Source organism: Nocardioides sp. NPDC092400 (assembly GCF_040684155.1).
Lineage (GTDB): Bacteria > Actinomycetota > Actinomycetes > Propionibacteriales > Nocardioidaceae > Nocardioides.
In genome coordinates, this window is record NZ_JBFBFJ010000002.1 from 415,290 (window position 1) to 528,863 (window position 113,574).

Here is a 113,574-nt window from a genome sequence, read left to right on the forward strand (position 1 = left end):
CCCACTCACTAGGTTCGACGCATGAGACTTCTCCTCGCGCTGGGCGGCAACGCGATGACCTCCCCGGACGGCAGCGCCCGTCCGGAGGACCAGATCGCCGCCGCCGAGAAGGCGATGGAGGCCGTCGCCGACCTGGTCGCCGAAGGTGTCGACGTCATCGTCACCCACGGCAACGGACCCCAGGTGGGCAACCTCCTCGTCAAGAACGAAGTGGCCGCGCACGTGGTGCCCCCGGTCCCGCTGGACTGGTGCGGCGCGCAGACGCAGGGCACCATCGGCGACATCCTGGTCAACGCCCTCGACCGCGCCCTCGGCCGCCGGGGGATCGACCGGCCCTCGGCCGCGCTGGTGACCCGCACCCGCGTCGACGCCGACGACCCGGCGTTCCAGAAGCCGAGCAAGCCCGTCGGGCGCTACCTGCCCGAGGACGAGGCGCGCCGGATGATGGAGCACGGCGAGACCTGGGAGGACCGCGGCGAGCGCGGCTGGCGCCGGGTCGTGGCCTCGCCCGAGCCGCTCGAGGTCATCGACGCCCCCGCGGTCGTCGCCCTCTCCGACGCCGGCTTCGTCGTCGTCGCCAACGGCGGCGGCGGCATCCCGACGGTACGCCGCGACGACGGCTCGCTCGCCGGCGTCGAGGCCGTCATCGACAAGGACCTCGGCGCCGCGCTCCTGGCGCGCGCGATCGAGGTCGACATGCTCGTGATCGCCACCGACGTGGCGCACGCCGTCCTCGCCTTCGGCACCCCCGAGGCCGAGGACATCGGCGAGGTCACGCTGTCCCAGATGCGTGAGCACGCCGCCGCCGGCCACTTCGCCGGCGGCTCCATGGGCCCGAAGGTCGACGCCGTCTGCCGGTTCGTCGAGCACTCCGGCCGGCCCGGTGTCATCACCGACCTCGGCACCATCGTCGCAGCCGCCAACCGCACCGCTGGGACGATCGTCGTCCCCGACCGAAAGGAAGCCTGACCCATGCCTTCTGCCATCGAGGTCCGCAAGGTCCCGATCCACTCCGTCGCCGACGCCTCGGAGCTGGCCAAGCTCATCGACGGGGGCGTCTTCGCCGCCGACCGCGTCATCGCGATCATCGGCAAGACCGAGGGCAACGGCGGTGTGAACGACTACACCCGGATCATCGCCGACCGTGCGTTCCGCGAGGTGCTCGTCGAGAAGGGCGCCCCGGCCGACCAGGTCAAGCAGGTCCCGATCGTGTGGTCCGGCGGCACCGACGGCGTGATCAGCCCCCACGCCACCATCTTCGCGACCGTGGACGTCCCCGAGGACGACCCGACCCGCCAGGAGCAGCGCCTCACGGTGGGCTTCGCGATGAGCGAGGCGATCCTCCCGGAGGAGATCGGCTACACCGCGATGATCAAGAAGGTCGCCGACGGCGTGAAGGTCGCCATGGAGCGCGCCGGCATCAGCGACCCCAAGGACGTCCACTACGTCCAGACCAAGACCCCGCTGCTGACCATCCACACCATCCGCGACGCCCACAGCCGCGGCAAGGAGGTGTGGACCGAGCACACCCACGAGTCCATGGACCTCTCCAACGGCGTCACCGGCCTCGGCATCGCGGTCGCCCTCGGCGAGATCGACATGCCCTCCGACGAGGACGTCATGAAGAACCGCGACCTCTACTCCTCGGTCGCCTCCTGCTCCTCCGGCGTCGAGCTCGACCAGGCCCAGATCGTCGTCGTCGGCAACGCCACCGGCGTGGGCGGCCGCTACCGCATCGGCCACTCGGTGATGAACGACGCCCTCGACCAGGACGGCATCTGGGCCGCGATCAAGGACGCCGGCCTCGACCTCCCCGAGCGCCCGCACCACACCGACCTCGACGGCAAGCTCGTCAACGTCTTCCTCAAGTGCGAGGTCTCCGGTGACGGCCAGGTCCGCGGCCGCCGCAACGCCATGCTCGACGACTCCGACGTGCACTGGCACCGCCAGATCAAGTCCTGCGTCGGCGGCGTGACCGCTGCGGTCACCGGCGACCCGGCCGTGTTCGTCTCGGTCTCCGCCGCCCACCAGGGCCCCGACGGCGGCGGCCCGGTCGCCGCGATCGTCGACCTCGGCTGACGGCTGCTGCCGGCTCCTGACCGGCTGACCCGCGCACGCGGCGTACGCGAAGGGCCCGACCGATCCGGTCGGGCCCTTCGTCGTGCTCGTGGGTCTGGGTCGGGTGGGCAGGGCTCAGCGGCGGGGATCGGGATAGTCACGGACGTTTCTGCCCTCCGGTGGGTCCGTGAGGGGCAGGAACGTCTGTGACTATCCCGCCACGGAGGATCGACGCCAGAGGCAGCGCCAGCGGCGAGCCGGCCCGGGGCCTCAGGCCTCGTCGAGCCAGGCGCGCACGGCGTCGTTGTGCTGGCCGAGGGTGGGCGGGGCCTGGTGGGTCTCGCGGCCACCGGAGTGGGCGTTGTCGTCGAAGCGGAGCGGCGAGCCGGGCAGCTGCACCGGGCCGAGGGTGGGGTGGTCGACGTCGAGGAGCAGGCCCTGGGAGAGGGTCTGGTCCCACGAGTAGACGTCGTCGAGCGAGCGCACCTTGCCCGCGGGGACGCCGGCGGCGTCGAGGCGGGCGAGGACGTTCTCGGCGTCGAGGTCGGCGAGGAGCCCCTCGATCACCTCGATGAGCGCGTCGCGGTTGGCGACCCGCTCGGGGTTGGTCGCGAACCCCTCGCCCGCCGGGTCGATGTCGAACTCGCGGGCGAAGGCCTGCCACAGCTTCTCGGAGCCGCACGCGATCTGCACGGGCGCGGTCCGCGAGCGGAACATGCCGTACGGCGCGATCGAGGGGTGGTGCCCGCCGGCGAGGCCCGGGACCTCCTTGGCGACGGTCCACTTGGTGCCCTGGAAGGCGTGCACGCCGACCATCCCGGCGAGCAGCGAGGTGTGCACGACGCGGCCCTTGCCGGTGCGCTCGCGCTCGTAGAGGGCGGCGACGACGCCGTACGCGCCGTTCATGCCGGCCAGCAGGTCGGCGATCGGGACGCCGACCTTGGTGGGCTCGGTGAGGCCGGTCAGCGACATCAGGCCGCCCTCGCCCTGGGCGATCTGGTCGAACCCGGAGCGGGTCGCCTCGGGGCCGTCGTGGCCGAAGCCGGTGATCTGCAGGACGACCAGCCGCGGGTTGAGCTCGTGGAGCCGGGAGACGGGGAAGCCGAGCCGGTCGAGCACGCCGACGCGGAAGTTCTCCATCAGCACGTCCGCGCGCTCGACGAGCCGGGCGAGGACGTCCTGGTCCGCGGGGTCCTTGAGGTCGAGGGTGATCGACTCCTTGTTGCGGTTCGCCGAGAGGAAGTACGTCGACTCCCGCGACGCGTCGGGGTCCTCGGGGTCCATGAACGGCGGCCCCCAGCTCCGGGTGTCGTCACCGGTGGGGCTCTCCACCTTGATCACCCGGGCGCCGAGGTCGCCGAGCATCATCGCGGCGTGCGGCCCGGCGAGGGCGCGGGTGAGGTCGAGGACCAGGACATCGTCGAGCAGTGCGGACATGCCTGTGACGCTACTGGTACTGCCGGGGCCGCTGAATGGCAACTCTTGCCACGGCGGTGATCACGCCGTTGCACATAGCGTCGGGGTCGTGACCGTACGCCGCCCGTCCGCCCGTCAGCTGATCGAGCTCGTCCTGGACGAGGGGTCCTGGACCTCCTGGGACAGCCGTCCCGTGCGCGAGGGCATCTCACCGGAGTACGCCGCGGAGCTCGCGGCCGCGGAGGAGAAGAGCGGGGTCGACGAGTCCGTGCTGACCGGCGAGGGCCTGATGCGCGGCCGCCGGGTGGCGGTCATCGTCTCGGAGTTCCGCTTCCTCGCCGGGTCGATCGGCCGCGACGCCGCCGACCGGGTGGTGGCGGCGGTCCGGCGGGCGACCGCCGAGGGCATCCCGCTGCTGGCCGCCCCGGCCTCCGGCGGCACCCGGATGCAGGAGGGCACGCCGGCGTTCGTCCGGATGGCCGGCATCTCCGCCGCCGTCGCGGCGCACCGCGCGGCGGGGCTGCCGTACCTCGTCTACCTCCGCCACCCCACGACCGGCGGCGTGATGGCCTCGTGGGGGTCGCTCGGCCAGGTGACGGTGGCCGAGCCGGGCGCGCTCGTCGGCTTCCTGGGCCCCCGGGTCTACGAGGCGCTCTACGGCGAGAAGTTCCCCGAGGGTGTCCAGACCTCGGAGAACCTCCACGCCCACGGCCTCGTCGACGCCGTCGTCGAGCCCGAGGAGATCGCCGACATCCTCGACCGCGCGCTGACCGTGCTGCAGGCCCGCCCCGCGGCGGACGTGCCCGCGACCGAGCAGCCCGACCTGCCCGAGCAGGACGCGTGGGACGCGATCGTGCGCTCGCGCCGCCCCGAGCGTCCCGGCGTCCGCCGGCTCCTGAAGTACGCCGCCACCGACGTCGTCCCCCTCAACGGCACCGGCCAGGGGGAGACCGACCCCGGGCTGCTGCTCGCGCTCGCGCGGTTCGGCGACGCGCCGTGCGTGCTGCTCGGCCAGGACCGCCGCGGCCAGACGCCCGACCGCCCGCTCGGACCGGGTGCGCTGCGCGCCGGTCGGCGCGGGATGCGGCTGGCCGTCGAGCTCGGCCTGCCGCTCGTCACCGTCATCGACACCCCGGGGGCCGCTCTCAGCAAGGCCGCCGAGGAGGGCGGGCTGGCCGGCGAGATCGCCCGGTCGCTCGCCGACCTGGTGACCCTCGAGGCGCCGACGCTGTGCCTGATGCTCGGCGAGGGCAACGGCGGCGCGGCGCTCGCGCTGCTGCCGGCCGACCGCGTCGTGGCCGCCCAGCACGCGTGGCTCTCGCCGCTGCCGCCGGAGGGCGCGAGCGCGATCGTCCACCGCGACACCGACCACGCCGCCGACATGGCGCGGGCCCAGCACGTGCGTGCCCAGGACCTGCGCGACCTCGGCGTGGTCGACCGGATCGTCCCCGAGCTGCCCGACGCCTCGGAGGAACCCGTTGAGTTCTGCCGCCGGATGGGCACGGTGCTGGAGGAGGAGCTCAGCCGGCTCTTCCACGCCGACGTGGCCACGCTGGTCCCGCGCCGCGCGGAGCGCTACACCGGCTGACAGCAGCGCCGACCAGGAGGAGAGCCCCGTGCCCGACACCCCGACCGCCGACCAGGACCTCGACGTGCGGGTCGCCCGGGGCAACGGGCTCGGCGACGTGCTCCGGCGCAGCGCCGCCCGCCGCCCCGACAAGCCGGCGATCGTCGACGGCGCCACCACGCTGACCTACCGCCGGTTCGACGCCGTGGTCGACGCCGTGGCCTGGTCGCTGGAGCGCGACGGCATCGGCGCCGGGGACCGGGTGGCGCTGCTGAGCCGCAACAGCTGGGAGTTCGCGGCGCTGGCCTGGGGCGTCGCGCGGCGCGGCGCCGTGCTGGTCCCGGTCAACTTCATGCTGACCGCCCCGGAGGTCGCCTACCTGCTCGGCGACGCCGAGGTCTCGCTGGCCTTCGCCCAGGACGCGTTCGCCGGCGTGATGACCGAGGCGCTCGAGACCGCCGATCTCGCCACGGCGCCCCTGGTGACGATCGGGACGGGCGGCACAGGCGGCGGGACGGGCGGCTCGCGCACGTTCGACCAGTGGCTCGAGGACGCACCGGCCGGCTGGGAAGCGCCGTACGTCGACGACGACGCGCCGGTGCGGATCATGTACACCTCCGGCACCGAGTCCCGGCCGAAGGGCGCGATGCTCTCCAGCCGCTCGCTGGTCGCGGAGTACACCAGCTGCATCGTCGACGGCGGCATGTCGGCCGACGACGTCGACCTGCACACGCTGCCGCTCTACCACTGCGCGCAGCTGGACTGCTTCCTCGGCCCGGACCTGATGCTCGGCGCGACCAGCATCATCCTGCCCGCCCCCGACCCGGCCGCGGTGCTGGCCGCGATCGCCGAGCACGGGGTCACCAAGTACTTCGCGCCGCCCACGGTGTGGATCTCGCTGCTGCGCAGCCCGGCCTTCGAGGACACCGACACCTCGACCCTGCGCAAGGGCTACTACGGCGCCTCGCCGATGCCGGTCGAGGTGCTCCGCGAGCTGCTCGAGCGGCTCCCGGACGTCGACCTGTGGAACTTCTACGGCCAGACCGAGATCGCCCCGGTCGCCACGATCCTGCCCCCGCACGAGCAGCTGGAGGCCGCCGGCTCGGCGGGGCGCCCGGTGCTCAACGTCGAGACCCGCGTGGTCGACGACGAGGGCCGGCCGGTGCCGACCGGCGAGGTCGGCGAGATCGTGCACCGCACCCCGCAGGCGACGCTGGGCTACTGGCGCAACCCGGAGGGCACGGCCGCGGCGTTCCGCGGCGGCTGGTTCCACTCCGGCGACCTCGGCGTCCTCGACGAGCACGGGCGGCTCACGGTGGTCGACCGCAAGAAGGACATGATCAAGAGCGGCGGGGAGAACGTCGCGAGCCGCGAGGTCGAGGAGGCGCTCTACCTCCACCCCGACGTCTCCGAGGTCGCCGTCTTCGGCGTCGCGGACCCGAAGTGGATCGAGGCGGTCGTCGCCGCGGTCGTGCTCAAGGAGGGCGCGACCGCGACCGCCGCGGACCTGGTCGAGCACTGCCGCGGCCGGCTCGCGGCGTACAAGTGCCCCAAGCGGATCGAGCTGCGCCCGGCGCTGCCGAAGAACCCCAGCGGCAAGATCCTCAAGCGGGTCCTGCGCGACGAGCTGGCCGGGTGAGCGCCGACGCGAGCGGGCTGGACGGCTGCGTCCGGGTCCGGGGGGCGAGCGAGCACAACCTGAAGAACGTCGACGTCGACCTCCCGCGGGACGCGATCGTGGCGTTCACGGGCGTGTCGGGGTCGGGGAAGTCCTCGCTGGCCTTCGGCACGCTGTACGCCGAGGCGCAGCGCCGGTACTTCGAGTCGGTGGCGCCGTACGCCCGCCGGCTGCTGCAGCAGGTCGGCGTGCCGCACGTCGAGGAGATCACCGGACTGCCGCCGGCCGTCGCGCTCCAGCAGCGGCGCGGGGCCGCCAGCTCGCGCTCGACCGTCGGGACCATCACGACGCTCTCGAACCTGCTGCGGATCCTCTACTCGCGCGCCGGCAACTACCCCGACGGCGCGGAGCACCTCGCGGCGGAGGCCTTCTCCCCGAACACCGCCGCCGGCGCCTGCCCGGAGTGCCACGGCGTCGGCGTCACCCACGACGTGGCCGAGGACCTGCTCGTGCCGGACCCGTCGCTGAGCATCCGCGACGGCGCGATCGCCGCGTGGCCGGGCGCCTGGCAGGCGCACAACCTGCGCCGGATCGTGAAGAACCTCGGCATCGACGTCGACCGCCCCTGGCGCGACCTGTCGGCCGAGGACCGGCACTGGCTGCTGTTCACCGACGAGCAGCCCTCGGTGCTCATCCGCCCCCAGGACAAGGACGGCGGCGGCGGGCGCGACTACATGGGGACCTTCCGCAGCGCCCGGCGGCACGTGCGCCAGACCCTCGCGGGGTCGGCCAGCGAGAAGATGCGCGAGAAGATGCTGCAGTTCGTCCGCAGCACCACCTGCCCCACCTGCGGCGGCAGCGGCCTGCGGCCGGAGGCCCTCGCGGTCACCTTCGCCGGCGTCTCGATCGCGGAGGCGAACGCGCTGCCGTTCACCGAGCTCGCGGCGCTGCTGCGCCCGCAGGCCACCGGCGACCCCGACGACGCCGCCGTGCGGATCAGCGCGGACCTGGTCGCGCGGATCGAGGTGCTGCTGGACCTCGGGCTCGGCTACCTCTCCCTGGGTCGCGGCTCGACCACCCTCTCGCCCGGCGAGGCCCAGCGGCTGCGGATCGCCACCCAGCTGCGGTCGGGCCTGTTCGGCGTCGTCTACGTCCTCGACGAGCCCTCCGCCGGGCTGCACCCCGCCGACGCCGAGCCGCTCCTGACCGTGCTCGACCGGCTCAAGGCGGCCGGCAACACGCTCTTCGTCGTCGAGCACGACATGGACGTCGTACGGCGCGCCGACTGGGTCGTCGACATCGGTCCGGCCGCGGGCGAGGGCGGCGGGCAGGTGCTCTACTCCGGCCCCGTCGCCGGGCTCGAGGACGTCGGCGAGTCCCTGACCAGCGCCCACCTCTTCGGCCGCGTGCCGCGGCTCGAGCACGAGCCGCGCGAGCCGTTGGGCCGGATCCACCTCGGCGGCGTCACGCGGCACAACCTCGACGACGTCGCCCTCGACCTGCCGCTCGGTGCGTTCACCGCGGTCACGGGCCCCTCGGGGTCGGGCAAGTCCACGCTGGTGGTCCAGGTCCTCGCCGAGGTCGTCCGCCGGCACCTCGGCGTCGCCGCGCCCGCGCCGGAGGACGGCGACGAGGGCGATGGGCCCGGGCCCGTCACCGGCCACCTCGACGTCCGCGAGGCCACCGGCCTGGACGCGATCGACCGGCTGGTGCTGGTCGACCAGCGGCCCATCGGCCGGACCCCGCGGTCCAACCTGGCGACGTACACCGGGCTCTTCGACGCCGTGCGCCGCCTCTACGCCGCGACGCCGGAGGCCAAGGCGCGGGGGTACGGCGCGGGCCGGTTCTCCTTCAACGTCGCCGAGGGCCGCTGCGAGACGTGCCAGGGCGAGGGGTTCGTGTCGGTGGAGCTGGTGTTCCTGCCCAGCACCTACGCGCCGTGCCCGACCTGCCACGGCGCGCGGTACAACGCCGAGACGCTCGAGGTGACCCACCGCGGCCGCAGCATCGCCGACGTGCTGGCGATGCCGGTCGACGAGGCCGCGGAGTTCCTCGCCGACGTGCCCGTGGCGGCGCGCGGGCTGGAGGCGCTGCGCGAGGTCGGGCTGGGCTACCTGCGGCTGGGGCAGCCGGCGACCGAGCTCAGCGGTGGCGAGGCGCAGCGGATCAAGCTGGCCACCGAGCTGCAGCGGGCCAACCGCGGCCACACGCTCTACGTCCTCGACGAGCCGACCGCCGGGCTGCACCCCTCCGACACCGCCCGGCTGCTGGGCCAGCTGCACCGGCTGGTCGACGCGGGCAACACCGTCGTCCTCGTCGAGCACGACCTCGACACGATCGCCACCGCCGACTGGGTCGTCGACCTCGGTCCCGGCGGCGGCGACGAGGGCGGCCGGGTCGTCGCGACGGGCACCCCGCGGGAGGTCGCGGACGCCGGGGTGGGCGCGACCGCGCCGTACCTCGCCCGGCGGCTGGCGGACGCCTCCACCCCGGACCGGTGACGAGCGGGGGTGGTCGGGTCTAGCGTCGGGCCCATGGCCATCGCCCGCTTCCCGAGCGTCGTGCTCGACTGTCCCGACCCGGCCGCGCTGGCGGCGTTCTACGGCAAGCTGCTCGACTGGAAGGTGGAGACCTCCGAGGGGTGGGCCGACGTCCGCGCCGACTACGGCCAGTGCCTGTCCTTCCAGCAGGTCGAGGGGTACGTCGCCCCCGAGTGGCCCGGCCAGCAGGTGCCGCAGCAGATGCACCTCGACGTCGTGGTCGACGACCTCGACCAGGCCGAGGGCCAGGTGCTCGAGCTGGGGGCGACCAAGGCCGAGCAGCAGCCGGGCACGACGTTCCGGGTCTTCCTCGACCCCGCCGGGCACCCGTTCTGCCTCTGCGTGGGCTGAGCCCCGCCCCAGCCACCCACGACGACGACCGCCGCCCGGCTACCGCGCCGCCGAGCCGGGTAACGAGTCGGCGGGGCCGTGCGGGGCTGCGACGGGAGGGGTGGGCGATGGGCGCCACCGGTCTGCCCCCGAGCGTCGAGCACGAGGGGCGTCCCCTCGGCCGCTGGGACGCCTGGCAGCGCCGGCACCCGGTGGTGGCGCTCCCGCTCGCGGTGGTCTACAAGTTCTTCGACGACCAGGGCGCCTACCTCGCGGTCCTGATCACCTACTACGCGTTCGTGTCCGTGGTGCCGCTGCTGCTGCTCGCCACGTCCATCCTCGGCTTCCTGCTGCAGGGCGACGCCGAGCTGCGGGCGCAGGTCCTCGACTCGGCGGTCGCGAGCTTCCCGGTCGTGGGCGACCAGCTCGGCCGGCCGGAGGGGCTGCAGGGCTCGGTGGCCGCGATCGTCGTCGGTGGGCTGACCGCGCTCTACGGCTCCCTGGGGCTCGGCACCGCGCTCCAGAACGCCGTCAACACCACCTGGTCGGTCCCGCGCAACAGCCGGCCCAACCCGTTCCTCGTGCGGGTGCGCAGCCTGGTCCTGCTCGCGACCGGCGGCCTCGCGCTCGTCGCGCTGTCGGTCCTCGCGGCGCTGAACCGGGTCCTCGCCGCCCGGCTCGGCGGGTCCGCGGCGCTGCAGTGGGGGCTGACGGTGGCGCTGGTCGGCGTGGTCGCCGCCATCCTGGCCGTGATGCTCTGGGTCGGCGGCGGCCGGCGCCAGCGGCTGCGCACCGCGGTGCCCGGCGCGGTGCTGACCGCGGTGCTCTGGCAGGTCCTGCAGGTGGTGAGCGCCTCGGTCGCCTCGGAGGCGGGCAGCCAGGCGTCGTCGATGAACCAGACCTTCGGCCTGGTGCTGGGCCTCCTCGCGGTCACCTACGTCGCCGCCACGTCGGCCGTGCTCGGCATGGAGCTCAACGTCGTGCTGCGCCGCCGGCTGTGGCCGCGCGCGCTGCTGACCCCGTTCACCGACGCGGTCGACCTCACCGACGCCGACCGGCGGGCGTACGCGGCGTACGCGCGGGCCCAGCGGCACAAGGGGTTCGAGACCGTCGAGGTGACCTTCCAGGAGGACCGGGAGGACTGAGACCCGCGCGGACCGGTATGGTCCGCGGCAGCCAGTCGTACTCCCACGTGGGGTCAGGGAATCCGGTGTGAATCCGGAGCTGACGCGCAGCGGTGAGGGGACGGGACGGACACGCCGGCAACGGCAGCCACTGGGGCCCTCGGGTCCTGGGAAGGCGTCCACTCCCGGTTGATCCGAGTCCGAAGACCTGCTGGCCCTGACGACGCCCGTCGTCGGGTCATCGAGGGTCCCGCGCACTGGACCCGGACTCGAGCAAGGTGAGCCCCCGGTGGACCGGTACCGACCAGACCGCTGCCCTGGCGTCCTGCGCCCCTGGCCCGCGGCCGACGGCCTCCTCGTCCGGCTGCGCCCGGCCGGCGGCCGGCTGCCGGCCTCCTCGCTGCGCGCGCTCGCCGCGGTCGCCGAGCGGTACGGCGACGGCCGGGTGCACGTGACCGGGCGCGCCAACCTGCAGGTCCGCGCGCTGCCCGCCGAGCCCGGCACCGAACGGCTCCCGGCCGACGTGCTGGCCGGCCTCGAGGCGACCGGCCTGCTGCCCAGCCGCGCCCACGACGTCGCCCGGAACCTGATGGCCTCCCCGCAGACCGGTCTCGCAGGCGGGCGCGCCGACCTGCGCCCGGTGGTCGACGCCCTCGACGCCGAGCTGCGGGCCGACCCCCGGCTGGCGTCCCTGCCCGGCCGCTTCCTGCTCGTCCTCGACGACCGGGGCGACCTCGCCGACCGCTCCTGCGACCTGGGCGTGGTCGCGCTCGACACCGAGCGCGGGCAGCTGCGCGTGGGGGAGACCTGGGGCCCGGTCGTCGCTCTCGCCGACGTCCCGCGGCTGCTCGCCGACCTGGCCCGGCGGTTCCTCGAGGTCCGCGGCGACGGCCCGGACGCCCCCTGGCACGTCGCGGAGCTCGCGCCCGGCGTACGGCTGGTCGACCCGCAGCCACCCCACCCCGACGTCCCGCCCCCCGCACCCGCCCTGCCGTACGGCGCGGTGCCCGGCGGCGTCCACGAGCCGGTGCCCGACGAGGGCCTGGACCGCGCCGCCGTCGAGCGGCTCTGCGCCGCCGCACCCGTCCTCGTCGTCACGCCGTGGCGCGGCGTCCTGATCCCCGAGCCGATCCCCGAGCCGATCCCCGAGCCGATCCCCGAGCCGATCCCCGAGGAGACCCGATGATCACGCCTCGCCGGCCCCGGCGCCGCTACGACTACGTCGACCGCGGCCCGGCCATCTACGACGACTCGTTCGCGACGATCCGCCGCGAGGCGGACCTGTCGGCGGTGCCGCCCAGCGCGGAGCGGCTCGCTGTGCGGATGATCCACGGCAGCGGCCAGGTCGACCTGGCCGAGGACCTCCTCGTCGACCCGCGGCTGGTCCCGGCGGCGCGCGCCGCGCTCGAGGGCGGCGCGCCGATCCTCTGCGACGCCACGATGGTCGTCCGCGGGGTCACCCGCAGCCGGCTGCCCGCCGACAACCAGGTGCTCTGCATGCTTGAGGACCCGCGCGTGCCGGGCCTGGCCGCGGAGTGGGGCACCACCCGCACCGCCGCCGCCGTCTCGCTCTGGGAGCCGTGGCTGGAGGGCGCCGTCGTCGCGATCGGCAACGCCCCGACCGCGCTCTTCCACCTGATGGAGCTGCTCGTCGACGGCGCGCCGCGGCCGGCCGCGATCGTCGGCTGCCCGGTCGGCTTCATCGGCGCGGCGGAGTCCAAGCAGGCGCTCGTCGACCTGGCCGCCGACCACGGCATCGACGTCCCGTACGTCACCGTCCGTGGCCGCCGCGGCGGGTCCGCGATGACCTCCTCCGCGCTCAACGCGATCGCCCAGGAGGAGGAGTGAGGACCGGCCGCTTCGCCGGCGTCGGCGTCGGCCCCGGCGACCCGGAGCTGATCACCCGCAAGGCCGCCCGGCTCATCGAGCAGGCCGACGTCGTGGCGTACCACGCCGCCGCCGGCAAGCGGTCCAACGCCCGCCGCATCGCCGCCGAGCTGATCCCCGACGGCGTCGTCGAGGAGGAGCTGACCTACCCGGTGACGACCGGGACCACCGACCACCCCGGCGGCTACGCCGGCGCGCTCGCGGAGTTCTACGAGGCCTCGGCCGCGCGGCTGGCGGCGCACCTCGACGCCGGTCGCGACGTGGTGCTGCTGGCCGAGGGCGACCCGCTGTTCTACGGGTCCTACATGTACATGCACGACCGGCTGGCCGCCCGCTACGAGGCGGAGGTCGTGCCCGGCGTGCCCGCGTTCCTGGCCGCGACCGCGACGGTGGCCAGCCCCCTGGTGCGCCAGACCGACGTGCTGACCGTGCTGCCCGGCACGCTGCCCCAGCCCGAGCTCGCCCGGCGCCTCGCCGACACCGACGGCGCGGTGATCATGAAGCTCGGCCGCACCTTCCCCGCGGTCCGCCGCGCGCTGGCCGAGGCGGGCCGGCTCGACCACGCGCTGTACGTCGAGCGGGCCTCGATGCCCGAGGAGCAGTGGCGGCCGGTGGCCGAGGTCGACGAGGCGACCGTGCCGTACTTCTCGCTGGTCGTCGTCACCGGCGACAGCCTCAACGGCCGGCGCTCCCGCGACCTCGCCGCTCCCGCGCCCGCTGCGGTCGGCCGGGCCGAGCGCGGCGCCGCGGAGCTGCTCGTCGTCGGCCTCGGGCCCGGGCCGGAGGGGTGGCTGACCCCGGAGGCGTCGACCGCGCTCGCGGAGGTCGACCACGTCGTCGGCTACGGGCCGTACGTCGCACGCGTGCCGCAGCGGGCGGGCCTGACCCGGCACGCGTCGGGCAACACCGTCGAGGTCGACCGCGCCCGGCTGGCCCTCGACCTGGCCTGCCGCGGCGAGCGCGTCGCGGTCGTCTCCGGCGGGGACGCCGGGGTGTTCGGGATGGCCGCGGCCGTGTTCGAGGCGGCCGAGGACCCGGCGTACGCCGCGGTGCCGGTGCGCGTGCTGCCCGGGGTGAGCGCGGTGCAGGCCGTCGCGGCCCGGGCGGGTGCCCCGGTGGGCGCCGACTTCGCGGTCATGAGCCTCTCGGACCGGCTCAAGCCGTGGGAGGTCGTCGAGAAGCGGCTGCGCGCGATCGCCGAGGCCGACCTCGTGCTGGCCGTCTACAACCCCGCCTCGCGCAGCCGCACCGACCAGGTCGCCACCGCCCGCGCGGTGCTGCTCGAGCACCGCGCGCCGGAGACCGTGGTCGTCGTCGGGCGCGATGTCGGCCGGGCCGAGGAGTCGCTGACCGTGACCACCCTCGGCGAGCTCGACCCCGCCTCGATCGACATGAAGTGCCTGCTGATCGTCGGCGCCTCCTCGACGCGGGTGTCGCCGGCGGGCGTGTGGACGCCGAGGTACGTGCGATGACCGGCCACCCCGCGGTCCACTTCGTCGGCGCCGGGCCCGGCGCGGCCGACCTGCTCACCCTGCGGGCCGCGAGGCTGCTGGCCGAGGCCGACCTGGTGCTCTACCCGGGCACCTACCTCGACCCCGACGTGCTCGCCCACTGCGGCCCGCGCGCCCGGCTCGTCGACACCCAGGACCTCGACCTCGACGCGATCACCGCCCACCTCGTCGCCGGTGCGCAGGCGGGGGAGGCGGTCGTCCGGCTGACCTCCGGCGACCCGTCGCTCTACTCCGCGCTGCACGAGCAGACCCGACGGCTCGACGCGGCCGGGGTCGCCTGGGACGTCACGCCGGGCGTGCCGGCGTACGCCGCCGCGACGGCGCTGGTCGGCCACGAGCTCACCGTCCCGCACGTCGCCCAGTCCGTCGTGCTCACCCGCACCCGCGCACGGTCCACGCCGATGGGGGAGGGCGAGTCGCTGACCGCCTTCGCCGCGACCGGCGCCACGCTGGTGCTGCACCTGGCGATCACCCGCACCCGCGAGCTGGCGGCCGAGCTGGCCCCCGTCGTGGGCGAGGACTGCCCGGTGGTCGTCGTGCACCGCGCCAGCCAGCCCGAGGAGCTCGTGCTGCGCGGCACGGTCGGGTCGATCGCGGACCAGGTCGAGGAGGCGGGCCTGCGCCAGGCGGCCGTCGTCCTGGTCGGCCGCGCCCTCGGCGACGCCCGCGACGGCGGGGAGTCGTTCCTCTACAGCCCCGACCGCGAGCGGAGGCGCTGAGCGTGGAGCTGTACGACGCGATCGCGCGCCGCCGCGACACCCGCGCGGAGTTCACCGGCCCGCCGTCCGACGAGGCGCTCACCCGCGTCCTCGAGGCCGCGAACCGGGCCCCGAGCGTCGGCATGTCCCAGCCGTGGGTGTTCGTCACCGTCCGGGACCCGGCGCGGCTCCGGACGTTCCACGACCACGTCGCCGCCGAGCGTGAGGTCTTCGCCGCCTCGCTCGCCGACGACCCCGAGCGCGCGGCGACGTTCTCGCGGATCAAGGTCGAGGGGATCGTCGAGGCCGGCCTCGGCCTGGTCGTCGGCCACGACCCGACCACCGCGGGCGAGCGGGTCCTGGGACGTCACGCGATCGCCGACACGGGGCTGTACTCGGTGTGCCTGGCGATCCAGAACCTCTGGCTCGCCGCGACCGCCGAGGGCCTCGGCGTCGGCTGGGTCAGCTTCTACCGCGAGGAGGTGCTCGCCGACCTCGTCGGCTTCCCCGGCCACGTCCGGCCGGTCGCGTGGCTCTGCGTCGGCGAGGTCGCCGCGCTGCCCGACGCGCCCGACCTCGAGCGGTTCGGCTGGCGCTCGCGCTCGCCGCTCGTCGTCCACGAGGAGTCGTACGCCGCGCCGGCCGCCCCGTCCGGTCAGGGGGCCTTCGCGGCCGCCGCCCGCAACGCCGTCCCGCCGGCCGGATGAGGCGGCTGCCCGGCGCGGACCCGGGTCGGTCGCGGAGCGCGGGCGGCTCCGGCCTGGGGGCCGGTCCCCGACGCCGTCCAGCTCGCCCGCCGGGCGAGGGCGACGGCGGCGAGCTGGGAGCTGACCTCGAGCTTGGCGAGCACCGCCTTGACCTGGGTGCGGACCGTGGCCTCGGAGACCACCCGCATCTGGGCGACCTCGCGCGTGGTCCGGCCCGCGATGAGGTGCCGCAGCACCTCGGACTCCTGGGGGGAGAGCCGGTCGAGCCGCTCGCGCAGGCCGTGCTCGTGGGACTCCCGCCGGTGGTAGGCGGCGACGAGCCGATCGCGCTCGGCGTGGTCGAGGACCGGCTCGCCGGCGAGGACCCGCCGGATCACGGACACCACGACGGCTAGCGACTCGCTCTTCGGCAGCACCGCCCGGGCCCCCTGCAGCAGGCATTCGCCGGCGCGGGCCTCGTCGACGGTGTCGGTGAGCACGACCACCGCGACGCCCGCCCGGGTCATCGGCGCGACCAGCGCCGCCCCATTGCACGTCGGGCCCAGGTCGGCGTTGATCACCAGCACGTCGGGTCGCAGCTTGAGCACCTGGCTGAGCATGTGCCCCACGCTCGCCGGCTCGCGCGGTATGGGGACGACGCGGTACTGGTACTGGCGCATCTCGAAGACGACCCCGAGGCACTCGGTGAGCATCGCCTGTTGGTCCGCGACCACGACTCTGGGCTGGGTGCACTTGGACATCGGTCCCCCATGGACACTCGCACCACCCGAGAGAAGCGGAACTTCTGGTGTCTGGCCAGAAGTAGAACCCCTGGGGCCCAGGACGCGCCGGGGACTAGTACCAATGGACTACTTGAACTGCCCGATTGGGCATGCCTGGGTGGCGGCCGTGCGTGCACGTTGCGGAGATCTTGAGGATTTCTCGAGGTGATCTTGCGGTCTCGGTGGTTGGCTTCTTCTCGAACCGCCGGGGACCCGAGACCCCGGCGGTTCTTCTCATTTGTCGCGCGACCGCGGTGCGACGATGACCTCGTGACGGTCGAGGAGGCAGCCGGGCCAGGGCGCACCTCGCCCCCTCTCCCGACCTCCATCTGGGTGGTTGCCTGGGCGTCGCTGGCGGGGCAGGCGGTTCCCCTGCTCGAACGGGGCGGGCGCCTCGGCGACCCGGAGTCGGTCCTCGGTTCCGTCGTCCTCGGCGCGCTCGTCGTGGGGTACGTCGCCGCCGGCGTCGTCCGCGCCCGCACCCTCCGGACGGTGCTCGCCCGGCTCGTGCTGGCGCTGAGCCTGCTGACCGAGCTCGTCGGCCTGGCCACGGTGGACGACCTGGGCGAGGGCGCCCTGCTCGTGCTGGCCCTGACGGCCACCGCGGTCTCCCTCGCCGGCTTGGAGAGGTTCCGCCGCTCCGACTGGTACGCCTGGCAGTGCACGGACCCGCCGTCACACGTCGGCGCCCGGATCGGCCGGCTGGTCGCGATCGGCGTGCTCGTCGGTGTGCTCGGCGGCCTCGCGGGCCCGGCGGACGACGGCATCGACGTGCACGTCCGGGTCGCCGAGCGCTGAGTCGGCAGGGCCCGCGCCGCTGGTCGGCGCCGCGAGCCCGCCGCCGACTCCACCTCAGGCCGGGACGGAGACGTGCTGCAGCCAGGCCTGCCAGGCCGGCTGCTCGCGCCGCACGTAGTCCGCCGCATCGGCGGAGAACAGGTACGCCCGGACGCCCGCCGTCGCCTTGCCCTCGCCGTCGTCCCAGGTGTAGACGCTGAGCATCCCCGGCACCGGTGCGGTGAGCCGGACCAGCGTCTGCCGGTCGCCGACGCGCTCGACCGTGCCCGTGGCGCCGCGCACGTCGGCCGCGGTGCCCTCCTCGCCCAGCCCCAGCGCGTCGCGCACGGTCGTCCAGAGCGCCTCGGCGTCGCCGGCGTGGGTGGCGGTGGCCTCCAGGTGGGTGGCCTCCTGTCCGGGGAAGTGCGCGAGGTAGAGGCGCAGGTTGTCGAAGAATGGCGTCCAGCCGGGCGCCATGGTGTCCCAGAACTCCGACTCCCAGGCGGCGCCGGTCCCGAAGCCGCTGCTGGTGACCCGCACGACGCAGGTCCCGCCGGACTGCGCCTCGACGATGAACTCCGAGGTGAGCGGGCTGAGCGCGTCGGGCTCCTTGCCCATGAGCGCGGCCCAGTCCTCCTCGTAGACCAGACGGCGCGGCGGCTCCCACGCGGTGACCTGGCCGTCCGAGCCCATGTCCGGGCCCATGTCGAAGTGGAGCGAGCCGCCCTCGCGCTCCTCCATCGTCGTCGGCGTGAACCAGGCGCTCATGCCCTGGGCGGTGGCGATGGCCTGCCAGACCTGCTCGGGGGTGCCGGGGACCTCGACGCTGAACTCGAGGCGGTACGGGACGTTCGGGGTGGTGCTCATGGGTTCTCCTCGGGAAGGGGGTGGGCGGCGACGATGAGTCGGTGCGGGCGCCCGTCGTCGTGGTGGTAGCGAGCGGCCAGGTCGAGCACGGCAGCGGTCAGGTCGTCGGCGAAGGCGGCCCGGTCGGCGGCCGACCGGAAGCCGATCCGGGTGTCGATGGTCAGGGTCGGCAGGCGCTTGCCGGACGCGCCGGCCCGGCGCGCCAGGGCGCCGACCTCACGCACCAGCCGACCCGCCAGTGCGACGAGGTAGCCCGCCGACAGGTGGTCGGCGTTGGCGTCGGGGTCGGCGGCGGACGCGCTCACGGCCGCCGGCGACACGACGTACGACGCCGCCGACGCCTGCAGCACCCGCTCGGTGATGCCGCCGTGCCGGCGCTCGCCGGCCAGCTCGACCAGCCCGTGCGCCTCGAGCGCCTTGAGGTGGTAGTTGACCTTCTGCCGCGCGATGCCGACCCGGGCGGCGAGCCCTGCGGCGGACGCCGGGACCGCGAGCTCGGCCAGCAGTCGGGCCCGGACCGGGTCCAGCGCGGCGGCGGCCGCCTCCGTGCTCTCGATGACCTCGACGTCCTGCATGCCCGCCACTCTGCGCCTTGACGAGAAAAGTTGTCAAGGGTACGTGCCGGTCTCGCCTACGGTCGTCCGATGACCCACACCGATGTCGGGGAGGCCGTCGTCGAGGCGACGCCGGCCGAGGTCTTCGCCGCGCTGGTCGACGAAGCAGCCAGGACCGCGGACGCCAGGCCGGGCGGCGGCTACCGGATGACGCTGACCTACGACGACGAGTCGACCCCGGGGAAGTCGGGCGGGGGCACCGACGTCGTCGAGGTCAGGTTCCTCGACCTCGACGCGCCCCACCGGCTCGTCGAGCAGGCGGAGTTCGTCTCCGACGACCCGGACCTGGCCGGGACGATGACGCTGACGTGGTCGCTCGAGCCGGTCGCGGAGGGGACCCGCGTCGTCATCACGGCCACCGACGTCCCCGACGGCATCTCCAGCGAGGACCACGCCGCGGCGTTCGCGTCCACCCTGGGCGACCTCCGCGACCACCTCGATCGCGAGAGGTCCTGACCCGGCTTGAGAGGATCCCGAGCACAGGCCCGCGGGGCCCGGCACCGGTGAGGAGCACGATGGAGATGCGTTCGGCGGTCCTGGTCGGCGCCGTGCTCGCCCTGGGGCTGAGCGGCTGCGGCGACGGCACTCGGGCGGCCCAGACGGACGCCGGCATCGGAGGGCGGGAGCCGACGACGGCGCGGGCGCTCGCCCACGTCGCGGCCGAGCACGCCGGTACCCCGGACTCGGCGGCGCGGGAGAGCGATGCCGCGGAGGAGTTCGCCCGGGGTGGGGTCGGGGCCGAGCTCCGGTACGGCTCGACCGGCGAGTACGACGGGGACGTGCTGGTGCTGGCGGTGGGCGAGGGGCTCGACACCTCCCTCGTCGACTGCGACGCCCGGGCGACGGCCTCGCTCGCCGGGTGCGTGGAGACCGACCAGGGCGTGCTGATGTGGGAGGACGAAGCGCCGGAGGAGGACCCGGGCGTGGTCTACGTGGTGGTGGAGAAGGGCGACAGCGCCGCGTTGCTGTTCTACGCCGGGCCGTCCATCACCGGTGACCCGCGCGACCTGGAGATGCCGATCTCCACCGACGTGCTGTTCGCCATCGCCGGCGACCCCCGCGTCGACGTCACCACCTCCGCCGAGGCGGTGGCCGCGGGAGCCGACCTGCCGTTCTGGCGGGACCCGGGCCGCTGAACGACCCTCCGGCCGGTCGCGCTGCCGCGCTGATCGAGTGCGTTCCGGCGGAGCACGGCCTAGCGTGACGGCGTGCGACGCTTCGACGACGAGGACCTCACCGGCGCGGAGTTCCGCGAGTGCGACCTGAGCGGGGCGCGGATGGTCGGCGTCGTCATGCAGGACGCGGTGATCGACGGCCTGGTCACCCGGCTCGTGGTCAACGGGGTCGAGGTGATGGGGTACGTCGAGGCGGAGCTCGACCGCCGTCACCCGGTGCGGCTGCTGATCCGCTCCGACGACCCGGACGACCTGCGCCGGGGATGGCGGCAGCTGCGCGACGACTGGGAGGCGACCGCCGAGCGGGTCCGGTCGATGCCCGAGGGCAGCGAGCACCGCTCCGTCGGCGGTGAGTGGTCGATGGTCGAGACCCTGCGCCACCTGGTCTTCGTGCACGACTCCTGGTTCCGACGCTGCGTGCTCGGGCTCAGCGAGCCGTTCACGGCCATGGGTCTCGGGCCGCCGTCGGTCATGGACCAGGAGGGCATCGGGCTCGACACGTCCGCGCGCCCGAGCCTCGACGAGGTGCTCGCCGTCCGCGACCGGCAGGCCTCGGAGGTCGAGACGTGGCTGGCCGGGGTCACGCCCGACCAGCTCGCGCGGACCGCGCCGGTGCCGGACGACGGCAGGTGGCCGCCGTACGCCGCGGGCCGCACCGTCCGGCAGTGCCTGGGCACGGTGCTCGACGAGGAGTGGGCCCACCACGGGTTCTGCACCCGCGACCTGGACGCGTTGGCGAGCTCGGACCCGTGAGCCACCGAGCGTGGCAGGCCATCCGTTCGCCGCGTCGGCGTCGAATCCCCGGCATGAGCCAGCTCGACACCATGTTCGCCAGCCGCAGCGTCGGTAGGCACCTCGTCCGAGGGGCGCTGGGCCTGCCGATGATGGTGGCGGCGTTCGTGCTGGTGCCGTGGCTGGGACCGCTCGCGCTGCTGCTCGTCGTCCCGGCGGCGGTGCTGCTGCGCGGGTGCCCGACGTGCTGGGCCCTCGGTCTCGCCCAGACCTGTGCGCTCAGCCCGCGGGCGTCTGCGGCTGGATCGCCACCTCGCCGCTGAGCCCACCCGCAGCGTCCGCTGCACGCGGCGGAGTGGTGCCTGCGCTGACCCCACCGGGTCCCGAACGGTCATCGGTCGACACCAACGTGCATGCGAATGCGGCCAGCCCGACGAGCACCGGCCACAGGGCGAGGCGTTCGAGTGCCCCTGACGTGGGGCCATCACTGGAGAGCACGAACGCCACGGCCGCCATGCCGGCCACGACTCCCGTCGCGAGGATCGCCCGGGACAACCGGGGCCGGACATGCCGCAACCGGGCACCGAGCACGACCAGCGCGACCGGCTGAGCGACGAACAGGGGTGCCGCGGCGAGCGCGTGCAGCGCGGGGTCCTGGTCGAGAGGCGCAAGACCCGTGGCGGCGGAGCTGAGCCCGGAGATCGCAAGCAGTCCCGTCACCCATGGCCCCAGAGCCCGCCGGAGCAGCACTGCGCCGCCGGCCAGCAACGCGCCGAACCCGATGGACGACCAGCTCATGACCTCGTGACGCGGCGAGCAGTACGCCGCCGAGCAACCGACCTCTCCGAGGCGGCTGACCGAGTCGGCGAGGAAGCTGTAACCGCCGTTCGTCGCGGCCGCGACGACGAACTCAGTCGCGATGTACGCCGGTCGCACGAGCAGTGCCAGCGCCCCCCAGTACGCGGCCGGTAGACTGGCGGCTCTCAGGAGCCGTCGTCTGCGGGCCGTCGGCATGAGGTCACCGTAGAGCGTGCTCCAGACACCCAGCGCGGGTCGAGCCCGGCCGGTACCGGCACATAGGCGGCGGCATGACGTTCGCCGTCTCCGAGACCGAGCCGACGAACACCCGGATGAGGCGAATCGCGCTGGGACATGCCTTGCTGTCCTATGCGTTCGGCACGGGAGTCATGGCGGTGGCCATCAACCTGGTCGCCAACCTGGGGCAGTGACCGCACGCATCCGGTATGCGGGCGTCGTCACCGTCAGGCCCGTTCCTGTGCGAGCCGGTGGCGGCGCTCCTCCTCGCGCTTGGAGTAGGTGGCCGCGCGGATCGCCTCGTCCGACTCCAGCCCGCTGCCCAGCCCGCCACCGACGGTGGCCGCAGAAGCGACGAACCAGGCCAGCACGAAGAGGTCGCCGTAGTCGAGTGTTGCTTGAGGTAGCTCCCCATCAGGTCCGGGTCAGGACGAACAGCGCCCACCGGGGCGACGTAGCAGATCACCACCCCGGTGGTCAGCGTCAGCAGCGTCGAGGTGTTCTAGAGACGCGACCTCTCCCGCGCTTGTGGGGCTGTCGTCGTCGGGTGGGTCCCAGAGCTGGCCGTCGATCACCAGCCAGCCGACGACCAGCGCGATGGAGGCGACCGTCGCGATGACCAGGCGCCACCACGACAACGAGCCGACGAGCAGCCACATGGTCGAGTTGATGGTGGCGATGGCGCCCGTGGTCAGCGCCGCGACGAGCGCCGACTTGAGTCCGGGCACGAGCAGCCAGGGTCGGTTCGCCAGCACCATGCCCAGGAGCAGGAGCAGGAGCAGGAGCAGGAGCAGGAGCAGGAGCAGGAGCAGGAGCAGGAGCAGGAGCAGGCGCCAGCGGCCGCGCCGGCGAGGCAGTGGTACGCGGTAGTCGCCCTCCGAGGAGGCGTCGGCCATGCCGCTGATGAGCTTGTGCAGGGCGTGCCGGCTGCGTCGGTGCATGCCGAGCCCGCCCAGCGCGGGCAGTGACAGCACCGCTGCCCGTTGCTGCGGATCGGTCTCGACCAGCAGGTAGCGGCCGTCGCCGTCCCGTAGCGGAAGCTCGGTGAGGCCACGACCAGGTCCCAACCGCGTTCTTGGGCGTGGTCGTGCAGCCGCGACAGCGCGGTCTCAGTGTCCTCGGTCTCGACGGTGAACGGCTCGCTGACCACCTCGATGTCCCAGGCCCGCCAGGCCTCGCCGTCCGACGGGCCGACGTGCTGCATCGGTTCCGCGATCTTGGTGGGCTTGGCCGGGTCGGCGCCCAGGCCGACGTGAACCACCTCCATCAGGCGGGGGCACTCGCGGCATGGACACGGAAACGCGCGAGCGGGCGAGTCGCGGGCGGCCGGCGCAAGCCCCGCGAGGAGTCAGTCCACGGTGCGGCGGGCGTCGTCGCCGCCCTGGAGCTCGGCCTGGACGGCCGCGACGTGCTCGTGGGCGCGCCGCGCGGCGAGCTCGGAGTCGCGGGCGAGGATGGCGTCGACCATGCCGCAGTGATCGGCGTGGGCGCGCTGGAGTCGTCCCGGCAGGCCGATCACCTTGAGGGAGTACTCCTCGAACTGGGGCGAGATCGACTCCCACATGTGCAGGAGCAGGGGATTGCCACTGGCCTCGGCGACCTGACGGTGCAGGCGGCCGTCCAGCTCTACGAAGTCGGCCTCGGAGATCTCGGGGTCGCTCGCCGAGGCCACGATCGAGCGGAGGAGCTCTGCGTGGTGGTCGGTCAGGCGTCGTGCGGCGAGCTCGGCGGCCTTGCTCTCGATCGCCATCCGGGTCTCGAAGAGGTCGCTCATCGTGATGCCGCCCAGCAAGGACTGGTCGATCTGGCCCGGGCGCGGCCGATCGGTGACCACGAAGACACCGACGCCGTGCGCGCTGCGCAGGAAACCGGCCGCTTCCAGGGTCCGGACCGCCTCGCGCATGGAGCTGCGACCCACGCCGAACTCCTCGGCGAGGACCTTCTCGTTGGGCAGCTTGGCCCCGACGGCGTACTCGCCCGCGACGATGAGCGACTCGAGCTTCTGGGCGACCGTGTCGGACAGCTTGTTGCGGACGACGACTCGTTCACTGGGCATCTCTCAGGACCCTCTCATGGTGTCGAAGTCGATCAGCGAACCGGACCTCCGGCAGTTCGTGCGCCCGAGGGTCGCCCCGTGCTCGGCGGCAGCCTTGCGCACGACGGCCGCTGTGGCAACCAGAGAGCCGGCGTCACGACCGGCCCGGATTTGCCCGACGGACGCCGCTCCTCGCAGCAGCTCAGCAACACGCCAACTCATCAGAGGACTCGCATATTAGGTCTGGAACAAACTCCCGTCAACTGACTCTGACCTGGGGCGATAGTGGCATATGCGCAGTCCTCAGATGACCTGAAAACTTTGCTCGACATGCTTGACACGTTCCTCGGGGCCCTGGTTCAGTGATGACCCGAGCCGGTCCCCGCTGCAGGTCAGCGGCGGCCGGTCCTCGGGCGGTCGAGCGCCCTTCCGAGGCGACGCCGCCCGGCGGCGTCTCCGCCCCCACGCCCGTGCTTCACCCGCTTCCGCCTGCCGTGGCAGGCGACCGACGACGGAGGTCAGTTCCGTGCGCGCAGTGCTTCTTCCCGGCGACCGCGAGACGCGTGTGGTCGATCGTCCACGCCCCCAGCCCGGATCGGGACAGGTGCTGGTCGAGATCCGCGCAGCGGGTCTGTGCGGCAGCGACATCCACATGCTGTACCGCAAGCCGGCCTCCGAGCGCCGCGCCGAGATCATGCGCGGCCTCACGATCGACCCCGACATCATCTGCAGCCACGAGCCGGCCGGTGTCGTCGCGGACGTCGGCCCGGGGGTGACCCACCTGTCCGTGGGCGACCGGGTCGCCGTCGCCCACCTCTCCGGCTGCGGCGTCTGCCTGTCGTGCCGCCGCGGGTGGGACATCGACTGCGAGGACAAGCAGACCTACGGCTTCGACCGCGACGGCGCCATGGCCGACTTCATGCTGGCCGAGGCCCGGGACTGCGCCGTGCTGCCGGACGCCGTCTCCTTCACCGAGGGCGCGTTCTACGCCTGCGGCGCCGGGACGGGGTACGCCGCGCTCAAGCGCGGTGGGTTCACGGCGGGGGAGACGGTCGCCGTCGTCGGGCTCGGCCAGGTCGGGCTGTGCGCGGCGTACTTCGCGGCGGCGGGCGGAGCCCGCGTCATAGCGATCGACCCCGTCGAGGAGCGCCGCGAGTTCGCCCTCCAGCACGGAGCGACGGTCGCGCTGGACCCGACCCAGGGTGACGTGGCCGAGATGGTGTCCGCGGTCAACGGTGGCCGCGGCGCCCACCTGGCCATCGACGCCACCGGGGTCTCGGCCGGTCGACGGGCGGCGCTCGACGCCGCGCGGACCTGGGGTCGCGTCGTCATGGTCGGGTTCGGCGACGACGAGACCTCGATCGACGTCGGGGCGCAGATCATCCAGAAGCAGCTCACGGTCGTCGGTGCGTGGGTCTACTCGACGCCTGACCTGCAGGAGATGGTCGATGACGTCGCTGCCCGCGGGCTGTCCGTCGCGCCGCTGATCCTGCACGAGTACACGCCCGACCAGGCCGAGCAGGCCTGGAAGGACGTCGACTCCGGCTCCCTCGGGAAGAGCATGGTCGTGTGGCCCGAGCCCGCGACCGACACCCCCTCCCACTCCGTCGCCTGAAAGGCCGCCCACCACCATGTCGCAGCTCTACCGCCCCAACCGCCGCAGCTTCCTCGGGGGCGGCCTCGCCCTCGGTGCCACCCTCGCCCTGTCCGCCTGCGGCGCCAGCAGCTCCCGGTCCGGGAGCACCACGACCAAGGCGCTCACCGGCGACTTCGACTCCGCCGACATCGACTGGAAGCAGTTCTCCGGCACCGAGATCACCTTCTCGGCGATGAGCCACCCGTGGGTCAACGCGATCCAGCCGCACCTGAAGGAGTTCACCGAGCTGACCGGCATCACGGTCAAGCCGCAGATCCTCGGGGAGGCGCAGTACGTCTCGAAGATCGCCGTCACCCTCGCGGGCGAGTCCACGACTCCCGACGTGTACCTCGTGTACCAGCTCGGCCAGGCGGTGAGCTCGGGCTGGCTCGAGCCGCTCGACACCTACCTGGACGACCCCAAGCTCACCGACGCGGCCTGGTACGACTGGAAGAACGACGTCTTCCCCGGCGCCCAGTCGTTTGCCAGCACCGACGGCACGCCGTACGTCGCGCCGATCACCACCGAGGTGCAGGTCGTCTACACGAACACAGACCACGTGCCGACCGGGCCGAAGACGTTCGACGACCTCGTCAAGGCGGCCGCCGCTGCGAACAGCGGCGACGTCGCCGGCATCGGGATGCGTGCGGTGGCGAACCCCAGCGAGGCGCCCTGGCCCTACGCCGGCTTTGCCTTCACCCACGGCGGATACCTCATCGACCCCGACGGCAGGCCGGCCCTCGACTCTGCCGAGAACGTCGCCGCCCTCACGCTCTACTCCGACCTGCTCAAGGACTACGGCCCGAAGGGCGTCACGGGCTGGGGCTGGCTGGAGAACAACGAGTCAATGGGCCAGGGCCGGCAGGCCATGTGGACCGACACCTCGACGTTCCTGGGCGGCCTCCGCGACCCCGCGACCTCGCAGATCGCCGACAAGGTTGCCGCCCACCCCTTCGTCAGCCTGGACGGCGCGAGCATCCCGAACTTCTGGTTCTGGACCGCCGGCATCAACGCCAAGAGCAAGAACAAGGGCGCGGCCTGGCTGTTCCTCCAGTGGGCCACCAGCAAGCCCCTCGCGGCCGCGGCCGGTGCCGCCGGGACGTCGCCCGCCCGGGCCAGCGCCTGGGAGGGGAGCACCATCAGCAAGACCCTCGGCCAGGACAACGTCGACCGCGTCCTCGGCTCGCTCCGCACCGCCGACGCCACGCCGATGGCGCTGGCCTGGAAGCACGAGAGGTGGGCCGAAATCTCCGACAGCCTCGCCCGCACGGTCAACGCAGCCGTTGCCGGCACCGGCTCGCCCGCCGACCTGCTCCGCTCCACTCAGCAGGACGCGCTCAAGGCGATCGGCTCGTGAGCACCGCCCTCAGCTCTGCCCCCGCGCCCCCGCAGCCGGGGGCGCGGGGCCGGGGCCGACGGGCGACGGAGGCGGCGGACCGGCACGCCGAGATGGTCCGCACGCGACGGCTGTTCCTGGCGCCGTTGACGATCGTCCTCGGGCTCCTGACCGTGGTGCCGTTCGTCTACAGCGTGGTTGTCAGCCTCACCGACAAGTCCGGGAGCGGCGACACCAGCTTCGTCGGGCTGGCGAACTACGTCGACCTGCTCACCGACCCCCAGTGGTGGGACGCGGCCAGGGTGACCGCCGTCTTCACCGTCGCCGTGGTCGCGATCGAGTTCCTCGTCGCGATGGCGGTAGCCGTCGCGCTCCACCGGATCACGCGCGGCGCACCCCTGCTGCGGGCACTCTTCCTGCTTCCGATGGCGATGGCCCCGGTCGCTGCTCTCTTCAACTGGCGGCTGATGCTGAACGCGTCCTCCGGCGTGATCAACTACCTGCTCGGTGCCGTAGGCCTCCCGCAGCCGGACTGGACCGGTGAGTCCAGCACCGCGCTCGCGAGCCTGGTGATGGTCGACGTCTGGCAGTGGACGCCCTTCATCCTCGTCATCCTGGTCGGTGGCCTGAGCGCGGTGCCGGACGACGTCTACGAGGCCGCGGCGGTCGACGGGGCGAGTGGGTGGCAGACCTTCCGGCACGTCACGCTGCCCATGCTCAAGCCCTTCATCTTGGTGGCACTGCTCTTCCGCACGATCGACGCGCTGAAGACCTTCGACAGCATCCAGATCCTCACCGGCGGTGGTCCCGGCTCCTCGACGACCACCCTCAACTTCTACGCCTTCCGTGAGGGCATCTCGTTTCTGAACTTCGGTCGATCCGCAGCGGCCGCGACGTTGCTGCTGCTCCTGGCCATCGGGCTGTCCCGGTTGCTCCTGCACTGGCTAAAGGAAGAGGAGGCGGTCTCGTGATCCGCAAGCGGAGTATCACAGCGTGGGTCGTCCTGGCCCTCTTCCTGGTCTGGTCGCTCTTCCCGATCTACTGGTTGCTGTCGACGTCCTTCAAGGCACCGAACCAGGTCTCGCAGGTGCCCCCGGTGTGGGTCCCGTCCCTCGACGTCAGCGCCTACACCACCGCGCTGGCCGACCCCACCATCCAGACCAGCCTCTGGCACAGCGCCGTCGTGGCGTTCGGCGCCACCGCGATAGCCCTCGCGTGCGGCGTCCTCGCCGGGTACGCGCTCGGGCAGCTCGCCACGCGCAGCACTGACCGGTACGAGTTCTGGGTGCTGACGAGCCGCATGGCACCGCCGGTCGCGGTGGCGCTCCCGCTGTACCTCATGTTCCGGTCGACCGGGCTGCAGGACACCCTGCTCGGACTGACGCTGGCCCACGTGCTGCTGGTCATCGGCATCACGACCTGGATCCTGGTCGAGACCATGCGCGGCTTGCCGCGGGAGCTGCTGGAGTCGGCCCTGATGGACGGTTGCTCCTACACCAGCGCCTTCCGCCGGATCCTGCTCCCCCTCACGATCCCGGGCATCGCCGGGGCCGGCAGCATCGCCTTCCTGCTGTCGTGGAACGAGTTCTTCCTGTCGCTGATCCTCAGCGACATCGACGCCACGACCGCGCCGCTGGCGCTGTACCAGTTCGTCGGGTTCCAGACCCTCGACCTCGGCCAGCTCGCGGCCGCTTCCTGCGCGGTGCTCGTCCCGACGGCTCTGGTCGTGCTCTTCTTCCAGAAGCACCTCGTCACCGGCCTGACCATGGGAGCGGTCAAGGGATGAGCGACGCTCTTGCCCGGGCCCTCGCGCCCGGGATCGTCCCGGTGGTCGTCGCCGAGGCGGCGGAGGTCGCAGCCCCGCTTGCCGAGGCGCTCGAGGCGGCCGGCGTGGCCACGGCCGAGGTCACCCTGCGCACGAGCGCGGCCCCCGAGGTCATCAGGCGGATGGTCGCGAGCTCGTCGCTCGTCGTCGGCGCCGGCACCGTGCGGACGGCGGCGGACGTCGACGCCGTGGTCGAGGCCGGCGCGGCCTATGTCGTGTCCCCGGGTCTCAGCAGGCGGGTCGTCGAGCGGTGTCGTGAGCACGGGGTCCCCGTGCTGCCCGGCGTCGCCACGCCGACCGAGGCGATGGCGGCTGCCGAGCTCGGCGCCCACCTCGTCAAGTTCTTCCCCGCCGAGGCCAACGGCGGTGTCGGCGCGCTGCGGGCCCTCTCCGCGGCGCTGCCGGGCTCCCGGTTCGTCCCCACCGGAGGTATCACCGCGGCGTCGCTGAGGCACTACCTGGAGATCCCGGAGGTGGTGGCCTGCGGCGGTTCGTGGATGGTTACGCCCCAACTGCTCGACACCGGCGCCTTCGACGTGGTCCGCCGCCTGAGCCTCGAGGCGGTTGCCGTCGCGCGCGTTGCGAGGGGCACGCGATGAGCAGCAGGTGGACGCAGGTGGTCGGTGCAGGTCCCAGCGACGCCGCCGACGTCGACGTCGCCACCCTCGGTGAGGCGCTCGCGGTGCTGTCGCCGGCCTCGACAGGTGCGCTTCGAGACGTCGACGTGTTCGAGAAGGACATGGCCGGGTCCGAGCTGAACGTCGCCCTCGCCGTCCAGCGGCTCGGCCACCGGGCGCGCTGGTCGGGCTGGTTGGGCGACGACGAGCTCGGCCACCAGGTGATCGCGACCCTTCGCCGCGACGGGGTCGACACCACGGCTGCCGAGGTGCGGCCCGGGCAGCGCACCGGGCTCTACCTGAAGGAGCTGCGGGCGGCCGACCAGCTGCGGGTGCACTACTACCGTGACCACTCGGCCGCGACGAGGCTCACGGCTGCCGACCTCGACCTGGGCGTCGTCGCCGGCGGCAGCATCGTGCACCTGTCGGGCATCACCGCGATGATCGGCCCGCACGGCGCCGGCGTCGTCGAGGCGGTGGCCTCCGCGGCGCGCGCCCGCGGCAGCCTGGTCACCTTCGACGCCAACATCCGGGCGGCCCTGCTGGGCGGTCGCGACCCCCGCCAGCTCCTCGCCCCGCTGCTGGCGATCGCCCACGTCGTCGTGCTCTCCGAGCACGAGGCCGACCTGCTGCTCGGCGGCAGCACCGAGGAGCACCTGGCCAAGGGTCTCGCCGACCTCGGCTGCGAGCTCCTCGTGGTGCACACCAGGGGTGGCGCCGTCGCGGCGACGCCAGACGGACCGACGCGCGCAGCCGGCATGACGGTCCCGGCGGTCGACGCGGTCGGCGCGGGCGACGCCTTCATGGCCGGCCTGCTGTCGGGACTCCTCCGTGGCTGGTCCCTCGCCGACGTACTGGCGCTCGCGAACGCGAGCGGCGCCTGTGCCGTCAGCGTTCGCGGCGACGCGCGCAGCATGCCGTACGAGCGCGACGTCCTCGCGCTGCTCGGCCGTACCAATCACACCGACCGATGAGTTCGCACGAGAAGGGAACGCCGATGGCGACCCATGTCACTGGCATCACGGATCTGGTGGACGGGAGCCGTCCGATCGAGCAGGTGGTCGCGGGCCGCGTCTTCACCGAGGGCCCGATCTGGATGGACGACGGGTCGCTGTGGTTCAGCGACATCCCCGCCGACCAGCTCTGGCGCTGGCACCCCGAGACGGGAGCCGAGCTGCTCCGGACGCCGAACAACAAGGGCAACGGGATGACGCGCGACAACCAGGGGCGTCTGGTCGTCTGCGAGCACGCCACCAGCGCCGTCACCCGCCGGACCGGGGACGGGATGGACCGCGAGCCCCTCGCCACCCACCACGCCGGTGTCGAGCTCAACAGCCCGAACGACGTCGTGGTCGCGCGCGACGGGTCCATCCTCTTCACCGACCCCAGCTTCGGTCGCACGCTGGCCGACATGGGCGTGCTCCGCGACGTGCCGCAGCCGCACCGGGGCGTGTACCACGTCCCGCCCGACGGCGGGGAGCCGGAGCTGCTCGTCGCCGACATGGCCCAGCCGAACGGCCTCTGCCTCGCGCCCGACGAGTCGGTGCTGTACGTCGGGGACACCGTGCGCGCGCATATCCGGGCGTTCCGCTACGACGGGGGAGCCGCGCCGTTCCCCCTGGCCGACGCCGGGGTCTTCGCCTCCGGCATCAGCGAGGTCGACACCCGCGACGACAACTACGTCGACGGTCTCAAGGTCGACGAGCTCGGCAACGTCTACGTCACCGGGCCCGGAGGCGTCTGGGTCTATGCGTCCGACGGCGCGTGGATCGGCGTCATCGAGGTCCCCGAACCGGCCGCGAACCTGAACTGGGGCGGCCCGGACTGGCGCTCGCTGTTCATCACGGCCACCACCAGCGTCTACCGCGTCCGCATGCGCGTCGCCGGCCATCGGCTCGGCTACATGCGTTGAGCCTGCCCATCCGCCTCTTCAGCAAGGAAGCCATCGTGAAAATCGCCCGGATCACCACCCACGTCCTCCGCGTGCCGTTGGGAGATCTGCACTTCTACTCCTCCCAGGCTGCGTTCCCTGAACGCACCAGCCTGCTCGTCCGGATCGAGAGCGACAACGGTCTGGTGGGCTGGGGCGAGGGCGGCCAGTACGGCCCTCCGGAGCCCGTCGCGTCGGCGATCGACGACGTGCTCGCGCCGCTGCTGATCGGCAAAGCGGCGGACGACCCGGTCGCAGTCTGGGAGCGGCTCTACGCCTTCAGCCGGGACTTCGGCCAGAAGGGCACGTACGTCGAGGCGCTGAGCGCCATCGACATCGCCCTGTGGGACCTGACCGGCAAGGCGCAGGGGCGTCCGGTGCACGCGCTGCTGGGCGGCGCGTTCCGCGACCGGATCACGGCGTACGCCACCGGTTGCTACTACCGCGAGGACTTCCGGGACTCCGCGTCCATGCTGCGCAACCTCCAGGCGGAGGCCGAGACGTACGCGAACGCCGGTTTCGGGATTCTCAAGATGAAGGTCGGGCTCCTCTCGGTCCAGGAGGACGCCGAGCGGGTGGCGTGCGTCCGCAAGGCGATCGGTGACGACATCTCGCTGCTCGTCGACGCCAACCACGCCTACTCGGCCACGACGGCGATCCGCATGGGTCGAGCGCTCGAGGAGCACGGCGTGCTGTGGTTCGAGGAGCCGGTCGTGCCGGAGGACCGGGACGGCTACCGCCGGGTGCGCGAGGCGCTGGACGTGCCGATCGCCGGGGGCGAGGCCGAGTTCACCCGCTACGGGTTCCGCGACCTGGTCGCCGGCGGCTGTGTCGACATCGTCCAGCCGGACCTGTGCGTCAGCGGCGGCATCTCGGAGTTCGTCAAGATCCACGCGCTGGCGTCGACGTTCGGAGTACTGACCGTCCCGCACGTGTGGGGCTCCGGGATCGCCCTGGCGGCGGGCATCCAGGCCCTGGCCACCGTGCCGCCCACCCCGCACACCTACGCGCCGGTGCCGCTGCAGAACGAGCCGGTCATCGAGTACGACCGGACGAGCAACCCGCTGCGCGACGAGCTGCTCGTCGAGAACTTCGGCCTCGAGGACGGGCACCTCGTCGTGCCGCAGGGTCCCGGCCTCGGCGTCACGGTCGACGAGGACGTGCTCTGCCGCTACGAGACCAGCTGACCGGCGTCGACGCCACACCAACACAGAAGGAGATACAGATGCAGATGCAAGGACGAGTGGCGCTGGTGACCGGCGGCGCGCAGGGGATCGGCGCCGCGATCGCGGAGCGCTTCGCCGCCGAGGGAGCCGCGGTGGCGATCGCGGACATCCAGGCCGCGGACGACGTCGTCGGGAGGATCGAGGCTGCGGGCGGTCGGGCGGTCCACGTGCCCATGGACGTGACCGACGCCGGTCAGGTGCAGGCGGCCTTCGACCAGGCCGAGCGGGTGCTCGGTCCGGTGGACACCCTCGTCAACAACGCCGCCATCGGCACCCCGGTCGCGCTGATCGAGGACGCGGACCCCGTCGCGTGGCAGCGCACGATGACCATCAACGTGCTGGGCACCATGCTGTGCACCCAGGCGGCTGCACGCCGGATGCGGCCGCGCGGTTCCGGCTGGATCGTCAACATCGCCTCGAACGTCGCACGTCGCGGGCTGCCCAACCGCAGCGCGTACGTCGCCTCCAAGTGGGCGACGCTCGGTCTCACCCAGACCGCGGCGCTGGAGCTCGTCGACGCCGGCATCCGGGTCAACGCGGTCTGCCCGGGTCCGGTCGCGACGCCCCACCTCGACGAGGTCATGCAGGGCCATGCGCGTGCCGAGGGCAAGTCGGTCGAGGACGTCGCCGAGGAGTGGCGGACCGGGGCGCCGATGAAGCGCTTCATCGAGCTCGAGGAGATCGCGAACGTCGCGTTCTTCCTCGCCACCGACGCGAGCTCAGCGATGACCGGTCAGGCGCTCAACGTGACCGGCGGGCTCATCATGACCTGATCCTCTCCGCCCCTCTGAGACCCCTAGAGCAGGAAGACGACATGACCTCGACCCTCACCCCGCGCGACGGCATCGAGCGCGGGTACGCCGCGCCCGGTGACGACCTCGTCGCCGTGCGCCAGGAGGCGATCACCGATGGTGCGGCGCGCGGCAGCCGGACCATCACCGTCCAGCCCGCCGGTGGCTTGACGACCCGCATCCTCCTGGACCGCGGGATGGACCTCGGCGGCGCCTGGTACGCCGGGCAGCCGGTGGCGTGGCGGTCCGCCGTGGGGGAGTCCGGCCCGGGACGGGTCGACTCCGCCGGCGGCTGGTTGGACCAGTGGGAGGGCGGGCTGCTCACGACCTGCGGCCTGCGCAACGTCGGCTTCCCGTCCGAGGGGCACGGGCAGCACGGCTCCTTCACCGATCTCCGGGCTCGCGAGGTGTCCGTCACCCGCCGCTGGCTCGAGGACGGTCATGCCGCCGTCGAGATCACCGGAACGCTCGACGACGCCTCCAGCCTCGGGTCGTACCTGCGGCTGCGTCGCCGCATCACCCTCCGGAGCGGGGCGGGCGCGGTCACCGTCGAGGACGTCACGACGAACCTCGGTCCTGAGCCCGAGCAGGCGCCGATCCTCTACCACGTGAACTTCGGCTTCCCGTTCCTCGGCCCGGGCAGCGAGTACCGGATCCCCGGCGTCACCCGGTCCACGGCCGACGGGCACGAGGTCCCGCTGAGCCGGTGGCAGCGGATGGGTGACGCCTGCGTCGGAGGCTCCGACCGCATCGTCGAGCACGACCTGGCGGCCGGATCCGGCGGCCTCGCGCAGCTCACCGGGCCGTCGTCGGGGCTGGTCGCCGACGTCACCTGGGACCGCACGACAATGCCCCGCCTCCACACCTGGCAGCGCACCCAGCGAGGGAGCTTCGTCGCCTCCGTCGAGCCCGCCAACTGCGGGCTCGGGGGACGGGAGGCGGACCGGGCCGACGGCCGCGCGCCGGTCCTCGAGCCCGGCGCGGAGCGGCTGACGCGGATCGAGGTCACCATTCGGCCGGAGCAGCCAACCGGTTAGCCCATCTCGTCGGGCTCACCCGTCCGCATATGCGCGTCGTCACTGCTGCGCCCTGGAGCCGTAGTGCGCAGAGACGCGCCGGCCCTGCATGGCAGTAGCGCGACCGCGCTCACCCTCTACGACGGATCGTCCGGCACTTACCTGCCGGAGTGCGCTGGTTGCGGCAGATCCGGTCGTTCAGCGTCAGCTCAAACGCGGCGGAGTGACGAGTTGGGCCGCGCCATCAGTCCGCCGTGCGCGGCGCGCTCACCGACTCAAGAACCACTGGGTCACAGTGCGCGCAGGCGTCCAGCCGGTGAAGGTGCCGACGGGGGCGGTGGTCTCGACCGAGAGGCGGGTCAGCTCGCCGCCGCGGGTGCGGTAGGCGTTGGCGAGGAGTGACTCGGTCTCCAGCGTGACCCCGTGGACGACGAGGCGGCCGCCGGGGGCGAGGGCGGCGAGGCAGGCGTCGAGGACGCCCGGGCGGGTGGCGCCGCCGCCGATGAAGATCGCGTCGGGTGCCGGGAGGTCGGCGAGCGCATCCGGGGCGCGGCCCGCGACGACCACGAGGTCGGGGACGCCGAGGCGGGCGGCGTTCCGGGCGATCCGGGCGGCGCGGTCGGCGTGGGACTCGACGGCCGTCGTACGGCAGGTGGGGTGGGCGCGCATCCACTCGATGCCGACGGATCCAGCGCCGGCGCCGACGTCCCAGAGGTGCTGGCCGGGGGCGGGCTGGAGGCGAGCCAGGGCCGAGGCGCGGAGGTCGCGCTTGGTGAGCTGGCCGTTGTGCTCGTAGGCGTCGTCCGGGAGGCCTGCGGCCCAGGAGGACGTGAGCCACGAGCCGGGGGTGGTGGGCAGCTCGACGGCCAGGACGTGCAGCGCCGGCACGTCGGCGGCGGGGACGGAGGCCCACTCGGACGCGGTACGGACGGAGCGGGACTCCGAAGGGGCGCCGAGGTCGGCGAGGAGGGTGACGGTGGCGTCGGGCTGGCCGGCCTCGGCGAGCAGCTCTCCGACGCGGGCGGGGGTCTCGGCGCCGGAGGTGAGCAGGAGCATCCGGCGGCCGGGGGCGAGCTCGCGGAGCAGGCGCGCCTCCTGGCGGCCGACGAGGGTGACGACGACCGACTCCTCGGCCGACCAGCCCATCCGGGCGCGGGCGAGGGCGACCGACGAGACCGCGGGGACCACCCGGACGGAGGCCGGGCCGAGCAGGCGGACGAGCGTCGTACCGATCCCCGACACCATCGGGTCGCCCGAGGCGAGCGCGACGACGCGGCGGCCACGGAGGCCGTCGAGGAGGGCGGGGAGGGCGTCGGCCAGCGGGGAGGGCCAGGCGAGACGTTCCTGGCCCGGGACCTCGGGGCGCTCCGCCAGGTGGCGGCGGCCGCCGAGGAGCACGTCCGCGTCCCGCACCAGCGCCTCGGCGTGCTCGTCCAGGCACCCGTCCGCGCCGACGCCGACGACGGTGACCACCGGTGCGGTGTCCACGTCGGGCGGGGGAGTCGGGTCGGGCACGGGGCCGGACGCTATCGTCCTCGCACAACGTGAGGTGCCCCTGCGGCCCAACCATCGTCACGCGGTGGGGACGGACAACGGGGAGAATCTGGGAAGCCGGTGAGATTCCGGCACAGGCCCGCTGCGGTGAACCGAGCACTTCGTCAGGAGTGACCCGGCAAGTCCGAAGACCGGCCTCGCGTCGCCATCCATGGCCAAGCGAGCGGGAGCCTCACGTGCCACCGAAGTACCCCTTTTCTGCCGTCGTCGGTTGCTACGAGGCGGCGGGTACGTCGCCGGGTCTCGACGACGCTCGCCAGGGCTCGCTGCTCGACCAGCGGGGGGCGGGCACGTCACCGGGTCTCGACGACGCTCGCCGGGGCTCGCTGCTCGACCGGCACCTCGCGCTGGACCCGATGGGGTTGGCGCTGGTGCTGACGGCGATCAGCCCGGGCATCGGCGGGGTGCTGGTGCGGGGCGAGAAGGGCACCGCGAAGTCCACGACCGTGCGCGGGCTGGCGGACGTGATGCCGGCGATCGAGGTGCACGAGGGCGACCGGTTCTCCGCGGACCCGGCGGACGCCTCCGCGGTCTCGCCCGACGGCCCGTTCGAGGCCGGCCACCCGACGCTGACCCGGCCGGTGCGGCTGGTCGAGCTGCCGGTCGGTGCCACCGAGGACCGCCTGCTCGGCTCCATCCAGCTGGAGAAGGCGCTCACCTCCGGTGCGGTCGAGCTCGAGCCCGGCCTGCTGGCCCGGGCGCACCGCGGGGTGCTCTACGTCGACGAGGTCAACCTGCTCCACGACCACCTCGTCGACCTGCTCCTCGACGCCGCCGCCACCGGAACGGTCAGCATCGAGCGCGACGGCATCTCGCTGCACCACGCGGCGCGGTTCGTGCTGATCGGCACCATGAACCCCGAGGAGGGCGAGCTCCGCCCCCAGCTGCTCGACCGCTTCGGCCTCACCGTCGAGGTGGCGGCGCCGCGCGACCCGGCGCTGCGGGTGGAGGTGGTACGCCGCCGGCTCGCCTTCGACGCCGACCCCGAGGCCTTCGTCGAGCAGTACGCCGCCCGGCAGGCCGACCTGACCCGCCGCATCGCCGACGCCCGCGCGCGGGTCGGGTCGGTCGTGGTCACCGACGCCGCGCTGCTCAAGGTCGCCGAGGTGTGCGCCGCCTTCGAGGTCGACGGCCTGCGCGCCGACATCGTCACCACCCGCACCGCCGCCGCCCACGCCGCCTGGGCCGGCCGCGAGCGGGTGACGCTGGCCGACATCCGGGCCGCCGCGCTGCTGGCGCTGCCGCACCGGCGTCGGCGCAACCCGTTCGACGCGCCCGGCCTCGACGAGGACCTGCTCGACCGGATCCTCGGGGACGAGGAGCTGCCCGAGCCGGACCCCGAGCCCGACCCGCAGCCCGACCCGCCCGGCGGCGGCGACGACCCGCAGGGCGAGGCCCCGGAGACGGACGGCCCCGACGCCCCGGGCCACGAGGACCAGGCCGACCAGCAGCCAAGCGACCAGCAGCCGAGCGCCGAGCCGGGCGAGCAGGAGCCCGAGGACCAGCCCGCCCCGCAGGCCCCGCCGACCCCCAGCGGCAGCGGCGGCGACCAGGCCGCCGCGCGCGCCGGCGCGGCGTACCGCCCCCGGCTGCTCACCGTCGACGGCGTCGGCGAGGGCAGCCCCGGCCGGCGCAGCCGGTCGCGCAGCACCAGCGGCCGCCGGGTCGGCAGCGGCACCGGACGCGGCTCGCTGCACCTGGTCGAGACCCTGCGCGCGGCGGCGGAGCGCTCGGCCCGCGAAGGCGCCGGCTCCGCCGGCGGACGGGTCCGGCTGCAGGGCGCCGACCTGCGCACCGCCGTGCGGGAGGGCCGCGAGGGGAACCTCCTGCTCTTCTGCGTCGACGCCTCCGGCTCGATGGCCGCGCGGCGGCGGATGGCGCAGGTCAAGACCGCCGTGCTGTCGCTGCTGACCGACGCCTACCGGCGCCGGGACAAGGTCGCGATGGTCGGGTTCCGCGGCCGGGACGCGCAGCTGCTGCTGCCGCCCACCGGGTCGGTCGAGGTGGCCGCCGCGCTGCTCGACGAGCTCCCGTCGGGCGGCCGGACGCCGCTGGCCGAGGGGCTGCTCGAGGCCGAGCGGGTGCTGCGCCGCGAGCGGCTGCGCGACCCACGGGTGCGGCCGCTGCTCGTGCTGGTCACCGACGGCCGCGCCACCTCCGGCCCGGACGCCGTCGACCGCTCCCGCCTCGCCGCCGCCCACCTGGCCGCGCAGGGCGTGCCGAGCGTGGTCGTCGACTGCGAGCAGGGGCCGATGCGGATGGGGCTGGCGCACGTGCTGGCCGCCCACCTGCGCGCCGAGCACGTGCCGATGGCCGAGGTGAGCGCCGACGGCCTCGTCGACGTCGTCAGCAGCCGGTCCACGGGCCGGTCCCCGGGCCGCGTCGCCTGATGGGCACGCTCGCACCCCTGCTCCCGGGCACCGTCACCCTGGTCGCAGGCGGACCCGGCGACGCCGGGCTGATGACCGTCGCCGGCCGCGCCGCGGTCGAGCAGGCCGACGTGCTGCTCGTCGACCACCTCGCCCCGCAGGAGGCGCTCGCCTGGGCCCGCCCCGACGCCGAGGTGCTCGACGTCGCCAAGCTGCCGCGCGGGCGGACCACGCCGCAGGAGCGGATCAACGAGCTGCTCGTCGAGCACGCCCGCGCCGGGCGGCGCGTCGTACGGCTCAAGGGCGGCGACGGGTTCGTCTTCGGCCGCGGCATGGAGGAGGTGCTCGCCTGCGCCGAGGCCGGGATCGAGGCGCGGGTGCTGCCCGGGGTGAGCTCGGCCGTCGCCGTGCCGGCCCTCGCGGGCATCCCCGTCACCCACCGCGGGGTGGTGCACGGGTTCAGCGTGCTGTCCGGGCACGTGCCGCCGGGGCACCCGACCTGCACGCTGGACTACGCCGCGCTCGCCCGGTCCGGCACGACGCTGGTGCTGCTGATGGGCGTCGCGAACCTCGCCGCCATCACCGCCGAGCTGCTCGCCCACGGCATGGCGCCCACCACCCCGGCCGCCGTCGTCGCCCGCGGCGGCCACCCCGACCAGGAGGTCCGTACGGCGCACCTGGCCGGCATCGCGACCGCCGCGGAGGGCATCGCGCCGCCCGCTGTCACCGTCATCGGCGAGGTGGCCGCCTTCGCCACCGCGACCCGGCAGCTCGAGGAGACCCGCTGATGCCCCAGGGACAGCCGCTGACCGTGCCCGACGACGGGCTCACCACTCGCCAGCGCCGCAACCGGCCGCTGCTGATGGTCCACACCGGCGACGGCAAGGGGAAGTCGACCGCCGCCTTCGGCCTCGCCATCCGCGGCTGGAACCAGGGCTGGCGGGTCGGGGTCTTCCAGTTCGTGAAGTCCGCCAAGTGGCGCATCGGCGAGCAGACCGTGCTCGAGCGGCTCGGCGAGCTGCACCGGGAGACCGGCGAGGGTGGCCCCGTCGAGTGGCACAAGATGGGCGCCGGCTGGTCGTGGACGAAGAAGCAGGGCGACGCCGAGGACCACGCCCGCGCCGCCGCCGAGGGCTGGGCCGAGATCAAGCGGCGGCTGGCCGCCGAGGCGCACGACATCTACGTCCTCGACGAGTTCACCTACCCGATCGCCTGGGGCTGGGTCGACCTCGACGACGTCGTCACCACCCTGCGCGACCGCCCCGGCCGCCAGCACGTCGTCGTCACCGGCCGCCGCGCCGCTCCCGAGCTGCTCGAGGTCGCCGACCTGGTCACCGAGATGACCAAGGTCAAGCACCCGATGGACGTCGGCCAGAAGGGCCAGCGGGGGATCGAGTGGTGACCGGGCCCTCCACCGGGCCGCTCACCCGCCTGCCCCGGGTCGTCGTCGCCGCGCCGTCCACCGGCCAGGGCAAGACCACGATCGCGACCGGCCTGATGGCCGCGCTCCGCGCCCGCGGCCTGGAGGTGTCGGGCCACAAGGTCGGCCCCGACTACATCGACCCCGGCTACCACGCCGTCGCCACCGGCCGGCCCGGCCGCAACCTCGACCCGCACCAGGTCGGCGAGGAGCGGATCCCCCCGCTGCTCCTCCACGGCGCCCGCGGCGCGGACGTCGCGGTCGTCGAGGGCGTGATGGGCCTGCACGACGGCCGGCTCGGCACCGACGGGTTCGCGTCCACGGCGCACGTCGCCGCGCTCACCCGGACGCCGGTCGTGCTCGTCGTCGACGTCTCGCGGATGTCGCGGTCGGTCGGTGCGCTGGTGGCCGGCATGGCGGCGTACGACCCGGCGGTGGAGGTCGCCGGCGTCGTCCTCAACCGGGCCGGCTCGCCCCGCAACGTCGCGGAGGTGCGCCGCTCGGTGCGGCTGCCCGTGCTCGGCGTCGTGCCGCGCGACGACTCGTTGGCCACGCCCTCGCGGCACCTCGGCCTGGTGCCGGCCGGCGAGCGGGACGAGGCCGCCGCGCTGGTCGCCCGGCTCGGCGAACGGGTCGCCCAGCACGTCGACCTCGACGCCGTCCTCGACGTCGCCCGCTCCGCGCCCGACCTCGACGCGGTGCCGTGGGACCCCGCCGCGGAGGTGCGTCGCGTGGCGGCCGCGGGCGAGGAGCCAGTCGTGGCGGTGGCGGGCGGCCGGGCGTTCACGTTCGCCTACGCCGAGACCGAGGAGCTGCTCGCGGCCGCGGGGTGCCGGGTGGTGCGGTTCGACCCGCTGACCGACCGCTCGCTGCCGGACGGGACGCGCGCGCTGCTGCTCGGCGGCGGCTTCCCCGAGGTGCACGTGCGCGAGCTGGCCCGCAACACCGCGCTGCTGGCCCAGGTGCGCGACGCGGTCCGCGCCGGGCTGCCGACGGTCGGGGAGTGCGCCGGGCTGCTCTACCTCCTCGAGGCGCTCGACGACACCCCGATGGCCGGCGTGATCGGCACCAGCGCGGCGATGTCCGAGCGGCTCACGCTGCGCTACCCGGTCGCTCGCGCGGTCGGCGACAGCCTGCTGGCGCGGGCGGGGGAGGAGGTGCGCGGCCACGAGTTCCACCGGACCGCGCTGACCCGGGCCGCGCGCGGCTGGACGCCCGCCTGGGAGGTCGACGGGGAGCTGATCGGCGTCGCGTCGCCGACCCTGCACGCGTCGTACCTCCACGTGCACTGGGCCGGCCACCCCCGGCTCGCGCAGCGGTTCGCCGAGGCGGCGGCCACCGCGGTGCCGGTCGTCGCGCCGCCCGTCGAGGACGCCTCCCCCGACCCGGCCGCGGACACCTCCGAGCGGGCCGAGGTCGACCCGCTGCTGCACCCGCTGGACCACCACGGCGACCGCGAGCTCGGACCCGGCCTGCTCGACCTCGCGGTCAACGTGCACCCCGAGCCGCGGCCCGCCTGGCTCGAGCAGGCGCTGGCCGAGGGCGTGCGGGACTCGACGAGCTACCCCGACCCGGCGCCGGCCCGCGCGGCCATCGCCGAGCTGCACCGCCGCCGGCCCGACGAGGTGCTGGTGACCGCCGGCGCCGCCGAGGCCTTCGAGCTGGTCGCGCGGTGGAAGCAGTGGCGGCACGTGGTCGTCGTGCACCCGCAGTTCACCGAGCCGCACGCCGCGCTCGAGCGGGCCGGGCACCGGGTGACCGTGGTGCAGTGCCGGCCCGAGGACGGCTACCGGCTGGACCCGGCCGCCGTGCCCGAGGACGCCGACCTCGTCGTCCTCGGCAACCCGACCAACCCCACCGGCGTGCTGCACCCCGCCGCGGACATCCTGCGGCTGCGCCGCCCGAAGCGGGTGGTGCTCGTCGACGAGGCGTTCATGGACACCGTCGCGGGGGAGCGCGAGTCGCTGGCCCGCGACCGGCGCCGCGGGCTGCTCGTCGTCCGCAGCCTCACCAAGCACTGGTCGCTGCCGGGCATCCGCGCCGGGTACGTCGTCGGCAGCGAGCGCAGCATCGCCGGCCTCGAGGCGCGGCAGGTCCCGTGGTCGGTCTCGACCCCCGCGATCAGCGCCGCGGTCGCCTGCACCGGCCCGAGCGCGCTCGCCGAGGCCGCGCGGCGCACCGCCCGGATCGCGCAGTGGCGGGCGCACCTGCTCGCCGGCCTCGGCGCGCGGGGCGTGGAGGTGGTCGGCTCGGAGACTTCGTTCGTGCTGGCCCGGGTGGGCGAGGGGGCGCGGGAGGCACTGCGCGAGCGCGGGATCGCGGTACGCCGCGCGGACACGTTCCCCGGCCTCGACGGCGGCTGGGTGCGGATCGCCGTACGGCCGCCGGCCACCACCGACCTGCTGCTCGAGGCGCTGGACGCCGTGTCCGCGCCGGCATGAGCCGGTCCCGGGCGGTCGGGCTGCTGCTCGGCTTCGCCGCCGACCGGCTGCTCGGCGACCCGCGGCGCGGCCACCCGGTGGCGGCGTTCGGCCGGGTGGCGCGCGGCCTGGAGCACCGGCTGCACGGCGACTCGCGGCTGCGCGGGACCGTCCACACGGCCGTCCTCGTCGGCGGGTGCGCCGGCATCGGCGTGGCTGTCGAGCACGCCACCGGCGGCCGGCCCCTCCTGCACGCCGCCGCCACCGCGGCGGCGACCTGGACCGTGCTGGGCGGGCGCACCCTCGAGCGGGAGGCGCTGGCCGTGCACGACCTGCTCGCGGCCGACGACCTGCCCGCGGCCCGGCAGCGGCTCACCCACCTCGTCGGGCGCGACCCCACCGGCCTGTCGGCCGGCGAGGTCGCACGCGCGGTGGTCGAGTCGGTCGCGGAGAACACCTCCGACGCGGTCACGGTCCCGCTCGTCTGGGGAGCCGTCGGCGGCGTGCCCGGACTGCTCGCGCACCGCGCCGCCAACACCCTCGACGCGATGGTCGGGCACCGCACCGCCCGCTACGAGCGGTTCGGCTGGGCCTCGGCGCGCCTCGACGACGTGCTCGGGCTGCCGGGGTCGCGGTACGCCGCCCTCTGCGTGCTCGCCGCCGCGCCGTCGCGGGCCGGCGAGGCGTGGCGGGCCTGGCGGGGCGACGCCGCGGCCCACCCCAGCCCCAACGCCGGCGTCGTCGAGGCGTCGTTCGCGGGGTCGCTGGGGGTCACCCTCGGCGGCACCAACCGGTACGGCGACCGCGTCGAGCACCGACCGGTGCTGGGCTCGGGGCGGCCCGTGCGGCCGGGCGACGTGCCGCGCGCCACCGCGCTCGCGCGCCGGGTCGACCGGCTGGCGGCGGTGGTCGCGGCCGGGGCGGTCGGCGCGGCGGGCGCGGTCGTGTGCCTGCGGACGCGACGGGGCGCGTCGTGGGGCACACGACCCCTCCCCGCCCGGCGGCTCAGGGTGCGAGCGCCCGGGTGATCTCGGCGGCCGGTGCGGAGCGGGCGCTCCGGTAGCCGGTCCCGGCCCACAGGTGCGCCACCTGGACGTCGCCGGCCGCGACCGCGGCAGCCCGCAGGGGAGCGGTGAGGTGGTGCAGGTGCGGGTAGCCGGCCGGGGCGTCCGCGTGGTCGGCCATGAAGCGGTTCGCCAGGCCGCGGGCCCACCGGCCCGTGAACGCGCGGGTGACCCGGGTGCCGGTCGGCTCGGGGCCGGTCAGGGCGGCGCGGTGCAGCGGGTTGGTGCCGGCCTCGTCGGCGAGGAGGTACGCCGTCCCCGCCTGCCCGGCGACCGCGCCGAGCCGCAGGGCGGCCTCGACGCCGGCCGCGTCGACGAGGCCGCCGGCCGCGACCACGGGCACGTCGACCGCCGGCACGACCTCGGCCAGCAGGTCGAGCAGCGGGGTGTCGTCGGGTGCCGCGTCGGGGTCCCACCGGCCGCGGTGGCCGCCCGCCGCCGGCCCCTGCACGGCCAGCGACGCCGCCCCGCGACGTACCGCCTCCCGCGCCTCGGCCGGCGTCGTGACCGTCACCATCGCGTGCACCCCGTGCTGCCGCAGCCGCGCCAGCACGTCGGCACCCGGGCAGCCGAACGTGAACGAGACGACGTCGGGGCGCACGTCGAGCACCAGGTCGAGCTTCGCCTCCCGGTGGTCGTCGTCCCAGCGGGGCGTGCCGAGGTCGACCCCGTGCCGGCGGGCCTCCGGCTCCAGGGCGCGGCGGTAGGCCGCCAGCGCGGCCGGGTCCGCGGCGTACGGCTCGACGAGGAAGAGGTTGAGCCCGACGGGGGCCGAGGTGGCGCGGCGCGCCTCCGCCACCTGCGCCGCGACCTGGTCGGGGGTGCGGTAGCCGGCGGCCAGGAACCCCAGCCCACCAGCCCCGGAGACCGCCGAGACCAGCGCGGGGGTCGAGGGCCCGCCCGCCATCGGCGCCGCGACGACGGGGACGTCGAGGTCGCGCAGGTCGAACACCCGGCCACGGTACGCAGCGCGGGTGGCTCGTCGCCACCGGCCAGAACGAAGCGCCCGTCTAGTCCGGCACCAGCGTGACGCACGTCGCGGTTTGTGGCCGGTGGGACCGGTGTGCTTTATTCACGCTGAACACGGTTCACTGTGACTAAACAGTCCTTCGCAGTGGGGCCGTCCTCCTCCGAAGGGATCGATATGTCTCGTCACCTCAGCGTGGGCCGCGGTGCTCGCATCGCCGTCGCCGCGGTCGTGTCCGCCGCCCTGACCGCCGGCTGCTCGGCCGGCGGCAGCGACGGCTCGTCGGGCGGCGGTGGCGGGAGCGACACGCTCACCGTCAACACCTCGTTCGTCATCAAGAACATCGACCCGGCGATGGAGTACGAGGCGACCGGCGCGCTGACCGTCAACGCGCTCTACGACACCCTGGTGACCTTCGAGGGCTCCGACGTCGGCGAGCCGGTCGGCGAGCTGGCCGAGTCTTTCGAGGCCTCCGACGACGCCACGACGTTCACCTTCAAGCTGCACGAGGACGCGACGTTCTCCGACGGCACCCCGGTCACCGCCGAGGACGTCGTCTTCAGCCTCAACCGCCTCAAGAACCTCAAGGGCAGCCCGTCGGTCATCGTCGCCGGGATGAGCTTCGAGGCCACCGACGAGTCGACCGTCGTGGTGACCAGCGACGAGCCGAACCCCAACGTGCCGACCATCCTGGCCATGCCGTCGACCGGCATCGTGAACTCGAAGGTCGCCAAGGAGAACGGCGCGACCGACGCCGAGGACGCAGCCAAGACCGACTCGGCCACCCAGTACCTCGACCAGAACCCGGCCGGCAGCGGCCCCTACGTCCTGGAGAGCTTCGACCCCTCCTCGCAGGTCGTGTTGAAGGCGAACCCGGAGTACTGGGGCGAGGCGCCGGAGTTCTCCCGCGTCGTCATCAGCAACATGGACGTGCAGAACCAGAAGCTGACCGTCTCCAAGGCGAAGTCGGCCACCGTCGCGCTCGACCTGTCCGGCTCCTCCCTCGAGGGCCTGCCCGAGTCGCTGCAGCAGTCCGGTGCGCAGGACACCTACTACTTCCTGACCCTGCACCAGGACCCGGCCGTCGACGAGGTCACCTCGAACCTCGACTTCGTGCGGGCGCTGCGGGCCTCGATCGACTACGCGGGCGTGGCGAAGCTGTTCGGCGAGAACGCCCAGCCCGCCGCCGGCGTCGTGCCGCCGGCGTTCCCCGGCGCGCTGGAGGAGGCCGACGCGCAGGTGCAGGACCTCGACGCCGCCGCGGACTTCCTCGACGACGCGGGCCTCGACCAGCCCAAGGTGTCGCTGATGTACCCCTCGATCACCTACCGCGGCGTGGACCTCGGGACCATCGCCGCCAAGATCCAGGGCGACGCGAAGAAGGCCGGCATCGAGATCGAGCTCAACCCGCAGCCGATCGCCGCGTTCCTCGACGCCCAGAGCGGCGGCAAGGTCGCCATGCGCTTCAGCCCGCAGAGCCTGAACTACCCCGTCGCCGCGTCGCTGGTGAACAACCTCGCGCCCGGGCAGTCGACCGCCGCCACCACCGGCTGGACCCCCGAGCGGGCCACCCCCGAGGCCATCGCCGCGGGCGAGGACGTGCTCGGCACGCTCGACCCCGAGGCCCAGGTGACGGCCCTGCAGGAGTGGCAGCGCGTCCTCAACGAGGACTCGCCGTACATCCCGCTGGCCTACAACGCCGGCACCGTCGTCGCGACCCCCGACCTGACCGGCGCGGAGTACTCGCCCGCCGGCTGGCAGCTCGACGTCGCCGCGGTCGGCAAGAAGTAGTCCGCGGGCGATGCGCGAGACGGAGCACCCATGAGCACGCGACCCGTGGCGGCGCGCTGGCGACAGCTCGCCGGCCTGGTGGCCAGGCGCCTCGGCGTCACGCTGGTCCTGCTGGTCGGGGTCACCATCGTGACCTTCTCCCTGGTCCAGCTGGTCCCGGGCGACGCGGCCTCGGCGAACCTGTCCGAGGCCGCGCAGGCCGACCCCGAGGTGGTCGCGGCGTACCGCGACAAGTGGGGCCTCGACGACTCCATCGTCGAGCGCTACCTGACCTACATGGGCAACCTGCTCCACGGTGACCTGAGTGTCTCCCAGGTCGACGGCCGCTCGGTCGCGACGTCGCTGGGCGACTACGTGCCGGCGACCCTCGAGCTGGCGATCCCCGCGATGCTCATCGCGGTCGTCCTCGGGGTCAGCATCGGGATGCTCGGTGCGGTCAAGCGCGGTCGCGTGACCGACCAGGTGATCCGCTTCGGCGCCCTGGTCGGGCTCTCCACGCCGTCGTTCTGGCTCGCGATCGTGGTGCTCTACGTGTTCTTCTTCGTGCTCGGCATCGCCCCCAACGGCGGGCGGCTCAGCCCGCAGTTCGCCCCACCGCCCGACGTCACCGGGATGTACACCGTCGACGCCGCCCTCGCCGGGCAGTGGACGGTGTGGTGGGACGCCGTGCAGCACCTGATGCTGCCGGTCCTCGTGCTGAGCTGCCTGACCGTCGCCATGCTGATCCGCTTCGTGCGCTCCTCGATGCTCGAGGTGATGCAGCAGGACTACGTCGCCGCCGCGACGGCGAAGGGCCTGCCACGTCGTACCGTCCTCGGGCGGCACGTGCTCCGTGCCGGCCTCGCGCCGGTGCTGACCGTCAGCGGCCTGGCCTTCGCCTCGATGCTCTCGGGGACCGTGCTGATCGAGCAGGTCTTCAGCTGGCCCGGCCTGGGGCAGTACGCCTACCGCAGCGCCAGCAGCCTGGACCTGCCCTCGATCATGGGCGTCTGCCTGCTCGTCGCGCTGATCTACATGCTCATGAACCTCGTCGTGGACTTCCTCTACGGCGTCATCGACCCGAGGATCCGCGGATGAGCGGCCGGACCGCCGACGAGGTGGCACCCGCCCCCGTCGAGACGCTGGGTCTGCAGGACCCCGCCGTGCAGAAGTCGCTGGCCCGCCGCGGCTGGCTCTTCGCCGGCTCCCGCAAGGCGCTGCGCGACCCGCTCGCGCTGCTGGCGCTCGTGCTGCTCGTCGGGTGGGTCCTGGTCGCGCTCCTCGCGCCCTGGATCGCGCCGCACGACCCGCTCGAGCAGTCCGGCGAGCTGTACGCCGGCCCCTCCGGCGCGCACCCGTTCGGCACCGACGAGCTCGGCCGCGACGTCCTCTCCCGGGTCATCCACGGCACCCGGCTCTCGCTGCCGCTCTCGGCCACGATCGTCGCCCTGGCGCTCGCGATCGGCGGCGTCCTCGGCCTGGTCGCCGGCTACTTCGGCGGCTGGATCGACGAGGTGCTGATGCGCCTGACCGACCTGGTCTTCGCCTTCCCCCAGATCATCCTGGCGATGGCGGTCACCGCCGCCTTCGGCCCCAGCAGCCGCAACGCGGTGCTGGCCCTGGTGATCGTCTCCTGGCCGGTCTACGCCCGGGTGGTGCGCTCGGCGGTGCTCAGCATCCGCGGTCAGGACTTCCTGAGCTCCTCGCGCCTGCTCGGCGTCGGACCGTTCCGCGCGCTGCGCAAGGACGTGCTGCCCAACAGCGTCGGCCCCGCGGTGGTGCTGGCGAGCCTCGAGCTCGGCAACGCCACCCTGATGCTCGCCGCGCTGTCCTACCTCGGCCTCGGTCCGCGGCCGCCGGCGCCCGAGTGGGGCGCGATGATCGCGCTCGGCTCCAACGACCTCGCGTCGTGGTGGGTGAGCGTCTTCCCGGGGCTGGCCATCCTCACGGTGGTGCTCGCCTTCAACGTCCTCGGCGACGCCCTGCGCGACCGCCTCGACCCGCAGTCGTGGAGGCGTGCGCGATGACCGACCTGGTGAACCTCGACGGGCTGACCGTCTCGCTGCCCACCGAGCAGGGCCGGGTGACGGTCATCCACGACGCCACGATGCGCGTCGGGCCGGGCGAGATCGTCGGCCTGGCCGGCGAGAGCGGCTCGGGCAAGAGCCTGACCGCCCGCGCCCTGCTCGGCCTGCTGCCCGAGGGCGCGCAGGTCGGCGGCTCGATCCGGTACGACGGGCAGGAGCTCGTCGGCCTCGACGAGGCCACGATGCGCGGGATCCGCGGTGGCGAGATCGCGATGGTCTTCCAGGACTCGACCGCCGCGCTGCACCCGATGCTGACCGTGGGCCGCCAGCTCACCGAGCACATGCGCGTCCACCGCGACCTGTCCCGCAAGGCCGCCCGCACCGAGGCCTGCGACCTGCTGGACCGGGTGCGGATCCCCGACCCGCGGGCCGCGCTGCGCGCCTACCCCCACCAGTTCTCCGGCGGCATGCGGCAGCGGATCGCGATCGCCAGCGCGCTGGCCGGGTCCCCGCGGCTGCTCATCGCCGACGAGCCCACCACGGCGCTCGACGTCACCGTCCAGGCCGGGATCCTCGCGCTGCTCGAGCAGCTGCGGGCGGAGTCGGGCCTGTCGGTCGTCTTCATCACCCACGACCTCAGCGTGCTCTCCGCGATCAGCACCCGGTCCTACGTCTTCTACGGCGGCCGGGTGATGGAGTCCGGCCCGACCGGCGAGGTGCTGACCCAGCCGCTGCACCCCTACACCAAGGCGCTGCTCGACTCGCGCCCCCACGGGATCAGCGCGCGGACGACCCTGCGCGCCATCCCCGGTGAGCCCGTCGTCCCTGGCCAGGCCCCTCCGGGCTGCCCGTTCGAGCCGCGCTGCTCGTTCTCGGTCGACGCCTGCCGCGAGATGGTGCCCGCGCTCGTGCCCACGGTGCCCGGCCGGTCGCTCGCCTGCGACGTGGTCTCCGGCCGGACCGCGCGGGCCACGATCGCCGCGAGCAGCACCGGCAGCACCAGCACCAGCACCGAAGGGACCGGCACGACCAGCGAGAGGACGGTGGCGCCGTGAGCCTGCTCGACATCGAGGACCTCGAGGTCCGCTACCGCACCCGCGGCCGTGGCACCGTCCACGCCGTCGACGGCGTCAGCCTGCAGGTGCAGCCCGGCGAGGTCGTCGGCCTGGTCGGTGAGTCCGGCTGCGGCAAGTCCTCCCTGGCCCGCACCGTGGTCGGGCTCGGCAAGCCGGCGGGCGGCAGCGTGCGCTTCGACGGCCGGCCGGTGCGCCCGGTCGGCTGGCGGCGGCGCTCGGACGCCGAGACGCGGCTGCAGATGGTCTTCCAGAACCCCTACGCCTCGCTCAACCCGCGTCGTACCGTCGGCGACCAGATGCTGGACGGCGTCGCCGCCTCCGTCACCGGGTCCGCCCGCAAGGACCGCGCCGTCGAGCTGCTCGAGCGCGTCGGGATGTCGGCAGCGGCGATGACGCGCTACGCCCACCAGTTCTCCGGCGGCCAGCGCCAGCGGCTCGCCATCGCCCGCGCGCTGGCACCGGAGCCGTCGCTGATCGTCGCCGACGAGCCGGTCACCGCGCTGGACGCCTCCGCGCAGGCGCAGGTGATCAACCTGCTGATGTCGCTGGTCCGCGACCTCGACATGGCGATGCTGTTCATCTCCCACGACCTGACGCTGGTCCACCAGGTCGCGGACCGGACCGCCGTGATGTACCTCGGCAAGGTCGTGGAGACCGGCCCGACGGAGACGCTGATGCGCGCGCCGAGCCACCCCTACTCCCAGGCGCTGCTCGCCGCGGTCCCGCAGGTCTCCGCGACCCGGGTCATGCCGACGGTGCTCGCCGGCGAGGTGCCGGACGCCGGTGCGATCACGAGCGGCTGCCGGTTCGCGCCGCGCTGCCGCCACGCGATCGACGTCTGCAGCGCCGAGCCGCCGCTGGTGCGGGTGGGCGGCACCGAGGCGGCCTGCTGGCGGGCCGAGGAGCTCGACATGTCGATCACAGGAGAGGTGGAGAGCAATGCGTAGCCCCCAGGCGGTCGTCCTCACGGGAGGTCGCGTGTACGACGGCGACCAGACCCGTCCGGACACCGCGGTCTGGATCGACGCGGCCGGCACCATCGCCGGCGTCGGCGGCACCGAGGACGTGCTGGCCGCCGCCCGCGCCGCGGACCCGTCGGTCGGCGTCGTCGACCTCGACGGTGCCGTGGTGGCGCCCGGCCTGGTCAACATGCACGTCCACCTCGGCCTCGGCCTCCCCGGCCCGCTGGAGGACGCCGTCTCCTCGGCCGACCCCGCCGAGCTGGTGCTGCTGATGGCCGACTCCGCCCGCCGCACCCTGCACGCCGGCGTCACCACCGTCCGGCTGGTCGGGGAGACCCGGTACGCCGACTTCGCGCTGCGCAAGGCGATCGACCTCGGCGCCGTCGACGGGCCGCACATCTACACCGCCGGCCACGCGCTGTGCTGCACCGGCGGCCACGGCCACGGTGCCGACGGCCTCGAGGCCGACGGCGCCGACGGGTTCCGCCGGGCCACCCGCGAGCAGATCCGGGCCGGCGCGGACCTGATCAAGGTCTGCGTCTCCGGCGGCATCGCCGGGGAGCACGAGCAGATCCACACCCCGCAGCTGACCGACGAGGAGATGGAGGCGGTCATCTCGACCGCCCACGACTGGGGTCGCAAGGTCACCGCGCACGCCGGTCCCAGCGACACCATCGCCCGGGCCGTGCGGCTCGGCCTGGACTGCGTCGAGCACGGCTACCAGATGACCCGCGAGCTCACCGACCTGATGGCGGCCCACGGCGTCTGGTACGTCCCCACCATCACCGTCAGCCGGTGCAAGGAGTTCTTCGAGGCCAACCGGGTCCCGCAGTGGATGATGGATCGGGCGCTCGCCGCCGGCCCCGCGCACTGGCAGAGCCTGCAGAACGCGATCGCCTCGGGCGTCACCATCGCCATGGGCAGCGACATGCCGCCGTTCGCGCCGTTCGACGGCACCACGGCCACGGTCCGCGAGATGGAGTTCATGGCCGAGGCGGGGATGACGCCGCTCGAGGTGATGCGTTCGGCGACCGAGCGGCCCGCGGAGTGGCTCGGCTCCGAGCTCTTCGGCCGGGTCGAGGTCGGCCGCCGCGCCGACCTGGTGGTCATGGCCGAGGACCCGGTCGCCGACATCTCCGCGCTGCGCGGCATCGACGCCGTGCTCAAGGGCGGCGTCCTGCACCGCGACGACCTCTCCCGGTTCGCCGGCGTGGTGGTCCGGTGATCCCCGCCGGCCCCGACGCGGTGCGCGCCGTCGCCGACCGCTACCTCGAGGACAAGGCGGCGCTCGACCCGGAGACCGCGGCGGTCCTCGGCCACGAGGGCGTCGCGCCCGTCCCGGACCTCTCGCCGGAGGCCTTCGCCGCCCGGGCCGACCTGGACCGCCGCACGGTCGCCGCGCTCCGCGACGCCGTGGCCACGGCCGAGCGGGTCCCCGCGGGCGACCGGCGCCTCGCCACCACCATGGTCGAGCGGCTGGGCAGCGACGTGGACCTGTACGACGCCGGGTTCACCACCACCCTGCTCGCGCCGCTGGCCACCCCGGTGCACGCGATGCGCCAGGTCTTCGACGACCTCCCGACCGGGTCGGACCAGGACTGGGCCCGCATCGCGGACACGCTCGACTCGGTGCCGGCCGGCCTGGCGGCGTACACCCGCACGCTCGAGCAGGCCCGCGCCGAGGGCCGGCGGTTCGCCCCGCGCCAGGCGCTCGGGCTGGCCCGGCAGTGCCGCTCCTGGGTCGACCCCCGGGGCACCGACTTCTACGGGTCGCTCGTCGCCCGCCACGACGGCGCGCTGGCCGGCCGGCTCCGGGCAGCGGCGCAGGCGGCCGCCGCGGCCACCGCGGCGTTCGCCGACTACCTCACCACCGACCTGGCGCCGACCGCGACCGCCCCGGACGGGGTCGGCCGCGAGGTCTACGAGGTCACCAGCCGCGCCTTCCTCGGCGCCACGGTGGACCTCGACGAGCTGCACGCCTACGGCTGGGAGGAGCTGCGCCGGCTCGACGCCGAGAGCCGCAGCCTCGCCCGCTCGATCACCGGCGAGGCAGACCTGGACCGTGCCCTGGCCGTGCTCGACGGCGACCCGTCGGGCCAGGTCGAGGCTGGCGAGCCGCTCGTGCGGTGGCTCCAGGACCGCATCGACCGGGTGGCCGCGCACCTCGACGGCACCCACTTCGACATCCCCGCCCACACCGCGCCGGTCGAGGCCCGCATGGTCACCGCGGGGTCGGGCGTCATGTACTACGCGCCGCCGGACCACGCGCTGACCCGGCCCGGCCGGGTCTGGTGGTCGGTGCCGGCCGGCACCGCCGCGCTGCCCACCTGGCGCGAGGTCAGCACCGTGCACCACGAGGGCCTGCCCGGGCACCACCTGCAGTACGCCGTGACCCTCGGGCTCGACGACCTGCACCCCTGGCAGCGCCACCTGTGCCACGTCCACGGGTACGCCGAGGGCTGGGCCCACTACGCCGAGCAGGTCTCGGTGGAGCTCGGGCTGCTCGACGACCCGCGCGAGCGGCTCGGCATGCTCTACGCCCAGATGTGGCGCGCCGCGCGCATCGTCGTCGACATGGGCCTGCACCTCTCGCTGCCGATCCCGCGCGGGAACGGCTTCACCGAGGAGTCCACCTGGACCCCCGAGCTCGCCGTGGACTTCCTCCACCGGGTAGCGGGGGTGGACCCCCAGACAGCACAGTTCGAGGTGGACCGGTACCTCGGCTGGCCCGGCCAGGCGCTGGCCTTCAAGGCGGGCGCCCGGCTGTGGCAGCAGGCCCGGGCCGACCAGGAGCAGCGCCAGGGGGCCGACTTCGTCCTCAAGCGGTTCCACCGGCAGGCGCTGGAGCTGGGACCGATGGGGCTGGGGCCGCTGCAGGAGCTGCTGCTGGCCGAGGACACGGGCACGAACGGAGACGCACATGAGTGAGAACGGCCAGGACGCGCTGCGGTCCTTCATCGAGGACCTCTACGCCTCCTACGGCGACCCCGAGCGCTTCGACGCCCACCTCGACCCCGGCATCACGATCTGGGAGTCCGACCAGACCGACATGCTGGTCGGCGTGGAGGCGCTCGACGGGCTGCGGGGCGGCCGGAACGGCGAGACGCCGGCGCCGCCGACGGTGCGTCCGGTGCCGCGCGGCTTCGTCGTCGACGTGTACGGCGACACCGGCGTGGTCCGCTACGACCTCGGCGTCGAGCAGCTGACCGGGGAGCCGACCGGCGACCTGTTCCGGGTGACCGACGTGCTGCGCAGCAGCGATGGGCACTGGCGGATCGTGCACCACCACGCGGAGCAGGTCGCTCCGTGAGGACCACGACCACCGGTCACCGGGGAGGTGAGCGACGTGCTGGGTGACCGACTGCGCGAGCTGCGGCAGAAGCGGGGCCTGACCCTCAAGGGCCTGGCCGCCCAGGCCGAGGTCTCGGTCGGGCTGCTGAGCCAGATCGAGAACGGCACGACCGACCCGAGCCTCGCGACCCTGCGCAAGCTCTCGGCCGTCTTCGACGCCGAGATCGCCTCGCTGTTCACCGAGCCGAACGCGCCCCTGGTCTACGTCAGCCGACCCGGGCAGCGCACCACCATCTCGGCACCGCAGGGCCGGATCACCTACGAGCGGCTCACGCCGGGCCGTGGCGAGCTCGAGGTGCTGCGCGCCGACCTCGCGCCCGGCGACACCAGCTCCGCCGAGCCGCGCGGGCACGCCTCGACCGAGTGCGTGCTGGTGCTCGGCGGGACGGTCCGCATCGAGGTGGGCGAGGCGACGTACGACCTCGTGGCCGGCGAGGCCGTCACCTTCGACTCCCGCCTGCCGCACCGGTTCAGCAACGTCAGCGACGAGCCGGCCAGCATCACCGTCTCGGTCACGCCGCCCGTGCCGTGACCGGCGCCCCGCCCCGCACGCCCCGCCCCCACACGCACGTCCCACACGGGACCCGTCCGTCCCGGAGGACACCATGGACCGCAGCTCGGTGAGCTGGCGCGGGTACATCCCCGCGATCACCACGCCCTTCGACAGCAGCGGCGCGCTCGACCTGCCCGCGCTCCACCAGCAGATCGACTGGTACCGGGCCGAGGGCCTGCACGGCATCGTCGTCGCCGGCACGAGCGGCGAGTGGTTCAGCCTGTCCACCGAGGAGCGGGCCGACCTCTTCGCGGCCGCCGCGCGCCACCGCGCCGAGGACTTCGTGGTCATCGGTGCGTGCAACGCCTTCACCGCCGCGGAGGCGGTCGTCCACGCCCGGGCGGCCGAGCGGGTCGGGCTCGACGGCATCCTGCTCACCCCGCCGCCGTACGTCGTGCCGAACCCCCGCGAGGTCGTGCAGTTCTACAGCGACGTCTCGGACGCCACCGACATCGCGATGTGCGTCTACAACTGGCCGCGCGGCTGCGTCGTCGACATGGGTCCCGACCTGCTCGGCGAGCTGGCCGACGTCGAGAACGTCGTCGCGATCAAGAACTCCACCGGCGACTTCGCCTCCTTCCTCGCCGGGATGTACGCCCTCGAGGGCCGGGTGCGCTACTTCGGCCTCCCGACCAGCCCGCTCGGCGCCGACCTGGCGCTGCTCGGCCACGGCGACGGCCTGATGGGCTCCGGCGGCGTGCTCGGCAGCGACCACCCCGGCTTCTGGGACGCCGTCGACGCGGGCGACCGGGACCGCGCCGTCGAGCTGGGCGCCCGCGACCGGGTCGTCATGCAGGCGTGGTTCACCCCCGACTACGGGGTGCGGTTCGGCAACCAGCAGGCGATCATGAAGACCGCCCTGCGGCTGCGCGGCGTCCCGGCCGGGCACGTCCGCCGCCCGCTGCTCGAGCTCTCCGCCGACGAGGTGGACCTGATCGCCTCGACGCTGGCCTCGCTGGACATCGAGACGGTCCGCTGAGCCCGGTGGACAGGGTCGACGTCCTCGTCGTCGGCGGGGGGTTCCTCGGCTGCGCGACGGCATGGATGCTCGCCCGCGAGGGAGCCGACGTCCTGCTCGTCGAGCGCGACCAGGTCAACCAGCACGCTTCCGGGCAGAACGCCGGCAGCCTGCACTTCCAGCTCGAGTACCGGATGATCGAGCGCGGCATCGAGGCGGCCAAGCTGGCCGCCGAGGCGATGCCGCTGCACCTCGAGGCGGCGCAGTGGTGGGAGCGGCTCACCGAGGAGGTCGGCGAGCCGCTCGGGGTGTCCCAGACCGGCGGCCTGATGCTCGCCCACACCGCCGAGCAGGAGCGCCTCCTGCACGCCAAGGCGGAGGTGGAGCGGGCTTGGGGCCTCGACGTGCGCGTCCTGGACCGCGAGGCGGTCCTCGCGGAGGCGCCGTACCTCTCCCCGACGGTGCGCGCCGCCAGCCACTGCCCGATCGAGGGCAAGGCCGACACCCGGCTCGCGGCACCCGCGCTCGCGCGCGCCGCCGCGCGGCTCGGCGCAGACGTGCAGGGCCGGTGCGAGGTGGTGCGCCTGGCGCGTGCGGGCGGCGGGTGGACCGCGACCCTGCGGTCCCGCGGCGCCGGCCCGGCCGGCCCCGTGGGCACCGAGCGCACCGTCCAGGCCGACGCCGTCGTGCTGGCGGCCGGCGTCTGGACGACCGAGCTCGGGGCCATGATCGGCTCCGAGCTCCCCACCATCCCGCTCGCGCTGACGATGAGCGTCACGGTGCGCCGGCCGCCGCTGATCTCCCACCTGGTCCAGCACGCCGGCACCCGGCTGTCGCTGAAGCAGGCCGGGGACGGGAACGTGCTCATCGGTGGCGGGTGGCCCGCCCGCCTGGGCCGGGGCCCGCTCGGGGAGGCCGACCTCGCGCGCTCCCCGGAGATCGTCGCCGGCTCGGTCGCCGGCAACGCCCGGGCGGCGGTCGCTGCCGTCCCGGAGCTCGCGCACGTCCCCGTGCTGCGCACCTGGGTGGGGACCACGACCGTGACCCCCGACCAGCTGCCGCTGGTGGGTGCGGTGCCGGACGCCCCCGGTGCCTTCGTGGCCACCGGCGGCTCCGCCTTCACCCTCGGGCCGAGCTTCGCCCAGGTCCTCACCGACCTGGTGCAGGGCCGGCCGGCCGGCACCGACCTGACGCCGTACGACCCCCGCCGCTACCGAGGAGGAGCCCGTGTCGGCTGAACGAGTCCCGACCTCGCGCGGCGAGCAGGTGGTCCTGACCTACGAGGGCCGCCCGATCGCCTGCCACGCCGGGGAGACCCTTGCCGCCGCCCTGCTGGTCGCCGGCGACGTCGTCTTCAGCACCATGCCCGACGGCAGCCCGCGGGCGCCGTTCTGCAACATGGGCACCTGCTTCGACTGCGCGCTCGTCGTGGACGGGGTGCCGTTGACGCGGTCCTGCCTGACCGAGGTCCGCGACGGGATGGAGGTCCAGCGGTGGACCAGGTGACCCACGACGTCGTGGTGGTCGGCGCCGGCCCCGCCGGGATGTCGGCCGCCGTGGCCGCCGCCGACGCCGGTCTCCGCGTCGCCGTCGTCGACGAGCAGCGCCGTGCCGGCGGCCAGATCTTCCGGCAGCCGCCCGAGGAGTTCGCCGGCGTCGGGGTGCGCCCCGGCGCGGGCTACGGGTGGGCGCTCCCGCTGCTGCGCGACTTCGAGTCGCACCCCCTGGTCGACCACCGGCCCTCCAGCAGCGCGCTCGGCGTCCTGCGCGAGGTCGACGCCCCGCACGAGCGGGGCGCAGTGCTCACCGTGGCGGTCTCGACCCCCGCCGGCGGCGTGAACCTCCGCGCGCCGCGGCTGGTCCTGGCGACCGGCGCCTACGACCTGCCGGTCGCCTTCCCCGGCTGGACGCTGCCCGGCGTGATGACCGCCGGTGGCGTGCAGAGCCTGCTCAAGAGCCAGCACGTCCGGGTGGCGGGTCCGGTCGTCGTCGCCGGGTCGCACCCGCTGCTCATCGTCGTGGCCGAGCAGCTCCGCGCCGCGGGTGCCGACGTCGTCGAGGTCGCGTTCGCCCGCGGCCTGCCCACCCCCGGCGAGGGGGTGCGCGCCCGCCGCGCGGTGCCCGGGCACGCCGCGGTGCTCGCCGAGACGGCCCGAGCGGTGGCGAACCTCGTGGCCCACGGCGTCCGGATCAGCACCCGCACGGCCGTCGTCGCCGCGCACGGCCGCGACGGCGTCGAGAGCGTCGAGCTGGCCCGCATCGACTCCTCCTGGCGGCAGACCGGCCGGCGGCGCACCCGCGCCGCGGCGACGCTGGTCGTCGGCTACGGCTTCACCCCCTCGACCGAGCTGGCCCGGCAGGCCGGGTGCGAGGTCGAGTGGAGCTCGCCGCGGGGCGGCTGGGTCGTGCGGCACGACGAGTCCTTCGCCGCCTCCCTCCCCGGGGTGTGGGTCGCGGGCGAGCCGACCGGTGTCGGCGGCGCCGAGCAGGCCCGCGCCGAGGGTCGGCTGGCAGGGCTCGCGCTCGCGCGCGACGCCGACCCCCACGCCGTCTCCGCGGACGACCTGCGGGCCGCCGAGGACGACGTACGCCGGGCCGGCCGGTTCGCGGGCGTCGTCCAGGACCTCTTCGAGCCCGACCGCGCCGGGATGACCTCGTGGGCCGACCACGACACCACGATCTGCCGGTGCGAGCTGGTCACCCGCGGCACGGTCGAGCAGGTCCTCGCCGACAACCCGTTCCTCTCCACCGCGAGCGCGGTGAAGCTGGAGTGCCGCGCCGGGATGGGTCCCTGCCAGGGCCGCTACTGCGAGGGCGCCGTCGGTGCGCTCGTGTCGCAGGCCCGGGACCAGGCCCCCGCCGACAGCGGACACTTCTCGGGACGCTTTCCCGTCAAGCCCACTCCGCTCGGCGTCCTGGCCGACCTGGTGCCGGAGGACACGGACATCCACCCGAGCGTCAGTACGGACACGGCCGGGGCGGGGTAGTCACGGACGTCTCCGCCCCCCACGGGTCCCGTCAGGGTCGGAAACGTCCGTGACTGTCCCCGCGCCGGCGCCGTCAGTCGGGCGGCGGGGTCAGTGCTGGGCCGAGCCCCGCGGCGGGTGGACGAGCAGCCACATGGCACGGAGCAGCACCCAGGTCAGGGCCAGGGCGCCGACGACCTCCACGAGGCTCATGCGTTCGCCCCGCTGCGGTTGATCGAGCCGTTGACGCCGCTGGGGAAGAAGCCGCCCTTCTGCACCGACTTCGGGTTGAGGTAGACCACGTTGAGCACCTCGGGGGCGGAGCGGCTGAACGCCACGGCGTTGCGGTCGGCGGGCACCAGGTTGGCCTTCATGCGGCCACCGATGTACTGGTCCCGGTTGCCCTTGCCGTCGAGGCTGTCGCGGGCGTTGGAGATCTTCGCCGCCTGGTCGAAGAGGCCCTTCTGGTAGAGCGTGGTGCGGACGATGCCGGCGTGGTACGCCTCCACCGCAAGTATCCCGGCCGCGGCCTCGAGGTAGGTCTTGTTGTCGATCAGCGGGGCGGCGCCCTTGTACGCCGTCACGCCGACGTCCTCGAAGATGAACGCCGCGAGGAGGAAGTTGTTCTCGTTGGCGTAGGGGTCGAAGGTCTGGTTCGCGCCGATCAGGCCGGCCGCACGCGCGGCCGCGGTGAAGCTGTTCTTGATGTCGATGCTAGGGCGAGCGACCTTGGCGCCCCCGAGCGCCGTGCGCAGGAACTTGACGTGCGCCAGCTCGTCCATCGCGATCTCACGGGCGTACTTGCGGATCGCCGGCGTCGTGAACTCGACCTTGCGACCGCCCACGACACCGCCCCGCCGGCCCTTGCCGTTGGTCAGCTTGTCGCCGAGGCCCTCGCCGGTGACGGCCTGCAGGTAGAACTCCGCCTCGAGGTACTCCAGGTTCAGCGCGAAGTTGAGCACCGCCCCGTCGCTGATCGCGCCCTCGGCCGCGGACATCGTGCCGAGGACCCCGGCGCCGGCGCCGACGGCGCCGAGTCCCGCGACGCCCGCGGACTTGAGGAACAGGCGGCGGTCGGCCTCGTTCTCGGCCGAACGGCTGATCATGTCGCGCACCACTGCTTTGCCGAACATCGGTTCTCCCTTGATCGTCGATGCATGCGAGAAGGCATGCAGAAGAATGCAATGGCGTAGGCGTCGCCCTGGCGACGAGGCTCCATTGCAGGACCATTTCTCGCGCCGCCGGTCCGAATTCGACAGAATTCTTTCCACGACGGTCGCGCCGGGGGTGCGGCTGGCAGCTCCTGGTTGAGGTCGCACCCATCGGTGCTGGTCGACGCCTATTTCTCAGCGCCGTTCCAGCACCCGAACGGGACTCACGCTAAGCACGTGCCAGGGGCTTTGTCACCGTCTCGGAGGGGAATTTGTCGCCCATTCGCCGAATTCTCCTCAATCCGATCTCGGCGTCGCTCCGAACCACAATCGACGATATTTGCCGACCGACGCATCCAGCGCGAAGGAGCAGCGCATGTTCCAGGAACGGTCGCTCCCGGGAGGCCGCCCGGGAGCCCTGGTGCGCCGGTCGCTGCCCCTGTTGGGGCCGGCGTTCGTCACCGCCATCGCGTACGTCGACCCGGGCAACTTCGCCACCAACCTGACGGCCGGCACGACGTACGGCTACCTGCTCGTGTGGGTGGTGGTCGTCGCGAACCTGATGGCGATGCTGGTGCAGTACCTCTCGGCGAAGGTCGGCATCGCGACCGGGGCCAGCCTGCCCGCGCTGTGCCGCGAGCACTTCCCCCGCCCGGTGAGCCGCGGCCTCTGGGTCCAGGGGGAGGTCGTCGCCATCGCGACCGACGTCGCCGAGGTGGTCGGGGGCGCGATCGCGCTGCAGCTGTTGTTCGGGCTCCCGCTGCTGGTGGGCGGCGTGATCACCGCGGTGGTCGCCTTCCTCCTCCTGCTCGTGCAGAACCGGGGGCACCGGCCCTTCGAGTACGCCATCACCGGGCTGCTGGCGGTCATCCTGGTCGGCTTCGTCTACGACCTGGCCCGCAGCGGGCTCGAGCCGCTCGCGCTCGTCGAGGGAACCGTCCCGCGGTTCGACGGGCCCGACAGCATCCTGCTGGCCGCGGGGATGCTCGGCGCGACGGTCATGCCGCACGCGATCTACCTCCACGGAGCGCTCACCAGCACGCGCTACGGCCGCCCGCACGAGCGCGAGCGCGCGGCGCTGCTCCGCAGCCAGCGCGTCGACGTCGTCCTCGCGATGGGGATCGCGGGGGTCATGAACCTCGCGCTGCTGGTGGTCGCGGCGTCGGCCCTGTCCGGGCCGGAACCGCCGATCGACACCATCGAGGGGGCGCACGCGGAGCTCGGCGCCACCCTCGGGCCGGTCGCCGCGCTGCTGTTCGCGCTCGCGCTGCTGGCGTCCGGCTTCGCCTCCTCCAGCGTCGGCACCCTGGCCGGGCAGGTGGTGATGGAGGGGTTCCTGCGCGTGCGCATCCCCCTGACGCTGCGGCGGCTGGTCGCGCTCGTCCCGGCCGTGGCGGTGCTGGCGGCCGGGGTGGACCCGACCCGCGCGCTCGTGCTCTCTCAGGTCGTCCTGTCCTTCGGCATCCCCTTCGCGCTGGTCCCGCTCGTGCTGTTCACCGCCCGGCGCGACGTGATGGGCTCGCTGGTCAACCGGCGCACGACGACGGTGGCGGCAGTCGTGGTGGCGGCGGCCGTGATCGCCCTCAACGTGGCGCTGGTGGGGCTGACCGTGACCTAGCCGCGGCGGGCGGCCGGCTCAGGCGGCGGTGGGCCGCATCGACGCGGCGACGTCCGCGGCGACGGCGAGCGGGTCGGTGGCCGGCCGGCCGAGCAGCCGCACCAGGTCCGGGCCGCCGGCACCGAGGAAGCCGTGCCGGACGCTGGTGGCGATCGAGGCGAGCATCGGTGGCTGGAACGGCAGCAGGGTGTGGTCGGCCAGGAGCCGGGCGCGGTACTCCCCGAGCCCGGTGGTCGCGTGCTCGACCCCCAGCCGCGCGGCGACGTCGGCGGCCGTGATCGGCTCGCCGACGAGGTCGTACGTCGTCTCCGCGTGTGTGGCCGGGTCGGCGGCGACGACCGCGGCGGCCGCGGCCAGGTCGGCGCGGGCGACCGCGGCGAGGGCGCCGTCGCCGAACGCCGACTCCAGGCCGTCACCGGTCCAGGTCAGGAGCGCCCCGAACAGCTCGGCGTAGAGGCCGTTGCGCAGGATCGTCCAGCCCAGGCCGCTGGCCGTGACGAGCCGCTCGGTGGCCCGGTGGGCGGCGGCGAAGCCGAGGTGGTCGCCCGCACCGGTCAGGCTCGTGTAGACGACGTGGCCCACGCCGTCACGCACCGCCGCGTCGAGGACGGCGCCGTGCCGGGCGACGACCCGGTCGTCCTCGGCGTAGCCGGCCGAGACGAGGACGAGGGTCGAGACCCCGCCGAGGTCGAGGCTTCCGGGGTCGTCGAAGTCGAGCCGGCGCTGCCCGGCGGAGGGCGACCGCGTGCCGCCCAGGGCGGGCGCACGGCGCACGCCGAGCTCGTGGAGGATGAGTGAGGCGAGCTGTCCGTTCGCACCGGTCACCATGATCATTGCGGGTCCGTCCTCTTCCGTGGTTCTCTTCGGTAACTACGGAGGAGTCTTGGGCCGGCCGGGTCGGCCCACAAGGAGGCAGTCCTGTGTCCGTGACGCACACCGGGGTAACCGCCGGCCCCGCCGAGCTCGAGCCGTGCGGGGCGAAGGACCACCCCGACTGCGGGATCCGCGACGTGCTGGACCGGGTCGGCGACAAGTGGTCGGTGCTGGTCGTCGTCGAGCTCGCGGGCGGCCCGCGCCGCTTCCGGGAGCTCCAGCGCGCGGTCGAGGGCATCTCGCAGCGGATGCTGACCCTCACGGTCCGGCGGCTGGAGCGCGACGGCCTCGTCCTGCGGACGGTCTACCCGACCGTGCCGGCGCAGGTCGACTACCGCTTGACCGCGACGGGTGCGAGCCTGACGCACCTCGTCAAGGCGCTCGCGGACTGGTCGCTCGAGCACCGGGCCGAGATCGCCCGCTCGCGCGAGTCCTACGACCTCGACCACCCCGACAACGAGATCCGCTGACGCTGCCGGGGCGGCCGCTGCCGACCCGGGTCAGCGGGCGAGGAAGTCGAGCAGCGCCCGGTTGAACTCCTCGGCGTGGCTGACGTTGAAGCCGTGCGGGGCGTCGTCGACGACGACCAGCTGGCTGTGCGGGATCGCGGCGTGGGTGCGCTTCCCGGAGCCCTCGAACGGCACGGTGGCGTCGCCGGCGCCGTGGACGACCAGCGTCGGGACGGTCACCTTCGGGAGGTCGTCGCGGAAGTCGGTGCCGCCGAACGCCTCCATGCAGGCGAGCGCCGCCTTCTGGTCGGACTGGTGGCACAACGCGATGGCGTCCTGCCGCTGCTGCTCAGTCACCTTGAGCTCGCCGTCGACGGAGAAGAACTGCCGGGTGAAGTCGTCGAAGAACGCGTCCCGGTCCTTCTCCAGGTCCGCCGCCATGCCCTGCGCCTGCTCGGGCGGCAGCGGGCCGTCGGGGTTGTCGTCGGTCTGCATGAGGTACGGCGGAACGGCCGCCGCGAAGACGACGCTGTGCAGCCGCTCCTCGCCGTGGCGGGCGACGTAGCGGGCGACCTCGCCGCCGCCCATCGAGAAGCCGACGAGGGTGACGTCACGCAGGTCGAGCTCGTCCAGGACACCGGCGAGGTCGTCGGCGAGCTGGTCGTAGTCGTAGCCACCGCGGGGCTTGTCGCTGCGGCCGAAGCCGCGGCGGTCGTAGGCGACGACGCGGTGCCCGGCGGCGCTCAGTGCGCCCACCTGGTCCTTCCAGGACTCGGCCGAGAGCGGCCAGCCGTGGATGAGGACGACGGGGCGGCCCGTCCCTCCGGTGTCGTCGACATGGACCTTGGTCGTGTGGAGCAGGCCGGAGCTGGCGGTCACGTCGGTCATGCGGTTCTCCTTCCGTCGGTGCCCCGCCGGTACCCGCGCGGCGGGTCGGGGATCGGGGCGTCCGCCGGTCGTCGGGGAGGTGCTCTGACCGAGGTGCTTCGGACCCGCGCCGGCACACGGATTGGCCGGCTACCGCGGTGGCCGGTCCCGCCCGGTGACCATCCGCCGGGTCGTGCCCCGCACGAGCACCAGCCCGACGTGCGCGGCCACGACGGCGTACAGCGCGACGTGCGCGGCGACGTGGAGCGCCACCCAGTCGTCCCGCAGGAGCAGCGCCAGGCCGGTGGCCGGGACGACCAGGAGGAGGGTGAGCAACGCCTTCTCGAGCAGCCCCTGCACCCGCCGGTCGCGCGGGGAGAGGCGGTCCGACCACGGCGGCAGCGGGGTGGCGCGCCGCCACGCCAGCCGGGTGGCCGCGAGCGCGAGCAGGGCCAGCCCGAGGGCGACGTGGAGGCCGGAGGGGGCGTCCTCCTCGGCGTCGATCGCCTCCTCGCGCCGCTCGACCTCGCGCTCGAACCGCTCCTCGGCCGCCTCGCCCGCGCGCTCCGCACGTTCCTCGCCGCGCTCCTCGAACGCCTCGAGCCGCTGCTCGGCGCGGTCGGCGGCGCGGTCGGCGGAGCCGCCCATCGTGTAGCCGACGACGACCTGGACGGCGAGCAGGACGACCGTCACCCAGTGCAGGACCCGGGTGACGCTCCCGTAGCCGTGGGTGCCGTTGCGCAGCGGGGACACCTCGGCACCGTAGTGCCCGTCGACGTCAGTCGCCGGCGAAGCGCAGCCAGTCGGGCAGGTCCGTGCGGAACGCCTCGCCGACCGGTCCGACCGTGGCCCGCCAGTCGACCCGTCCGTCGACCTCGGGCTCCTGCTTGTCCCACTCGAACCAGTTGACCATCCCCACCAGCGGCAGCGTCTGGTCGTGGTCGGCGGCGAGCACCTGGCGCCACCAGGCCCGCTTGACCGCCAGCTCGTCGGCCCCGCCGCGGCCGGGGGCGAAGAGCGCACCGGTCTCGGTGACGGCCACCGGGAGGCCCTGCCGCTCGCCGTACTCGGCGTAGAAGTCGGGGACCACGCGCTCGTCGCCCGCGGCGCCGTCGTACGTCCCGCGCAGCAGGTCGGTGAACTTGCCCGGCTCGGGGACCTCGTTCTCGCCCCACGGGTAGCTCGCGCCCCAGTGGTAGATCGACATGCCGACCCAGTCGACGTGCTGCCTGCCGGGCCAGTACGGCGCGTAGGGGTCGTCGCGCCGGGTGACCGACCCGTCGCCGTCGGTGTCCAGCACCCGCGCGTCCGGCGAGCCGGGTGCGGCCTGGTGGGCGCCGCCGGCGAAGGGGTAGCCGCCGCCGTAGTTCGGCGCCCACACCATCGCGGTCCCCGGCGCCCCGCGGTGGACGGCCTCGGCGACGCGGCGGAAGGCGGCGACGTACGCCGCCGGCTGCTGGCCCCAGGCGTACCAGGAGCCGTTCATCTCGTGCGCGAAGCGGAGGAGCACCGGGGTGCCGGCGCGGTTGTGGCCGTCCAGGGTCCGCGCCAGGTCCTCGGCGACCGGCCGGGTGACGGCGGCCAGCCCGTCCTTCGGCTCCAGCGTGACCAGCAGCATGGTGCCGAGCTCGTGCGCCTGCTCCACGGCCTGGTCGAGCCAGGTGCGCTGCTGGTCGGTGATCGGCAGGTCGTAGAAGGAGACGGCGACCGCGGGCGCGTGGCCGAGGCGCTCGGCGTACGCCGCGAGGGAGTCCTGCGACCAGTCGATCGAGGCCCCGAACCACGCACCCTCGTCCGGGACCAGGTCGGCGGCCGCCCGGGGCGCCTCGGAGGTCGCGGGCGTCGAGGGAGCCACCGCCTGCGGGCCCTGCTCGGAGCCGGCGTCGCAGGAGCTCAGCGTGAGGGCCGCGAGGGCCAGGGCCGCCAGGACCGTGCGCCTCGCCATGGCACCAGCCAACCACAGCCGTTCAGCGCGGCGGCACCAGCAGGCCCAGGAGGCCGTCGAGGACGTCGGTGGTGGTGCCGGCGAGCCCACCGACGGTCGCCGTGACCGGAGCGAGCGCGCCGCCGGTGGCGCCGTCGACGGCCCCCAGCACCCCAGTGACCAGCGGGTCGACGAGGGCCGAGGTGGGCTCCGGTGTCTGCCGCGGGGGCGGCGGACCCGCTGGTGCGGGCGGGTCGACGGACGGGGCGGCCGGGGCAGGTGGAGCGGTGGTTGCGGGCGGCGGCGTCGGCGTGGCCTCACCGGTGGTGGGCGCGCCGGCCGGTCCTGCCGCGGGCGTCGGCGCGACGGCCCGGGGCAGCTCGGTCGGGGTCGGCGGTGCCGGCCGCGGCCCCGGGGACGGCTCGGCAGCAGCGGCCGGCCCCTCCCGGTCGGGACGGAGGAACGGCACGACGTCGGACAGCGGGCCGGCGCCGACCTGGACGGCGAGCACCGCCGCGGTGCCGCCGGCCAGGATCGCGACGGCGCCCACGGGCTCGGTCAGCCGGTCGCGGAGACGGCGTCGCCCCGGTGGGGCGGGGGGAGCAGCGGAGATGGCCGGCCGGTCCGCGGGCAGGGGCAGAGGCAGGGGCACGGGCGCGGGGACGGCCGGGCGGCGGCGCGCCTCGGCCAGGCCGCGACGGGCGGCGGCGACCAGCTCGTCCCGGAGGGCGGGGTCGCCGTGGTCCGGGTGGAGCAGGACGCGGGGGGCCGCCCGGGGACCGGCCGGCGCGGCGACGTACCCCACGACGCGGCGGGGCTCGGGCCCCAGTACCGCGACGCCCTCCCAGGCGGGTCGCTCCTGCTGCAGCCACTGCGCTGCCCGCAGCGTCCCGTCGGCGACCGACGGTGCGACCGTGGGGTCCGCGGCGACGACCGCCTCGACGAGCCGGGCGACGAGCCCGCGGTCGGTCGGCCGGGCGCGCTCGACCCGCCACGGAGCGTGGGTGGCGGCGGGCTCGGGCGGGGCAGGCATGACCCGCCCATGATGCGGCGGTGCGACGACGGCCGGCAGGGGTTGTGACGAACTCGCGGGAGCCGGTTCAGACCGCTGCGCGCGGCCGGGCCCAGGCCAGCACGGGCACCAGCGCGAGCGCCAGGACACCGCCGCCGAGGGACAGCGCCGCGAAGCCCGCGGCGTCCACGACGACGCCGGACAGCACGCCGCCGGCCGCACCCGAGAGGGCGACGAGGACGTCGATGCTGCCCTGCACGCGCGGTCGGTCCGCGGTCGTCGTCGCGTCGACGACGAGCGCGGTGCCGGAGATCAGGCCGAGGTTCCAGCCCAGCCCGAGGAGCACGAGCGCGAGGACCGTCAGCGGGAGCGAGTCCCCGGGCGCCACCGCGGCGGTGACGCCGGCGGCGAGCAGGACGGCGCCGGAGGCGGCGGCGACCGCCGTGCGGCCCAGCCGATCCACCAGCAGCCCGGTGAGGGGGGAGGGGAGGTACATCGCGGCGATGTGCAGGCCGATCACCATCCCGACGTCGCCGAGCCCGTGGTGGTGGTGCCGCATGTGCACCGGCGTCATCGTCATGATCGCCACCATCGTGACCTGGGTCAGGACCATGACGGTCGCGCCGACGTACGCGCCGCGTCCCGGCCGCGGACGACCGGTCGGCGCCGCGGGGCCCGTGGCGCCGGCGGCGACGGACCTGGTGGCGGTGGCCGCGTCCAGGCGGCGGGCGAGGAGCAGTGGGTCCGGGCGGAGCAGGGCGAAGAGCGCAGCACCGGCGGCGGTGTAGGCGACGGCGGCCAGGAGGAACGGCCCGGCGAGCGCCGGCAGCCCCAGCCCGGTCGCGAGGTCGCCCAGCGGCTCGACGAGGTTCGGACCGGCGACCGCGCCGACCGTCGTGGAGACGAGCGCGACGCTGATCGCCTTCCCGCGGGCGGCGGGCGCCGCGAGGTCCGTGCCGGCGTACCGCGCCTGCAGGTTGGTCGCCGTGCCGGCGCCGTACACGAGCAGCGCGACGAGCAGCAGCGGCACGCTGTCGACCGCCGCGGCCACCACGACCCCGGCCGCGCCGGCGCCACCGGCGAGGAAGCCGAGCCCGAGCCCGACCCGGCGGCCGGCGCGCTGGCTGACCCGCCCGACGAGGTACGCCGTGAGCGCGGAGCCCAGCGTGAACAGCGCCGTCGGCAGCCCGGCCAGCCCCTCGGTGCCGAGCATCTCCTGGGCCAGCAGCGCCCCGACGGTCACGCCCGCGGCGAGGCCGGCGCCGCCCAGCACCTGGGCGAGGACGACGGCGCGCAGGGTCCGGCGCTGGACGCGGGCGCGCTCCTGCTCGTCGGCGGCGGGCGGCGGCGAGGTGAGGGGCACGGGCGTGGTGTCTCCTGTCCGCAGCCCGGCCGGGGTGGTCAGGCGGCCGGGTCGTCGATGAGCGCCCGCACGTCCTGGGGGCAGCGGCAGGCAGCCGCGAGTCTCGCAGCCCAGTGCAGCGCCTCCTCGCGGGAGGCCACCTCGAGCACGCAGAAGCCGCCGACGCGGCGGTGGTCCGCCGGGTAGGGGTCCTCCCGGACGGTGCCGTCGGTGTCGACGACGCTCACCCGGTCCTCACCGATCCCGCCGCCGGTCACCCACACCCCGGCCGCCCTCGCCTCCTCGACGACGGCGTGCGAGGCGTCGGACACTGCCGGCAGGTCCTCCTCGGGGAAGGTCATGGCGCCGTCGTCGAAGGAGATGAAGTAGCGCGTCATGGTGGCACCGACCCGGCGGACGGCGCCGACTTATCGGCTCCCGTGGAGGGTGGCTCAGTGGTCGGCGCAGCAGGCGATCTGGTGGCGCGACTCGAACGGCACGAGCCCGCCCCGTCCGGGCTGCACGAGCAGCACCGACCGCCCGGCCCGCCAGGTCGGCCGCGCCCACTCGCCGAGGTCGAGCGGGGTCTCGGGCCGGACGTCGGTGCCGGCGAGGGCCTCGACGGCGTCCACGGCGTCGAGCGCGACGACGTCGGCGACGGTGCAGGGCCGCTCGACCTCCGCCCGGCCGGCGAAGCGCACCAGCCGGCCCGCGGCCCGGTCGACGTGCTGCCCGGCGGCCGCCCGAGCACCGGCGAGCGCCGCGGCCGGGCCGGCGACGGCCTCGTCGCCGGCCGCGACCACGAGCACGCCCGCCCGCTCGCCGACGGCCGCGGCCAGCAGCCCGACCAGCTCGCCGGCGGCGTGGGGGCCGCTGGCCGCGGCACCGGACCAGGTCGCGGCGACGGCCGTGTGCGGGCCGTCGTCGGTGGCGACCACGTGCGTGCTGGCGACGTACGTCGCGTCGCCGGCCGGCAGCAGCCCGTCGAGCAGGTGGACGACGTGCTCGGCGCCGGCGTGGTCGCGCGTGCCGGCGTCCACGGCCACCAGGACCGTGGACGCCGGCACGTCGGGGGTGGTCGTCACCGGGTCGGCACGACCCAGATCGGGTTGGTGTAGAACCACAGGTCCACCCACGGGTCGGCGTCGCCGACCACGTCGATCTGCGGGCCGGCCGGGTCGACCGCGGCGCCGAGGTAGCCCGGCTGCGAGCGGTTGCCGTCGGTGCCGCGCAGGCGGACGTAGAACGGCTCCTCCGCCCGGCCGAGGTCGTAGGTCAGCGTGTAGGTGCCGGTGCGGCCGGAGGTGTCGGTCTGCGCGACGACCTTCGTGTCCGGCGCGGTGAACCGGTCCCGGTCGGCGGACCGGGACGGGGTCTCGACCCGGCCGCGGACGACGTCGACGCGGTTCAGCGAGGGGACGAACTGCGACCAGTTGGGCACGTCCTGCGCGGTGATCCGCACGACGAGCTCGAGCCGGCTGCCGCGGCTGGCCAGCAGCGTGCCGCCGAGCGTCTCGGAGGCGTTCCGGTCCCGTCCGCGGCCACCGGTGCTGCGGACCGTGACGTCGACGGACTTCACCAGGCCGCCATGGTCGACCCAGATCCGGCCGTCGCGCATGCCGCGCATGACCGCGCGGTAGTCGCGGGAGGCCGCGCCGACGTGGGTGCGGCTGTAGAAGCCGGGCCAGAAGTCGCCGGCGTCGAGGTTGATCCGGCCCGCGTAGACCGGGTCGCCGTACCGACCGTCGCGGTTGAACTGCTCCGAGCCCGACCCGTCGGGGCGGCGCGAGGTGTCGGTCCAGTTGACGTGGGAGTCGGAGTTCGCCGTGATCGACCACGGCTTGCCCTCGGCGAGGAGGGAGTCCCAGAGCCCGCCGACGGTGGCGGTCATCCAGTCGAAGCCGCCCCAGGTGCGGTAGCTCTCGGGCGGGTAGCCCGCGAACGACGCCGCGCCGGGCGCGTTGCCGTAGTAGCCGCGGGCCGAGCCGGGGCCGTACCCCTTCGGCAGGCCGGCGGCCTGGTGGCCGGGTGCGCCCTCGAAGCCGATCGCGATGCGCGGGTCGGCGTCGCGCCAGGCGCGGATCTCGTGGGGGCTGTCGATGCCGTTGCGGGCCGGGTGGTTGGCCAGGAAGAGCGCGTCGGCGACCCGCTTGCGGTCGACCTGCTGGCCGAGCCACTGCACGCCGGCGACGGCGAGCGCCTCGTTGGCCGGCGAGCTGCCCGAGGCGCCCTTGACCGAGCCGTCGTAGGCGTTCTCGAACTGCTTGAGCACCGCGACCTCGTTCGGCCCGGGGGCCACGAAGACGGTGCCGTGCTCGGCGGCGGGGATGTTCCACTCCAGGCCCTGGAAGATGAGGGTGCCCGGGAGCTCCTCGCGGGCCGCCTTGATGTCGGGGTTGACCAGGTCGACGCCGATCCGGGCGTGGGTCGCGCCGCCGTGGTCGGTGATGACCAGCCAGTCCAGGCCGTACGCCGCGGCGTGCTGCGCCTGGTCGATGACGCGGTATTGGCCGTCGGAGGAGTACTGCGTGTGGATGTGGTGGTCGCCGGCGAGCCAGTGGCGCGGCGCGGCCGGCCCGGGCTTCCCGCCGCGGGCGGGCGCGGCCGCGGGTGCGGCCATCGCCGGGGTGACGCCGCGCATGCCGGCCATGCCGGCGACGGCGGCCCCGCTGATGCCGGCCGCCCGGAGCAGGCCGCGGCGCGACAGCTCGGCGGGGGTGAGGTCGTGGTCGGGGACCGAGGTGTCCGCGGCGACGGCGGTGACGTCGTCGACCTCGTGGGAGTGCGAGTGCCCGTGGTCGTGCCCGTGGTCGTGCTCGTGCTCGTGCATGGCGATCCTTCCGAGTGGGGCTGCGACGTGGGAGGCCGCCGCAGCGCGTCCACGCTGCCGCCGCCGGGTGTCCGGGAGGGGGAACGGCGGGTGCCGATCGGGTGAACCGTGGGCCGCGCGCCGATGCGGCGCCCCGCCGGCGGGGGGCCGGCGGTGGACACGGACACCTCCCGTTCACCTGTCCCGGACAGCGTTCGCCCGTGCTCACCGATCTCACGCTGCCGCTGCGCCGAGGCGCGGAGGCGCCCACGCCGCGCACGCTCGTCGACGTCTTCCGGTCGACGGTCGCCCAGGCGGCCGACGACCCCGCCGTCGACACCGGCAACGAGGTGCTCACCTACGCCGAGCTCGAGGAGTCCGCGGACGCCCTCGCGGCGCGGCTGGCGGAGCTGGGGGTCGGGCCGGGCGACAAGGTCGGCGTGCGGGTCAGCTCGGGCACCACCGACCTGTACGTCGCGATCCTGGGCATCCTGCTGGCCGGCGCGGCGTACGTCCCTGTCGACGCCGACGACCCTGACGAGCGGGCCCGCCTGGTCTTCGGCGAGGCCGACGTCGCGGCGGTGGTCGGCAACGGGCTCGCGGTCGTCGCGCGGCGCCCGGTGGCTGCGCAGGTCCCGCGCGCGGTGGAGGAGCCCGGGCTCTCCGACGACGCGTGGGTCATCTTCACCTCGGGCTCGACCGGCACCCCGAAGGGCGTCGCGGTCTCCCACCGCAGCGCGGCGGCGTTCGTGGACGCCGAGTCGACGCTGTTCCTGCAGGACGCGCCGCTGGGTGTCGGCGACCGGGTGATGGCCGGCCTGTCGGTCGCCTTCGACGCCAGCTGCGAGGAGATGTGGCTGGCCTGGCGGTACGGCGCGTGCCTGGTGCCCGCACCCCGCGCGCTGGTCCGCAGCGGGGTGGACGTCGGTCCGTGGCTGGTGGCCAACGCGGTCACGGTGGTCTCGACGGTGCCCACCCTGGTCGCGCTCTGGCCGGCGGAGGCGCTCGCGCAGGTGCGCCTGCTGATCATGGGCGGCGAGGCCTGCCCGCCGGAGCTCGCCGCCCGCCTGGTCGCGCCGGGCCGGGAGGTGTGGAACACCTACGGGCCGACCGAGGCCACCGTGGTGGCGTGCGGCGCGGAGCTGACCGGCGAGGGGCCGGTGCGGATCGGTCTCCCGCTGGCCGGCTGGGACCTCGCGGTCGTCGACGCCGAGGGGCGGCACGTCGCCCCGGGGGAGACCGGGGAGCTGATCATCGGCGGCGTCGGGCTGGCGCGGTACCTCGACCCGGCCAAGGACGCCGAGAAGTACGCCGCGATGCCGACGCTGGGGTGGGACCGCGCCTACCGCTCGGGCGACCTGGTCGTCTTCGACCCCGAGGGGCTGCTCTTCGGCGGCCGCGCCGACGACCAGGTGAAGCTGGGCGGCCGCCGGATCGAGCTGGGCGAGGTCGACAGCGCCCTGCTGGGGCTGCCCGGGGTCTCCGGCGCGGCGGCCGCGGTGCGCCGTACCTCCGCCGGCAACCAGCTGCTCGTCGGGTACGTCGCCGTCGACGCGACCTTCGACCAGGCGGCCGCGCTCGACCAGCTGCGCCGGGCGCTCCCGGCCGCCCTCGTCCCGCGCCTCGCGGTGGTCGACACGCTGCCCACCCGCACGTCGGGCAAGGTCGACCGCGACGCGCTGCCCTGGCCGCTGCCCGCGGCGGCCGAGGCGCCGACCGCCGGGCTGACCGCGACCGAGTCGTGGGTCTCCGAGCTGTGGCGGGAGGTGCTCGGGGCGGGCGCGACCGGCCGCGGCGACGACTTCTTCGACCTCGGCGGAGGCAGCCTGACCGCCGCGCAGATGGTCTCGCGGCTCCGGGCCCGGCACCCCGAGGTCGCGGTCGGCGACATCTACGAGCGGCCGACCCTCGGCGCGCTCGCCGGCTACCTCGACGGGCTCGCCGCACCCGGCGCCACCAGCGACCGCACGGTCCCGGCCGTGCCGCTGAAGACCCAGTCCGGACAGGTCGTCGCGACGGTCGCCCTGCGGATGCTCGCCGGCCCCCGCTGGCTGACCTGGGCGGCGATCGGCTGCCACGTCGCCGCCCTGCTCGGCGTCGACGGCCTGCCGCTGCCCGCGTGGCCGCTCGTCCTGCTCGGGTGGCTGCTGTTCCTCAGCCCGCCCGGCCGGATGCTGCTCGCGGCCGGCACCGCCCGGCTCGTGCTCGCGGGCGTCGGCCCCGGCGACCACCCGCGCGGCGGCAAGGTCCACCTGCGCCTGTGGTTGGCCGAGCGGGCCGCGGACGAGCTGGGCGCGACCGGGCTGGCGGGCGCACCGGCGATGACCTGGTACGCCCGGCTGCTGGGCGCCGACGTCGGCCGCGACGTCGACCTGCACTCCCTCCCGCCGGTCACCGGGCTGCTCCGGCTCGGCAGGGGCTGCTCGGTCGAGCCGGAGGTCGACCTGCGGGGGTGGTGGGTCGACGGCGACGTCGTGCACCTCGGCGCGGTCTCCGTGGGCGCCCGGGCCAAGGTCGGCGCGCGCTCGACGCTGTGCCCCGGCGCCGAGGTCGGGCGGGCCGCCGAGGTCGCGCCCGGCTCGGCGGTCCTCGGGGCCGTGCCGGACGGCGAGTTCTGGTCCGGTGCGCCCGCCGCGCGGGTCAGCGAGGCCGCCCGCGGCCCGTGGTCGGGCCGGCCGGCGACCTCCCGCGCCTGGGTCGCGGCGTACGCCGCCGTGGCGGCGCTGCTGGCGCTGCTGCCGGTGGCGGCGGTCGCCGCGGGCGGGGCCGTGCTGCTGGCCCTGGGCCCCGCGTCGTACGACGGCCCGCGCGCCGCGCTCGCGGGCCTGCTGCCCTGGGTGCCGCTCGCCACCCTGGTCGGCCTGGTGGTCCTCGCCGCCCTGGTGTGGCTGGTCGTCCGCCTGGCCGCGCTCGCCGTCCGGCCCGGCGTCCACCCGGTCCGCAGCGGACCCGCGCTGGCGGTGTGGACGACGGTGCGGGTGCTCGACGAGGCGCGCACCTGGCTCTTCCCCCTCTACTCCTCGCTGCTCACGCCGGTCTGGCTGCGGGCGCTCGGGGCACGGATCGGTCGGCACGTCGAGGCCTCGACGGTGCTGCTGGTGCCCTCGCTGACCCAGGTCAACGACCAGGCGTTCCTGGCCGACGACACCCTCATCGGGGGCTACGAGCTGGGCGGCGGCTGGCTGCGGGTGGAGCGGGTGAAGATCGGCAAGCGCGCCTTCGTCGGCAACTCCGGCATGGCCGCGCCCGGCCGGAAGGTGCCCAAGGCGTCCCTGGTGGCGGTGCTCTCCGCCGCACCGCGCCGGGCCCGCGCCCGGTCGGGCGAGTCCTGGCTCGGCAGCCCGCCCGCCCCGCTGCGCCGGGTCGCACAGGACACCGACAGCGGGCGCACCTACGAGCCGCCCACCCGGCTGCTCGTGGCGCGGGCCGCCGTCGAGCTGTGCCGCCTGGTCCCGGTGGTCCTCGCGGTGGCGCTGACCCTCGTGGTCGCGGTGGCGCTGGTGGCGCTGCTCGACCGGTGGGGCGTGCTCGCGGCGCTCCTCCTCGCCGGACCGATCCTCGCGGTCGGCGGCCTGGTCGCCGCCGCGGTCACCACCGCCGCCAAGTGGGTCCTCGTGGGCCGGACCCGCCCGGGGGCGCACCCCCTGTGGAGCTCGTTCGTGTGGCGCAACGAGCTGGCCGACACCTTCGTCGAGGTGCTCGCCGCCCCCTGGTTCGCCCGGGCGGCGGTCGGCACCCCGCTGCTGACCGCGTGGTTCCGCACGATGGGCGCGCGGATCGGTCGGGGGGTGTGGTGCGAGACCTACTGGCTGCCCGAGGCCGACCTCGTCGACCTCCGCGACGGCGCCACCGTCAACGCCGGCAGCGTGGTGCAGACCCACCTGTTCCACGACCGGATGCTCAGCACCGACACGGTGACCCTCCTGCGGGGCGCGACCCTGGGCCCGAACAGCGTCATCCTCCCCGCGGCGACGCTGGGCCGCCACGCTACGGTCGGCCCCGTGTCGTTGGTGATGAGGGGCGAGTCCGTGCCGGACAAGACCACCTGGATCGGCAACCCGATCGGCCCCTGGACGGCGGAGAGGTGAAGCTGCCCGGACAGCACGGCCTGCCCACCGCCGACGACTACGTCCCCGGCCACGGCGACCCCGCCTGGAGCGCCCGCCACTACGACCTTGACCTCGACTACGACCTCGCGCCCAACCGGCTCCGCGGCCGGGCCACCATCGACGCCGTCGCGGTGACCGACGGGCTCGACCGCCTGGTCCTCGACCTCGCCGGCCTCGACGTCGACAAGGTGACCGTCAACGGCCGCAGCCCGAAGCGGTGGACCACCCGCGGCAGCCGCCTGGTCGTCTCGCTCGCCGAGCCGCTCGCGGCGGGGACGGAGCTGCGGGTCGTCGTGAAGTACGCCGGCACGCCCCGACCGCTCGTCGACGACGTACACGGCGACGCCGGCTGGGAGGAGCTGGAGGACGGCGTGATCGTGGCCGGCCAGCCGCACGGCGCCCCGACGTGGTTCCCCTGCAACGACCGGCCCGACGACAAGGCGACGTACCGCATCGCGGTGACCACCGAGCCGGGGTACGTCGTGGTCGCCAACGGCGAGCGGACCGAGCGCGCCCGGCAGGGCTCCAGCCTGCGGTGGGTGCACGAGCAGCGCGAGCCGATGGCGACGTACCTCGCCACCGTGCAGGTCGGGCGGTACGACGTCCACGAGCTCGACGGCGCCCGGGTGCCGGTCCGCGCCGCGGTGCCGGAAGGGACCGACACCGGCGACGAGGCGTTCGCCGCCGGGTTCGGCCGGCAGGCGGAGATGGTCGCGGCCTTCGAGGAGCTGTTCGGGCCCTACCCGTTCGCGGCGTACACCTCCGTCGTCACCGCCGACGACCTGGAGATCCCGCTCGAGGCGCAGGGGCTCTCCACCTTCGGCGCGAACTTCCTCGACCCCGACTGGCGCTCGGTCCGGCTGGTCGCCCACGAGCTGGCGCACCAGTGGTTCGGCAACGCGGTCACGCTCGCGCGCTGGCGCGACATCTGGCTGCACGAGGGCTTCGCCTGCTACGCGGAGTGGCTGTGGTCGGAGCGGTCCGGCGGCGACCCCGCCGACGTGCACGCCCGCTCCCACCACGAGCGCCTCGCCGAGTCCGACCAGGACCTCGTGCTCTCCGACCCGGGGCCGGGGACGATGTTCGACGACCGCGTCTACAAGCGCGGCGCGCTCACCCTGCACGCCCTGCGGCTGACCGTGGGCGACGAGTCGTTCTTCGAGCTGCTGCGCACCTGGTGCGAGCGGCACCGCGGCGGGTCGGTCACCACCACCGAGCTGGTCGCCCTGGCCGGCGAGGTCACCGGGCAGGACCTCGGCGGCCTGTTCCGGTCGTGGCTCGACGAACCTGCTCTCCCGCCGCTGCCGGACCGGCCAGGCGCCAGCTGACACCGCGACCCGCGACGGTCCCCACGTAGCCCTCCGGCACCGCCAGGTCGTACGTCGGCACGCCGGCCGGCAGGCCGTCGCGCGGGTCGTGGGCCAGGCCCGTGCCGGCGTGCTTGAGCAGCGCCTCGGTCCGCGTCCACGACCGACGGTCGCCGTACGCCCCGACCGGCGGGCCGTCGGCCTCCACGTCGACCCCGACCGGCCCCTCGCGGCTCCACGCCACGGCCACCAGGCCGTCGGCGTACCCGATCGAGACGCGGGGGAGCGGGCCGGCGCCGGTCAGCACCGGCTGGCCGTGGTCTCCGCCGCCGCAGTGCGGGCACAGCCGGACGACGCCGGTCGCGCCGGTGTGCGCCACCAGGAGGCGCTCGGCGAGCGCGCGCAGCGCTCCCCTCCCCGCCCGCTCGCGTCGCTCCGGACCACCCGTCCCCACGGCCCCGACGATAGGTGCGCCCGCCGGCCCGGGCCGCCGGGTGTTCGCCGGCTGCACGCCCGCGGTCCTCCGGACCGTGCCGTGCCCGTGGCCCGGGGCGGTCAGGATGGGGTGCCGTGAGCGGCAGCGTCGTCACGGTGGTGGTCCTGGGGACCCTCACCGTCGTCTTCTGGACCTGGGCGCTGCTGCGGCTGTGGCGCTGAGGGGCCGGACCGGCCCGCGCGGTCGCGGACCAGGGCCGCCGCCGAGCCGAGCACGAGCACCAGCGCGAGCAGGAGGTAGCTGTTCCCGGCGAGCTGCTCGACGGGGCCCCACCCGAGCTCCCGGTCGTCGCGGTGCGGGGGCCACCACAGCAGCCGGGACGCGAAGGCGGCCACGACCAGCGGCGCGGTGCGGGGCAGGGCGACGACCACGACGACCACCCACACCCAGTGGTGGCTCCAGGAGATCGGCGAGGCCAGGAGCATCGAGACGCCGGCGAGCGCCAGCCCGAGGCGCGGGTGCCCGCGCCGGTGCCAGCCGACGGCGCAGGCCAGCGCCGCGAGCGACGCCGCGCCGGCCACCACCAGCCAGAGCACGGTGGGCGGGTCCCCGTCGCCGAGACGGGCCAGCAGCCCGTTGACCGACTGGTTGCTGACGAAGGCGACGCCGCCGACCCGGCCGGAGTCCCAGACGGCCGCGGTCCAGAAGTCCGCCGCCTGCGCGGGGAGCAGGACCACGCCGACCAGCACGGTGCCGGCGAACGCCGCCAGCGACGTCCCGGCCTCGCGCACGCGGCCGGTCAGGGCGAGGTGGACGACGAGGACGAGGGGCGTGAGCTTGACGCCGGCCGCGACCCCGAGCAGCCAGGGACTGCGGGCCCGGTCCGGCTCGAGCACGGCCGCCACGACGAGCGCCATCAGCAGCAGGTTGACCTGCCCGAAGGACAGCGTCTGCTCGACCGGCTCGAGCAGCAGCAGCCCGACCAGCAGCAGCGCCAGGGCGGCGGGGCCCAGCCGCGGCGCGAGCAGCCGGACCGTCCAGCCCAGCGCCGCCACCGACGCGCCCGTGAGCAGGCCGGCGGCGAGGGGCGAGGGGAGCGCCGCGAGCGGCAGGAAGAGCAGCGCCGCGAACGGCGGGTAGGTGAACGGCAGCCCGCTGGCGGGGTCGGGGCCGGCGTACACGTCCTCCCCGCGGGCCACCTGCGCGCCGCCGAACCGGTAGACCGACAGGTCGACGAACGCCGGCGACCAGCAGGCCTCGACGACCGCTGCCACGACGGCCGCGACGGCGGCCAGGCCCAAGACGACGGCGCGGGCGCCGGAGGGTCGGTCCACGCCCCGGGCCCGGCTCAGCTCAGACCGCGGTGGGCAGGACGTCGTGCAGCGCGTGCCGCTCGACGATCGCGGCGTACGCGTCGACGCAGTGGCGCTCGGAGAGCCCCGGCCGGTCCCGCAGGATGCGGGCCAGGTGCTCCTCCCGCGCGTCGAGGGCCGCCTCCCACGCGAGCGCGACCGCCCCGGGCTCGCGGCCGGTGACCAGCCGCGCGTCGCCGACCATGGCCGCGGCGTCGCCGACGTCGGTGGTGACCGGCACCGTGCCGCTGGCCATGGCCTCGAGGAGCGAGAGCGGCGCCGCCTCGCCGTACGCGCTGGTCAGCGCGACCAGGTCGGCGGCGTTGTGCAGCCGCGGCATGTCGGCGCGGATCCCCAGCAGGTGCACCCGGTCCTGGGCGCCCGACCAGCCGCGCAGCGTCGCGGAGACCAGGCCGGCCAGCTCCGGGTTGGCCGCCGACATGCCGGCACCGCAGAGCACCACGTGGGCGTCGGGGCGGCGGCGCGCGAACGCGGCGGCCGCCCGCAGGAAGAGCGGGACGTCCTTCATCGGGTCGAAGCGGGCCGAGAGGAGGACGACGGGTGCGGCGGGGTCGATGCCGAGCTCGCGGCGCACGTCGCGGCGCTCGCAGGCCGAGGGCCGGAACCGCTGCAGGTCCACACCGTTGGGGACGACCGGGAGCTGGGCCAGCGGGATGCCGGTCGCGGCGTGGTACGCGCGCTGGGTGGACCGGGCGCAGCAGACGGCGGCGGCGACGGTCCCGCGGTCGACCAGGTCCACGAGGTCGGTCACGGCCGCCTCGTGGTGCTCGGGGTCCGAGCGGTGCAGGGAGACGACGACCGGGGTGCCGGCGGTGTCGATCCGGCGCAGCGCCGCGAGCGGCTGCTCCTTCAGCGACAGGACCAGGTCGGCCGCGCCCACGGCCCGCCCGAGCGCGGCCAGGTGGTGGCGCCGCAGGGCCGAGCCCGAGGCCCGGTCGAGCGCCCCGACGGGGACACCCGCGCCGGCGAGGCGCCGCCAGCTGCCGTCCCGGTCGGCCGTCTGGGTGGTGCCCTCCCGCGTCGTGGTCCGGGCGAGCCCCAGCACGCTGTGCCGCTGCTGCGTCGTGGCGTGCAGGCCGGTCACCACGGTGGTGTGCTGGATGCGCGCACCACCGGTGAAGAAGCCGTCGTACACCGACAGCACCCGGGCGCCGCCGCGCTCGACGGTCGACCTCGTCCTGCGTGTCATGCGCCCTCCCCTCGCCGGTCCGGGCGAACCTAGGAGGCTCCGGCGGCGGTGGGTGGGGCGTGCGGTGAGCGGGGGGTGAAGCGCGCGCGTCGGGGAGGTGACGGCGCCCGGCCGGGCCGCGTCCCAGCGGGCGCGGGCCTCAGCGGGCGAAGCGCCGCAGGCGGTCGCCGTCCAGGATCGCGATCGACCGGCGGCCCAGCTCGATCCACCCGCGGCCGGCGAGGTTCGACAGCGCCTTGTTGACCGTCTCGCGGGCCGAGCCGACGAGCTGGGCGAGCTCCTCCTGGGTGAGCTGGTGCTCGACGACCACGACACGGCGGTCGTCCTCGACGCCGAACTGCTCGGCGAGCTTGAGGATCAACCGCGCCACGCGGGTGGGCACGTCGGCGAAGACGAGGTCGGAGATCACGTCGTTGGAGGCGCGCAGCCGCCGGCCGAGGTGGCGCAGCAGCAGCGGGGCGGCCGCCGGCTGCTCGATGAGCCAGCGGTCGAACCGTGCCTGGGACAGCTCGAGCACCACCGACGCGGTGAGCGCGGTGACGGTGCCGTGCCGATCGCTGCCGTCGAGCAGGGACATCTCGCCGACGGTGTCGCCGGGGCCGAGGACGGCCAGGATGTTCGGCCGGCCGGTGGCGGTCGTGCGGGTCAGCTTGAGGCTGCCCTCCTGCACCAGGCACAGGCTGCGGCCCGGCTCCCCCTGCTCGAAGAGCCGGTCGTGGCGGTCGAGGTGGCGGACCTCGAACGCCGAGAGCACCTCGGAGAGGACCGCCTCGTCGAGGCCGAGCGCCGGGCCGAGGGCAGCGGTGACCGCAGGGTGCACGGCGTGAAACCTTTCAATCATGTGACCATCGTGACTCATGGGCGGTCGTCCCGGCTCGTCACTCGCCGAAGACGGAGCCGTTCGACCGGCGTCCCGCCCACCAGGTGCTCCGCGACGAGGGCCGCGGCCCCGGCCGGGTCGACGGCGCCGTACCAGACGTCGTCGGGGTGGACCGTGACGACGGGCGCCCGGTTGCACGGGAACTGGCAGCCGGTCTGGGTGAGCAGCACGTCGTCGTCGCCGAGGCCGTGCTCGGCCAGCGCCAGCACCAGCGCGCCCGCGGACGCCTCGGCACCCGCCGCGGTGCACCGCGGACCGCGGCAGACGAGCACCTGGTGGCGGTGCCGCGGGACGTCCTCCCAGGCCCCGGACCGCAGCCCGGCGCCGCCGTCGGTGACCGGCCTCGCCCGGGAGACGAGGTCGTCCCAGCCCGTCTCGTCGGTGAGGTACGCCGGGGCGGTCAGCAGCTCGGGCGCGCCGGCGCCGTACGTCGCCCACCAGTGCGCCGCGACCCGGCGCAGCCACGACACCCCGGGGCCCGTCGCGCCGCCGACCCCCACCACGACCACGCGGGTCGCGCCGTCGTCGGCGAGCCGCGTGAGCGTGGTGCCGAGGCCCGGCGAGCCGAGCTGCAGGAAGGCCAGCTCGGCTCCCACGCGGCGGGCGAGGCCGAGCAGCTCCCTGCGCCGGGCCGGGTCGCCCGGCGAGGTGCCGACGAGGACGAACGCCGTCACGGGGCCTCCTCCACGGGGCCGTCCCACACCAGGTGCTGGCGGGAGAGCCGGGGGTGCGGGGCGAGCGACGCCCGGACGCCGTACACCTCGCCCAGCAGCGGGGCGGTCAGGGCGGACCCGACCGGGCCGTGGCCGCGGACGCGGCCGCCGTCGAGCACCACCACGTCGTCGCAGAAGGCGGCGGCCAGCTCGAGGTCGTGCAGCGCCGCGACCGCGGTGAGCCCGAGCTCGCGGACCAGGGAGAGGAACCGCAGCTGCTGGCCGAGGTCCAGGTGGTTGGTGGGCTCGTCGAGCAGCAGGACCTCCGGCTCCTGGGCGAGGGTGCGCCCCAGGTGCGCCCGCTGCCGCTCGCCGCCGGACAGCGTCGCCCAGGGCCGCTCGGCCAGCGAGGTGAGCCCGACCATCCCCAGCACGTCCTCGACGACGTCCGCCCCGTGCGGGTCGCGCGCGGCGCCGCCCAGCCGGCCGCGGTGCGGCAGCCGGCCCAGGGTGACGACCTCGCGGACGGTCAGGTCGACGGTGGTGGCGGCGTGCTGCTCCACCAGGGCGACGGTGCGGGCCCGCCGGCGGTCGGGGAGCCCGCGCAGGTCGGTGCCGCCGACCCGCACGGTCCCGGCGGCGGGGCGCCGCAGCCCGGCCAGCACGTGCAGCAGGGTGGTCTTGCCCGAGCCGTTGGGCCCGAGCAGCCCGGTCAGCCGGCCGCCCTCGGCCCGCAGGCCCACGCCGTCGAGGACGGTGCGGTCGCCGAGCCGGACGGTGACGCCTTCGGCCGTGAGGTCGGCCAGCTCGCCGTGGGCGCCGCGGTGGACGCAGTTCGAGCGGTGGGTCATGCGGTGGTCCTCCTCGCCATCAGCCAGACCAGGACGGGGACGCCGATGAGCGCGGTCAGCGCCCCGATCGGCACCTCCTGCCCGTCGACCAGCGAGCGCGCGGCGGTGTCGGCCCAGACCAGCAGCACCGCACCCGCGACCGCCGAGGCCGGGAGCAGGTCGCGGTGCCGGGAGCCGACGAGCGGTCGCACCAGGTGCGGCACGACCAGGCCCACGAAGCCGATCGCCCCGGCGTACGCCACGGTCGTGGCGGTGACCAGGGCGGTGCCCACCATCAGCACCCACCGGGTCGCGGTCACCGGGACGCCCAGGGAGCGCGCGGACGTCTCGCCGAACGCGAAGGCGTCGAGCCGCTCGGCGTAGGCCAGGAACCACACCAGCGCCACCAGGGCGGCCGCGGCGAGGACCAGCGCGCTGCTCCAGCGCAGCCCCGCGAGCGAGCCGAGGGTCCAGGCGAGCACCCGGCGGGCCGTGTCGCCCTGGCCGTGCATGATCACGACGACCGAGGTGTAGGCCCCGCACAGGTGCGCGACCGCGACCCCCGCCAGCACCGTCCGGTGCGGGCGGAGCGCGCCGCCGCCGGCCGAGGCGACCAGCAGGACGGCCGCGAGCGCGGCCAGCGCGCCCGCGAACGCCGCGGCCGGGAGCACGGCGCCGGCGGCGAGCCCGCCCACGCCCAGGCCCAGGACGATCACGCTGACCGCCCCCACCCCGGCGCCGCTGGAGACGCCGAGCAGGAACGGGTCGGCCAGGTCGTTGCGGGTCAGCGACTGCAGCACCGCGCCGCACGAGGCGAGCACGGCGCCGACCGCGACCGCGCCCAGGACCCGCGGCAGCCGCAGCTGCCAGACCAGCTGGTCCTCCAGCAGGCTCACGTCGAGCTCGCCCAGCCCCGCCCGGCGCGCCAGCACCGCCAGCACCCGGGTGACCGGCACGTCGACCGAGCCGACGCCCAGCGCGACCGCGCAGCTGCCGAGCAGGACCAGCAGCGCACCGAGCGCCAGGAGGCCCCGGCCGCCCCGGCCGCGAGCGCTCCGCAGGCTCACCCAGCCAGCCCGAGCTCGCCGAGCTGGTCGGCGAGCGACGCGGCGCCGTCGACCAGCCGGACCCCGGCGGTCGACTCCGAGAACGGCACCACGGCGTAGTGCCGCTCCCGGACCGCGGTCAGCCGGCTCAGCACCGGGTCGGACTCCAGGTAGGCCCGCTTGTCCGCGGCGGGGTCCCAGGCGGCGTCGACGAGCACGATGACGTCGGGGTCGGCCGCCAGCACGTCCTCCCAGCTGCCCTCGGCCCAGGAGCCGTCGAGGTCGCCGAAGACGTTGTCCGCGCCGACCGCGTCGAGCACCAGCTGCGGCCCGCCCTCGCCGGCGCCCACGTTCGGCGACCGGGTGCCGCCGTCCCACCACACGACGTCCAGGCCCGAGCCGGCCGCCTCCTCCTCGAGGTCGGCGAGCCGGTCCTCCTGCTCCGCCCGGAGCCGGTCGGCCGCCTCGGGGTGGCCCAGCGCGGTCGCGACGTCCTCGACCTCGCCCCAGACCGCCTCGAACGACGCCCCCGGCCGGTCGCCGGCCTCCGGGCAGCCGAAGGGCGAGAGGTAGGAGCCCACGCCTGCGGCGGCGAGGTCCTCCTGGCTGCCGGCGACGGCGGGCTCGAAGGCGCTGGCGTAGGACGCGTAGACGAAGTCCGGACCGGCGGCCAGCAGCTGCTCGTTCGTGGGGTACTCCGCCGACAGCACCGGCACCGCGTCGTACGCCGCCCGCCACCGCGGTGGCACGGCGTCGTCGAGGTAGGCGGTGCCGGCGAGCTGGTCGGCCAGGCCGAGGGCCAGCACGACCTCGGTGGCGCCCTGGTTGAGGGTGACCACCTCGCTCGGCGGCTCGGTGACGGTGACCTCGTGGCCACAGCTGGTGACGGTGACCGGGCGGTCGGCGGCCCCGGGCGGGGCCGGCTCGGCGGCCGGTGCGCCGGTGCAACCGGACAGCAGCCCGGTGGTGAGGACGGCCGCTGCGAGCAGGGCCGCGGGGGGTCGGGTGGGCAGGACGGTACGACGGATCATCGGTGGTGCTCTCTTCCAGGAACCCTCGTGGAGGTGAAGCGCCGTGGCCGGTCTCCTGGCTCGCGCATCGACGTCCGACGACCGACCTTCCCAGGCTTGCGCCCAGTGGTCCTGACACCTGGGGTGTCAGTGAGGTCGCGGGACTCCGCGCTCACAGTGGCGAGGGCCGCGCCGGTCTTGCACCGGCTTCCCGTGCACCACGGCACGCGGAACGTACCACCGTGGCGTCGGCGCCACCGGCACGGTCCGCGGCGGGTCGGGCCGGCTGGGCGAGCACCCACGCCAGGGCCGGTCCCGCGGCGTCCACGACCGGCGTCCGCGGGTCCGGCGCGGGGCGCGCGACCACGACGACCGGCACGCCCAGGTGGGCGGCGGCCTGCAGCTTGGGCCAGGTGTGGGAGCCGCCGGAGTCCTTGGTCACCAACACGTCGGAGCCGTGCTCGCGCATGACCGCGAGCTCGCCGTCGAGCGTGTACGGCCCCCGGCTGGCGAGCAGGCGCCAGGCCGCGGGCAGCTCGAGGTCGGGCGGGTCCACGACCCGGGCGAGCACGGCCAGCGGGCCGAGGTCGGGCACGAAGCGGGCCAGCTCCTGGCGGCCGACGGTCAGGAACGGCCGGGCGCCGAGCGCCGCCGCCCGCGCGGCGGCCCCGTCGTGGGTGTCGACGACGTGCCAGGCCGGGTCCCGCTCCCAGCCGGGTCGCTCCAGCCGCAGCAGCGGCACGGACTCCGCGGCGCACGCCGCGACGGCGTTGGCGCTGATCCCGCGGGCGAAGGGGTGGGTCGCGTCGACGACCACGTCGTACGCCGCCAGCGCGACGCGCAGGCCGTCCACCCCGCCGAAGCCGCCGATCCGCACCGGGCCGACCGGCAGCCGGGGCCGCGCCACCCGGCCGGCCAGCGAGGACGTCACGTCCACCCCGGCGTCGACGAGCACCCGGGCCAGCTCGCGGGCCTCGCCGGTGCCCCCGAGCAGCAGCACCCTCACCGGCTCGACCCGTCCAGGCCGAGGGTGAGCGTGGGCAGGTCGGCCGGCGCCCCGTGCCGGGCGAGGTCCAGCAGCACGTCGACGTCGAGGTGCTCCTCGACGAGGTCGGCCAGCAGCTCCATGCGGTGCTCGCGGGCGGCGGCGAAGGACACCCCGGACGGCTCGACCCCGACGAGGTCGGCGAGGAGCGCCGCCCGGAAGTCGTCCCCCTCCAGGCTGCCGTGCCACATCGTCCCCAGGACGCGCCCGGACCGGGCGCCGCCGAGGAACTCCTCCGCACCGTCGTCGCGCGCGACGCGCCCGTGGTGGATCTCGTAGCCGCTCGTGGCGGCCCCGAGGGCCGCGCCGGCCGGCAGCCGGAGGACCTTGTCGCGGGCGAAGGTGGTGCGCACCGGGAGCAGCCCGAGCCCGGCGGCGCGCGCCCCGGCCGGGCCCTCGACGCCGTCGGGGTCGAGGACCTCGATGCCGAGCATCTGGAAGCCGCCGCAGATCCCCAGCAGCGGCCGCCCGGCGCGGACGTGCCGCTCGAGGGCCACGTCGAGGCCGCGGTCCCGCAGCCAGGCCAGGTCGGCCAGCGTGGCACGGGTGCCGGGCAGCACGACGAGGTGGGCGTCGGCCAGGTCGCGCGGGTCGGAGGCGAAGACGACGTCGAGGTCCGGCTCCAGCCCGAGCGCGTCGACGTCGGTGAAGTTGCTGATCCGCGGGAGCCGCACCACCGCGACCCGGACGCGGGCCGCCCCGCCCGCACGGCGACCCTCGAGGTCGAGGGCGTCCTCGGAGTCCAGCCACAGGTCGGGGTGCCAGGGCAGCACGCCGTGGACCGGGCGCCCGGTCAGCTCTACGAGCCGCTCCAGCCCGGGCCGCAGCAGGCCGAGGTCGCCGCGGAACTTGTTGACCACGAACCCCGCCACCAGCGCCTGGTCGGCCGGGTCGAGCACCGCCAGGGTCCCGAGCATCGCGGCGAACAGCCCGCCGCGGTCGATGTCGCCCACGACGACCACCGGCAGGTCGGCGTGCCGGGCCAGCCCGAGGTTGACGTAGTCGCTCGCGCGCAGGTTGACCTCCGCCGGGCTCCCGGCGCCCTCGGCGACCACGACGTCGAACCGCGCGGCCAGGTCGTCGTACGCCGCGTGCGCGGCCGCCGCGAGGTGGCGGCGGCCGGTCGCGAAGTCGGTCGCGGCCACCTCCCCGGCCGGTCGCCCCATCACCACGACGTGGCTGCGGCGGTCCGAGCCGGGCTTGAGGAGCACCGGGTTCATCGCCGGCTCCGGGGCGACCCGGGCGGCCAGCGCCTGCACCCACTGGGCGCGGCCGATCTCGGCCGGGGCGCCGTCCCGGTCGAGGCACACCATGGAGTTGTTGGACATGTTCTGGGCCTTGTACGGCGCCACCGCGACCCCGCGGCGGGCGAACGCGCGGCACAGGCCGGTGGTGACGACCGACTTGCCGGCGTCCGACGTCGTGCCGGCGACGAGCAGGCCGCTCACCGCGCGGGCCGTGCGGGCTGCTCGGCCGGCGCGCGCAGGAGGTAGGCGTCCATCACCCAGCCGGCCTCCCGGCGCGCCTCGGCCCGGGCGGACCGGACGTCGGCGAGCACGTCCCCGACCTGGCCCGCGACGAGGCGCTCGCCGACGGCCCCGAGGTTCGCGCCCCACCAGATCCGCCAGTCGGCCAGGGCGACCAGCCCGTCCAGGCTCGCGCCCGAGCCGAGCATCACCACGAGGTTCTCCTGGCCGGCCAGGACGTCCTGGGCCAGCCGGCGCGCGGTGGTGAGGTGCACCGGCTGGCCGATGTCGTGCAGCACCACCCGGTGCCGGGCGGCCAGCACCTGCGGGGCGCTGATGCCCGGCACCACGTCCCAGGTCAGCGGCGTCCGCTCGGCGGCCTGCTCGACCACCCGCAGCGTGGAGTCGTAGAGCGACGGGTCGCCCCACGCCAGGAACGCCGCGGTCCCGCCGCGGGCGGCCAGCTCCGCGGCGTACAGCCCGACCCGGTCGGCGTGCCACGCCCGCACGGCGGCGGGGTAGTCCGGCGGTCGCTCCCGGTCGCGCCGGGGGTCGGTCACCTCGACCAGGGGGAGGTCGAGCTCGGCGCAGACCTGCCGGCGCACCTCCAGCAGCTCGTCCTCGCCGCTCTTGCGCGCGGCCAGCACGTAGTCGGCACCGCGCAGCGCCCGGGCGCCCTGGCGGGTCAGGTGGTGGGGGCCCATGCCGATCCCCACCACGTGGACGTGGGTCACCGCGGCCCGCCCGCGCCCGCGCCCTCGCCGGCGCCGTCGTCCTCGAGGTCGCCCTCGACCTCGAGGTAGACCTTCTGCAGGGAGGCGAGCGTCTCGGGGTCCGGCACCTCCCACAGGCCCCGGTCGGCGGCCTCGTGCAGGCGCTCGACGATGCCGCGCAGCGCCCACGGGTTGGAGCGGCGCAGGAAGTCCTGGTTGGTCTCGTCGAGGACGTAGGAGGCGGCCAGCGACTCGTACATCCAGTCGTGCACCACCCCGGCGGTCGCGTCGAAGCCGAAGAGGTAGTCCACGGTCGCGGCGAGCTCGAAGGCGCCCTTGTAGCCGTGCCGCTGCATCGCGGCGATCCAGCGCGGGTTGACCACGCGGGCCCGGAAGACGCGGTTGGTCTCCTCCTGCAGGCTGCGGGTCCGCACCGCGTCGGGGGAGGTGGAGTCGCCGACGTACGCCTTGGGGTCCGCGCCGGTCAGCGCGCGGACGGTGGCGACCATCCCGCCGTGGTACTGGAAGTAGTCGTCGGAGTCGGCGATGTCGTGCTCGGTGCTGTCGACGTTCTTGGCGGCCACCTTGATCCGGCGGTACGCCGTGCGCATGTCGTCGGCGGCCGGCGCACCGTCGAGGCCGCGGCCGTAGGCGAAGCCGCCCCACGCGGTGTAGACCTCGGCCAGGTCGGCGTCGTCGCGCCAGCTGCCGGACTCGACGACCTGGAGGATGCCCGCGCCGTAGGACCCGGGCTTGGAGCCGAAGATCCGCGTGGTGGCCCGGCGCTCGTCGCCGTGCTCGGCGAGGTCGGCCCGGGCGTGCGCGCGGACGAAGTTGACGTCGTCGGGCTCGTCGAGGGCCGCGACCATCCGCACCGCGTCGTCGAGCATGGCGACCACGTGGGGGAAGGCGTCGCGGAAGAACCCCGAGATCCGGACCGTGACGTCGATGCGGGGCCGGCCGAGCTCCTCGAGGTCGATCACCGCCAGCTCCCCGACGCGCCGCGACATCTCGTCCCACACCGGCCGCACGCCGAGCAGCGCCAGCACCTCCGCGACGTCGTCGCCGGAGGTCCGCATCGCGCTGGTGCCCCACACCGAGAGGCCGACCGAGGTCGGGTGCTCCCCGGTCTCCTCGAGGTAGCGCTGCACCAGCGACTCGGCCATCGCCTGGCCGGTCTGCCAGGCCAGCCGCGACGGCACCGCCCGGGGGTCGACGGTGTAGAAGTTGCGTCCCGTCGGCAGCACGTTGACCAGGCCGCGCAGCGGCGAGCCGGACGGGCCGGCGGCGACGTACCCGCCGTCGAGCGCGTGCAGCAGGGTGTCCATCTCGTCGGTCGTGGCCGCGAGTCGGGGAACCACCTCGGTGGCGGCGAACCGCAGCGCCGCGCGCACGTCGGCGTCCTCGTGCAGCCCGTCGACGGCGGCGGGGTCCCAGCCGGCTCCGGCGAGTGCGGTGACCAGGCCCCGGGCCTGCTCCTCGAAGGCGTCCACCTCGGCCGTGCCGGCGCCCTCGGTGAGCCCGAGCGCGGCCCGCAGGCCGGGGACGGCGTGCCCGACGCCGCCCCAGACCTGGGCGGCGCGCAGGATGGCCAGCACCAGGTTGACCAGCGCCTCGCCGGTCGGCGGCTGGCCCAGCACGTGGAGCCCGTCGCGGATCTGGACGTCCTTGATCTCGCAGAGCCAGCCGTCGACGTGCAGCAGGAAGTCGTCGAAGTCGTCGTCCTCGGGCCGCTCCTCGAGGCCGAGGTCGCGGTGCAGCTCGGCGGCGCGCATGAGGGCCCAGATCTCCCCGCGGATCGCCGGGAGCTTGGCCGGGTCCATCGCGGCGATGTTGCCGTGCTCGTCGAGCAGCTGCTCGAGGCGGGCGATGTCGCCGTAGGACTCCGCCCGCGCCATCGGCGGGACGAGGTGGTCGACGATCGTGGCGTGGGCGCGGCGCTTGGCCTGCGCGCCCTCCCCGGGGTCGTTGACGAGGAAGGGGTAGAACAGCGGCAGGTCGCCGAGCGCCGCGTCGGTGCCGCAGGCCGCGGACAGCGCGGCGTTCTTGCCCGGCAGCCACTCCAGGGACCCGTGCTTGCCCAGGTGCACCACGGCGTGGGCGCCGAAGCCGCCCTCGGCCGCGGGCGCCTCGAGCCAGCGGTACGCCGCGAGGTAGTGGTGGGTGGGGGCGAGGTCGGGGTCGTGGTAGATCGCCACGGGGTTCTCCCCGAAGCCGCGCGGCGGCTGGATCAGCAGCACGACGTTGCCGGCGACGAGCGTGGCCAGCACGATCTCGCCGGCGTCGTTGACGAACAGGGTGCCGGGCGCCTCGCCCCAGGCCTCGGCCATCCCGTCGCGCAGCGCGGCCGGCAGGTCGGCGGTCCACGCGGCGTACTGCTCGGGGGTGATCCGCACGTGGGCGTCGGTGAGCTGGCCGGAGGTCAGCCACTCCTCGTCCTGGCCGCCGGCGGCGATCATCGCGTGGATGAGCGCGTCGCCGGCCTCGGTGTCGTCCTCGAGGTCGAGCCCCGGGACGGCGCCGGGGCCGCCGAGGTCGTAGCCGGCGTCGCGCAGCCGGCGCAGCAGCCGGACGGTCGAGACGGGGGTGTCGAGCCCGACGGCGTTGCCGATCCGCGCGTGCTTGGTGGGGTACGCCGAGAGCACGAGCGCCAGCTTCTTCTCGCTGTTGGGCACGTGGCGCAGCCGGGCGTGGTTGATCGCCAGGCCGGCGACGCGGCGGCAGCGCTCGGGGTCGGCGACGTAGCGGGGGAGCCCGTCGGCGTCGATCTCCTTGAACGAGAACGGCACGGTGATGATCCGGCCGTCGAACTCCGGGATCGCGACCTGGTTGGCCGAGTCCAGCGGGGTCACCCCGTCGTCGTTGGCCTCCCACTCCGCCCGGCTGCTGGTCAGGCACAGCCCCTGCAGGACGGGGACGTCGAGCGCGGCGATCCGCTCCACGTCCCAGCTCTCGTCGTCGCCCCCGGCGCTGGCCGAGGCCGGCACGCTGCCGCCTGCCGCGAGCACGGTGACGACCAGGGCGTCGAGCTCGCCGAGGGCCTCGAACAGCTCGTCGGGCGCGCTGCGCAGGGACCCGGCGAAGACGGGCACCCCGACGGCCCGGCCGGTCGCGTCGATCGCGTCGGCCAGGGCGTGGACGAAGGCGGTGTTCCCGCTGGCCTGGTGCGCCCGGTAGTACAGGACGCCCACCCGGGGGAGGGACGGGTCGACGGGCCGGTCGGCCACCTGCGGGCGCTCGGCGAGGCCCCAGGACGGGATCTGCGCCGGTGGCTCGAAGCCCTCGCCGGTGAGCAGCACGGTGTCGGAGAGGAACGCGTGCAGCTGGGCGAGGTTGTCCGGGCCGCCCTCGGCGAGGTAGCGGTGCGCCTCGGCGGCCACGCCGATCGGCACGGTCGACAGCTCCATCAGCTCCGCGCTCGGCTGCTGCTCCCCGCCGAGCACCACCACCGGCACCCCGGTCTCCCGGATCCGCCGGAACCCCCCGCACAGGTCCTGCGGCCCGCCGAGGATGCGGGCGACGACCAGGTCGGCGCCCTCGATGGTCTCGGCCATCGACTGGTGGCCGGGCCGGGACGGGTTCGCCAGGGTGTAGTCCGCGCCGCTCGCGCGGGCCGACAGCAGGTCGGTGTCGGACGTGGAGAGCAGGCAGATACGCGTGGACGCGGCCATGGCCGGGTTCCTCCTCCGGGGTTCTCGCCCCGTCGAACGGTCGGATCGAGCCCCAGCGCAAGTGTCTGGCTGACGGCCCGGAGGCCGCGTCACAGTGGCGGAACCGCCCCGGAGTCTCACCGGGTTCCTGTGCGAGAGGCGTGCTCGGCACCCTACGGGAGCGCGGCGTCGCGCGGGCGTCCTCCGGTGCCTGGCGACGCCGGAGCTGCACCGGGCTGCACCGCTGCTGTGGCGCACCTCTCAGCCCGGGACCCTCCCGACCGGGGCACTGACGAGGGTGCGGTATGGCCCCGTCACAGTGGGTCGTCGGCAAGGAAGCCCTGCGCTGAGCGATCAGGAGAACGACCCGTGCAGCCTGACGGTAACGACGTCCACAGCACCTCCGCCACGAGCGGTCCCGCCCACGACGGGCCGCCCGGCGCGGCAGGGTCGTCGGCGGCGTACGACGCGCTCCTCGTGGGCGGCGGGATCATGTCCGCCACCCTCGCGACGCTGCTGCACCAGGTCGAGCCGACCTGGCGGATCGGCATCGTCGAGCGCCTCGACGAGCTGGCCCAGGAGTCCTCGGGGCCGTGGAACAACGCGGGCACCGGGCACGCCGCGCTGTGCGAGCTGAACTACTCGCCGCAGCGGCCCGACGGGTCGGTCGACGTCAGCAAGGCGATCGAGGTCAACGAGCAGTTCCAGGTCACCCGGCAGCTGTGGTCCTTCCTCGTCGAGAACGGCGCGCTGCCGGACCCCTCGACGTTCATCCACCCCAGCCCGCACCTGTCGTTCGTGTGGGGGGCCGAGAACGTCGAGTACCTCCGCCGCCGCCACGCGCTGCTCGCCGAGCACCCGCTCTTCGCCGGCATCGAGCTGACCGAGGACCCCGAGGTCATCGCCGAGTGGGCGCCGCTGCTGATGGCGGGCCGGGACCGCTCCGAGCCGGTCGCGGCGACCCGTGCCCTCGGCGGCACCGACGTGGACTTCGGCTCGCTGACCCGGCAGCTGGTCACCGGCCTCGCCGACAGCGGCGCCGTCCGCCTGCACCTCGGCACCGAGGTGCGCCGGCTGACCCGGACCCCCGAGGGCTGGCACGTGACCGGCACGCACGACTTCGACACCACCGCACGCTTCGTGTTCGTGGGCGCCGGCGGGCAGGCGCTGACCCTGCTCCAGCGCTCGGGCATCGAGGAGATCCGCGGCTACGGCGGCTTCCCGGTCAGCGGCGAGTTCTGGCGCACGACCAACCCCGAGATCGTCGCCCGGCACCAGGCCAAGGTCTACGGCAAGGCCGCGGTCGGCGCCCCGCCGATGTCGGTCCCGCACCTCGACACCCGGGTCGTCGACGGCGCCCCGAGCCTGATGTTCGGGCCGTACGCCGGCTTCAGCCCGCGCTTCCTCAAGCACGGCTCGCTCTTCGACCTGCTGCGGTCGGTGCGGCTGCACAACCTGCGGCCGATGCTGCAGGCCGGCCTGCGCAACCTCGGCCTCGTCGTCTACCTGGTCCAGCAGCTGCTGGCCAGCAAGAAGGCACAGCTGAAGGAGCTCCAGGCGTTCTTCCCCGACGCCCGCGCGGAGGACTGGGAGAAGATCACCGCCGGCCAGCGCGTCCAGGTGATCAAGGACGTCCCGGGCCAGGGCGGCGTGCTGCAGTTCGGCACCGAGGTGATCACCGCCCGGGACGGCAGCATCGCCGGCCTGCTCGGCGCCTCGCCGGGCGCCTCGACCGCCGTCCCGGCGATGCTCGACGTGATGGCCCGCTGCTTCCCCGACGAGATGGCCGACTGGCGTCCCTCGCTGGAGAAGGCGATCCCCAGCTACGGCCGCCGGCTCAGCGACGACCCGGAGCTGGCGCGCACGGTCCTCGCCCAGACGTCGTACAGCCTCGACCTCGACGGCGCGGCCCCGCCCACCCGCTGAGCGGGGGCGGGGCCGTGGTCCCGGGGTGAACCCGGTCGCCGGTCGGTTCAGGACCGGCAGATCGCTGCCTCGACGGTGCGGCTGACGGCCGCCAGCTGCTCGAGGTCGTGCGGCAGCGCGTTGACGGTGACGACGGCCCAGCGGCCGTCGGCGGTCACCAGGTTGCGGGTCGTGAAGCCCTGGATGTCCCCGCCGTGGCCCCAGCCGGTGACGTCGCAGCCGAGCCGGTGCTCGGCCAGGCCCAGGCCGTAGCGCCAGCCCGGGTCGGCGTCGAAGCCGGGGGCGCGCACGGTCTCCTTCATCTCCGCCAGCTGCGCGGCCGGCAGCAGGTCGCCGTCCAGCAGGGCCTGCATGAAGCGGCCGAGGTCGCGCGGCGAGGAGACCAGCTGACCGGCCGCCCAGCCCAGCGAGGGGTCCATCCGGGTCAGGTCGTGCCAGCGGCCGCCCCGCTCGTCGCTGTGGTAGCCGTGGCCGTGGGTCCCGCGGATCCGCTGCTCGCCCGGGTGCGGCCAGTAGGTGTCGTCCAGCTCGAGCGGAGCGACGACCCGCTTGCGGATCTCCTCGCCGACCGGGCGTCCGGTGACGCGCTGGACGAGCATCCCGAGCACGACGTAGTTGGTGTTGCTGTACGCCCAGCGCCTGCCGGGCGCGAAGGCGCGGTCCTCGGCGAGCGCGGCGTCGAGGAGGTCGTGCGGCTCGAAGTAGGTGTGCGCCACCGACCGCAGGGAGCCGCCGCCCTCGATGACCAGGGTGTCGTAGTCGGGCAGGCCGCTGGTCTGCTGGAGCAGCTGGCGCACGGTGATCCGGCGCCCGTCCCCGCCGGGGCCGCGGACGACGCCGGGGAGGTACCGCTCGACCTTCGCGTCGAGGTCGACCTCGCCCTCGGCGACGAGCTGGAGCACGACGGTGGCCGTGAACATCTTGGTGTTGCTCGCGATCCGCACGCGGCCGTCCTTCGGCAGCGGAGCGCCGGTCTCGAGGTCGCCGGCGCCGGCGCGGTAGGTGCGGACCTTCCCGTCCGAGCCGCGCACGGTGGCGACCACGCCGGGGAAGCCGGCCCGGTCGACGAGCCGGTCGAGCCGGCGCTGGAGGCCGGCGTCGCGGCCGGCGTCGGGCTGGGCCGTCGTGGTGGCGGTGGCGGTGGACAGCAGGCCGAGCGGCAGGACCGCGGCCGTGGCGGCGAGGGCGGTGCGGCGGAGCAAGATGGTGGGTGACATCGGGTTCTCCTTCATCGGTGGGATGGGGTGGGTCAGGGGCGGGCGACGCGGGCGGCGACCGTCGGGACGGTGCCGGCGACGCTCACCACCAGCACGAGGCCGAGCAGCACGCCGTACGCCGTGACGTCGAGCGCGGGCACCGCGGCGCCGAGCAGCCCGAAGGACGTGCCGAGCACGGCGGGGACGACGGCGAGGGTCCCGATCGCGACGGCGGCGACGGCGACGAGCAGGGACTCGACGAACGCCATCCGCACCAGCTGGGGCCGGGTGGCGCCGATCCGGCCCAGCAGCCGCAGCTCGTCGCGCCGGCCGGCGGTCGACATCACCAGCGCGTTGCCGGCGCCGAGGAGCACGAAGGCCAGCAGGGCGAGCAGCAGCACGGTGGAGAGCCGCTGCTCGGCGGCGTCGGCGCTGGTGGCCGACGCGACGTACGCCACGGTCGTGGTCGCCTCGAGGCCGGCGCCGTCCAGCGCGGCGGTCGTCGCAGCGGCGTCCTCGGTGTCGACGAGCACGGTGTCGGCGCTGGTCTCGACGCCGAGGGCGGCGGTGGTCGCGGTGCCCACGGTGTAGTCGCCGAAGCCGAGGCCCCGGTCGTAGACCGCCGCGACCCGCAACTCGGTCGTCCCACCGCCGCCGACGCGGACGGCGACGGTCTCGCCCGTCCCGGCGCCGGAGAGCAGCCGTGCGTCGGTGCTGACGGCGACCGTGCCGGGCTCGTCCAGGGCGGCGAGGGAGCCGTCGACGACGTCGGGGTCGTACGCCGCCGGGTCGGTGCCCTCGGCGAGGACGCGCAGCGCGGCGGACTCCCACGACAGGCTCTCCAGGCCGGGGACGTCCTCGTCGTCGGTGCGGACCCGGGCGGGGACCGTGGCGACCGGGGTGGTGCCGGTGACGCCCGGTGCGCCGGACACGGCTGCGAGGCCGGCGTCGTCGAGCCCGTCCGGTGCGGTGACCACCAGGTCGGCGGAGATGCCTGCGGTGAGCTGCTGGACGGCGGCGTCGTGGACGGCCTCGCCGGTGCTGGTCTGCACGGTGCCCACCGCGACGACGGTCGCGAGCGGCACGACCACCGCGGTGAGCCGGCGGGCCGAGCCGCGGGTCGCGGCGAGGGCCAGCCGGGTGACGGGGGAGCGGCGGGCACCGGTCCCGGCGGAGGCGAGGACGCGCTGCACGAGCAGCGGGCCGGCCAGGGCGGCGGCGCCGACCAGCAGCATGGCCGAGGTGGCGGCGGTGGCGCCGCCGACGGTGCCCGGGACCACGAGCGGCGAGCCCGCCGCGACCAGCCCGAGGACGGCGGTCCCGAGGGCGGCGGTGCGGCGCACCCGGCCGACCTCGCGCGGCTCGACCAGCGTCGAGCGCAGCGCGGCGGTCGGCGGCAGCCGCAGGGTGTCGCGGGCGGCGAGCCGCCCGGCGACGACGGCGACCGCCCCGAGGACGAGCACGGCCGAGAGTGCCGGCCAGGGCGAGACGGTCGGGGTGAAGCCGGCCGGGACGAGGGAGGCGTCGACCAGCAACGGGGTGGTCCACCGGGCGGCCACGAGGCCGGCCACGGAGCCGACGGGGCCGGCGACGGCCGTGAGCAGCAGCAGCTCGGCGGTCACCAGGCGGCGTACCTGCCCGTGCGTGGCGCCGACGGCGCGCAGGACGGCGAGGTCGCGCTGCCGGGGCCGCATGGCGAGCACGACGGTGGCGGCGACGACCAGGACGACGACGACCAGCGCGGTGCCCAGGTAGGAGCTGGCGAGCGCGACCAGGGTGGCGCCGTCGGGGCCGCCGTCGACCGACGGCCCGGTGCGGAGGCCGGACTCGACGAGGACGCCGCCGGCCGAGAGCAGGGCCGCCGCGGCGACCAGGGCGAGGAGGGTGCCGACGAGGGATCCGGGGTGCGCGGCGACGGCCGAGCGGGCGAGGCGCCACATGTCAGGCACCCGCCGTCGTGCGCAGGGCGGCGGCGGCGACCAGGTCGGCCGTCGGGTGGTCGATCCGGTCGCGGAGCCGGCCGTCGGCCAGCACCAGCACGCTGTCGGCGGTGGCCGCGACGTGGGGGTCGTGGGTGACCACGACGACGGTCTGGCCGAACCGGTCGGCGGTTTGGCGCAGCGCGGCGAGCACCTGGCGTCCCGTCGCGGAGTCGAGGGCGCCGGTCGGCTCGTCGGCGAACACGACGGTGGGGCGGGTGACCAGCGCCCGGGCGATGGCCACCCGCTGCGCCTGGCCGCCGGAGAGCTCCACCGGGCGGCGCTGCTCGAGGCCACCGAGGCCGAGCGCGGCGACCAGCTCCGCCTGCCAGGCCGGGTCGGTCGGCGCCCCGGCCAGCAGCAGGGGCAGCGCGATGTTGTCGGCGACCGAGAGGTGGCCCACCAGGTTGTAGGCCTGGAAGACGAAGCCGACGTGGCGGCGGCGGAACCGCGTCAGCGCGTCCGGCGACAGGCCGCCCAGGTCGTGGTCGCCGACCAGGACGCGCCCGCTGGTCGGGGTCTCGAGGCCGGCGGCGCAGTGCAGGAAGGTCGACTTGCCCGAACCGGACGCGCCGACGACCGCGGTGAACGAGCCGGCCGGCAGCGCCAGCGAGAGCCCCCGCAGCGCGTGCACCGGCTCGGGGCCGGCGTAGGTGTGGCGGACGTCGTCGAGGAGGACGGCGGTCGCGGTGCGGGTCGTGCTGAGCGTGGGAGTGGGGGTCTGCATCGGTGCTCCTGGGGTCGTCGTGGGGATGTCCACGACGCTAGGAACCGGCGGCCCCCGCCACGAGCCGCCAAAGGACCAACCTGCGCGGTTGCATCCTTCGATGGAGGTGGCCCGCGACGGCCCGCGAACCTTTCCGGAGCCGGCGGCGTCGTACCCGCGAAACCACTCGGAACAGCAACCTGGAGAGGACCTCGCATGACCACGTTCCCGACCCGCCTCGGCACCGCAGCGCTCACCGCGGTGCTGCTCGCCACCTCACCCCTCGGCCTCGTCCCGCGGGCCGACGCCGCCGTCCTGGAGGGCACGCCGGGTCGCGACCGGCTGCCGGGAACGGCGCAGGACGACGTGATCCGCCTGTACGGCGGGAACGACGGCTCGCGCGGGCTCGCCGGTGACGACCGGATCGTCGGCGGCGACGGACGCGACGGCCTGTACGGCGGCGACGGGGACGACCGGGTGATGGGCGGCCCGGGGCGCGACAACCTGTTCGGCGGCGCGGGGTACGACGTCATCGTCGGCGGTGCCGGCGCCGACCAGGTGTGGGCCGATCCCGACGGCGTGGACGACCTGGTGCTCACCGGGGGCGGCGACGACCACGCGCTGGTCTACGGCGGCGACCGGATGCGGGCGGGCGCCGGCGACGACGTCATCCGCCCGACGTCGGTCAACCCGAGGCGGATGGAGATCTGGTGCGGTCCCGGTCGTGACGAGGTGCTGCTGCCCAACGGCGGCGACGTCGGCGAGCCCGACCCCACCCGGCCGATCGTCCACGACTGCGAGGTCGTGAAGATCGACCCGTTCCACTGAGCGCAGCGGCGAGCAGGCAGAGGCCGCCGACCGCGGTCAGCGCACCCGAGATGGCCTCCCACCACGGCTGGGCGTCGTAGGGCCCCACCGCGTAGGAGATGGCGGCGACGAAGGGGGTCGCGAGCACCAGGAAGGTCGCGGACGCCGGGCGCCAACCACGACTGTCGACCGCGAACCGGATCAGGAGGCCCGTCGGGACCAGCACCCAGACGTACGTCGTCAGGCCCGACGCGACAGGCGGGACGATGCTGCCGGCGAGCCCGGAACGGAGCGTGGCGAGCCCCACCGCGGCCACCGCCACCACGGAGCCGAGGAGCGCCGCCGCGGCGACCACGCCCGGGCGACGCCCGGTGAGCGCCCACGGCAGCAGCAGGTAGGCCCCGGCGAGCACGAGCAGGGACCAGCCCGCCAGCTGTGCGGCGTCACCCACGGGTTCCCATGGAGCGCTCGGCGCCACGAAGTCGTAGCGGTGGTCCTGGAGCGGGGAGCAGCGTGCACCGTCGACCTGCCCCCACCCGCAGGCGCCCCCCCAGCGCTGCCACGAGGCGGCGTACATCAGGGCGCCGGACGCGACGAGCAGCAGCCCCGCTCCAACCCTCATCACCCGCAGTCCCACGGCTCACCTCCTCGGGCTGTCAGTGTGCGAGCGCCGGCGCGAGCAGGGAAGGGGTGCGCTCGGCCCGTCGAGGAGCTGGCCGGGCGTGCCTGTGCCCCGCCGGTGGGTTGCTCCGGCGGGGTTGTGGGGTGGGGTGGCTACCGGTCGGGAGGGTCGGTGGTGTCGTGGGTGCCAGGGTCGTGGGTGCCAGGGTCGTGGGTGTCGAGGTCGTGGGTGCCGTGGTGGTCGACGCGGTAGGTCTGCCCGGTGGGGCTGCGCCACAGGTAGGTCCCTGGTTGGGGTGTGTGTTGGTGCCAGCCGGTGTGGGTCTTGGCGCGGTGGTGGCGCCGGCACAGTGGTGCGATGTTCTCGGTGGCGGTGGGGCCGCCCCTGCTGTGGGGGATGACGTGGTCGTCGTCGACCTTGCTGGTGGTGTGGGCGGGGCGGGTGCACCAGGGGAAGACGCAGTGGTGGTCTCGCAGCCGTGTCTGGGCGGAGAGGCGGTCGGGGACCTCGTAGGCCTCGACGTGGATGCGTTCGTTCAGGTCGATGACGGGCTTGACGGTGATGGATGCGCCGTCGCGGGCGGCGCGGGTGCACCACTCGGCGAGCTGGGTGGTGAGCACGAACCCCCTTGTGGCCTCGACCCGGGTGATGCCGTCGAGGACCGGTTCCCCGTCGGGGTCGGGGGCCTGGTGGACGTGGAGGACCAGGGGTGTGGGGTCGGTGTCGAACTGCAGTTGGAGCTGGCGTCGGGCCATGTCGCCGGCGGCCATCGCTCGTCGTGCGCCTTCGGCTTCGGTTGATCCGAGCTGGGCGAGGCGGGCGGCGCCCTTGGTGATCGCATCCTCGAGGTCGAGGGCGTCGGCGAGGTCGAGGGTGCCCCAGATGTCGACGTGGCCGTCGTAGGAGACCTGTCGGGTCTGGATGGTGAGGTGGCGTGCTTCGGTGCGTTCGTGCCGGACCCGTTCGGCTTCCTCGGGGTCGAACCGGACGAGTGCTTCGTCGAGGAGCCGGTCGAGCGCGGCGGGGCCGATGGTGGCGGCGACGGGGGCGACGTGGGCGTCCACGAACCCCGCACCGGCCTTCGGGAGGTGGAGGGTGCGCCGCGCGATGGACCTCGCCTTCCAGGCCGGGAGGGCGAGGTTGGTGACCTTCGCCCAGGTCCGGGGGAGGCGGTAGCGCAGCTCGAGGGCCTCGGCGAGGTAGGCGCGGCCGGCGTCCTCGGACTTCCCGATCCCGGCGGCGAACTCGATGACCGCGAACTCGCTCACCAACGGCGCACCCTCACCGGCCAGGCCGATCGCCTTGTCACCAAACCCCTTCAGTGTCGACCACGCCGAGGCGGTGCTGACCGATCCGCCAACCGATTCGGCGGGGTGCATCACGCACCACTGCACCGCCGCCTGGAGCAGCTCGGCTTCGGCGGCGTTCGCGGCGCGTTGCTTGGCCCGGGCGAGGCGCAGCACGTCGGCTGGGGTGTCCAGCGGGTGCTCAAGCGTCACGGTGAGCGCCATGACCACATTCTACTCGCACACCTGTTCGAATGGAAGGTTCGTGCGCACGGTTGTGGATTGGCGTCGGGCGTCTCGACGACGCTCGCTGCTCGATCAGCAGTGCGCCGGCGACGGCGCGCGACCCACGCCGTACCTGTCCTCTAATTGCTTCCTCCGGCGACCACCCACCTCCCGCAGGCCGCAGGTCGGCCGCCAGGGGTCTCGACGACGCTCGCCAGGGCTCGCTGCTCGACCAGCGTTCGTCGGCGTTCGCTGCGTGCGTCAGTCGGGGACGTCGACGACCTTGTTCTGGTAGGCCCAGACGGCGGCCTGGAGGCGGGAGCGGACGCCGAGCTTGGGGAGGATCCGGGCGAGGTGGGACTTGACGGTGGAGACCTCGAGGACGAGCTGCTGGGCGATCTCGTCGTTCGACATGCCCTGCGCGAGCAGCAGCACGATGTCGAGCTCGCGTGCGGTGAGCAGGTCGGTCCCCCGGGCGACCGTGACGGGCTGGCTGCGACGGCGCTCGAGCACCTCGCCGACCACGCGCTTGGTGAGCGAGTCGTCGAGCGTGCCGTTGCCGGCGGCGACGGAGCGGACGGCGCGGACGAGCACCTCGGGTTCGGCGTCCTTGAGCTGGAAGCCGGCCGCACCCGCCTCGAGCGCCCCGAACAGGTAGTCGTCGATCTCGAACGTCGTCAGCACCAGCACCGGCACCGGGTCCTCGACGCCGGGCCCGGCCAGGGCGCGGGTCGCGGCGATGCCGTCCATGACCGGCATCCGGATGTCCATGCAGACCACGTCCGGGCGCAGCCGGCGGGCGACCTCGACCGCCTCGCGGCCGTCGACGGCGGTGCCGACGACCTCCATGTCCGGCTCGGAGCCGAGCAGGGTCACCAGGCCCGCGCGCACCAGCGCCTGGTCGTCGGCGACGACCACCCGGACCACAGGACCACCCACAGGACCACTCGCAGGACCAGTCACGCGACCTCCCCCTCCCGCGGCAGCCGCAACCGCACCTGCCACCCGCCATCATCGGTGGGGCCGACGTCGAGGTCGGCGCCGGTGAGCGCGGCGCGCTCCCGCATCCCCACGAGACCGAAGCCCCCGGCGGCTCCCGGCGACCCGGCGGACCCCGCCGCCGCGCCGTCGGCCGGTCCGTTGCGGACGACCACCTCGACGACCCGGTCGTCGCGCGCGTCGACGGTCACCGAGCAGGCCGCCCCCGGGGCGTGCCGGGCGGCGTTGGCGAGAGCCTCCTGGACGGCGCGGTACGCCGCGAGCTGGGCCAGCGGGCCGACCTCGCGGGCCGCGGCCTGCTCGTCGCCCAGCACCGCCAGGGCGACCTCGCGGCCGGTGGCGGCGACGTCGGCCACCAGGGCCCGGACGCCGGCCAGCGTCTCCGGGCGCGCGTCGGAGGCGGGGTCGCCCTCGCGCAGCAGGCCGACCAGGCTGCGCAGGTCGCGCAGGACCGACCTGCTCTGCTGGCGCACCTGGCGCGCGGCCTCCTGGGCGCCGTCGGGGTCGGTCAGGACCTGGCGCTCGAGGGCGGAGGCCATGACGGCGATCCCGGAGAGGTGGTGGGCGGCGATGTCGTGCAGCTCGCGCGCCATGGCGGTCCGCTCCCGGTCGACGGCCGCCCGGACCAGCGCGCTCTGCTCGCGGGCGACCGCGCGCCGCTCGTCCTCGCGGGCCCGCCGGCTCTCGCGGACGGCGGCCACCCAGCTCGCCACGACGAGCACGAGGGCGAGCGTCCCGACGGTCTGGACGACCGCCAGCCCGATCGCGCTCCCGACGGCCAGGCCGGAGTCGCGACCGGCGAGCGCCCCGCCGGCGGCGACGAGCACCGCGGTCACGGCGAGAGCCGGGACGAGCGTGCGCAGGGGGCGGGTGGTCACCGCGACGTACACGGCGAGCACGACCGCCAGGGTGGTCAGGCTGGTGGCGTCACGCGCCCCGGCCAGGGCGACGAGCGGGGCGGCGACGCCGGTCGCGACCAGCACCGTCCGCGGCCGGAGCCGGGCCCGGGCGAGCGCCCCCGCCTGCGCCAGGAGGGCCACGACCGTGACCCACCACGCCGTACCGCCGGTCGCGGGCAGGGCGGCGGCGTCCTCGGCCTCGAGCGCGGTCGTCGCCAGGAGGGTGCCGACCGAGACGACCGCGCAGCCGACGGCGAGCAGCGCGGCGCGGCGGGTGCGAGGGCTCGGTCCGTGCGGCGACGTACCCACCCCCTCGTCCCCTCGTCCGGCTCCCCGCCGGTGCGCCCGGCGAGCCCGGCGAGCGTAGCGAGCGCCCGGTGCGGCCGGCTCAACCGACGAGGACGCGCATGAGGATCGCGAGGACGGCGGCCAGCGAGCCCGCCGCGGCGAGGAGCAGCACGCCGCCGTACCGGCCGAGGGTGACGAGGCCGGTGTTCAGGGAGGACACGAAGGAGGACATGTCCTCGACGCTAGGTCCGCGCAGCGCCGCCGGAAGGCCCTTGACGGGTCCTTGACGCCCCCGTGACGCCGACCTGACGCCCCGTCCGAGGCACCCCGCCGACGCGCCCCGCCCACACCCGCCCGCGACCCGCCGACACCCGCCCACGCCCGCCCACGCCCGCGGGACGAGCCGGGCTGTGGCGCGGCCGACACCGTCGGCAAGACGGCGTCAACGGCCGTCAAGAACGCGTCAAGACGGCGTCCGGGGCACCGCGGCGGGTCTTGTCTGGGCCGCATGAGTCTTGAGAGCGGCCTTCTCGTCGCAGCAGTCGTCGCCATCGCGGCCTACCTGCTCGCGGCCCTGATCCTCCCGGAGCGTTTCTAGTGTCCGACACCGTCGCGGGGCTGCTGCAGGTAGCGGCCCTCGTCCTCCTGCTGGCACTGGTGCACGTGCCCCTCGGCGACTACATGGCCCGGGTCTTCACCAGCAGCAAGCACCTGCGCGCCGAGCGCGCGCTCTACCGCCTGACCGGGGTCGACCCCCAGGCCGACCAGACGGCCAAGTCCTACGCCGTGAGCGTGGTCGGGTTCTCCCTCGTCAGCCTCGTGGTGCTGATGGGGATCCTCCTCGGCCAGGCGTACGTGCCCTTCGACCGGGACCTGCCCGGCATGGGCTTCTGGATGTCCTTCAACACCGCCGCGTCGTTCGTGGCCAACACCAACTGGCAGTCCTACGGCGGTGAGTCGACCCTCGGCTTCGCCGCCCAGATGGCCGGCCTGGCGGTGCAGAACTTCCTCTCCGCAGCGGTCGGCATCGCGGTCGCCGTCGCGCTGGTCCGGGGCTTCACCCGGGTGCGCAGCGGCCGGATCGGGAACTTCTGGGTCGACCTCACCCGCGGCACGCTGCGGATCCTGCTGCCGATGGCGTTCCTCGCGGCCGTCCTGCTGATGGCCGGCGGCGTCGTGCAGAGCTTCTCGGACTCGACGATGGACACCCTCGCCGGGCACAGCCAGGTGCTGACCGGTGGCCCGGTGGCCAGCCAGGAGGCCATCAAGGAGCTCGGCACCAACGGCGGCGGCTTCTACAACGCCAACTCCGCGCACCCCTTCGAGAACCCCAACGGCTACACGAACCTGCTCGAGATCTTCCTGATGCTGGTGATCCCGATCAGCCTCACCCGGACCCTCGGCACGATGCTCGGCAACCGCCGGCAGGGCCTCGCGGTCCTCGGCACAATGGTGTTCCTGATGGCGGTCTCCCTGACCGTCCTCACCGCGGCCGAGGCCGGCGGCCGCGGCCAGTCCGCCCAGGCGGCAGGTGCGGCGATGGAGGGCAAGGAGACCCGGTTCGGCGAGTGGGCCTCGGCCCTCTTCGGCATGGTCTCCACCGGTACGTCGACCGGCGCGGTGAACGCCTCGCACGACTCCTTCACCCCGACCGGCGGCGGCTCGGTCATGGTCAACATGATGCTCGGCGAGATCACGCCCGGCGGCGTGGGATCCGGCATCTACGGCATCCTCGTGATGGCCGTCGTGGCGGTCTTCATCGCCGGGCTGATGGTCGGCCGCACGCCGGAGCTGTTCGGCAAGAAGATCGGCTCGCGGCAGATGACGTACGTCGCCCTCTACACCCTCACCACCCCCGCCCTCGTGCTCGTCGGCACCGGCGTCGCGATCTCGCTGGGCTCGACGCCCGGCGCGATGGCCAACCCCGGCGGCCACGGCTTCAGCGAGGTGCTCTACGCCTACACCTCCGGCGCCAACAACAACGGCAGCGCCTTCGGCGGCATCACCGTCACCTCGGACTTCTTCCAGATCAGCATCGGGCTGGCGATGCTGCTCGGCCGGCTGGTCCCGATCGTCCTGGTGCTGCTGCTCGCCGGCTCGCTCGCCGAGCAGGCCACGGTGCCGACGACCGCCGGCACCCTGCCCACCCACAAGCCGCTCTTCGCGGCGCTCCTCGTGGCCGTGATCCTCGTGCTCACCGGCCTCACCTACTTCCCCGCCCTGTCCCTCGGACCCATCGCAGAGGCCCTCGCATGACCGTCACCCCAACGCCGGCGCAGCAGCACCGCCGTCCGGCTCCCCGCCTCACCCTGCGCCTGCTGGCGGGCCAGGCGCTCGAGCAGCTCCCGGAGGCGCTGCGCAAGCTCGACCCGCGGCACCTGTGGCGCTCGCCGGTCATGTTCCTCGTGTGGCTCGGGTCGGTGGCGACCACCGTCGCCGCCGTCGCCGACCCCAGCGTATTCGCCGTCAGCCTCACGGTCTGGCTCTGGCTGACCGTCGTCTTCGGCAACCTGGCCGAGGCCGTCGCCGAGGGGCGCGGCAAGGCGCAGGCCGCGTCGCTGCGGGCCGCCCGGAGCGACACCCAGGCGCGCCGGCTCGACCCCGCGGGCGGTGCGGAGACGCAGGTCCCCAGCACCCAGCTCCGCGTCGGCGACCTGGTGGTCGTCGAGGCCGGCGAGGTCGTGCCCGGTGACGGCGAGATCGTCGAGGGCATCGCCTCGGTCGACGAGTCGGCGATCACCGGCGAGTCCGCCCCGGTCATCCGCGAGGCCGGCGGCGACCGCAGCGCGGTCACCGGCGGCACCACGGTGCTCTCGGACCGGATCGTCGTCCGGATCACCGCCGCCGCGGGCGAGACGTTCCTCGACAAGATGATCGCCCTGGTCGAGGGGACCTCCCGGCGCCGTACCCCCAACGAGATCGCGCTGTCGATCCTCCTGGTGAGCCTGACGCTGGTCTTCCTCGCCGCGGTGGCGACGCTCGCGCCGATGGCGGAGTACGCCGGCGCGCCGCAGGACCTGGTGGTGCTGGTCGCCCTGCTGGTCTGCCTGATCCCCACCACCATCGGCGCGCTGCTCTCCGCGATCGGCATCGCCGGCATGGACCGGCTGGTGCGGGTCAACGTGCTGGCCATGTCGGGCCGGGCCGTCGAGGCCGCGGGCGACGTCAGCACGCTGCTGCTCGACAAGACCGGCACGATCACCTACGGCAACCGGCGTGCCAGCCGGTTCCTCCCGGCGCCGGGGGTCAGCGACGGCGAGCTGCGCGACACCGCCCGCCTGTCCAGCATCGCCGACCAGACGCCCGAGGGGCGCTCGATCGTGGAGCTGGCCCTCCAGCAGGGCGCCGACGACGGCGACCTTCCCTCCGGGGCGACGTTCGTCGAGTTCACCGCCCAGACCCGGATGTCGGGCGTCGACCTGGCCGACGGCACGGAGGTCCGCAAGGGCGCCGCGACCGCCGTCGCGACCTGGCTCGGCGGCACGCCGGAGCCGGCCGTGACCGACGCCGTGGAGGAGATCTCGCGCGCCGGCGGCACGCCGCTGGTCATCGCCTGCAAGCCGGGCGGCGCCGCGGGCGGCCCGGGCCGGGTGCTCGGCGTCGTGCACCTCAAGGACGTCGTCAAGGACGGCATGACCGAGCGGTTCGCCGAGCTCCGCTCGATGGGCATCCGCACGGTGATGATCACCGGCGACAACGCCCTGACCGCCCGTGCCATCGCCGACGAGGCGGGTGTCGACGACTTCCTCGCCGAGGCCACGCCCGAGGACAAGATGGCCTACATCCGCAAGGAGCAGGCCGGTGGCCGGCTGGTCGCGATGACCGGCGACGGCACCAACGACGCCCCGGCGCTGGCCGCCGCGGACGTCGGCGTCGCGATGAACAGCGGGACGGCGGCGGCCAAGGAGGCCGGCAACATGGTCGACCTCGACTCCGACCCGACCAAGCTCATCGACATCGTCGCGATCGGCAAGCAGCTGCTCATCACCCGCGGCGCGCTGACGACGTTCTCCATCGCCAACGACGTGGCGAAGTACTTCGCGATCATCCCGGCGATGTTCGTGGTGGCCTACCCCTCGCTCGACGCGCTCAACATCATGGGGCTGGCCACGCCGCAGTCGGCGATCCTCTCGGCGGTCGTCTTCAACGCGCTGGTCATCGTCGCGCTCATCCCGCTCGCCCTGCGCGGCGTGCGGTTCCGCGCCGCGTCGGCCACCGCGATCCTGCGCCGCAACATGCTCGTCTTCGGTGTCGGCGGCGTCGTCGTGCCGTTCGTCGGCATCAAGCTCATCGACCTCGTCGTCTCCACCATCCCAGGGATCGGCTGACCACCATGCTCACCACACTGCTCACCGACCTCGCCCGCCAGAGCCTCGCGGGCCTGCGTCTCCTGCTCGTCCTCACCGTCGTCCTCGGCATCGGCTACCCGACCGCCGTGTGGGGCGTCGGCCAGGTCCTCGGCGACCGCGCCGCCGGCCAGCCGGTCACCCTCGACGGCGAGGTGGTCGGGTCCCGGCTGCTGGGCCAGCAGTTCGAGGACGACGAGCTCTTCCGCTCCCGGCCCTCTGCCAACGACCACGACAGCCTCGCGTCCGCGCCCAGCAACCTCGGCCCCTCCAACGAGGACCTGCTGGACCTGATCGCCGAGCGCCGCGCCGAGGTGGCCGAGCGCGAGGGCGTCGACCCGGCGGAGGTGCCCGCGGACGCGGTCACCGCGTCCGGCTCCGGCCTCGACCCGCACATCTCCCCGGAGTACGCCGCGCTGCAGGCCCCGCGCGTCGCCCGCGCCGCGGGCCTGGACCTCGCGGAGGTCGAGGACCTGGTCGAGGAGCACACCGACGGCCGCGGGCTCGGCTTCCTCGGCGAGCCCGGGGTCAACGTGCTCGAGCTCAACCTCGCCCTCGTCGAGCGGCGGGGGTGACCCCGGCAGGATGGAGCCCGTGGAGGACGGCGTGGGCGGCAGGGGGGACGGCGCCGCGCGCCCCGAGCGAGGCCGGCTGCGCGTCTACCTCGGCGCTGCGCCGGGCGTCGGCAAGACGATGGCGATGCTCGACGAGGGCCACCGGCGCCTCGAGCGGGGCACCGACGTGGTGGTCGGGTACGTCGAGACCCACCAGCGGCCCCGGACGGTCGAGGCCGTCGAGGGGCTCGAGGTGGTCCCGCGCCGCACGATGACCTACCGGGGCATGGCGCACGAGGAGATGGACCTCGACGCCGTCCTGGCCCGGTCGCCGGCCGTGGTGCTCGTCGACGAGCTCGCCCACACCAACGTCCCCGGCAGCCGCTTCGAGAAGCGGTGGCAGGACATCGAGGCGATCCGGGCGGCGGGCATCGAGGTCGTCACGACGGTCAACATCCAGCACCTGGAGTCGCTCAACGACGCCACGGAGGCCATCACCGGCGTCCGGCAGCGGGAGACCGTGCCGGACGAGGTGGTGCGCTCGGCGGACCAGATCGAGCTGGTCGACATGAGCCCGCAGGCGCTGCGCCGGCGGATGGCGCACGGCAACGTCTACGCCCCCGAGAAGGTCGACGCCGCCCTGGCGAAGTACTTCCGCGAGGGCAACCTGACCGCGCTGCGGGAGCTGGCCCTGCTGTGGCTGGCCGACCGGGTCGAGGAGGGGATGGAGCGCTACCGCAGCCAGCACCGCATCGACTCCACGTGGCCGGCGCGCGAGCGCCTGGTCGTCCCCGTCACCGGCGGCCCGGAGTCGGCGACGCTGATGCGGCGCGCCGCCCGGATCGCGTCGCGGGGGTCCGGCACCGAGTGGCGGGCGCTGTACGTCGCCCGCAACGACGGGCTGAGCGCCACCTCGCCGGACCGGCTGGCGGCGCTGCGGGCCAAGGCCGAGGACCTCGGCGGCACGCTGCACACCGCGGTCGGGGACGACCCGGCCGAGGCGATCCTCGCCTTCGCCCGCGCGGAGAACGCCACGCAGCTCATCGTCGGCGCCAGCCGGCGCGGCCGGGTCTCCACCCTGCTGCGGCCCGGCGTGGGGGAGCGGGTGATCGCCGGGGCGGGCGACATCGACATCCACATCGTCACCCACGACCACGCGCGGGCCCGGACGACGTGGCGGCCGCCGGAGGCGCTGAGCCGGCGCCGCCGCCTGGCCGGGTTCGTGCTCGGCGTGCTGGGGCCGCTGCTGGTCAGCGCCCTGCTGGCCTGGACCGACGAGGTGCACGGGCTGCCCACCGAGGCGATGGTGCTCATGGTCGTCGTGGTCGCCACCGCGCTGGTCGGCGGGCTGTTCCCGGCCGTCGTCTCCGCGGTGGGCAGCGGCGTGCTGCTCAACGTGCTGTTCACCCCGCCGCTCTACACGCTCACCATCGACGAGCCGGAGAACGCGGTCGCGATCCTGATCTTCGTGCTGGTCGGCATCGCGGTCGCCACCGTGGTCGACACCGCTGCGCGGCGCACCGCCCAGGCGGTGCGGGCGCGCGCCGAGGCCGACGCCCTCACCGCGCTCTCGCACAGCCTGCTGACCGCCAGCGACGACCTCGACGGGCTGCTCGCCTCCTCCTGCGAGCTCTTCGGTGCCCGTGGGGCCGCCGTCCTGCGCCGCGGCGACGACGGCGCCGAGGAGGTGGTCGCCGGGCACGGCGACGTGCCGACGACGCCGGAGGGCGCGGCCATGGTCGCCGCGATCGACGAGCGCACGACGCTGGTGCTCGCCGGCGCCGACCTCCCGGCGACCGACCGTGGGCTGTTCAACGCCTACGCGGCGTACGCCCGCGTCATGGACGACCGCCGCCGCGCGACGTCCGCGGAGGTCGAGCGGCTGCGGCTCGCCGAGACCGACCGGACCCGCACCGCCCTGCTCGCCGCGGTGTCCCACGACCTCCGCTCGCCGCTGGCGGCGGTGAAGGTCGCGGTCTCCACCCTGCGGACCCCCGAGCTGCGGCTGTCCGACCAGGACCGCACCGACCTCCTGGAGACGATCGAGGACTCCACCGACCACCTCGCGGCACTGGTCTCCAACCTGCTCGACATGAGCCGGCTGGCCACCGGCACGCTGCGGGTGGCCCTCGCCGAGGTCTCGCTCGCCTCGGTCGTGCGCGGCGCCGTCGGGGTGCTCGACGGCGGCGGCCGGGTCCTGGTCGAGGTGGCCGACGACGTCGCGGTGCTGGCCGACGCCGGCCTCCTCGACCGGGTGGTGGCCAACATCTGCGACAACGCGCTGAAGTACACCCCGCCCGAGGCGGGGATCCGGATCGACGCCGCCGTCGGGCCCGAGCGGGTCACCCTGCGCATCGCCGACAGCGGGCCCGGGGTCGGCGGCGAGGACCACGAGCGGATCTTCGCGCCGTTCCAGCGGCTCGGCGACGTCCCCGGCAGGGACGGCGTCGGGCTCGGGCTGGCCGTGGCCCGGGGCTTCACCGAGGCCATGGGTGGCACGATCAGCACCGAGGAGACGCCGGGCGGGGGCCTGACCTTCGTCCTCGAGATGCAGGCGCCGGTCCCAGTGCCCTGCGAGGAGCAGCCATGACCTTCGTCCTCGTCGTCGACGACGACCCCGCGATGCGTCGCACCCTCTCGATCAACCTGCGCGCGCGTGACTACGAGGTCGAGACGGCGGCCGACGGTCGCTCGGCCCTGCAGGTCGTCGGGGAGCGCGAGCCCGACGTCGTCCTGCTCGACCTGGGCCTGCCCGACCTGGACGGCACCGCGGTGCTGCGCGGGCTGCGGGCCGTGAGCCAGGTCCCGGTGATCGTGGTCTCGGCGCGCACCGGCTCCGACGACAAGGTGGAGGCCCTCGACCTCGGCGCCGACGACTTCATCACCAAGCCGTTCTCGGTCGAGGAGCTGCTGGCCCGGGTCCGGGCGGCGGCCCGGCGGGCCGGCACCGCGGAGCCGCCCCTGCGCGTGGAGGTCGACGGGCTGGTGCTGGACGTGACCGACTCCCGCGCGCTGCGCGACGGCGTCGAGGTCCACCTGACCCCGATCGAGTGGCGCATCGTCGAGCAGCTGGTCCGCGGCGGCGGCCGGCTCGTCCGCCAGTCGACGCTGCTGCACGAGGTGTGGGGGCCGGCGTACGCGCGGCAGACGAACTACCTGCGCGTGCACCTGGCCAGCATCCGCCGCAAGCTCGAGGCGGACCCGGCGCACCCGCGGCTGTTCACCACCGAGCCCGGCATGGGCTACCGCTTCCACCCGGCCGGGTGACTCGGCGGTGGGCGAGCGCGCCGAGCGGCTCCTGCTGACCGTGCTGGTGGTGTCCAGCCTGGTCGTCCTCGTCGGACAGGTCCAGGACGGGGACGTGCTCCGGGCGGTCGCGTGGGCGGCCGTGGCGGTGTTCTGGCTCGTGCTCGCCGTGCGCCGGTGGCGCGCGCCGGGCCCCGCCGGGCGCGCGGAGTAGCCGCGCACGCGGCTCCTCGTCGTCCGGGGCGCCCGGGGGCGGTGCCGTACGGTCGCCGGCATGGACTGGAGAGGCAGGGAGTCGACCCCGGCGGAGAACGGGCTGGGCGTGGGCGCCGCGCTCGGCATCGGGCTCTTCGTGATGACCGGCAACGCCGCCTTCGTCGCCATCGGCATCGGGGTCGGCCTCGCGATCGGGGCCGGCGCGGGATCGAGCCGGAAGCCGCGCACGGACCCCGTCGACCCGGAGCGGTAGGGACGTCCACGACGAGCGGCCGACGCGCCGGGCCGCCGGCCGGTGCTGTCACCAAGTCGCTGGAGTAGAGTGAACAAGGTGACTTTGGAACACGTCGTCCCGTCCTCGCTCCGGAGGTCCCGCTGATGCGCGTCGTGGTCGTCGGCGGCGGCGCGGCCGGATCGCTGGTGCTGCTCCACCTCGCCCGCGGCGCGGTGGCGCACCGGGACGGGCGCGGGGGCCCCCTCGAGCCGGTCGACGTGGTCCTGCTGGACCCGGGCGAGCAGGTCAGCGGCGCGGCGTTCAGCACGACCGACCCGCGCCACCTGCTCAACGTCCCGGCGTCCGGCATGTCCGTGGACGCCGAGCACCGCTTCGACTTCGTCGACTGGTGCGTGACCCAGGGCCTGCTGGCCGAGGGGGCGGCGCCGTACTGGTTCGCACCGCGGCGCGAGTGGGCGCGCTACCTGCGCGAGCGGCTCGCGGCGGCCCTCGCGGACGCCGGCGACCTGGTCTCCGTGCGGCACGTGCGGTGCGCCGCGACCGCCGTCGACCGCGTCGGCGACGGCGTCCGGGTGACCCTCGCGGACGGCGCCGTCGTCGACGGCGACCGGCTGGTGCTCGCCACCGGGCTGCCGAGCGTCGGCGAGGACTGGGCGCCCCGCGACCTCACCGGCCAGGAGCGGTACGTCGCCGACCCCTGGCTCCCCGGCGCGCTCGCGCCGGTCGTGGACGGTGGCGGCGACGTCGTCGTGGTCGGGACCGGCCTGACGATGGTGGACGTGGCCGTGAGCATCCTCGGGTCCTCGCCGGAGCGCCGCGTGGTCGCCTGCTCGCGCGCCGGCCGGCTGCCCCAGCCGCACGCCGGGAGCTACCTCGGCGAGGTCGTCCCGGACGTGACCGGCTGGGGCGGCACGCTCGCCGAGGTGCGCGCGGCGGTCGCCGAGCACCTCGACGACGTCGTGGCCACCCGGGGCGACTGGCGACCCGCGGTCGACGGCATCCGCTACCGCGTGGCCGACCTCTGGGCGCGGCTGGACGCCGCCGACCGGGCGACGTTCCTCCGCGAGGTGGCGGGGACCTGGGGGGTGCACCGACACCGGATGCCCCCGTCGACCGCGTCGGTGGTCGACGAGGCCGCCGAGGAGGGCCGCCTGGAGGTCCGCGCCGGCGGCGTCGTCGGCGTCGAGCCCGCCCGCGACGGCTGGGTCGTGGAGCTCGCCGGAGGCGAGCGGGTCACCGCCCGCTGGCTGGTCAACTGCACCGGCCCGCGCTCGGACCTGCGCCGCCTCGGCGACCCGGTCCTGGACTCGTTGCTCGGGCTGGACGGCACGTCCGCCCTCGCCGCGACCGACCCGCTCGGCCTGGGGCTCGCGACGCTGGACGGCCGGGTCGTCGACGCGACCGGCGACCTGCAGCCGGTGTGGACGCTGGGCGCCCTGCGGCGCGGAGAGCTCTGGGAGTCCACGGCGATCCCGGAGATCCGGGTCCAGGCGGCCCGCGTGGCCGCCGACCTGCTCGACGAGGCCGTGAACGCCGCGGCCCCGCTCGGGCGGCTGCAGCACCAGCCCGGCTGAGCGGGCCGTTCCGGCGTTGCACCGGGCTGGTGACCAAGCAGACGGGTGTCCGCCCTGGACGGACCGGGCCGGGCGAGCCCACAGTGGGAGGTCGACATCGCCGTCCGCACGGGAGCCCGCCGCCACACCATGTCCGCCGTCCGCACCGACCTCGCCGCCGAACCGACCGCCCCTCCGAGCCGGTCGCGGCTGCGACTCGTCCGGGACGCGGCCGCCGAGCTGCTGCTCGTGCTGGTGCTCTTCGGGCTCTACAAGGCGGGCCGCGGGCTGATCGCCGGCCGCGAGTCCCTCGCGCTGCAGCACGGGGAGCTCGTGCACCACGCCGAGACGGTCCTGCGGCTGCCGTCGGAGGCGGCGATCCAGGCGGCGGTGGCGTCCGAGGCGCTGTTCCGGGCGGCGAACAGCTACTACACCGCCGTGCACTTCCCGTTGATGGTCGCGTTCCTCGTCTGGGGCTTCGCGCGCCGCTCGCGCGCGGAGTACCGGTGGGCCCGCAACCTGCTGACCATCCAGACCGGCGCGGCGCTGGCCATCCACACGCTGTTCCCGCTCGCGCCGCCGCGGATGTTCCCCGAGCTGGGGTTCGTCGACACGATGACGCGCTTCGGCCCCTCGCCGTACGAGGGCGCCAGCGCGGACGTCGCCAACCAGTTCGCCGCCATGCCCAGCCTCCACGTCGGCTGGGCGGTGCTGATCGCGTACGTCGTCGCGCGGACCGGTCCGCGGTGGCTGGCGGTCGTCGCGGCCGGCCACGCGGTGCTCACCACCGCGATCGTGGTGGTGACGGCCAACCACTGGTGGCTCGACGCGATGGTCGGGGTGCTGCTGCTCGTCGTCGCCGACCTCGCCTCCGGACCCTGGACCTCCGGCCCCGCTCCGCCCAGGACGCCGCGACGGCCCACGTCCCCTGACGGGGGTCGAGGCGGATCCGGCCGCTCACCCGCCCGGGGCGGTGGGGGTGGAGCGTCCCCAGCCGGCGGTGCGGGTGAGCTTGTCCAGCAGCGGCTGCACGCGGTGGGGGACCGGGGTGGCGACGGTGAACGTCGAGGTGGTCTTGCGGACGCCGTCGATCGCGACGATCGAGGCGGTCAGCTGCTGCAGCTCCTCGAGGGAGGCGATCGCGACCTGGGCCAGGAGGTCCTCGCGGCCGGCCTGGATGCGGACCTCCAGCACCTCGGGCAGGGCGCTGAGCCCCTCGACGATCGCGCCCATCAGCCGCTGGTCGATCTCGAGGGTGACCGTGGCCCGCACCGGGAGCCCCACGCGGGAGAGGTCGATGACCGGTTGGAAGCCGAGCAGGATCCCCTCGGTCTCGAGCCGGCGCATCCGCAGCTGCACCGTCGTGCGGCTCACGCCGAGGGCCGAGGCGAGCTCGGCGACGCCGACCCGGGCGTTCGCGGTGAGCCGGGCGAGGATCTCGACGTCGAGACGATCGATGGTTGGCACGGTGACCACTTCCGTCCGGCTCGGGGAGCGCCTGGTTGGCAGGATGCACACTAGTCGCGCGCTGGCTTGACCTCTCTGCAGCGCCCTCGCACGCTGAGGCCTCCAGATCGCCCGGCGGGAGCCCCCGCCGCACAGAGGGAGCCGCCATGACGATGACGCCGACCCGGACGACGCCCGCCTGGGAGCGGCTCAGCGTGGTCTTCGACGCCACCTGCGACGCCCCGCTGCTGGTGGTCTCCTCCCTGATGGCGCGGCGCGCGCTCGACGTCCGCTCCGCGTCGCTGGTCGAGGACGACGGCGGCCGGCTGCGCTTCGAGGCGGTGGTCCGCGGGCGCGACCAGCGGGTGCGCTCGGTCCTCTGCGCGCTCCAGTCCCGGGCCGGCGTGCTCGACGCCGAGGTGGCGCCGGCGTGACGAGCGCCTTGTCGGCGGCGACAGACAGGCGCCGCCGAAGTCGTGCGGCTCGACCAACACGGCGGCGGGGGCGGCTCCTAGCGTCCAGGAGGTGACCTCACTCAGCGACGTGCAGCGCTGGCTCGACGAGTCGATGCCGGCCCTCCTGGCGAAGCACGACGTCCCGGGCGCAGCCTGGGCCGTCCTCAAGGACGGGGCGGTCGTCGACGGCGCGACCGGCCTCCTCAGCACGGCCACCGGCGTCGAGGCCACCACGGACTCGGTCTTCCAGATCGGCTCGATCACCAAGCTGTGGACCAGCACCCTGGTCATGCAGCTGGTCGACGAGGGCCTGCTGGACCTCGACGACCGGGTCCAGCAGCACCTGCCGGCGCTGCGGCTGCGCGACGCCGACGCCGCCGCGTCGATCACGGTGCGCCAGCTGCTGAACCACACCGCGGGGTTCGAGGGCGACATCTTCACCGACACCGGCCCCGGCGACGACGCGATCGAGAAGTACGTCGAGGTGCTGGCCGACGTGCCGCAGCTCTTCCCGCCCGGCCAGCAGTTCTCCTACAACAACGCCGGCTACTGCCTGCTCGGCCGCCTCGTCGAGGTGCTGCGCGAGAAGACGTACGACGCGTGCCTGCGCGAGCACCTCTTCGCACCGCTCGGGCTCACCCACGCCGCGACCAGCCCCTACGAGGCGATCCTCTTCCGCGCCGCCGTCGGGCACGTCCAGCCGGCGCCCGACGCGCCGTACGAGCCGGCGCCCATCTGGGCGATGGCCCGGTCCAACTCCCCGGCCGGGACGATGCTCTCGATGCGGGCGCGCGACCTGGTGACCTTCGCCCGGATGCACCTCGAGGACGGCCGCTCCGCCACCGGCGAGCAGGTGCTCGCCCCCGGGACCGCCGCGCGGATGCAGGCCCGCGCCGTGGAGGTCCCCTACACCGGGATCATGGGCTCCTCGTGGGGCCTGGGCTTCGAGCGCTTCGACATGCCCGAGGGCGACGTCGTGGGCCACGACGGCAACACCATCGGGCAGAGCGCCTTCCTGCGGATGGTGCCCGAGGCCGGCCTGGCCGTCGCGCTGCTGACCAACGGCGGCGACGTCTTCGCGCTCTACCACGACGTCGTCGGGCGCCTGGTCGCCGAGCTCGGCGGCACCGCCATCCCCACGCTGCCCACGCCGCCGCTCGAGCACGAGCCGGTCGACGCGAGCCGGTACGTCGGCACCTACTCCGCCGAGGTGCTCGACCTGGTCGTGCGCCAGGACGACGACCAGCGGATCTGGCTCGACACCGTGTACAAGGGTGTCTTCGCCGACATGCCCCCGGAGCCGCCGACCGAGCTGGTGCCCTTCGGGCCCGACAGCCTGATCCCGCTCGAGCCGGACCGCGGGATGCACATGCCCCACAACTTCCTGGGCGACGACGGCTCGGGGCACGCCCGCTACCTGCACCTCGGCCGCGCCTTCCAGCGCGCCTGACCCGCACCTCCACCCCCGCACCACCCACCCGCACCACCCAGATCTCCACCACCGACAGGGGAACCGCGATGAACCGAATGGCTGCACCGTTGGGACTGTGCC

General features: G+C 74.8%; 102 protein-coding genes, 2 pseudogenes and 4 riboswitches (1 of these 108 cut by a window edge). Of the genes and pseudogenes, 64 read left to right on the forward strand and 40 right to left on the reverse strand.

The features are described from left to right. The first annotated feature begins 21 nt into the window (after positions 1-21). Complete coding sequence (gene arcC, locus AB0N29_RS09495) at positions 22-969, forward strand: carbamate kinase (protein WP_302269251.1); 948 nt, start codon at positions 22-24, stop codon at positions 967-969. A gap of 3 nt (positions 970-972) precedes the next feature. Continuing rightward, positions 973-2,079: a ring-opening amidohydrolase gene (locus AB0N29_RS09500; protein WP_302269252.1), complete on the forward strand. Its 1,107-nt coding sequence runs from the start codon at positions 973-975 to the stop codon at positions 2,077-2,079. Between the two features lie 249 nt (positions 2,080-2,328). Here AB0N29_RS09500 and AB0N29_RS09505 read toward each other — a convergent pair whose 3' ends face one another. After that, positions 2,329-3,495, reverse strand: coding sequence for a CoA transferase (locus tag AB0N29_RS09505; protein WP_364866113.1), 1,167 nt, complete (start codon positions 3,493-3,495; stop codon positions 2,329-2,331). A gap of 88 nt (positions 3,496-3,583) precedes the next feature. Between AB0N29_RS09505 and AB0N29_RS09510 the strand changes: the two genes are divergently transcribed. The 10 genes from AB0N29_RS09510 to bluB all read left to right on the forward strand — a co-directional run bounded on the left by AB0N29_RS09510 (position 3,584) and on the right by bluB (position 15,456). Beyond that, a complete protein-coding gene (locus AB0N29_RS09510) occupies positions 3,584-5,062 on the forward strand; it encodes a carboxyl transferase domain-containing protein (protein WP_302269254.1) in 1,479 nt (492 codons plus the stop codon). Between the two features lie 28 nt (positions 5,063-5,090). Continuing rightward, complete coding sequence (locus tag AB0N29_RS09515; protein WP_364866116.1) at positions 5,091-6,680, forward strand: fatty acyl-CoA synthetase; 1,590 nt, start codon at positions 5,091-5,093, stop codon at positions 6,678-6,680. Beyond that, positions 6,677-9,160, forward strand: coding sequence for an excinuclease ABC subunit UvrA (gene uvrA, locus AB0N29_RS09520; protein WP_364866118.1), 2,484 nt, complete (start codon positions 6,677-6,679; stop codon positions 9,158-9,160). Before AB0N29_RS09515 ends, uvrA begins: the two co-directional genes overlap by 4 nt. A 33-nt stretch (positions 9,161-9,193) precedes the next feature. Then, the gene (locus tag AB0N29_RS09525; RefSeq protein ID WP_364866120.1) at positions 9,194-9,550 is read left to right on the forward strand and encodes a VOC family protein; all 357 of its coding nucleotides are present in this window, start codon (positions 9,194-9,196) and stop codon (positions 9,548-9,550) included. Positions 9,551-9,657: 107 nt separating this feature from the next. Then, positions 9,658-10,674: a YihY/virulence factor BrkB family protein gene (locus tag AB0N29_RS09530; protein ID WP_364866122.1), complete on the forward strand. Its 1,017-nt coding sequence runs from the start codon at positions 9,658-9,660 to the stop codon at positions 10,672-10,674. 15 nt (positions 10,675-10,689) lie between these two features. Beyond that, a riboswitch (cobalamin riboswitch) is annotated at positions 10,690-10,884 on the forward strand. Positions 10,885-10,942: 58 nt separating this feature from the next. After that, a complete protein-coding gene (locus AB0N29_RS09535) occupies positions 10,943-11,839 on the forward strand; it encodes a nitrite reductase (protein ID WP_364866124.1) in 897 nt (298 codons plus the stop codon). Further along, entirely contained in the window at positions 11,836-12,501 is a 666-nt protein-coding gene (locus tag AB0N29_RS09540) for a precorrin-8X methylmutase (protein WP_364866127.1), read from the forward strand. Before AB0N29_RS09535 ends, AB0N29_RS09540 begins: the two co-directional genes overlap by 4 nt. Then, positions 12,498-14,012 (forward strand): precorrin-2 C(20)-methyltransferase, encoded by a 1,515-nt coding sequence (locus AB0N29_RS09545; protein WP_364866129.1) that lies wholly within the window; start codon positions 12,498-12,500, stop codon positions 14,010-14,012. The genes AB0N29_RS09540 and AB0N29_RS09545 overlap by 4 nt, the downstream gene beginning before the upstream one ends. Next, positions 14,009-14,770 carry a cobalt-precorrin-4/precorrin-4 C(11)-methyltransferase gene (locus tag AB0N29_RS09550; protein WP_364866131.1) on the forward strand — a complete coding sequence of 254 codons (762 nt, stop codon included), beginning with the start codon at positions 14,009-14,011 and terminating at the stop codon, positions 14,768-14,770. Before AB0N29_RS09545 ends, AB0N29_RS09550 begins: the two co-directional genes overlap by 4 nt. 2 nt (positions 14,771-14,772) lie before the next feature. Next, the gene (gene bluB / locus AB0N29_RS09555; protein WP_364866133.1) at positions 14,773-15,456 is read left to right on the forward strand and encodes a 5,6-dimethylbenzimidazole synthase; all 684 of its coding nucleotides are present in this window, start codon (positions 14,773-14,775) and stop codon (positions 15,454-15,456) included. On the opposite strand, the gene AB0N29_RS09560 is transcribed toward bluB, so the two are convergent. Continuing rightward, the gene (locus tag AB0N29_RS09560) at positions 15,405-16,196 is read right to left on the reverse strand and encodes a response regulator transcription factor (protein WP_364866135.1); all 792 of its coding nucleotides are present in this window, start codon (positions 16,194-16,196) and stop codon (positions 15,405-15,407) included. The genes bluB and AB0N29_RS09560 overlap by 52 nt on opposite strands. Positions 16,197-16,487: 291 nt before the next feature. Here AB0N29_RS09560 and AB0N29_RS09565 point away from each other — a divergent pair, with 291 nt between their 5' ends. Beyond that, positions 16,488-17,015, forward strand: a complete 528-nt coding sequence (locus AB0N29_RS09565) for a hypothetical protein (RefSeq protein ID WP_364866137.1) — start codon at positions 16,488-16,490, stop codon at positions 17,013-17,015. Positions 17,016-17,069: 54 nt separating this feature from the next. Here the strand turns inward: AB0N29_RS09565 and AB0N29_RS09570 are convergent, their stop codons facing one another. Together AB0N29_RS09570 and AB0N29_RS09575 are read right to left on the reverse strand one after the other, a co-directional pair. Further along, a complete protein-coding gene (locus tag AB0N29_RS09570) occupies positions 17,070-17,861 on the reverse strand; it encodes an SRPBCC domain-containing protein (RefSeq protein WP_364866139.1) in 792 nt (263 codons plus the stop codon). Beyond that, complete coding sequence (locus tag AB0N29_RS09575; protein WP_364866141.1) at positions 17,858-18,436, reverse strand: helix-turn-helix domain-containing protein; 579 nt, start codon at positions 18,434-18,436, stop codon at positions 17,858-17,860. Before AB0N29_RS09575 ends, AB0N29_RS09570 begins: the two co-directional genes overlap by 4 nt. 69 nt (positions 18,437-18,505) lie before the next feature. Between AB0N29_RS09575 and AB0N29_RS09580 the strand changes: the two genes are divergently transcribed. The 4 genes from AB0N29_RS09580 to AB0N29_RS09595 all read left to right on the forward strand — a co-directional run bounded on the left by AB0N29_RS09580 (position 18,506) and on the right by AB0N29_RS09595 (position 20,705). After that, positions 18,506-18,931 carry an SRPBCC domain-containing protein gene (locus AB0N29_RS09580; RefSeq protein WP_364866143.1) on the forward strand — a complete coding sequence of 142 codons (426 nt, stop codon included), beginning with the start codon at positions 18,506-18,508 and terminating at the stop codon, positions 18,929-18,931. Between the two features lie 59 nt (positions 18,932-18,990). Further along, a complete protein-coding gene (locus AB0N29_RS09585; protein WP_364866145.1) occupies positions 18,991-19,611 on the forward strand; it encodes a hypothetical protein in 621 nt (206 codons plus the stop codon). 72 nt (positions 19,612-19,683) lie between these two features. Next, positions 19,684-20,403: a DinB family protein gene (locus tag AB0N29_RS09590; RefSeq protein WP_364866147.1), complete on the forward strand. Its 720-nt coding sequence runs from the start codon at positions 19,684-19,686 to the stop codon at positions 20,401-20,403. A gap of 53 nt (positions 20,404-20,456) precedes the next feature. Next, complete coding sequence (locus tag AB0N29_RS09595) at positions 20,457-20,705, forward strand: hypothetical protein (RefSeq protein ID WP_364866150.1); 249 nt, start codon at positions 20,457-20,459, stop codon at positions 20,703-20,705. Here AB0N29_RS09595 and AB0N29_RS09600 read toward each other — a convergent pair. Beyond that, positions 20,662-21,396 (reverse strand): DUF998 domain-containing protein, encoded by a 735-nt coding sequence (locus AB0N29_RS09600; protein ID WP_364866152.1) that lies wholly within the window; start codon positions 21,394-21,396, stop codon positions 20,662-20,664. The genes AB0N29_RS09595 and AB0N29_RS09600 overlap by 44 nt on opposite strands. A 74-nt stretch (positions 21,397-21,470) precedes the next feature. Between AB0N29_RS09600 and AB0N29_RS09605 the strand changes: the two genes are divergently transcribed. Next, positions 21,471-21,611, forward strand: a complete 141-nt coding sequence (locus AB0N29_RS09605) for a DUF1345 domain-containing protein (protein WP_364866154.1) — start codon at positions 21,471-21,473, stop codon at positions 21,609-21,611. 33 nt (positions 21,612-21,644) lie between these two features. Here the strand turns inward: AB0N29_RS09605 and AB0N29_RS09610 are convergent, their stop codons facing one another. The 3 genes from AB0N29_RS09610 to AB0N29_RS09620 all read right to left on the reverse strand — a co-directional run bounded on the left by AB0N29_RS09610 (position 21,645) and on the right by AB0N29_RS09620 (position 23,473). Continuing rightward, complete coding sequence (locus AB0N29_RS09610) at positions 21,645-21,788, reverse strand: hypothetical protein (RefSeq protein WP_364866157.1); 144 nt, start codon at positions 21,786-21,788, stop codon at positions 21,645-21,647. Between the two features lie 54 nt (positions 21,789-21,842). Then, the gene (locus AB0N29_RS09615) at positions 21,843-22,391 is read right to left on the reverse strand and encodes a hypothetical protein (RefSeq protein ID WP_364866159.1); all 549 of its coding nucleotides are present in this window, start codon (positions 22,389-22,391) and stop codon (positions 21,843-21,845) included. 374 nt (positions 22,392-22,765) lie between these two features. Beyond that, positions 22,766-23,473, reverse strand: coding sequence for a FadR/GntR family transcriptional regulator (locus AB0N29_RS09620; protein ID WP_364866161.1), 708 nt, complete (start codon positions 23,471-23,473; stop codon positions 22,766-22,768). 583 nt (positions 23,474-24,056) lie between these two features. Here AB0N29_RS09620 and AB0N29_RS09625 point away from each other — a divergent pair. The 10 genes from AB0N29_RS09625 to AB0N29_RS09670 are packed head-to-tail and all read left to right on the forward strand — an operon-like array spanning position 24,057 to position 33,850. Further along, the gene (locus tag AB0N29_RS09625) at positions 24,057-25,067 is read left to right on the forward strand and encodes a zinc-binding dehydrogenase (RefSeq protein WP_364866163.1); all 1,011 of its coding nucleotides are present in this window, start codon (positions 24,057-24,059) and stop codon (positions 25,065-25,067) included. Between the two features lie 16 nt (positions 25,068-25,083). Next, positions 25,084-26,445, forward strand: coding sequence for a substrate-binding domain-containing protein (locus AB0N29_RS09630; protein WP_364866165.1), 1,362 nt, complete (start codon positions 25,084-25,086; stop codon positions 26,443-26,445). Next, positions 26,442-27,395: a sugar ABC transporter permease gene (locus tag AB0N29_RS09635; protein ID WP_364866167.1), complete on the forward strand. Its 954-nt coding sequence runs from the start codon at positions 26,442-26,444 to the stop codon at positions 27,393-27,395. Before AB0N29_RS09630 ends, AB0N29_RS09635 begins: the two co-directional genes overlap by 4 nt. After that, positions 27,392-28,210, forward strand: coding sequence for a carbohydrate ABC transporter permease (locus tag AB0N29_RS09640; RefSeq protein WP_364866169.1), 819 nt, complete (start codon positions 27,392-27,394; stop codon positions 28,208-28,210). Before AB0N29_RS09635 ends, AB0N29_RS09640 begins: the two co-directional genes overlap by 4 nt. Then, positions 28,207-28,848 (forward strand): bifunctional 4-hydroxy-2-oxoglutarate aldolase/2-dehydro-3-deoxy-phosphogluconate aldolase, encoded by a 642-nt coding sequence (eda, locus tag AB0N29_RS09645; protein WP_364866171.1) that lies wholly within the window; start codon positions 28,207-28,209, stop codon positions 28,846-28,848. Before AB0N29_RS09640 ends, eda begins: the two co-directional genes overlap by 4 nt. After that, the gene (locus AB0N29_RS09650) at positions 28,845-29,840 is read left to right on the forward strand and encodes a sugar kinase (RefSeq protein WP_364866173.1); all 996 of its coding nucleotides are present in this window, start codon (positions 28,845-28,847) and stop codon (positions 29,838-29,840) included. Before eda ends, AB0N29_RS09650 begins: the two co-directional genes overlap by 4 nt. Positions 29,841-29,896: 56 nt before the next feature. Beyond that, the gene (locus AB0N29_RS09655) at positions 29,897-30,778 is read left to right on the forward strand and encodes an SMP-30/gluconolactonase/LRE family protein (protein WP_364866175.1); all 882 of its coding nucleotides are present in this window, start codon (positions 29,897-29,899) and stop codon (positions 30,776-30,778) included. Between the two features lie 35 nt (positions 30,779-30,813). After that, positions 30,814-31,983, forward strand: a complete 1,170-nt coding sequence (locus AB0N29_RS09660) for a mandelate racemase/muconate lactonizing enzyme family protein (protein WP_364866178.1) — start codon at positions 30,814-30,816, stop codon at positions 31,981-31,983. A 38-nt stretch (positions 31,984-32,021) separates the two neighbouring features. After that, the gene (locus AB0N29_RS09665; protein ID WP_364866180.1) at positions 32,022-32,795 is read left to right on the forward strand and encodes an SDR family NAD(P)-dependent oxidoreductase; all 774 of its coding nucleotides are present in this window, start codon (positions 32,022-32,024) and stop codon (positions 32,793-32,795) included. Between the two features lie 41 nt (positions 32,796-32,836). Continuing rightward, positions 32,837-33,850, forward strand: coding sequence for a DUF4432 family protein (locus tag AB0N29_RS09670; RefSeq protein WP_364866182.1), 1,014 nt, complete (start codon positions 32,837-32,839; stop codon positions 33,848-33,850). Between the two features lie 246 nt (positions 33,851-34,096). Here the strand turns inward: AB0N29_RS09670 and cbiE are convergent, their stop codons facing one another. After that, a complete protein-coding gene (gene cbiE, locus AB0N29_RS09675) occupies positions 34,097-35,344 on the reverse strand; it encodes a precorrin-6y C5,15-methyltransferase (decarboxylating) subunit CbiE (RefSeq protein ID WP_364866185.1) in 1,248 nt (415 codons plus the stop codon). Between the two features lie 45 nt (positions 35,345-35,389). Continuing rightward, positions 35,390-35,538, forward strand: a riboswitch (cobalamin riboswitch). A 21-nt stretch (positions 35,539-35,559) separates the two neighbouring features. Here cbiE and AB0N29_RS09680 point away from each other — a divergent pair. From AB0N29_RS09680 to AB0N29_RS09700, 5 genes are read left to right on the forward strand one after another with little or no spacing between them, the layout of a single operon-like run. Beyond that, the gene (locus AB0N29_RS09680; RefSeq protein WP_364866187.1) at positions 35,560-37,773 is read left to right on the forward strand and encodes a VWA domain-containing protein; all 2,214 of its coding nucleotides are present in this window, start codon (positions 35,560-35,562) and stop codon (positions 37,771-37,773) included. Beyond that, positions 37,773-38,540, forward strand: a complete 768-nt coding sequence (gene cobA / locus AB0N29_RS09685; protein ID WP_364866189.1) for a uroporphyrinogen-III C-methyltransferase — start codon at positions 37,773-37,775, stop codon at positions 38,538-38,540. The genes AB0N29_RS09680 and cobA overlap by 1 nt, the downstream gene beginning before the upstream one ends. Beyond that, positions 38,540-39,154 carry a cob(I)yrinic acid a,c-diamide adenosyltransferase gene (gene cobO / locus AB0N29_RS09690; protein ID WP_302269292.1) on the forward strand — a complete coding sequence of 205 codons (615 nt, stop codon included), beginning with the start codon at positions 38,540-38,542 and terminating at the stop codon, positions 39,152-39,154. The genes cobA and cobO overlap by 1 nt, the downstream gene beginning before the upstream one ends. Then, a complete protein-coding gene (locus AB0N29_RS09695; RefSeq protein ID WP_364866192.1) occupies positions 39,151-41,613 on the forward strand; it encodes a cobyrinate a,c-diamide synthase in 2,463 nt (820 codons plus the stop codon). The genes cobO and AB0N29_RS09695 overlap by 4 nt, the downstream gene beginning before the upstream one ends. After that, complete coding sequence (locus AB0N29_RS09700) at positions 41,610-42,620, forward strand: cobalamin biosynthesis protein (protein ID WP_364866194.1); 1,011 nt, start codon at positions 41,610-41,612, stop codon at positions 42,618-42,620. The genes AB0N29_RS09695 and AB0N29_RS09700 overlap by 4 nt, the downstream gene beginning before the upstream one ends. Here the strand turns inward: AB0N29_RS09700 and AB0N29_RS09705 are convergent. Beyond that, positions 42,598-43,608, reverse strand: coding sequence for a nitronate monooxygenase (locus AB0N29_RS09705; protein WP_364866197.1), 1,011 nt, complete (start codon positions 43,606-43,608; stop codon positions 42,598-42,600). The two genes, AB0N29_RS09700 and AB0N29_RS09705, sit on opposite strands and share 23 nt — an antisense overlap. A 192-nt stretch (positions 43,609-43,800) precedes the next feature. On the opposite strand from AB0N29_RS09705, the gene AB0N29_RS09710 reads away from it, so the two are divergent. From AB0N29_RS09710 to AB0N29_RS09770, 13 genes are all read left to right on the forward strand, one after another. Then, positions 43,801-45,414 (forward strand): ABC transporter substrate-binding protein, encoded by a 1,614-nt coding sequence (locus tag AB0N29_RS09710; RefSeq protein ID WP_364866199.1) that lies wholly within the window; start codon positions 43,801-43,803, stop codon positions 45,412-45,414. Positions 45,415-45,444: 30 nt separating this feature from the next. Next, entirely contained in the window at positions 45,445-46,491 is a 1,047-nt protein-coding gene (locus AB0N29_RS09715; protein ID WP_364866202.1) for an ABC transporter permease, read from the forward strand. Continuing rightward, positions 46,488-47,420 carry an ABC transporter permease gene (locus AB0N29_RS09720; protein WP_364866204.1) on the forward strand — a complete coding sequence of 311 codons (933 nt, stop codon included), beginning with the start codon at positions 46,488-46,490 and terminating at the stop codon, positions 47,418-47,420. Before AB0N29_RS09715 ends, AB0N29_RS09720 begins: the two co-directional genes overlap by 4 nt. Next, positions 47,417-48,475 carry an ABC transporter ATP-binding protein gene (locus AB0N29_RS09725; RefSeq protein ID WP_364866206.1) on the forward strand — a complete coding sequence of 353 codons (1,059 nt, stop codon included), beginning with the start codon at positions 47,417-47,419 and terminating at the stop codon, positions 48,473-48,475. The genes AB0N29_RS09720 and AB0N29_RS09725 overlap by 4 nt, the downstream gene beginning before the upstream one ends. Further along, positions 48,472-49,443 carry an ABC transporter ATP-binding protein gene (locus AB0N29_RS09730; protein WP_364866208.1) on the forward strand — a complete coding sequence of 324 codons (972 nt, stop codon included), beginning with the start codon at positions 48,472-48,474 and terminating at the stop codon, positions 49,441-49,443. Before AB0N29_RS09725 ends, AB0N29_RS09730 begins: the two co-directional genes overlap by 4 nt. After that, positions 49,436-50,683, forward strand: a complete 1,248-nt coding sequence (locus AB0N29_RS09735) for an amidohydrolase family protein (RefSeq protein ID WP_364866209.1) — start codon at positions 49,436-49,438, stop codon at positions 50,681-50,683. Before AB0N29_RS09730 ends, AB0N29_RS09735 begins: the two co-directional genes overlap by 8 nt. After that, positions 50,680-52,386: a DUF885 domain-containing protein gene (locus AB0N29_RS09740; RefSeq protein ID WP_364866211.1), complete on the forward strand. Its 1,707-nt coding sequence runs from the start codon at positions 50,680-50,682 to the stop codon at positions 52,384-52,386. Before AB0N29_RS09735 ends, AB0N29_RS09740 begins: the two co-directional genes overlap by 4 nt. Then, on the forward strand, positions 52,379-52,768 hold the full coding sequence (locus AB0N29_RS09745) for a nuclear transport factor 2 family protein (RefSeq protein WP_364866213.1): 390 nt from the start codon (positions 52,379-52,381) through the stop codon (positions 52,766-52,768). The genes AB0N29_RS09740 and AB0N29_RS09745 overlap by 8 nt, the downstream gene beginning before the upstream one ends. 36 nt (positions 52,769-52,804) lie before the next feature. Further along, a complete protein-coding gene (locus AB0N29_RS09750) occupies positions 52,805-53,341 on the forward strand; it encodes an XRE family transcriptional regulator (RefSeq protein ID WP_302269308.1) in 537 nt (178 codons plus the stop codon). A 73-nt stretch (positions 53,342-53,414) separates the two neighbouring features. Further along, a complete protein-coding gene (locus tag AB0N29_RS09755) occupies positions 53,415-54,341 on the forward strand; it encodes a dihydrodipicolinate synthase family protein (RefSeq protein WP_364866217.1) in 927 nt (308 codons plus the stop codon). 5 nt (positions 54,342-54,346) lie between these two features. Next, a complete protein-coding gene (locus AB0N29_RS09760; protein ID WP_364866219.1) occupies positions 54,347-55,558 on the forward strand; it encodes an FAD-binding oxidoreductase in 1,212 nt (403 codons plus the stop codon). Continuing rightward, positions 55,548-55,826 (forward strand): (2Fe-2S)-binding protein, encoded by a 279-nt coding sequence (locus AB0N29_RS09765; RefSeq protein WP_302269314.1) that lies wholly within the window; start codon positions 55,548-55,550, stop codon positions 55,824-55,826. Before AB0N29_RS09760 ends, AB0N29_RS09765 begins: the two co-directional genes overlap by 11 nt. Next, positions 55,814-57,307 (forward strand): FAD-dependent oxidoreductase, encoded by a 1,494-nt coding sequence (locus tag AB0N29_RS09770; protein WP_364866221.1) that lies wholly within the window; start codon positions 55,814-55,816, stop codon positions 57,305-57,307. The genes AB0N29_RS09765 and AB0N29_RS09770 overlap by 13 nt, the downstream gene beginning before the upstream one ends. Positions 57,308-57,495: 188 nt before the next feature. Here the strand turns inward: AB0N29_RS09770 and AB0N29_RS09775 are convergent, their stop codons facing one another. After that, positions 57,496-58,419 (reverse strand): ferritin-like domain-containing protein, encoded by a 924-nt coding sequence (locus AB0N29_RS09775; protein ID WP_364866223.1) that lies wholly within the window; start codon positions 58,417-58,419, stop codon positions 57,496-57,498. 394 nt (positions 58,420-58,813) lie between these two features. On the opposite strand from AB0N29_RS09775, the gene AB0N29_RS09780 reads away from it, so the two are divergent. Next, the gene (locus AB0N29_RS09780) at positions 58,814-60,055 is read left to right on the forward strand and encodes an Nramp family divalent metal transporter (RefSeq protein WP_302269318.1); all 1,242 of its coding nucleotides are present in this window, start codon (positions 58,814-58,816) and stop codon (positions 60,053-60,055) included. 18 nt (positions 60,056-60,073) lie between these two features. Here the strand turns inward: AB0N29_RS09780 and AB0N29_RS09785 are convergent, their stop codons facing one another. Continuing rightward, positions 60,074-60,889, reverse strand: a complete 816-nt coding sequence (locus AB0N29_RS09785) for an NAD(P)H-binding protein (RefSeq protein WP_364866226.1) — start codon at positions 60,887-60,889, stop codon at positions 60,074-60,076. Between the two features lie 86 nt (positions 60,890-60,975). On the opposite strand from AB0N29_RS09785, the gene AB0N29_RS09790 reads away from it, so the two are divergent. Then, the gene (locus tag AB0N29_RS09790; protein WP_302269320.1) at positions 60,976-61,398 is read left to right on the forward strand and encodes a helix-turn-helix domain-containing protein; all 423 of its coding nucleotides are present in this window, start codon (positions 60,976-60,978) and stop codon (positions 61,396-61,398) included. 30 nt (positions 61,399-61,428) lie between these two features. On the opposite strand, the gene AB0N29_RS09795 is transcribed toward AB0N29_RS09790, so the two are convergent. The 8 genes from AB0N29_RS09795 to AB0N29_RS09830 all read right to left on the reverse strand — a co-directional run bounded on the left by AB0N29_RS09795 (position 61,429) and on the right by AB0N29_RS09830 (position 69,352). Then, positions 61,429-62,265 (reverse strand): alpha/beta hydrolase, encoded by an 837-nt coding sequence (locus AB0N29_RS09795; protein ID WP_364866229.1) that lies wholly within the window; start codon positions 62,263-62,265, stop codon positions 61,429-61,431. Between the two features lie 129 nt (positions 62,266-62,394). Next, on the reverse strand, positions 62,395-62,997 hold the full coding sequence (locus AB0N29_RS09800) for a cytochrome b/b6 domain-containing protein (RefSeq protein ID WP_364866231.1): 603 nt from the start codon (positions 62,995-62,997) through the stop codon (positions 62,395-62,397). A gap of 25 nt (positions 62,998-63,022) precedes the next feature. Next, entirely contained in the window at positions 63,023-64,189 is a 1,167-nt protein-coding gene (locus tag AB0N29_RS09805; RefSeq protein ID WP_364866233.1) for a glycosyl hydrolase, read from the reverse strand. Between the two features lie 22 nt (positions 64,190-64,211). Continuing rightward, positions 64,212-65,201 (reverse strand): hypothetical protein, encoded by a 990-nt coding sequence (locus AB0N29_RS09810; RefSeq protein WP_364866235.1) that lies wholly within the window; start codon positions 65,199-65,201, stop codon positions 64,212-64,214. Between the two features lie 67 nt (positions 65,202-65,268). After that, positions 65,269-66,543 (reverse strand): MFS transporter, encoded by a 1,275-nt coding sequence (locus tag AB0N29_RS09815; protein WP_364866237.1) that lies wholly within the window; start codon positions 66,541-66,543, stop codon positions 65,269-65,271. Between the two features lie 38 nt (positions 66,544-66,581). Continuing rightward, a complete protein-coding gene (locus tag AB0N29_RS09820) occupies positions 66,582-66,920 on the reverse strand; it encodes a YciI family protein (protein WP_302269326.1) in 339 nt (112 codons plus the stop codon). Positions 66,921-66,974: 54 nt separating this feature from the next. Then, the gene (locus AB0N29_RS09825; protein WP_364866240.1) at positions 66,975-67,607 is read right to left on the reverse strand and encodes a hypothetical protein; all 633 of its coding nucleotides are present in this window, start codon (positions 67,605-67,607) and stop codon (positions 66,975-66,977) included. Next, entirely contained in the window at positions 67,604-69,352 is a 1,749-nt protein-coding gene (locus AB0N29_RS09830) for a PHP domain-containing protein (protein WP_364866242.1), read from the reverse strand. The genes AB0N29_RS09825 and AB0N29_RS09830 overlap by 4 nt, the downstream gene beginning before the upstream one ends. Before the next feature lie 200 nt (positions 69,353-69,552). Between AB0N29_RS09830 and AB0N29_RS09835 the strand changes: the two genes are divergently transcribed. Next, positions 69,553-73,419: a Pls/PosA family non-ribosomal peptide synthetase gene (locus AB0N29_RS09835; RefSeq protein WP_364866244.1), complete on the forward strand. Its 3,867-nt coding sequence runs from the start codon at positions 69,553-69,555 to the stop codon at positions 73,417-73,419. After that, complete coding sequence (locus AB0N29_RS09840; protein ID WP_364866246.1) at positions 73,416-74,768, forward strand: M1 family metallopeptidase; 1,353 nt, start codon at positions 73,416-73,418, stop codon at positions 74,766-74,768. Before AB0N29_RS09835 ends, AB0N29_RS09840 begins: the two co-directional genes overlap by 4 nt. On the opposite strand, the gene AB0N29_RS09845 is transcribed toward AB0N29_RS09840, so the two are convergent. The 12 genes and pseudogenes from AB0N29_RS09845 to cobN all read right to left on the reverse strand — a co-directional run bounded on the left by AB0N29_RS09845 (position 74,680) and on the right by cobN (position 89,059). Next, positions 74,680-75,201, reverse strand: coding sequence for a hypothetical protein (locus AB0N29_RS09845; protein ID WP_364866248.1), 522 nt, complete (start codon positions 75,199-75,201; stop codon positions 74,680-74,682). The genes AB0N29_RS09840 and AB0N29_RS09845 overlap by 89 nt on opposite strands. 101 nt (positions 75,202-75,302) lie before the next feature. Then, complete coding sequence (locus AB0N29_RS09850) at positions 75,303-76,517, reverse strand: glycosyltransferase 87 family protein (RefSeq protein WP_364866250.1); 1,215 nt, start codon at positions 76,515-76,517, stop codon at positions 75,303-75,305. 19 nt (positions 76,518-76,536) lie between these two features. Next, a complete protein-coding gene (locus tag AB0N29_RS09855; RefSeq protein ID WP_364866252.1) occupies positions 76,537-77,745 on the reverse strand; it encodes a glycosyltransferase in 1,209 nt (402 codons plus the stop codon). Positions 77,746-77,884: 139 nt separating this feature from the next. Further along, positions 77,885-78,565 (reverse strand): Crp/Fnr family transcriptional regulator, encoded by a 681-nt coding sequence (locus AB0N29_RS09860; RefSeq protein ID WP_302269337.1) that lies wholly within the window; start codon positions 78,563-78,565, stop codon positions 77,885-77,887. A 35-nt stretch (positions 78,566-78,600) separates the two neighbouring features. Then, positions 78,601-79,299 carry a (2Fe-2S) ferredoxin domain-containing protein gene (locus AB0N29_RS09865; RefSeq protein WP_364866255.1) on the reverse strand — a complete coding sequence of 233 codons (699 nt, stop codon included), beginning with the start codon at positions 79,297-79,299 and terminating at the stop codon, positions 78,601-78,603. Further along, positions 79,296-80,129 carry an ABC transporter ATP-binding protein gene (locus AB0N29_RS09870; protein WP_364866257.1) on the reverse strand — a complete coding sequence of 278 codons (834 nt, stop codon included), beginning with the start codon at positions 80,127-80,129 and terminating at the stop codon, positions 79,296-79,298. Before AB0N29_RS09870 ends, AB0N29_RS09865 begins: the two co-directional genes overlap by 4 nt. After that, positions 80,126-81,169 (reverse strand): iron chelate uptake ABC transporter family permease subunit, encoded by a 1,044-nt coding sequence (locus AB0N29_RS09875; protein WP_364866849.1) that lies wholly within the window; start codon positions 81,167-81,169, stop codon positions 80,126-80,128. Before AB0N29_RS09875 ends, AB0N29_RS09870 begins: the two co-directional genes overlap by 4 nt. Before the next feature lie 2 nt (positions 81,170-81,171). Then, a complete protein-coding gene (locus AB0N29_RS09880; protein ID WP_364866259.1) occupies positions 81,172-82,185 on the reverse strand; it encodes an ABC transporter substrate-binding protein in 1,014 nt (337 codons plus the stop codon). A gap of 27 nt (positions 82,186-82,212) precedes the next feature. Further along, a riboswitch (cobalamin riboswitch) is annotated at positions 82,213-82,402 on the reverse strand. Positions 82,403-82,465: 63 nt separating this feature from the next. Further along, positions 82,466-83,170: pseudogene (locus AB0N29_RS09885) on the reverse strand (cobalt-precorrin-6A reductase); the annotation flags it as partial. After that, positions 83,167-84,657 (reverse strand): cobyric acid synthase, encoded by a 1,491-nt coding sequence (locus AB0N29_RS09890; protein ID WP_364866262.1) that lies wholly within the window; start codon positions 84,655-84,657, stop codon positions 83,167-83,169. The gene AB0N29_RS09890 and the pseudogene AB0N29_RS09885, both read right to left, overlap by 4 nt. Next, entirely contained in the window at positions 84,654-85,409 is a 756-nt protein-coding gene (cobF, locus tag AB0N29_RS09895; protein ID WP_364866264.1) for a precorrin-6A synthase (deacetylating), read from the reverse strand. The genes AB0N29_RS09890 and cobF overlap by 4 nt, the downstream gene beginning before the upstream one ends. Further along, positions 85,406-89,059 carry a cobaltochelatase subunit CobN gene (gene cobN / locus AB0N29_RS09900; RefSeq protein ID WP_364866267.1) on the reverse strand — a complete coding sequence of 1,218 codons (3,654 nt, stop codon included), beginning with the start codon at positions 89,057-89,059 and terminating at the stop codon, positions 85,406-85,408. Before cobN ends, cobF begins: the two co-directional genes overlap by 4 nt. Positions 89,060-89,120: 61 nt before the next feature. Beyond that, a riboswitch (cobalamin riboswitch) is annotated at positions 89,121-89,187 on the reverse strand. A gap of 220 nt (positions 89,188-89,407) precedes the next feature. Between cobN and mqo the strand changes: the two genes are divergently transcribed. Then, positions 89,408-90,964 carry a malate dehydrogenase (quinone) gene (mqo, locus tag AB0N29_RS09905; protein WP_364866270.1) on the forward strand — a complete coding sequence of 519 codons (1,557 nt, stop codon included), beginning with the start codon at positions 89,408-89,410 and terminating at the stop codon, positions 90,962-90,964. A gap of 47 nt (positions 90,965-91,011) precedes the next feature. Here mqo and AB0N29_RS09910 read toward each other — a convergent pair whose 3' ends face one another. The 3 genes from AB0N29_RS09910 to AB0N29_RS09920 are packed head-to-tail and all read right to left on the reverse strand — an operon-like array spanning position 91,012 to position 94,866. Beyond that, positions 91,012-92,181 (reverse strand): serine hydrolase domain-containing protein, encoded by a 1,170-nt coding sequence (locus AB0N29_RS09910; RefSeq protein WP_364866272.1) that lies wholly within the window; start codon positions 92,179-92,181, stop codon positions 91,012-91,014. Between the two features lie 32 nt (positions 92,182-92,213). Further along, a complete protein-coding gene (locus AB0N29_RS09915; RefSeq protein WP_364866274.1) occupies positions 92,214-94,100 on the reverse strand; it encodes an FtsX-like permease family protein in 1,887 nt (628 codons plus the stop codon). A gap of 1 nt (position 94,101) precedes the next feature. Further along, complete coding sequence (locus AB0N29_RS09920; protein WP_364866276.1) at positions 94,102-94,866, reverse strand: ABC transporter ATP-binding protein; 765 nt, start codon at positions 94,864-94,866, stop codon at positions 94,102-94,104. A gap of 195 nt (positions 94,867-95,061) precedes the next feature. Between AB0N29_RS09920 and AB0N29_RS09925 the strand changes: the two genes are divergently transcribed. Then, the gene (locus AB0N29_RS09925; RefSeq protein WP_364866278.1) at positions 95,062-95,673 is read left to right on the forward strand and encodes a hypothetical protein; all 612 of its coding nucleotides are present in this window, start codon (positions 95,062-95,064) and stop codon (positions 95,671-95,673) included. A gap of 753 nt (positions 95,674-96,426) precedes the next feature. Here AB0N29_RS09925 and AB0N29_RS09930 read toward each other — a convergent pair. The 4 genes from AB0N29_RS09930 to AB0N29_RS09945 form a co-directional block, all read right to left on the reverse strand. Further along, complete coding sequence (locus AB0N29_RS09930; protein ID WP_364866280.1) at positions 96,427-97,785, reverse strand: HNH endonuclease; 1,359 nt, start codon at positions 97,783-97,785, stop codon at positions 96,427-96,429. Positions 97,786-98,046: 261 nt separating this feature from the next. Continuing rightward, a complete protein-coding gene (locus tag AB0N29_RS09935; RefSeq protein WP_364866282.1) occupies positions 98,047-98,724 on the reverse strand; it encodes a response regulator transcription factor in 678 nt (225 codons plus the stop codon). A gap of 20 nt (positions 98,725-98,744) precedes the next feature. Then, positions 98,745-99,992 carry a histidine kinase gene (locus AB0N29_RS09940; protein WP_364866284.1) on the reverse strand — a complete coding sequence of 416 codons (1,248 nt, stop codon included), beginning with the start codon at positions 99,990-99,992 and terminating at the stop codon, positions 98,745-98,747. Positions 99,993-100,071: 79 nt separating this feature from the next. Further along, complete coding sequence (locus AB0N29_RS09945) at positions 100,072-100,203, reverse strand: hypothetical protein (protein WP_302269362.1); 132 nt, start codon at positions 100,201-100,203, stop codon at positions 100,072-100,074. Positions 100,204-100,568: 365 nt separating this feature from the next. Between AB0N29_RS09945 and kdpA the strand changes: the two genes are divergently transcribed. The 9 genes and pseudogenes from kdpA to AB0N29_RS09990 form a co-directional block, all read left to right on the forward strand. Next, positions 100,569-102,227, forward strand: coding sequence for a potassium-transporting ATPase subunit KdpA (gene kdpA / locus AB0N29_RS09950; RefSeq protein WP_364866287.1), 1,659 nt, complete (start codon positions 100,569-100,571; stop codon positions 102,225-102,227). Beyond that, positions 102,224-104,299, forward strand: a complete 2,076-nt coding sequence (kdpB, locus tag AB0N29_RS09955) for a potassium-transporting ATPase subunit KdpB (RefSeq protein WP_364866290.1) — start codon at positions 102,224-102,226, stop codon at positions 104,297-104,299. Before kdpA ends, kdpB begins: the two co-directional genes overlap by 4 nt. 5 nt (positions 104,300-104,304) lie before the next feature. Next, positions 104,305-104,892: a potassium-transporting ATPase subunit KdpC gene (gene kdpC, locus AB0N29_RS09960; RefSeq protein ID WP_364866292.1), complete on the forward strand. Its 588-nt coding sequence runs from the start codon at positions 104,305-104,307 to the stop codon at positions 104,890-104,892. A 19-nt stretch (positions 104,893-104,911) separates the two neighbouring features. Continuing rightward, on the forward strand, positions 104,912-107,461 hold the full coding sequence (locus AB0N29_RS09965) for an ATP-binding protein (RefSeq protein ID WP_364866294.1): 2,550 nt from the start codon (positions 104,912-104,914) through the stop codon (positions 107,459-107,461). Beyond that, complete coding sequence (locus AB0N29_RS09970) at positions 107,458-108,138, forward strand: response regulator (protein WP_302269373.1); 681 nt, start codon at positions 107,458-107,460, stop codon at positions 108,136-108,138. The genes AB0N29_RS09965 and AB0N29_RS09970 overlap by 4 nt, the downstream gene beginning before the upstream one ends. A 7-nt stretch (positions 108,139-108,145) precedes the next feature. Continuing rightward, entirely contained in the window at positions 108,146-108,331 is a 186-nt protein-coding gene (locus AB0N29_RS09975) for a hypothetical protein (protein WP_364866297.1), read from the forward strand. A gap of 60 nt (positions 108,332-108,391) precedes the next feature. Beyond that, complete coding sequence (locus tag AB0N29_RS09980; RefSeq protein ID WP_364866299.1) at positions 108,392-108,586, forward strand: hypothetical protein; 195 nt, start codon at positions 108,392-108,394, stop codon at positions 108,584-108,586. Between the two features lie 125 nt (positions 108,587-108,711). Further along, positions 108,712-110,142 (forward strand): FAD/NAD(P)-binding protein, encoded by a 1,431-nt coding sequence (locus AB0N29_RS09985; protein WP_364866301.1) that lies wholly within the window; start codon positions 108,712-108,714, stop codon positions 110,140-110,142. A gap of 129 nt (positions 110,143-110,271) precedes the next feature. Then, positions 110,272-110,922: pseudogene (locus AB0N29_RS09990) on the forward strand (phosphatase PAP2 family protein); the annotation flags it as partial. A gap of 156 nt (positions 110,923-111,078) precedes the next feature. On the opposite strand, the gene AB0N29_RS09995 reads toward AB0N29_RS09990, so the two are convergent. Next, positions 111,079-111,588 (reverse strand): Lrp/AsnC family transcriptional regulator, encoded by a 510-nt coding sequence (locus AB0N29_RS09995; RefSeq protein ID WP_302269379.1) that lies wholly within the window; start codon positions 111,586-111,588, stop codon positions 111,079-111,081. Positions 111,589-111,734: 146 nt separating this feature from the next. Here AB0N29_RS09995 and AB0N29_RS10000 point away from each other — a divergent pair, with 146 nt between their 5' ends. The 3 genes from AB0N29_RS10000 to AB0N29_RS10010 form a co-directional block, all read left to right on the forward strand. After that, a complete protein-coding gene (locus AB0N29_RS10000) occupies positions 111,735-112,001 on the forward strand; it encodes a hypothetical protein (RefSeq protein ID WP_302269380.1) in 267 nt (88 codons plus the stop codon). Positions 112,002-112,092: 91 nt separating this feature from the next. Further along, the gene (locus tag AB0N29_RS10005; RefSeq protein WP_302269381.1) at positions 112,093-113,472 is read left to right on the forward strand and encodes a serine hydrolase domain-containing protein; all 1,380 of its coding nucleotides are present in this window, start codon (positions 112,093-112,095) and stop codon (positions 113,470-113,472) included. 77 nt (positions 113,473-113,549) lie between these two features. Beyond that, positions 113,550-113,574, forward strand: partial view of an ABC transporter substrate-binding protein gene (locus tag AB0N29_RS10010; RefSeq protein WP_364866305.1) — the 5' portion only. The gene runs 1,538 nt beyond the window's last position; only the first 25 of its 1,563 coding nucleotides appear in the window; its start codon is at positions 113,550-113,552; its stop codon lies off the right edge, out of view.

Excerpts from the sequence above, each read along its gene's own strand:
- AB0N29_RS09550 (WP_364866131.1), top strand. The coding sequence starts at position 14,009 with ATGACCGGCCACCCCGCGGTCCACTTCGTCGGCGCCGGGCCCGGCGCG.
- AB0N29_RS10000 (WP_302269380.1), top strand. The coding sequence starts at position 111,735 with ATGACGATGACGCCGACCCGGACGACGCCCGCCTGGGAGCGGCTCAGC.
- eda (WP_364866171.1), top strand. The coding sequence starts at position 28,207 with ATGAGCGACGCTCTTGCCCGGGCCCTCGCGCCCGGGATCGTCCCGGTG.
- AB0N29_RS09745 (WP_364866213.1), top strand. The coding sequence starts at position 52,379 with ATGAGTGAGAACGGCCAGGACGCGCTGCGGTCCTTCATCGAGGACCTC.
- AB0N29_RS09630 (WP_364866165.1), top strand. The coding sequence starts at position 25,084 with ATGTCGCAGCTCTACCGCCCCAACCGCCGCAGCTTCCTCGGGGGCGGC.
- kdpC (WP_364866292.1), top strand. The coding sequence starts at position 104,305 with ATGCTCACCACACTGCTCACCGACCTCGCCCGCCAGAGCCTCGCGGGC.
- AB0N29_RS09585 (WP_364866145.1), top strand. The coding sequence starts at position 18,991 with ATGGAGATGCGTTCGGCGGTCCTGGTCGGCGCCGTGCTCGCCCTGGGG.
- AB0N29_RS09830 (WP_364866242.1), bottom strand. The coding sequence starts at position 69,352 with ATGCACGAGCACGAGCACGACCACGGGCACGACCACGGGCACTCGCAC.
- AB0N29_RS09985 (WP_364866301.1), top strand. The coding sequence starts at position 108,712 with ATGCGCGTCGTGGTCGTCGGCGGCGGCGCGGCCGGATCGCTGGTGCTG.
- AB0N29_RS09915 (WP_364866274.1), bottom strand. The coding sequence starts at position 94,100 with ATGTGGCGCCTCGCCCGCTCGGCCGTCGCCGCGCACCCCGGATCCCTC.
- AB0N29_RS09720 (WP_364866204.1), top strand. The coding sequence starts at position 46,488 with ATGAGCGGCCGGACCGCCGACGAGGTGGCACCCGCCCCCGTCGAGACG.
- AB0N29_RS09575 (WP_364866141.1), bottom strand. The coding sequence starts at position 18,436 with ATGCAGGACGTCGAGGTCATCGAGAGCACGGAGGCGGCCGCCGCCGCG.
- AB0N29_RS09620 (WP_364866161.1), bottom strand. The coding sequence starts at position 23,473 with ATGCCCAGTGAACGAGTCGTCGTCCGCAACAAGCTGTCCGACACGGTC.
- AB0N29_RS09650 (WP_364866173.1), top strand. The coding sequence starts at position 28,845 with ATGAGCAGCAGGTGGACGCAGGTGGTCGGTGCAGGTCCCAGCGACGCC.
- arcC (WP_302269251.1), top strand. The coding sequence starts at position 22 with ATGAGACTTCTCCTCGCGCTGGGCGGCAACGCGATGACCTCCCCGGAC.
- AB0N29_RS09945 (WP_302269362.1), bottom strand. The coding sequence starts at position 100,203 with ATGTCCTCCTTCGTGTCCTCCCTGAACACCGGCCTCGTCACCCTCGGC.
- AB0N29_RS09710 (WP_364866199.1), top strand. The coding sequence starts at position 43,801 with ATGTCTCGTCACCTCAGCGTGGGCCGCGGTGCTCGCATCGCCGTCGCC.
- AB0N29_RS09780 (WP_302269318.1), top strand. The coding sequence starts at position 58,814 with ATGTTCCAGGAACGGTCGCTCCCGGGAGGCCGCCCGGGAGCCCTGGTG.
- AB0N29_RS09560 (WP_364866135.1), bottom strand. The coding sequence starts at position 16,196 with ATGTCCAAGTGCACCCAGCCCAGAGTCGTGGTCGCGGACCAACAGGCG.
- AB0N29_RS09605 (WP_364866154.1), top strand. The coding sequence starts at position 21,471 with ATGACGTTCGCCGTCTCCGAGACCGAGCCGACGAACACCCGGATGAGG.
- AB0N29_RS09540 (WP_364866127.1), top strand. The coding sequence starts at position 11,836 with ATGATCACGCCTCGCCGGCCCCGGCGCCGCTACGACTACGTCGACCGC.
- AB0N29_RS09810 (WP_364866235.1), bottom strand. The coding sequence starts at position 65,201 with ATGCCTGCCCCGCCCGAGCCCGCCGCCACCCACGCTCCGTGGCGGGTC.
- AB0N29_RS09600 (WP_364866152.1), bottom strand. The coding sequence starts at position 21,396 with ATGCCGACGGCCCGCAGACGACGGCTCCTGAGAGCCGCCAGTCTACCG.
- AB0N29_RS09755 (WP_364866217.1), top strand. The coding sequence starts at position 53,415 with ATGGACCGCAGCTCGGTGAGCTGGCGCGGGTACATCCCCGCGATCACC.
- AB0N29_RS09775 (WP_364866223.1), bottom strand. The coding sequence starts at position 58,419 with ATGTTCGGCAAAGCAGTGGTGCGCGACATGATCAGCCGTTCGGCCGAG.
- cobN (WP_364866267.1), bottom strand. The coding sequence starts at position 89,059 with ATGGCCGCGTCCACGCGTATCTGCCTGCTCTCCACGTCCGACACCGAC.
- cobO (WP_302269292.1), top strand. The coding sequence starts at position 38,540 with ATGCCCCAGGGACAGCCGCTGACCGTGCCCGACGACGGGCTCACCACT.
- AB0N29_RS09805 (WP_364866233.1), bottom strand. The coding sequence starts at position 64,189 with ATGGCGAGGCGCACGGTCCTGGCGGCCCTGGCCCTCGCGGCCCTCACG.
- AB0N29_RS09970 (WP_302269373.1), top strand. The coding sequence starts at position 107,458 with ATGACCTTCGTCCTCGTCGTCGACGACGACCCCGCGATGCGTCGCACC.
- AB0N29_RS09930 (WP_364866280.1), bottom strand. The coding sequence starts at position 97,785 with ATGGCGCTCACCGTGACGCTTGAGCACCCGCTGGACACCCCAGCCGAC.
- kdpB (WP_364866290.1), top strand. The coding sequence starts at position 102,224 with ATGACCGTCACCCCAACGCCGGCGCAGCAGCACCGCCGTCCGGCTCCC.
- AB0N29_RS09785 (WP_364866226.1), bottom strand. The coding sequence starts at position 60,889 with ATGATCATGGTGACCGGTGCGAACGGACAGCTCGCCTCACTCATCCTC.
- AB0N29_RS09795 (WP_364866229.1), bottom strand. The coding sequence starts at position 62,265 with ATGACCGACGTGACCGCCAGCTCCGGCCTGCTCCACACGACCAAGGTC.
- AB0N29_RS09500 (WP_302269252.1), top strand. The coding sequence starts at position 973 with ATGCCTTCTGCCATCGAGGTCCGCAAGGTCCCGATCCACTCCGTCGCC.
- AB0N29_RS09920 (WP_364866276.1), bottom strand. The coding sequence starts at position 94,866 with ATGCAGACCCCCACTCCCACGCTCAGCACGACCCGCACCGCGACCGCC.
- AB0N29_RS09925 (WP_364866278.1), top strand. The coding sequence starts at position 95,062 with ATGACCACGTTCCCGACCCGCCTCGGCACCGCAGCGCTCACCGCGGTG.
- AB0N29_RS09855 (WP_364866252.1), bottom strand. The coding sequence starts at position 77,745 with ATGACACGCAGGACGAGGTCGACCGTCGAGCGCGGCGGCGCCCGGGTG.
- AB0N29_RS09820 (WP_302269326.1), bottom strand. The coding sequence starts at position 66,920 with ATGACGCGCTACTTCATCTCCTTCGACGACGGCGCCATGACCTTCCCC.
- AB0N29_RS09670 (WP_364866182.1), top strand. The coding sequence starts at position 32,837 with ATGACCTCGACCCTCACCCCGCGCGACGGCATCGAGCGCGGGTACGCC.
- AB0N29_RS09505 (WP_364866113.1), bottom strand. The coding sequence starts at position 3,495 with ATGTCCGCACTGCTCGACGATGTCCTGGTCCTCGACCTCACCCGCGCC.
- AB0N29_RS09725 (WP_364866206.1), top strand. The coding sequence starts at position 47,417 with ATGACCGACCTGGTGAACCTCGACGGGCTGACCGTCTCGCTGCCCACC.
- AB0N29_RS09735 (WP_364866209.1), top strand. The coding sequence starts at position 49,436 with ATGCGTAGCCCCCAGGCGGTCGTCCTCACGGGAGGTCGCGTGTACGAC.
- AB0N29_RS09570 (WP_364866139.1), bottom strand. The coding sequence starts at position 17,861 with ATGAGCACCACCCCGAACGTCCCGTACCGCCTCGAGTTCAGCGTCGAG.
- AB0N29_RS09870 (WP_364866257.1), bottom strand. The coding sequence starts at position 80,129 with ATGACCCACCGCTCGAACTGCGTCCACCGCGGCGCCCACGGCGAGCTG.
- AB0N29_RS09980 (WP_364866299.1), top strand. The coding sequence starts at position 108,392 with ATGGACTGGAGAGGCAGGGAGTCGACCCCGGCGGAGAACGGGCTGGGC.
- AB0N29_RS09580 (WP_364866143.1), top strand. The coding sequence starts at position 18,506 with ATGACCCACACCGATGTCGGGGAGGCCGTCGTCGAGGCGACGCCGGCC.
- cobA (WP_364866189.1), top strand. The coding sequence starts at position 37,773 with ATGGGCACGCTCGCACCCCTGCTCCCGGGCACCGTCACCCTGGTCGCA.
- AB0N29_RS09880 (WP_364866259.1), bottom strand. The coding sequence starts at position 82,185 with ATGATCCGTCGTACCGTCCTGCCCACCCGACCCCCCGCGGCCCTGCTC.
- AB0N29_RS09715 (WP_364866202.1), top strand. The coding sequence starts at position 45,445 with ATGAGCACGCGACCCGTGGCGGCGCGCTGGCGACAGCTCGCCGGCCTG.
- AB0N29_RS09700 (WP_364866194.1), top strand. The coding sequence starts at position 41,610 with ATGAGCCGGTCCCGGGCGGTCGGGCTGCTGCTCGGCTTCGCCGCCGAC.
- AB0N29_RS09910 (WP_364866272.1), bottom strand. The coding sequence starts at position 92,181 with ATGTCACCCACCATCTTGCTCCGCCGCACCGCCCTCGCCGCCACGGCC.
- AB0N29_RS09595 (WP_364866150.1), top strand. The coding sequence starts at position 20,457 with ATGAGCCAGCTCGACACCATGTTCGCCAGCCGCAGCGTCGGTAGGCAC.
- AB0N29_RS09530 (WP_364866122.1), top strand. The coding sequence starts at position 9,658 with ATGGGCGCCACCGGTCTGCCCCCGAGCGTCGAGCACGAGGGGCGTCCC.
- AB0N29_RS09525 (WP_364866120.1), top strand. The coding sequence starts at position 9,194 with ATGGCCATCGCCCGCTTCCCGAGCGTCGTGCTCGACTGTCCCGACCCG.
- AB0N29_RS09665 (WP_364866180.1), top strand. The coding sequence starts at position 32,022 with ATGCAGATGCAAGGACGAGTGGCGCTGGTGACCGGCGGCGCGCAGGGG.